The sequence below is a fragment of the Dactylosporangium sucinum genome, assembly GCF_014647515.1.
Classification (GTDB): domain Bacteria; phylum Actinomycetota; class Actinomycetes; order Mycobacteriales; family Micromonosporaceae; genus Dactylosporangium; species Dactylosporangium sucinum.
Genome location: NZ_BMPI01000032.1, coordinates 5,757 through 119,125 on the forward strand (window position 1 = coordinate 5,757; position 113,369 = coordinate 119,125).

At 73.5% G+C, this 113,369-nt stretch carries 107 protein-coding genes and 1 riboswitch; of the genes, 51 read left to right on the top strand and 56 right to left on the bottom strand.

Annotation, left to right across the window (positions count from 1 at the left end):
- The first annotated feature begins 21 nt into the window (after positions 1-21).
- The gene (locus IEZ31_RS29275) at positions 22-156 is read left to right on the top strand and encodes a flagellar basal body-associated FliL family protein (protein WP_268241698.1); all 135 of its coding nucleotides are present in this window, start codon (positions 22-24) and stop codon (positions 154-156) included.
- Between the two features lie 39 nt (positions 157-195).
- Here IEZ31_RS29275 and IEZ31_RS29280 read toward each other — a convergent pair whose 3' ends face one another.
- The 5 genes from IEZ31_RS29280 to IEZ31_RS29300 form a co-directional block, all read right to left on the bottom strand.
- Positions 196-2,058, bottom strand: coding sequence for a ricin-type beta-trefoil lectin domain protein (locus tag IEZ31_RS29280; RefSeq protein WP_190253235.1), 1,863 nt, complete (start codon positions 2,056-2,058; stop codon positions 196-198).
- Positions 2,059-2,210: 152 nt separating this feature from the next.
- Positions 2,211-3,092: a Ppx/GppA phosphatase family protein gene (locus tag IEZ31_RS29285; RefSeq protein WP_190253236.1), complete on the bottom strand. Its 882-nt coding sequence runs from the start codon at positions 3,090-3,092 to the stop codon at positions 2,211-2,213.
- Between the two features lie 107 nt (positions 3,093-3,199).
- Positions 3,200-5,182, bottom strand: a complete 1,983-nt coding sequence (gene fusA, locus IEZ31_RS29290) for an elongation factor G (protein ID WP_190253237.1) — start codon at positions 5,180-5,182, stop codon at positions 3,200-3,202.
- Between the two features lie 259 nt (positions 5,183-5,441).
- Positions 5,442-6,293, bottom strand: coding sequence for a Rieske (2Fe-2S) protein (locus IEZ31_RS29295; RefSeq protein WP_190253238.1), 852 nt, complete (start codon positions 6,291-6,293; stop codon positions 5,442-5,444).
- Positions 6,238-7,122, bottom strand: coding sequence for an AraC family transcriptional regulator (locus IEZ31_RS29300; RefSeq protein WP_229835953.1), 885 nt, complete (start codon positions 7,120-7,122; stop codon positions 6,238-6,240). Before IEZ31_RS29300 ends, IEZ31_RS29295 begins: the two co-directional genes overlap by 56 nt.
- 56 nt (positions 7,123-7,178) lie before the next feature.
- Between IEZ31_RS29300 and IEZ31_RS29305 the strand changes: the two genes are divergently transcribed.
- Positions 7,179-7,736, top strand: a complete 558-nt coding sequence (locus tag IEZ31_RS29305) for a class I SAM-dependent methyltransferase (RefSeq protein WP_190253239.1) — start codon at positions 7,179-7,181, stop codon at positions 7,734-7,736.
- Positions 7,737-7,738: 2 nt separating this feature from the next.
- Here the strand turns inward: IEZ31_RS29305 and IEZ31_RS29310 are convergent, their stop codons facing one another.
- A complete protein-coding gene (locus IEZ31_RS29310; RefSeq protein ID WP_190253240.1) occupies positions 7,739-8,392 on the bottom strand; it encodes an SDR family NAD(P)-dependent oxidoreductase in 654 nt (217 codons plus the stop codon).
- 183 nt (positions 8,393-8,575) lie between these two features.
- Positions 8,576-8,800 (bottom strand): hypothetical protein, encoded by a 225-nt coding sequence (locus IEZ31_RS29315; protein ID WP_190253241.1) that lies wholly within the window; start codon positions 8,798-8,800, stop codon positions 8,576-8,578.
- Positions 8,801-8,843: 43 nt separating this feature from the next.
- On the opposite strand from IEZ31_RS29315, the gene IEZ31_RS29320 reads away from it, so the two are divergent.
- On the top strand, positions 8,844-9,671 hold the full coding sequence (locus IEZ31_RS29320; RefSeq protein ID WP_190253242.1) for an LLM class F420-dependent oxidoreductase: 828 nt from the start codon (positions 8,844-8,846) through the stop codon (positions 9,669-9,671).
- Entirely contained in the window at positions 9,668-10,075 is a 408-nt protein-coding gene (locus tag IEZ31_RS29325) for a TIGR03668 family PPOX class F420-dependent oxidoreductase (RefSeq protein ID WP_190253243.1), read from the top strand. The genes IEZ31_RS29320 and IEZ31_RS29325 overlap by 4 nt, the downstream gene beginning before the upstream one ends.
- Here the strand turns inward: IEZ31_RS29325 and IEZ31_RS29330 are convergent, their stop codons facing one another.
- The 3 genes from IEZ31_RS29330 to IEZ31_RS29340 are packed head-to-tail and all read right to left on the bottom strand — an operon-like array spanning position 10,076 to position 13,323.
- Positions 10,076-10,723, bottom strand: a complete 648-nt coding sequence (locus IEZ31_RS29330; protein ID WP_190253244.1) for a response regulator — start codon at positions 10,721-10,723, stop codon at positions 10,076-10,078.
- Positions 10,720-12,657, bottom strand: coding sequence for a sensor histidine kinase (locus IEZ31_RS29335; RefSeq protein ID WP_190253245.1), 1,938 nt, complete (start codon positions 12,655-12,657; stop codon positions 10,720-10,722). The genes IEZ31_RS29330 and IEZ31_RS29335 overlap by 4 nt, the downstream gene beginning before the upstream one ends.
- 12 nt (positions 12,658-12,669) lie before the next feature.
- Complete coding sequence (locus IEZ31_RS29340) at positions 12,670-13,323, bottom strand: hypothetical protein (protein ID WP_190253246.1); 654 nt, start codon at positions 13,321-13,323, stop codon at positions 12,670-12,672.
- A gap of 152 nt (positions 13,324-13,475) precedes the next feature.
- On the opposite strand from IEZ31_RS29340, the gene IEZ31_RS29345 reads away from it, so the two are divergent.
- Entirely contained in the window at positions 13,476-13,916 is a 441-nt protein-coding gene (locus tag IEZ31_RS29345; RefSeq protein ID WP_190253247.1) for a nuclear transport factor 2 family protein, read from the top strand.
- Positions 13,913-14,272, top strand: a complete 360-nt coding sequence (locus tag IEZ31_RS29350) for a response regulator transcription factor (protein ID WP_190253248.1) — start codon at positions 13,913-13,915, stop codon at positions 14,270-14,272. The genes IEZ31_RS29345 and IEZ31_RS29350 overlap by 4 nt, the downstream gene beginning before the upstream one ends.
- A 9-nt stretch (positions 14,273-14,281) precedes the next feature.
- On the opposite strand, the gene IEZ31_RS29355 is transcribed toward IEZ31_RS29350, so the two are convergent.
- From IEZ31_RS29355 to IEZ31_RS29390, 8 genes are all read right to left on the bottom strand, one after another.
- Entirely contained in the window at positions 14,282-15,562 is a 1,281-nt protein-coding gene (locus IEZ31_RS29355) for an LLM class flavin-dependent oxidoreductase (RefSeq protein ID WP_190253249.1), read from the bottom strand.
- 1 nt (position 15,563) lies between these two features.
- Positions 15,564-16,418, bottom strand: coding sequence for an LLM class flavin-dependent oxidoreductase (locus IEZ31_RS29360; protein WP_190253250.1), 855 nt, complete (start codon positions 16,416-16,418; stop codon positions 15,564-15,566).
- Positions 16,415-17,827 (bottom strand): MFS transporter, encoded by a 1,413-nt coding sequence (locus IEZ31_RS29365; protein WP_190253251.1) that lies wholly within the window; start codon positions 17,825-17,827, stop codon positions 16,415-16,417. The genes IEZ31_RS29360 and IEZ31_RS29365 overlap by 4 nt, the downstream gene beginning before the upstream one ends.
- 351 nt (positions 17,828-18,178) lie before the next feature.
- On the bottom strand, positions 18,179-18,364 hold the full coding sequence (locus tag IEZ31_RS59470) for a hypothetical protein (RefSeq protein ID WP_190253331.1): 186 nt from the start codon (positions 18,362-18,364) through the stop codon (positions 18,179-18,181).
- A gap of 64 nt (positions 18,365-18,428) precedes the next feature.
- On the bottom strand, positions 18,429-18,923 hold the full coding sequence (locus tag IEZ31_RS29375; RefSeq protein ID WP_190253252.1) for a flavin reductase family protein: 495 nt from the start codon (positions 18,921-18,923) through the stop codon (positions 18,429-18,431).
- Complete coding sequence (locus tag IEZ31_RS29380; RefSeq protein ID WP_190253253.1) at positions 18,920-19,084, bottom strand: hypothetical protein; 165 nt, start codon at positions 19,082-19,084, stop codon at positions 18,920-18,922. Before IEZ31_RS29380 ends, IEZ31_RS29375 begins: the two co-directional genes overlap by 4 nt.
- A 21-nt stretch (positions 19,085-19,105) precedes the next feature.
- A complete protein-coding gene (locus IEZ31_RS29385; protein ID WP_190253254.1) occupies positions 19,106-20,212 on the bottom strand; it encodes a DNA glycosylase AlkZ-like family protein in 1,107 nt (368 codons plus the stop codon).
- A gap of 2 nt (positions 20,213-20,214) precedes the next feature.
- Complete coding sequence (locus IEZ31_RS29390; RefSeq protein WP_190253255.1) at positions 20,215-21,501, bottom strand: NtaA/DmoA family FMN-dependent monooxygenase; 1,287 nt, start codon at positions 21,499-21,501, stop codon at positions 20,215-20,217.
- 146 nt (positions 21,502-21,647) lie between these two features.
- Here IEZ31_RS29390 and solA point away from each other — a divergent pair, with 146 nt between their 5' ends.
- Complete coding sequence (gene solA / locus IEZ31_RS29395; RefSeq protein ID WP_229835954.1) at positions 21,648-22,724, top strand: N-methyl-L-tryptophan oxidase; 1,077 nt, start codon at positions 21,648-21,650, stop codon at positions 22,722-22,724.
- On the opposite strand, the gene IEZ31_RS29400 is transcribed toward solA, so the two are convergent.
- Complete coding sequence (locus IEZ31_RS29400; RefSeq protein WP_190253256.1) at positions 22,681-24,066, bottom strand: hypothetical protein; 1,386 nt, start codon at positions 24,064-24,066, stop codon at positions 22,681-22,683. The two genes, solA and IEZ31_RS29400, sit on opposite strands and share 44 nt — an antisense overlap.
- 42 nt (positions 24,067-24,108) lie before the next feature.
- Complete coding sequence (locus IEZ31_RS29405; protein ID WP_190253257.1) at positions 24,109-25,275, bottom strand: LCP family protein; 1,167 nt, start codon at positions 25,273-25,275, stop codon at positions 24,109-24,111.
- A gap of 164 nt (positions 25,276-25,439) precedes the next feature.
- Between IEZ31_RS29405 and IEZ31_RS29410 the strand changes: the two genes are divergently transcribed.
- The 3 genes from IEZ31_RS29410 (at position 25,440) to IEZ31_RS29420 (ending at position 27,495) form a co-directional block, all read left to right on the top strand.
- Entirely contained in the window at positions 25,440-26,168 is a 729-nt protein-coding gene (locus tag IEZ31_RS29410) for an FHA domain-containing protein (RefSeq protein WP_190253258.1), read from the top strand.
- A 142-nt stretch (positions 26,169-26,310) separates the two neighbouring features.
- A complete protein-coding gene (locus IEZ31_RS29415) occupies positions 26,311-26,739 on the top strand; it encodes a nitroreductase family deazaflavin-dependent oxidoreductase (protein ID WP_229835955.1) in 429 nt (142 codons plus the stop codon).
- An 87-nt stretch (positions 26,740-26,826) separates the two neighbouring features.
- A complete protein-coding gene (locus IEZ31_RS29420; RefSeq protein ID WP_190253260.1) occupies positions 26,827-27,495 on the top strand; it encodes an ElyC/SanA/YdcF family protein in 669 nt (222 codons plus the stop codon).
- Here IEZ31_RS29420 and IEZ31_RS29425 read toward each other — a convergent pair.
- Both IEZ31_RS29425 and IEZ31_RS29430 read right to left on the bottom strand, forming a co-directional pair.
- Entirely contained in the window at positions 27,473-27,901 is a 429-nt protein-coding gene (locus IEZ31_RS29425; protein WP_190253261.1) for a VOC family protein, read from the bottom strand. The genes IEZ31_RS29420 and IEZ31_RS29425 overlap by 23 nt on opposite strands.
- A 28-nt stretch (positions 27,902-27,929) precedes the next feature.
- Positions 27,930-29,231: a M20/M25/M40 family metallo-hydrolase gene (locus IEZ31_RS29430; protein ID WP_190253262.1), complete on the bottom strand. Its 1,302-nt coding sequence runs from the start codon at positions 29,229-29,231 to the stop codon at positions 27,930-27,932.
- Positions 29,232-29,355: 124 nt separating this feature from the next.
- On the opposite strand from IEZ31_RS29430, the gene IEZ31_RS29435 reads away from it, so the two are divergent.
- Positions 29,356-30,000: a DUF5666 domain-containing protein gene (locus IEZ31_RS29435; RefSeq protein ID WP_190253341.1), complete on the top strand. Its 645-nt coding sequence runs from the start codon at positions 29,356-29,358 to the stop codon at positions 29,998-30,000.
- A gap of 1 nt (position 30,001) precedes the next feature.
- On the opposite strand, the gene IEZ31_RS29440 is transcribed toward IEZ31_RS29435, so the two are convergent.
- From IEZ31_RS29440 to IEZ31_RS29450, 3 genes are read right to left on the bottom strand one after another with little or no spacing between them, the layout of a single operon-like run.
- On the bottom strand, positions 30,002-30,451 hold the full coding sequence (locus IEZ31_RS29440) for a GNAT family N-acetyltransferase (RefSeq protein ID WP_190253263.1): 450 nt from the start codon (positions 30,449-30,451) through the stop codon (positions 30,002-30,004).
- Positions 30,448-31,248, bottom strand: coding sequence for a hypothetical protein (locus IEZ31_RS29445; RefSeq protein WP_190253264.1), 801 nt, complete (start codon positions 31,246-31,248; stop codon positions 30,448-30,450). Before IEZ31_RS29445 ends, IEZ31_RS29440 begins: the two co-directional genes overlap by 4 nt.
- Complete coding sequence (locus IEZ31_RS29450) at positions 31,241-31,579, bottom strand: hypothetical protein (RefSeq protein ID WP_190253265.1); 339 nt, start codon at positions 31,577-31,579, stop codon at positions 31,241-31,243. Before IEZ31_RS29450 ends, IEZ31_RS29445 begins: the two co-directional genes overlap by 8 nt.
- 102 nt (positions 31,580-31,681) lie before the next feature.
- On the opposite strand from IEZ31_RS29450, the gene IEZ31_RS29455 reads away from it, so the two are divergent.
- Positions 31,682-32,830, top strand: a complete 1,149-nt coding sequence (locus IEZ31_RS29455) for a serine hydrolase domain-containing protein (protein ID WP_190253266.1) — start codon at positions 31,682-31,684, stop codon at positions 32,828-32,830.
- A 71-nt stretch (positions 32,831-32,901) separates the two neighbouring features.
- On the opposite strand, the gene IEZ31_RS58930 is transcribed toward IEZ31_RS29455, so the two are convergent.
- On the bottom strand, positions 32,902-34,002 hold the full coding sequence (locus IEZ31_RS58930) for an EcsC family protein (RefSeq protein ID WP_308429449.1): 1,101 nt from the start codon (positions 34,000-34,002) through the stop codon (positions 32,902-32,904).
- Between the two features lie 105 nt (positions 34,003-34,107).
- Between IEZ31_RS58930 and IEZ31_RS29465 the strand changes: the two genes are divergently transcribed.
- Positions 34,108-34,917 (top strand): SAM-dependent methyltransferase, encoded by an 810-nt coding sequence (locus IEZ31_RS29465; protein ID WP_190253333.1) that lies wholly within the window; start codon positions 34,108-34,110, stop codon positions 34,915-34,917.
- A gap of 59 nt (positions 34,918-34,976) precedes the next feature.
- A complete protein-coding gene (locus IEZ31_RS29470) occupies positions 34,977-36,689 on the top strand; it encodes a putative bifunctional diguanylate cyclase/phosphodiesterase (protein ID WP_190253267.1) in 1,713 nt (570 codons plus the stop codon).
- 56 nt (positions 36,690-36,745) lie between these two features.
- Here IEZ31_RS29470 and IEZ31_RS29475 read toward each other — a convergent pair whose 3' ends face one another.
- Entirely contained in the window at positions 36,746-38,854 is a 2,109-nt protein-coding gene (locus IEZ31_RS29475; protein ID WP_190253268.1) for a ThuA domain-containing protein, read from the bottom strand.
- Between the two features lie 771 nt (positions 38,855-39,625).
- Here IEZ31_RS29475 and IEZ31_RS29480 point away from each other — a divergent pair.
- Both IEZ31_RS29480 and IEZ31_RS29485 read left to right on the top strand, forming a co-directional pair.
- Entirely contained in the window at positions 39,626-43,000 is a 3,375-nt protein-coding gene (locus IEZ31_RS29480; protein ID WP_190253269.1) for a ThuA domain-containing protein, read from the top strand.
- A 92-nt stretch (positions 43,001-43,092) separates the two neighbouring features.
- Positions 43,093-44,397 (top strand): sugar phosphate isomerase/epimerase family protein, encoded by a 1,305-nt coding sequence (locus tag IEZ31_RS29485; RefSeq protein WP_190253270.1) that lies wholly within the window; start codon positions 43,093-43,095, stop codon positions 44,395-44,397.
- Between the two features lie 80 nt (positions 44,398-44,477).
- On the opposite strand, the gene IEZ31_RS29490 is transcribed toward IEZ31_RS29485, so the two are convergent.
- Positions 44,478-44,645, bottom strand: a complete 168-nt coding sequence (locus IEZ31_RS29490; RefSeq protein ID WP_190253271.1) for a LuxR C-terminal-related transcriptional regulator — start codon at positions 44,643-44,645, stop codon at positions 44,478-44,480.
- Positions 44,646-44,701: 56 nt separating this feature from the next.
- Between IEZ31_RS29490 and IEZ31_RS29495 the strand changes: the two genes are divergently transcribed.
- Positions 44,702-45,190, top strand: coding sequence for a pyridoxamine 5'-phosphate oxidase family protein (locus tag IEZ31_RS29495; RefSeq protein WP_190253272.1), 489 nt, complete (start codon positions 44,702-44,704; stop codon positions 45,188-45,190).
- Between the two features lie 240 nt (positions 45,191-45,430).
- Here IEZ31_RS29495 and IEZ31_RS29500 read toward each other — a convergent pair whose 3' ends face one another.
- Together IEZ31_RS29500 and IEZ31_RS29505 are read right to left on the bottom strand one after the other, a co-directional pair.
- Complete coding sequence (locus tag IEZ31_RS29500) at positions 45,431-46,180, bottom strand: DUF2470 domain-containing protein (protein WP_190253273.1); 750 nt, start codon at positions 46,178-46,180, stop codon at positions 45,431-45,433.
- Between the two features lie 111 nt (positions 46,181-46,291).
- Positions 46,292-46,588: a DUF1540 domain-containing protein gene (locus IEZ31_RS29505; protein ID WP_190253274.1), complete on the bottom strand. Its 297-nt coding sequence runs from the start codon at positions 46,586-46,588 to the stop codon at positions 46,292-46,294.
- Positions 46,589-47,101: 513 nt separating this feature from the next.
- On the opposite strand from IEZ31_RS29505, the gene IEZ31_RS29510 reads away from it, so the two are divergent.
- From IEZ31_RS29510 to IEZ31_RS29525, 4 genes are all read left to right on the top strand, one after another.
- Complete coding sequence (locus IEZ31_RS29510; protein WP_190253275.1) at positions 47,102-48,127, top strand: Bug family tripartite tricarboxylate transporter substrate binding protein; 1,026 nt, start codon at positions 47,102-47,104, stop codon at positions 48,125-48,127.
- Between the two features lie 6 nt (positions 48,128-48,133).
- Positions 48,134-48,670, top strand: coding sequence for a tripartite tricarboxylate transporter TctB family protein (locus IEZ31_RS29515; protein ID WP_190253276.1), 537 nt, complete (start codon positions 48,134-48,136; stop codon positions 48,668-48,670).
- Positions 48,671-48,678: 8 nt separating this feature from the next.
- A complete protein-coding gene (locus IEZ31_RS29520) occupies positions 48,679-50,211 on the top strand; it encodes a tripartite tricarboxylate transporter permease (RefSeq protein WP_229835957.1) in 1,533 nt (510 codons plus the stop codon).
- Positions 50,212-50,311: 100 nt separating this feature from the next.
- A complete protein-coding gene (locus tag IEZ31_RS29525; RefSeq protein ID WP_190253278.1) occupies positions 50,312-50,770 on the top strand; it encodes a cupin domain-containing protein in 459 nt (152 codons plus the stop codon).
- On the opposite strand, the gene IEZ31_RS29530 is transcribed toward IEZ31_RS29525, so the two are convergent.
- From IEZ31_RS29530 to IEZ31_RS29545, 4 genes are all read right to left on the bottom strand, one after another.
- Positions 50,709-52,280 (bottom strand): APC family permease, encoded by a 1,572-nt coding sequence (locus IEZ31_RS29530; RefSeq protein ID WP_229835958.1) that lies wholly within the window; start codon positions 52,278-52,280, stop codon positions 50,709-50,711. The genes IEZ31_RS29525 and IEZ31_RS29530 overlap by 62 nt on opposite strands.
- Entirely contained in the window at positions 52,277-53,146 is an 870-nt protein-coding gene (locus IEZ31_RS29535) for a hypothetical protein (RefSeq protein WP_190253279.1), read from the bottom strand. The genes IEZ31_RS29530 and IEZ31_RS29535 overlap by 4 nt, the downstream gene beginning before the upstream one ends.
- Positions 53,147-53,155: 9 nt before the next feature.
- Complete coding sequence (locus IEZ31_RS29540) at positions 53,156-54,289, bottom strand: L,D-transpeptidase (RefSeq protein ID WP_190253280.1); 1,134 nt, start codon at positions 54,287-54,289, stop codon at positions 53,156-53,158.
- A 120-nt stretch (positions 54,290-54,409) separates the two neighbouring features.
- Positions 54,410-55,345, bottom strand: coding sequence for a hypothetical protein (locus IEZ31_RS29545; RefSeq protein WP_190253281.1), 936 nt, complete (start codon positions 55,343-55,345; stop codon positions 54,410-54,412).
- 197 nt (positions 55,346-55,542) lie between these two features.
- Positions 55,543-55,687: riboswitch (cyclic di-AMP (ydaO/yuaA leader) on the top strand.
- Between the two features lie 29 nt (positions 55,688-55,716).
- Between IEZ31_RS29545 and IEZ31_RS29550 the strand changes: the two genes are divergently transcribed.
- Positions 55,717-56,616, top strand: a complete 900-nt coding sequence (locus IEZ31_RS29550; RefSeq protein WP_229835959.1) for a C39 family peptidase — start codon at positions 55,717-55,719, stop codon at positions 56,614-56,616.
- A gap of 54 nt (positions 56,617-56,670) precedes the next feature.
- Here IEZ31_RS29550 and IEZ31_RS29555 read toward each other — a convergent pair whose 3' ends face one another.
- On the bottom strand, positions 56,671-57,393 hold the full coding sequence (locus IEZ31_RS29555; RefSeq protein ID WP_190253283.1) for a hypothetical protein: 723 nt from the start codon (positions 57,391-57,393) through the stop codon (positions 56,671-56,673).
- Between the two features lie 100 nt (positions 57,394-57,493).
- On the bottom strand, positions 57,494-59,662 hold the full coding sequence (locus tag IEZ31_RS29560) for a transglycosylase domain-containing protein (protein WP_190253284.1): 2,169 nt from the start codon (positions 59,660-59,662) through the stop codon (positions 57,494-57,496).
- A gap of 288 nt (positions 59,663-59,950) precedes the next feature.
- Between IEZ31_RS29560 and asnB the strand changes: the two genes are divergently transcribed.
- Positions 59,951-61,894, top strand: coding sequence for an asparagine synthase (glutamine-hydrolyzing) (asnB, locus tag IEZ31_RS29565; protein WP_190253285.1), 1,944 nt, complete (start codon positions 59,951-59,953; stop codon positions 61,892-61,894).
- Positions 61,895-61,919: 25 nt separating this feature from the next.
- On the opposite strand, the gene IEZ31_RS29570 is transcribed toward asnB, so the two are convergent.
- Both IEZ31_RS29570 and IEZ31_RS29575 read right to left on the bottom strand, forming a co-directional pair.
- Complete coding sequence (locus IEZ31_RS29570; protein WP_229835960.1) at positions 61,920-62,591, bottom strand: response regulator; 672 nt, start codon at positions 62,589-62,591, stop codon at positions 61,920-61,922.
- On the bottom strand, positions 62,588-64,147 hold the full coding sequence (locus IEZ31_RS29575) for a sensor histidine kinase (protein ID WP_229835961.1): 1,560 nt from the start codon (positions 64,145-64,147) through the stop codon (positions 62,588-62,590). The genes IEZ31_RS29570 and IEZ31_RS29575 overlap by 4 nt, the downstream gene beginning before the upstream one ends.
- A gap of 96 nt (positions 64,148-64,243) precedes the next feature.
- On the opposite strand from IEZ31_RS29575, the gene IEZ31_RS29580 reads away from it, so the two are divergent.
- Positions 64,244-65,200 carry a Bug family tripartite tricarboxylate transporter substrate binding protein gene (locus tag IEZ31_RS29580; protein ID WP_229835962.1) on the top strand — a complete coding sequence of 319 codons (957 nt, stop codon included), beginning with the start codon at positions 64,244-64,246 and terminating at the stop codon, positions 65,198-65,200.
- On the opposite strand, the gene IEZ31_RS29585 is transcribed toward IEZ31_RS29580, so the two are convergent.
- From IEZ31_RS29585 to efeU, 6 genes are all read right to left on the bottom strand, one after another.
- Entirely contained in the window at positions 65,175-66,014 is an 840-nt protein-coding gene (locus IEZ31_RS29585) for a PIG-L deacetylase family protein (protein WP_190253286.1), read from the bottom strand. The two genes, IEZ31_RS29580 and IEZ31_RS29585, sit on opposite strands and share 26 nt — an antisense overlap.
- Entirely contained in the window at positions 66,011-67,132 is a 1,122-nt protein-coding gene (locus IEZ31_RS29590) for a glycosyltransferase family 4 protein (protein ID WP_190253287.1), read from the bottom strand. Before IEZ31_RS29590 ends, IEZ31_RS29585 begins: the two co-directional genes overlap by 4 nt.
- Positions 67,133-67,160: 28 nt before the next feature.
- Positions 67,161-68,240, bottom strand: coding sequence for a lysylphosphatidylglycerol synthase transmembrane domain-containing protein (locus tag IEZ31_RS29595; protein WP_190253288.1), 1,080 nt, complete (start codon positions 68,238-68,240; stop codon positions 67,161-67,163).
- Between the two features lie 105 nt (positions 68,241-68,345).
- Entirely contained in the window at positions 68,346-69,353 is a 1,008-nt protein-coding gene (locus IEZ31_RS29600) for an undecaprenyl-diphosphate phosphatase (protein WP_229835963.1), read from the bottom strand.
- A gap of 33 nt (positions 69,354-69,386) precedes the next feature.
- A complete protein-coding gene (locus IEZ31_RS29605) occupies positions 69,387-69,995 on the bottom strand; it encodes a DedA family protein (protein WP_190253290.1) in 609 nt (202 codons plus the stop codon).
- Positions 69,996-70,174: 179 nt separating this feature from the next.
- Entirely contained in the window at positions 70,175-71,449 is a 1,275-nt protein-coding gene (efeU, locus tag IEZ31_RS29610; RefSeq protein ID WP_190253291.1) for an iron uptake transporter permease EfeU, read from the bottom strand.
- 94 nt (positions 71,450-71,543) lie between these two features.
- On the opposite strand from efeU, the gene IEZ31_RS29615 reads away from it, so the two are divergent.
- The 7 genes from IEZ31_RS29615 (at position 71,544) to IEZ31_RS29645 (ending at position 78,005) form a co-directional block, all read left to right on the top strand.
- Entirely contained in the window at positions 71,544-71,912 is a 369-nt protein-coding gene (locus IEZ31_RS29615) for a BlaI/MecI/CopY family transcriptional regulator (RefSeq protein ID WP_190253292.1), read from the top strand.
- The gene (locus IEZ31_RS29620; RefSeq protein ID WP_190253293.1) at positions 71,909-72,808 is read left to right on the top strand and encodes a M48 family metalloprotease; all 900 of its coding nucleotides are present in this window, start codon (positions 71,909-71,911) and stop codon (positions 72,806-72,808) included. The genes IEZ31_RS29615 and IEZ31_RS29620 overlap by 4 nt, the downstream gene beginning before the upstream one ends.
- A gap of 183 nt (positions 72,809-72,991) precedes the next feature.
- On the top strand, positions 72,992-74,137 hold the full coding sequence (locus IEZ31_RS29625) for a hypothetical protein (RefSeq protein WP_190253294.1): 1,146 nt from the start codon (positions 72,992-72,994) through the stop codon (positions 74,135-74,137).
- A gap of 11 nt (positions 74,138-74,148) precedes the next feature.
- A complete protein-coding gene (locus tag IEZ31_RS29630; RefSeq protein ID WP_190253295.1) occupies positions 74,149-74,937 on the top strand; it encodes a COG4705 family protein in 789 nt (262 codons plus the stop codon).
- A 9-nt stretch (positions 74,938-74,946) separates the two neighbouring features.
- A complete protein-coding gene (locus tag IEZ31_RS29635; protein WP_190253296.1) occupies positions 74,947-75,633 on the top strand; it encodes a response regulator transcription factor in 687 nt (228 codons plus the stop codon).
- A complete protein-coding gene (locus tag IEZ31_RS29640) occupies positions 75,626-76,267 on the top strand; it encodes a phosphatase PAP2 family protein (RefSeq protein ID WP_190253297.1) in 642 nt (213 codons plus the stop codon). The genes IEZ31_RS29635 and IEZ31_RS29640 overlap by 8 nt, the downstream gene beginning before the upstream one ends.
- 136 nt (positions 76,268-76,403) lie before the next feature.
- Positions 76,404-78,005, top strand: coding sequence for a tannase/feruloyl esterase family alpha/beta hydrolase (locus IEZ31_RS29645; protein WP_190253298.1), 1,602 nt, complete (start codon positions 76,404-76,406; stop codon positions 78,003-78,005).
- A gap of 192 nt (positions 78,006-78,197) precedes the next feature.
- Here IEZ31_RS29645 and IEZ31_RS29650 read toward each other — a convergent pair whose 3' ends face one another.
- Genes IEZ31_RS29650 through IEZ31_RS56960 form a run of 4 tightly spaced genes read right to left on the bottom strand, consistent with a single transcriptional unit; the run spans position 78,198 to position 82,713 of the window.
- Positions 78,198-80,822 carry an FtsX-like permease family protein gene (locus tag IEZ31_RS29650; RefSeq protein ID WP_190253299.1) on the bottom strand — a complete coding sequence of 875 codons (2,625 nt, stop codon included), beginning with the start codon at positions 80,820-80,822 and terminating at the stop codon, positions 78,198-78,200.
- A complete protein-coding gene (locus IEZ31_RS29655; protein WP_190253300.1) occupies positions 80,816-81,478 on the bottom strand; it encodes an ABC transporter ATP-binding protein in 663 nt (220 codons plus the stop codon). Before IEZ31_RS29655 ends, IEZ31_RS29650 begins: the two co-directional genes overlap by 7 nt.
- Positions 81,479-82,159 (bottom strand): ABC transporter ATP-binding protein, encoded by a 681-nt coding sequence (locus tag IEZ31_RS56955; RefSeq protein WP_229835964.1) that lies wholly within the window; start codon positions 82,157-82,159, stop codon positions 81,479-81,481. It lies immediately after the preceding gene.
- The gene (locus IEZ31_RS56960) at positions 82,156-82,713 is read right to left on the bottom strand and encodes a hypothetical protein (protein ID WP_229835965.1); all 558 of its coding nucleotides are present in this window, start codon (positions 82,711-82,713) and stop codon (positions 82,156-82,158) included. Before IEZ31_RS56960 ends, IEZ31_RS56955 begins: the two co-directional genes overlap by 4 nt.
- 126 nt (positions 82,714-82,839) lie before the next feature.
- Between IEZ31_RS56960 and IEZ31_RS29665 the strand changes: the two genes are divergently transcribed.
- Genes IEZ31_RS29665 through IEZ31_RS29680 form a run of 4 tightly spaced genes read left to right on the top strand, consistent with a single transcriptional unit; the run spans position 82,840 to position 87,006 of the window.
- Positions 82,840-83,883: an MGDG synthase family glycosyltransferase gene (locus IEZ31_RS29665; RefSeq protein WP_190253302.1), complete on the top strand. Its 1,044-nt coding sequence runs from the start codon at positions 82,840-82,842 to the stop codon at positions 83,881-83,883.
- On the top strand, positions 83,880-84,608 hold the full coding sequence (locus IEZ31_RS29670) for a polysaccharide deacetylase family protein (protein WP_190253303.1): 729 nt from the start codon (positions 83,880-83,882) through the stop codon (positions 84,606-84,608). Before IEZ31_RS29665 ends, IEZ31_RS29670 begins: the two co-directional genes overlap by 4 nt.
- A complete protein-coding gene (gene galE, locus IEZ31_RS29675; RefSeq protein WP_190253304.1) occupies positions 84,605-85,627 on the top strand; it encodes a UDP-glucose 4-epimerase GalE in 1,023 nt (340 codons plus the stop codon). The genes IEZ31_RS29670 and galE overlap by 4 nt, the downstream gene beginning before the upstream one ends.
- Positions 85,624-87,006: a sensor histidine kinase gene (locus tag IEZ31_RS29680; RefSeq protein WP_190253305.1), complete on the top strand. Its 1,383-nt coding sequence runs from the start codon at positions 85,624-85,626 to the stop codon at positions 87,004-87,006. The genes galE and IEZ31_RS29680 overlap by 4 nt, the downstream gene beginning before the upstream one ends.
- A 21-nt stretch (positions 87,007-87,027) precedes the next feature.
- Here the strand turns inward: IEZ31_RS29680 and IEZ31_RS29685 are convergent, their stop codons facing one another.
- Positions 87,028-88,104 carry a glycoside hydrolase family 18 protein gene (locus IEZ31_RS29685; protein WP_190253306.1) on the bottom strand — a complete coding sequence of 359 codons (1,077 nt, stop codon included), beginning with the start codon at positions 88,102-88,104 and terminating at the stop codon, positions 87,028-87,030.
- 306 nt (positions 88,105-88,410) lie between these two features.
- On the opposite strand from IEZ31_RS29685, the gene IEZ31_RS29690 reads away from it, so the two are divergent.
- The 5 genes from IEZ31_RS29690 to IEZ31_RS29710 are packed head-to-tail and all read left to right on the top strand — an operon-like array spanning position 88,411 to position 93,198.
- On the top strand, positions 88,411-89,454 hold the full coding sequence (locus IEZ31_RS29690) for a dipeptidase (protein ID WP_190253307.1): 1,044 nt from the start codon (positions 88,411-88,413) through the stop codon (positions 89,452-89,454).
- 31 nt (positions 89,455-89,485) lie between these two features.
- Positions 89,486-91,099, top strand: coding sequence for an ABC transporter substrate-binding protein (locus IEZ31_RS29695; RefSeq protein ID WP_190253308.1), 1,614 nt, complete (start codon positions 89,486-89,488; stop codon positions 91,097-91,099).
- Positions 91,100-91,157: 58 nt separating this feature from the next.
- Complete coding sequence (locus IEZ31_RS29700; protein ID WP_190253309.1) at positions 91,158-92,024, top strand: hypothetical protein; 867 nt, start codon at positions 91,158-91,160, stop codon at positions 92,022-92,024.
- Positions 92,025-92,029: 5 nt separating this feature from the next.
- Entirely contained in the window at positions 92,030-92,233 is a 204-nt protein-coding gene (locus tag IEZ31_RS29705) for a tautomerase family protein (protein WP_190253310.1), read from the top strand.
- On the top strand, positions 92,230-93,198 hold the full coding sequence (locus tag IEZ31_RS29710) for a D-2-hydroxyacid dehydrogenase (protein ID WP_190253311.1): 969 nt from the start codon (positions 92,230-92,232) through the stop codon (positions 93,196-93,198). Before IEZ31_RS29705 ends, IEZ31_RS29710 begins: the two co-directional genes overlap by 4 nt.
- 54 nt (positions 93,199-93,252) lie before the next feature.
- On the opposite strand, the gene IEZ31_RS29715 is transcribed toward IEZ31_RS29710, so the two are convergent.
- The 5 genes from IEZ31_RS29715 to IEZ31_RS29735 form a co-directional block, all read right to left on the bottom strand.
- Positions 93,253-94,488 (bottom strand): alpha/beta hydrolase family protein, encoded by a 1,236-nt coding sequence (locus tag IEZ31_RS29715; protein ID WP_190253312.1) that lies wholly within the window; start codon positions 94,486-94,488, stop codon positions 93,253-93,255.
- Positions 94,489-94,535: 47 nt separating this feature from the next.
- A complete protein-coding gene (locus IEZ31_RS29720) occupies positions 94,536-96,656 on the bottom strand; it encodes a thiamine pyrophosphate-dependent enzyme (protein ID WP_229835973.1) in 2,121 nt (706 codons plus the stop codon).
- Positions 96,657-96,733: 77 nt separating this feature from the next.
- Positions 96,734-97,627 (bottom strand): ABC transporter permease, encoded by an 894-nt coding sequence (locus IEZ31_RS29725; protein WP_229835966.1) that lies wholly within the window; start codon positions 97,625-97,627, stop codon positions 96,734-96,736.
- Entirely contained in the window at positions 97,617-98,564 is a 948-nt protein-coding gene (gene nikB, locus IEZ31_RS29730; protein WP_190253314.1) for a nickel ABC transporter permease, read from the bottom strand. Before nikB ends, IEZ31_RS29725 begins: the two co-directional genes overlap by 11 nt.
- Before the next feature lie 18 nt (positions 98,565-98,582).
- Positions 98,583-99,119, bottom strand: coding sequence for an Lrp/AsnC family transcriptional regulator (locus IEZ31_RS29735; protein ID WP_190253315.1), 537 nt, complete (start codon positions 99,117-99,119; stop codon positions 98,583-98,585).
- A 123-nt stretch (positions 99,120-99,242) separates the two neighbouring features.
- Between IEZ31_RS29735 and IEZ31_RS29740 the strand changes: the two genes are divergently transcribed.
- From IEZ31_RS29740 to IEZ31_RS29780, 9 genes are all read left to right on the top strand, one after another.
- Positions 99,243-100,286, top strand: a complete 1,044-nt coding sequence (locus IEZ31_RS29740; RefSeq protein WP_190253316.1) for an ABC transporter ATP-binding protein — start codon at positions 99,243-99,245, stop codon at positions 100,284-100,286.
- Positions 100,283-101,278 (top strand): ABC transporter ATP-binding protein, encoded by a 996-nt coding sequence (locus tag IEZ31_RS29745; RefSeq protein WP_190253317.1) that lies wholly within the window; start codon positions 100,283-100,285, stop codon positions 101,276-101,278. Before IEZ31_RS29740 ends, IEZ31_RS29745 begins: the two co-directional genes overlap by 4 nt.
- A gap of 2 nt (positions 101,279-101,280) precedes the next feature.
- Positions 101,281-102,699 carry an aldehyde dehydrogenase family protein gene (locus tag IEZ31_RS29750; RefSeq protein WP_229835967.1) on the top strand — a complete coding sequence of 473 codons (1,419 nt, stop codon included), beginning with the start codon at positions 101,281-101,283 and terminating at the stop codon, positions 102,697-102,699.
- 5 nt (positions 102,700-102,704) lie between these two features.
- Complete coding sequence (locus tag IEZ31_RS29755; protein WP_190253319.1) at positions 102,705-103,649, top strand: hydroxyacid dehydrogenase; 945 nt, start codon at positions 102,705-102,707, stop codon at positions 103,647-103,649.
- A gap of 2 nt (positions 103,650-103,651) precedes the next feature.
- Positions 103,652-104,812: an acyl-CoA dehydrogenase family protein gene (locus IEZ31_RS29760; protein WP_229835974.1), complete on the top strand. Its 1,161-nt coding sequence runs from the start codon at positions 103,652-103,654 to the stop codon at positions 104,810-104,812.
- A 44-nt stretch (positions 104,813-104,856) separates the two neighbouring features.
- Complete coding sequence (locus tag IEZ31_RS29765) at positions 104,857-105,591, top strand: maleylpyruvate isomerase family mycothiol-dependent enzyme (protein ID WP_190253321.1); 735 nt, start codon at positions 104,857-104,859, stop codon at positions 105,589-105,591.
- Positions 105,592-105,747: 156 nt separating this feature from the next.
- Positions 105,748-105,930 carry a hypothetical protein gene (locus IEZ31_RS29770; RefSeq protein ID WP_190253322.1) on the top strand — a complete coding sequence of 61 codons (183 nt, stop codon included), beginning with the start codon at positions 105,748-105,750 and terminating at the stop codon, positions 105,928-105,930.
- 19 nt (positions 105,931-105,949) lie between these two features.
- The gene (locus IEZ31_RS29775) at positions 105,950-107,338 is read left to right on the top strand and encodes a lysyl oxidase family protein (protein WP_229835968.1); all 1,389 of its coding nucleotides are present in this window, start codon (positions 105,950-105,952) and stop codon (positions 107,336-107,338) included.
- 242 nt (positions 107,339-107,580) lie between these two features.
- Positions 107,581-108,204 (top strand): DUF3558 domain-containing protein, encoded by a 624-nt coding sequence (locus tag IEZ31_RS29780; RefSeq protein ID WP_190253323.1) that lies wholly within the window; start codon positions 107,581-107,583, stop codon positions 108,202-108,204.
- A 50-nt stretch (positions 108,205-108,254) separates the two neighbouring features.
- Here IEZ31_RS29780 and IEZ31_RS29785 read toward each other — a convergent pair whose 3' ends face one another.
- Positions 108,255-109,058, bottom strand: a complete 804-nt coding sequence (locus tag IEZ31_RS29785) for an SDR family oxidoreductase (protein WP_190253324.1) — start codon at positions 109,056-109,058, stop codon at positions 108,255-108,257.
- A gap of 90 nt (positions 109,059-109,148) precedes the next feature.
- On the bottom strand, positions 109,149-110,012 hold the full coding sequence (locus IEZ31_RS29790) for a formate/nitrite transporter family protein (RefSeq protein WP_190253325.1): 864 nt from the start codon (positions 110,010-110,012) through the stop codon (positions 109,149-109,151).
- A 583-nt stretch (positions 110,013-110,595) separates the two neighbouring features.
- Between IEZ31_RS29790 and IEZ31_RS29795 the strand changes: the two genes are divergently transcribed.
- Both IEZ31_RS29795 and IEZ31_RS29800 read left to right on the top strand, forming a co-directional pair.
- Positions 110,596-111,957 (top strand): DUF4832 domain-containing protein, encoded by a 1,362-nt coding sequence (locus tag IEZ31_RS29795; protein WP_229835969.1) that lies wholly within the window; start codon positions 110,596-110,598, stop codon positions 111,955-111,957.
- Positions 111,954-113,369, top strand: a 1,416-nt coding sequence (locus IEZ31_RS29800) for a DUF4832 domain-containing protein (protein ID WP_190253326.1), incomplete at its 3' end; no start/stop codon positions are given. The genes IEZ31_RS29795 and IEZ31_RS29800, both read left to right, overlap by 4 nt.

Genomic DNA, 113,369 nt, shown 5'->3' on the forward strand with positions numbered 1-113,369 from the left:
GATGAGTACAGCGGCCGGGACATGGCCGAGCTGATGTCCAACGGCGAGCGGGAGCGGACGAAGGCCGAGCTCAAGGAGAAGCTCGTGAAGGCCTACACGGAGGAGAAGAAGAAGCTCGTCATGGACGTGTACTTCACGACGTTCGTGATCCAGTAAGCACACCGGGGCCCCGCCGAGGCGGGGCCCCGAGGCACGTCAGGGCAGCGTCCAGCGCTGGTTCGCCGCACCGGTGCACGACCAGATCTGCAGCTGCGTCCCGTCCGCCGAGCTCGGCCCGGTCGCGTCGAGACACTTGCCGAGGGCCCGCAGCGAACCGTCCGCGGCAGCCGTCCACTGCTGCGCCGTCGTCCCGTTGCAGTCGTAGAGCTGCACCTTCGTCCCGTTCGCCGACGAGGCACCGGCGACGTCGAGGCACTTGCCCAGGGACCGCAGCGAGCCGTCCGAGGAGACCGTCCAGCGCTGGGCGTCGGTCCCGTTGCAGGTGTACAGCTGAATCTTCGCCCCATTGGCCGTCGACGCCCCGGCGACGTCCACGCACTTGCCGCCGTAGCCGGTGATCTGGCCCGTCCGGCCGGTCGGGGTGCCGCTGTCGGCGCCGGCCCACAGGTACGTGCCGACCGTCTTCGCCGGCAGCGTGCTGGTCACCTGCTGCGCGCCGACCCGCAGGGTGAACGCCTGGTTCGACCCCGTCTGGTTGACGACGACGGCGACGAGCGTGCCGTCGGGGTTGCGGAAGGCGACGTTGGTGACGGTGCCGGTCGAGCCGTAGCCGGTGGCCACCCGCTGGGCGCCGGGCCGCACGAACTTCGAGAACTGGGCGATGATGTTGTAGTCGGGCAGCGCCCAGAAGGTGTCCCGGTTCGAGGTGCTCTGCACGAGCATGGTCGGGTCGGGCGAGCCCGTCCACCGCTCGGGCGAACGGTTCTGGTCGAGCATGCTCACCCAGCCCTCGTAGAGGGTCGACCAGTTGCGGAAATACTGCACGATGCGGTCGGCTCCGGCGGTACCCCACACCGAACGCTCGGTCATGAGGACGTCCTTGTCCGGGTAGGACGCGTGCACCTGGGACATCGCCGTGGGTTCACCGGCGTAGTCGTGGAAGGCGATGCCGTCGACCGACGCGCGGGCGTCGGCGGTGAGCACCCCGGCGGCGTAGCTCGCGCCCTCGCTGAAGTTGTGGTCGAAGGCCCAGATCTTCGTCGCGCCGAGGCCGTTGTTCGTCAGCTCCGTGCGCAGCGCCTTGGCGAGCTGCCGCTCCTGGTCGGCGCTCACCAGCATGCCCGGGTAGTCGGGCGGCGAGAACAGCGGCTCGTTCTGCAGCGTGAGGCCGTGGATCGGGATGCCCTGGCCCTGGTACGCCTGGATCGCCCGCCGGTAGTAGGTGGCGAGCGTCGGGATGTACGAGCTGACAAGGCTCCCGCCGATGATGGCGTTGCTCGTCTTCATCCACGGCGGCGCCGACCACGCGCTGGCGAAGATCTTCAGGTCGGGGTTGACGGCGAGGGCCTGCCGCAGCGTGGCGACGATGTTCAGGTCGATGTCGCGCTGGATGGAGAAGCGCGACAGCGACGGGTCGGTCGCGCCGTCGTCGTACGTGTAGAAGGCGCCCGACGTGAAGTCGCTGGTGCCGAACGTGATCCGCACGACGCTGAAGCCGGCCCCGTTCACCGGGTCGACGAGTGCGCGCAGTGCGCGGTCGCGGGCCGCGGCGCTCATGCGGGACAGGTTGTAGACCGTGGACTCCTCCAGGGAGGAGCCGACGCCGAGGATCGTCTGGTAGCGGGTGTTCGTGTCGGCGGTGATGGTGGCGGTGCCGCCGGCCGCGGTGATCGGCAGGTCGGCCTGCCGGGACAGCTGGTACGGGGTGCCGGCCAGGCCGGTGGCCGGGTTGCTGTACCAGTTGGCGTTCTTCGGCTCGTAGCCGGCGGTGCGCGACTCCGAGCTCCAGTAGACCTGGACGGTGGTCGCGGCGGCGGTCGCCGGCTGCGCCGCCACGAGGGCGGGCAGGGCGATCGCGGCCACGGCGAGCAGCGTGGTCAGCGGTCGGGAACGGACCATGCGGGGCGCTCCTGGCGGGGAGGGAGGCTAACTTCGGGACTTGTACCAACCCTCGATGGAAGAAGCACCACTGTCAATGCCTTTGGTAAAGTTTCTGAACAGATAGCCGCCGGGCTGCGGGAACGCCCGCGCACATGCGTGCCCGGTCGGTCCTAGGCCTGGGCCAGCTCCGTGAGGCGGCGCAGGAGCAGGCCCTCGCGCAGCGCCCACGGGCAGACCTTGAGCGCCTCGACGCCGAGCGCGTCCATCGCCGCCTCGGCGATCACCGCGCCGGCGAGCAGCTGCCGGGCCCGGCTGGCCGCCACGCCGGGCAGCTTCGCCCGCTCCCGTGGGGTCATGCCGGCCAGCCGCGGCACCCAGGCGCGCAGCTTGCGCCGGGTGAGCCGCCGCCCGTCGCCGGCCACCCGGGCCAGCTGCTTGAACGTCTTCGAGGTGCCGACCACCAGGTCCGGCGACGAGACCTTCGGCAGGTCGCGCAGCGCGTGCCGGACCCGCCGGCGGACCTCCGCGACGGCGTCGCGGGAGGCCGGGTGGTGCGGGAGCAGCTGGCGGGTGAGCCGGCCGGCGCCGATCGGCAGCGAGACCGCCACGTCCGGACGCTCGCCGGCGCCGGCCGCGACCTCCATCGACATGCCGCCGATGTCGAGCAGCAGGAGATGGCCGGCGGCCGGCCCGAGGTAGCGCCGGACCGCGAGGAACGTCACGCGGGCCTCGTCCTCGCCGCTGAGCGAGCGCAGCTCGACCCCGGTGGCGTCGCGCACCCGGCGGCGGATCTCGGCGTTGTTCGTCGCGTCGCGGATGGTGGCCGTGGCGAGCGGGATGAGGTCGGCGACCGCCTGCTCGCGGGAGGCGGCGACGGTGCGGGCCACGGCGGCGACCAGCCGCTCGACGGCGTCGGGGCTGAGGGCGCCGTCCGGGGTGACGGACTCGGCGAGCAGCGTCGGCTCCTTGAGCCGGAACACCGGATCGAACGAGTCGTCGACCACCTGGAGGTGCGCCGAGTTCGATCCGACGTCCAGTACCGCCACTCGCATAAGGTCCTCCCCCGGAAGCCGACATTGTAAAGGCGGCCGGGTACCCGGCGCTGTCGCCCACGAAACACCCGGGGTGCACATGGCGCACCCCGGGTGTCTCCGTCGGGTCAGGCCGGCACGCTCGCGGGAGCGGGCGCGTACCCGGCCGGGCGGGTGGTGAACGTGCCCCGGCCCTGCGTCCGGCTGCGCAGCCGGGTCGCGTAGCCGAACAGCTCCGCGAGGGGCACCGTCGCCGTCAGCACGACGGTGCCGCCGCGGGCGTTCGACGCGGTGACCCGGCCCCGCCGGGCCGCGAGGTCGCCGAGCACGCCGCCGACGACGTCGTCGGGCACCGTGACGGTGGCCTCCACGACCGGCTCCAGCAGCGCCAGCTCGGCCTGCCGGAACGCCTGCTGCAGGGCAAGCCGGCCGGCGGTGCGGAACGCCAGCTCCGACGAGTCCTTCGGGTGCGTGGCCCCGTCGGTGAGCGTCACCCGCACGCCGGTCACCGGGTGGCCGCCGAGCGGGCCCTGGGTGAGCGCGTCGCGCAGGCCGGCCTCGACCGCGCGGACGTACTCCTTCGGCACCCGGCCACCGACCACAGTGGACCGGAACGCGAACTCGTCCTCCGACGGCTCGACGTCGATGACGACGTGGGCGTACTGCCCGGCCCCGCCCTCCTGCTTGACGTGCCGGTACAGCAGGCCGGTCACGCCGCGCACGACGGTCTCGCGGTACGCCACCTGCGGCCGGCCGACGTTGACCGACAGCCCGGTGCCCTGCCGGATCTTCTCCACCGCGACCTCCAAATGCAGCTCGCCGAGGCCGGACAGCACGGTCTGGCCGGTCTCGGGGTCGCTGCGCACGACGAGCGACGGGTCCTCGTCGACCAGCCGCGCGAGGGCGGTGGCGAGGCGGTCGGTGTCGGCGCGCACCCGCGCCTCGACCGCGACGGACACGACGGGCATCGCGGTCGTCGGCGGCTCCAGCACGACCGGGGCGTCGGGGGCGCACAGCGTCGCGCCGACGCGGGCGTGCTTGACCCCGACGACGGCGACGATGTCACCGGCCGACGCGCGGTCGACCTCGGTGTGCCGGTCGGCCTGGACGTGCAGGATCCGCCCGACGCGCTCGGTGCGCCGGGTGCCGGCGTCGAGCACGGCCGCCCCCTTCCCGATGGTGCCGGAGTACACGCGCAGGAACGTCAGCCGCCCGGTCGCGGCGGCATGCACCTTGAACACCAGCGCGGCGAACGGCGCGTCCGGGTCGACCCTGGCGACGTCCAGCGGCGACGGCAGGTACGCGACGACGGCGTCGAGCAGCGGCTCGATGCCCTTGTCGCGGTACGCCGAGCCGCACAGCACGACCACGGCCGAGCCGTCGAGCGTCAGCTCGCGCAGCGCGGCGCGCAGCGTCGCGTCGGTGAGCCGGCCGGTGCCGACGAACTCCTCCAGCGCGCCCGTGTGCAGCTCGGCGACGCGCTCCTCGAGCTCCCGCCGGGCGTTCTCGTCGGCGTCCGTCGCCGGAGACTCGCGAAGCGCGGGCTCCCAGGTGAGCCGCCGCATCCCGACGAGGTCCACGACACCGGCGAAGCCGTCCTCGCGCCCGATCGGCCGCTGGACGACGAGCGGCGTGACGTGCAGCCGGTCCCGGATCGACGCGACGGCCGCGTCGAGGTCGGCGCCGGTGCGGTCGAGCTTGTTGACGAACGCGATCCGCGGTACGCCGTAGCGGTCGGCCTGCCGCCACACCGACTCGCTCTGCGGCTCGACGCCGGCGACGCCGTCGAACACGGCGACCGCGCCGTCGAGGACGCGCAGGGACCGCTCGACCTCGTCGGCGAAGTCGACGTGGCCGGGCGTGTCGACGATGTTGAGGCGGTGCCCGGCCCAGGTGACGCTGACGGCCGCGGCGAAGATGGTGATGCCGCGGTCGCGCTCCTGGGCGTCGAAGTCGGTGACGGTGGTGCCGTCGTGGACCTCGCCCTGCTTGTAGGTGGCGCCGGTGGCGAACAGGATGCGTTCGGTGGTGGTGGTCTTGCCCGCGTCGACGTGGGCGAGGATGCCGAGGTTCCTGATGGTGCCCAGGTTGGTCTTCAGGTCGGTGCGCACGGTCCGATGAACCCTTCGAAAGGATTTTGGCCAGGACGGCGCGATTACGCCCGTGACCGCCTTTACTCAGGGGTCACGGACGACCCGGTGCCGCCGCGCGTGCGGGCACCGGGAGCGACGAAGACACGAGGATCACCTCGTGCTGCGAGCGGGGAACCACGACAGCGGTGCGGTAGCGCACGGCCGGCTCCCTCCACTCGACGCCTCGACTACGTCCAAGGTAACGATCACCCGCAAGTCGTTTATTCCAGCGCCCGGGTCAGGGCCTCGCCGCCTCCAGGCGGTCGTTGCGGATGCGGGTGCGCAGGATGGTCTGGTCGGACGACGCCGGGCCGCGCATCGCCCGGCCGTCGCGGAGGCGGTAGACGCTGCCGTGCCACGGGCACTGCACGCACGCGTCGCCGTCGATCTCCACCTGGGTGCCGTCGACGAGCGGGCCGCTGCGGTGGGCGCACCGTCCGATGAGGACGCTGAAGCGGTCGTCCTCGCGGTGCACCAGGACCGGGGTCTCGCCGAGCATGCGGGCCTCGAGGGCACCGGGCGGGTACGCGGCCGCCGGGCCGAGGTCGTGCCAGCCCTCCGGGACCAGGGGCAGGGCGGCGGCCGAGTGGTTGGCGCCCGCGTCCTGGCTGAACGACAGGTGCCCGCCGAGCATCGCCGAACCGCCCGCCACGCCAACGCCGGCGAGCGACAACCAGCGGCCGGTCGCGTGGCGGCCGCGCAGGCGGGCGACGATCGAGGACGCGATGAGACCGAGCGCGGCGGTGTTCGCGAGGGCGTGCACGACGGCGACCCGGCGTTGCTCGCGCGAGAGGGTGGTGAAGTCGGCGGTGCCGGTGACCGCGGCCGGCAGCGCGGCGGCGGTGCCGGCGACCAGCAGGGTGGTTGCCTCCCGGCGGGTGCCGGGGAGCAGGTCGAGCACCGTGGCGCTCAGCCAGGCCCCGAGCGGGAACTGCACCACGGCGGGGTGCAGCGGGTGGCCCAGCCAGCGGCCGTGCAGCGCGTCGCGCACCCCGTGGTTCGGCAGGACCGCCTCCGCCGCGGCCCGCGCCGGGTCACCGACGCGGTCGACGCTCCGGAACCGTTCGAGTCTGCTCAGCAAGGCGCGCATGCAGGGGCTCGTTCCCCGCCGCGACCGGTCGAAACGCCGCGGGACGCTGGTCGAAGTACGCCCCCGGCGGCGCGCCGAGCGCCTGGCGGAACGCGGCGATGAACGCGCTCGGCGTGCTGTATCCGACCCGGCGGGCGACCACGGCCACCGGCGTGCCGGCGGCGAGCAGCTGCAGCGCCGCCCGCAGCCGGGCGTTGGTGCGCCACCGCCCGAAGCTCAGCCCGGTCTCGGCGGCGAACGCCCGGGCGAGCGTCCGGCCGCTCGCGCCGACCGCCCGGCCCCAGGCGTCGAGGGAGCGCCCGTCGGCGGGCTCGGCGACGATGCCCTGCGCGACCCGCAGCGCCCGGTCGTCGGCCGGCAGCGGCACGGGCAGCGGGGTGGCGTGGACGGGCCGCAGCAGGTCGAGCAGCACCGCCTCGGCCCGCCGCCGGGCGTCCGCGGGCAGGTCGCGGCTCGCGAGGTGGGTGGCCAGTTCCCGCAGCAGCGGGGTGACGGCGACGACGGTCGGCTCGTTCCAGTCGTGCGGCGAGGCCAGCGCGCCCGCACCGCCGGCCGGGGCGTCCGGAGCCGGCGGCGGGGTCACGTAGACCGCGCGGAACACCGCCGGGCCGCCCGCCACGCCGCCGTCGACCGCGTGCGGCACCCCGGTCGGGATCCACAGCGCCCGGGTGGCCGGCAGCACCCAGACGCCGCCGGGCGTGCTGATGCGCACCACCCCGCTCACGGCCCAGGCCAGCTGGGGCACAGGGTGGCGGTGCTGGTCGAAGCGCGTCCCCGGGGTCATGGTGACGTCGCCGACCATGATCGCCGGATGTCCTGATCCCGACATCAGTTGGCAGCATAGCGGCTTCCGGCCATCGCCGGCCCGCGCCTACGGTGACTGGCATGAATCTGCTGCACAACCGGATCTGCCGGTCGGCGAAGTGGTTCCGCACGGTCGAGGACCAGGTCCTGCCGTGGGCGCTGCGCGGCGTCCCGCTCGGGCCGCGGGTGCTGGAGATCGGGCCCGGGTTCGGCGCGACCACCCGGGTGCTCGCCCGCGACGCGCCGGAGCTGACCGCGGTCGAGATCAACCCGAAGCTGGCGAGCCACCTGCGCCGGACGCTGCCGCCGAGCGTGAACGTGGTGGAGGGCGACGGCGCCGCGCTGCCGTTCCCGGACGGGGCGTTCGACACGGTCGTCTGCTGCACGATGCTGCACCACGTGCCGTCGGTGGAGCTGCAGGACCGGCTGCTCGCCGAGGCCCGGCGGGTGCTGGCCGGCGGCGGCGTGTTCGCCGGCTGCGACAGCCTGCCGTCGCCCCGGTTCCGCCTGCTGCACATCGCCGACACGATGGTGACGGTCGACCCGGCGACGTTCCCGGACCGGCTGCGCGCGGCCGGCTTCACGGACGTGAAGGTGTCCACAGTGGACAACCGCCGCCTGCGCTTCCGCGCCGCCTGAGCCTACCTCAGCGTCGCCCGCGTGACCGCGCGGATGACGCGGGCGGCGGCGGAGACGCGCCTGGGGTACGACATGACCGCCGGTCGCCGCCGGACGCACCGCATGAGGACCTCGACGGCCTCGTCCACCGGGATCATGAGCGGCTTGCTCGCGCCCTTGGCCATCTTGGTGTCCACGAAGCCGAACCGGACCGCGGTGACGGCCACCCCGCGCGGCCGCAGCGCGGCCCGCAGCCCGAGCAGATACGCGGTGAGCCCGGCCTTGGACGCCGCATACCCGGGCGCGTCCGGCGAGATGACGAGGTCGGCCAGGCTGGACAGCCCGATGAGGTGCCCGCGCCCGGCGGCCGCCATCGCCGGCACGACCGCCTCCACGGTCCGCGCGGCCCCGAGCAGGTTCACCTCGATCGCGCGGGTCTGGGCGGCCAGGTCGTCGAGGTCGAGCAGCTCCCCCACCCCGGCCGCGTAGACGCACAGGTCGACCGGATCGGCGGGAATCGCGGCCGTCACCACGTCGGCCGTCACGTGCGAGTACGACGCGTGGGTCAGCGGGCTGTCGCTGCGCGAGAGGCCGCACACCGTCCAGCCCTCGTCGAGCAGCCGCCGGGTGAACGCCAGCCCGATACCGTCGCTGTTGCCGATCACCAGAGCCCGCACGCCAAGAGCGTAGCGGCCGGCGCGGCGCGACCTCGTCCAGGTGCTGCAGCGGTCGTGCGCGGCCGGCTCGACGGCCTTGTGCCGCCACTCGGCGGCCCGGTGGACGCAGGCGATCAACCCGGTGGGGTGGACCCGGCGGAGGCCCGCGCCACGGCGGCCTCGTTGAGCTCGTAGGACGCTACCTCAGTCGCCCCGCTGGATCGCGTTGCGCGGCATGTGCAGCTTGTCGTCCGGGCCCGGCGCGTGGTCGTACGGCAGCTCCGGGTCGTCGGGCTCGCCGCCCAGCGTCGCGGAGGGAGTGCCGATGGCCGAGCCGTTCGGCGCGTCGTCCTCGTCGATCGTGTCGGCACCCGAGCGGCCGGGGGTGCCGGTGGTGCCCATGGTGTACCGCTCGTCGTTCTTGCGCATGTCGTCTGGTTACCCAGTCGGCCGCCGGGTAAGACACTGGATCGTGGACTTCGGCGTCGGATACTTCCCCACCCACAACGCGATGCTGCCCGGGCCGCTCGCGGCGCTCGTCGAGGAGCGCGGCCAGACCGCGCTGTTCTTCGCCGAGCACACCCACATCCCGGCCAGCCGGGACACGCCCTACGAGCGCGGGGAGCTGCCCCAGCGGTACTGGCACACCCTCGACCTCTTCGTGGCGCTCACCGCGGCGGCGGCCGCGACCCGCACGCTGCGCGTCGGCAGCGGCATCTGCCTGGTGATCGAGCGCGACCCGATCATCACTGCGAAGGAGGTCGCGTCGGTCGACGTGCTCTCCGGCGGCCGGTTCGAGTTCGGCGTGGGCGCCGGCTGGAACCGCGAGGAGATGCGCAACCACGGCACCGACCCGCGTTTGCGCATGGCCGTCATGCGGGAGCGGATCGAGGCGATGCGGGCCATCTGGCGCGACGACGAGGCGACGTACCACGGCAAGCACGTCTCGTTCGACCGCATCTGGTCGTGGCCGAAGCCGGTGCAGCGCCCGCACCCGCCGATCCTCGTCGGCGGCACCGGCCCGACGGTGCTGGACCGGGTGCTCGCGTTCGGCGACGCCTGGTTCCCCAACTACTCCCCCGACATGTTCCCGCGGGTCACGCAGCTGCGGGCCCGGGCCGAGCGCCCGATCGACGTGCAGGTGCTCAGTGCCCCGGCGGATCCGGCGGTACTGCAGCAGCTGCACGACGCCGGCGTGACGCGCGCGAGCCACTGGCTGCCCTCCGGCCCGCGCTCGACGGTGGAGCGCGCACTGGACGGGTGGGAGGCGGCGATCGCGACCTTCGCCGGCGAGGGATGACCCTGTCCGCGGAGGAGGCGCGGCGCCGCTTCACGGCGGCGCGGGTGGCCCGGCTGGCGACGGTCTCGCCGGCCGGCCGCCCGCACGTCGTCCCGATCGTGTTCGCGGTGGCGGGCGACGTGGTGTACCACGGCGTCGACGCCAAGCCGAAGCGGCACACGACCCTGCGCCGGGTGACCAACCTGGCCGCGAACCCGCGGGCGGCGCTACTGGTCGACCACTACGACGACGACTGGTCCCGGCTGTGGTGGGTCCGGGCCGACGGCGTGGCCCGCGAGGTCGACCCGGCCGGCGAGGAGGGCGTCGCCGCGCTGGCCCGGCTGGCCGACCGCTACCCCGCCTTCCGCCTGACGGGGACCCTCCTGGCGATCGACGTCGAGTCCTGGACCGGCTGGTCGGCCTGATCAGGCGTCCGGCAGGCCCGCGTCGCGGGCGATCACGATCGCCTGGGCCCGGTCGGCCACCTGCAGCTTGGCGAAGATGTTCGAGACGTGGTTGCGGACCGTCTTCTGGCTCAGGCCGAGCCGCTCGGCGATCTGCGGGTTCGTCAGGTGGCGGGCGACCAGGGCGAGGATCTGCCGCTCGCGCTGGGTGAGCTCCGGGAACGGGTCCGGTGCGGAGCGGTCCAGACCGGCGAAGTAGCCCATGAGCCGGCCGGCGATCGCCGGGCCGAAGATCGCCTCGCCCTCGGCGACAACGGTGATCGAGCGGACGAGCTCCGCCCGGCGGGCGCCCTTGAGCACGTAGCCGCGGGCCCCCGCGCGCAGCGCGGCGAACACCGAGTCGTCGTCGTCCGCCATGCTCAGCACCAGCACGCGCACGTGCGGGGTCGTCGCCACGATCCGCTCGGTGGCGGCGATCCCGCCCATGCCCGGCATCGCCAGGTCGAGCAGCACCACGTCCGGGTGCAGCCGGGCGACCGCGGCGATCGCCTCCTCCCCGCCGGCCGCCTCGCCGCACACCTCGATCTCCGGCGCGGTCGACAGCAGCGCCCGCAGGCCGGCCCGGAACTGGTCGTGGTCGTCGACGATGAGGACCCGCACGGCGCTCACCGGGCACCGCCCAGCGGCAGCCGCGCGGTCACGCTGGTGCCCTCCCCGGTCGCCGAGACCGACCAGTCGCCGCCCAGCTCGGCGGCCCGTTCGCGCATCGAGTGCATGCCCACCCCCGGGGTCGCGGATCCGGCGCCGCGGCCGTCGTCGTTCACGGACAGTGTGAGGGCGTCGCCGCCGACCGCGACAGTGACCCGCACGGTGGTCGCCCCGGCGTGGCGGCGGGCGTTGGCGAGGGCCTCGACGGCGATGCGGTACGCGGCCACCTCGGTCGCCGCCGGCAGGTCGACCGGCGAGGAGGGCGCGTCCACGACGACCCGCGGGCCGGACGGCCACGACGCCACGTGCGCCCGGATCGCGCCGACCAGGCCGAGGGTGTCCAGCGCCGGCGGGCGCAGCCCCTCGATGATGCGCCGCACGTCGGCGAGGGCGGTCTGGGTGTCGGCGACGATCTCCTCCAGCAGGCGCTGGGCCGCGTCGCCGCCGACCTCCTGGGCCGCCTCGGCCCGCATGGTGAGCGCGGCGAGGGTCGGGCCGAGCCCGTCGTGCAGGTCGCGGCGCAGCCGGCGGCGCTCCTCCTCGCGGGCCAGGACGAGCTGCTCGCGGGAGCGCTGGAGGTCGGCCGAGTACCGCACCGCCTGCACCGCGACGCCGAGGTGGCGGGCCAGGTCGCCGAGCAGCCGCAGGTCGCGGGGGCCGAGCGTGGCCTCGCCGGGGCGCGGGCCGAGCAGCAGCTCACCGACCGGCTCGCCGCCGGCGACGAGCGGCAGGACGACCGGGTCGGCGGGGCGCCGGCCGAGCTCGTAGGAGCGGCCGCCGGAGACCTGGATCCCGACGTACGACAGCTGCAACGCCTCCCGGACGGTGACCGTGCCGGCGGCGAGGATCGCGCCCGGGTCGGGGACCGTCGCCAGGCGCTCGCCGAGCCGGGCGAGGACGGTGTAGGGGTCGTCGCGCTCGCCGTACACGAGAAGGTTCACCCTCCGCTGGACCCACTGGCGCAGCGCGCCGAAGACGAGCGCGGCGGCCACGGCGGCGACCACCGACGAGGCGCCGAGGACGCCGACGACGAGCAGGTAGGCGGCGGCGACCGCGGCGGACAGGGCGACGAACACCGCGGTACGGCTGATGAGCAGGTCGATGTCGAACAGCCGGTGGCGCAGGACGGCGATCCCGATGCCGGCCGGGATGAGCGCGCTGGCCAGCCCGCCGGCGAGGTTCCACGGCGAGCCCCCGGCCGGCCAGATCCGGCCCGGGTCGGCGTCGAGCAGCCCGACGGCGAGGCGGACCACGACCACGAGGGCGACCAGGCCGACCGGGTAGGCCAGCCAGCGGGCCTGCGCCCCGGCGACCCCGGCCCGGCGCCGGGCCCGCCACCCGACGGCCGCGGCGCCGGCGACGAAGCACACTCCGGCGGCGGCCGTGAACAGCGCCTCGACGACCGGGGCGACGCCGCCGAACGCGGCCACGCCGAGCGGGTTCGCCGGTGCGGCCGGGCCGACCTGGTCGTTGACGCCGGGGCGCAGCGCGCCGGTGACCGCGGCGACCGCGGCCAGGCCGAGCAGGACCGCGACGGCCGGCCGGGCGCGCGGCGCGAGCCGGCCGTCGGGGAAGTACAGCGGGACGAGCGCGAGCCCGAGGTTGGCCGGCACCCACAGCCACGTCTGCGGCCAGGCGAGCGCGGCGCCGGCCCACCGGGTCGCGGCCTGCCCGCAGGCCTCCTGCAGCGCGAACGAGAACGCGCTGCCGAGCAGCAGCGGGCCGACCGCGTTGCCGGGCCGGCGCCGGGTGAGCAGGCCGCCGGTGACCGCGCAGGCGGCCACCGCCGGCAGGTGGCCGAGGTCGCCGAGGGTCGCCCCGTTGCCGGCCGCCAGCCAGCCGCCGGCCACGGCCAGGGCCAGCGTCAGCGCCGCGAGCGGCCAGGCGATCCTCATGATCCTCAGACCTTATGCGGTCGGCGCTGGGCGGCGGCCGCCGAACGTGAACGCCAGGCCGGCGACGATGACCCAGAGCCCGCCGGGGAACAGCGCCGCGTACTGGGCCGGGTACGCCTGGGTGGCGAACACGAGCAGGCCGAGCAGGGTGCTCACCAGCGCCAGCCACTTGGCGACCGAGCCGTGCCGGAACCCGCCGGCCGCGACGGCGAGCGCCGCCACCCCGGCGCCGGTCCACACCCAGGCGATCGTGTTGTAGATCTCCACCATCGCGGCGATCGTGTCCGGGTCCCAGCGGTCCGGCTCGCCGAGGGCCCAGTACAGCTCGGTGCTCATGCCGCCGCCGACGACCAGGGCCGCCGCGACGAGGCCGAGGCCGGTGGCGGCGACGCCGGGCACGAGGCTGCCGGCGGGCTCCTGCGCGGCGAGGTGCCGGCGCAGCCCGGCGGCGAAGACCAGCAGGAGCGCGGCCGCGGCGGCGCTGACCGCCTGGTACAGCCACACGTAGTTGCGCCGGCCGGCGATCTCGGCCACGACCAGCGCGTTGTCCTTGATGCCGTCGCCGACGGCCGAGGTGAGCTCGGCGCCCACGAAGAGCCCGACGAGGCCGATGAGTCCGCCCAGGGCGCCGCAGAGGGCCCAGGTGCGCGAGGGTGTTGTCGTCATGGCCGAAACGGTGCCGTCCGACCGACCCGGGCCGGACCGTCCGGGCATCCCACCCGGCCGGGAGGAATGTCCCGGTGACCCGGGACCCCCCGGGTGCACCGGCACCGCGTCGCGGTTGCCGGGCGCCCGGCGGCCGGGGAACCCTGGACGGCATGGAGCCGTTCACCCTCGCCACCGCGACCGCGAAGGTCCAGTCCGCCGAGGACGCCTGGAACACCCGCGACCCCGAGCGGGTGTCCCTCGGCTACACCCCGGACTCGCGATGGCGCAACCGGGACACGTTCCTGACCGGCCGGGACGCGATCGTGGCGTTCCTGCGCGACAAGTGGTCCCGCGAGCTGGACTACGCGCTGCGCAAGAGCCTGTGGACGTTCGGCGGCGACCACATCGCGGTCCGCTTCCAGTACGAGTGCCGTGACGCGGCCGGCCAGTGGTGGCGCAGCTACGGCAACGAGCTGTGGGAGTTCGCCGACGACGGCCTGATGCGCCGCCGCGAGGCGAGCATCAACGACGTGCGCATCGCCGAGGCGGACCGCCGTCTCTTCGGCCCCCGCCCGCCCGAGGAGCACGGCCGCGACATCCCGCTGCGGTGACGCCGGTCTCGGGCGCCGGTGGGCCTGTCGTCGCGGTGATCATCGAGGGCGCCCGCCCCGTCGTGGTCAGCGACGTCATCGCCGGCGCGCACGGCCTGACCGCCCGCGAGCGCGACGTGACCGGGCTGGCCGCGCTGGGCCGCAGCACCCGGCAGATCGCGAACGAGCTGGGCATCTCGCCGTTCACGGTCGCCGACCACCTCAAGTCGGTCTTCGCGAAGGTCGGCGTGCGGAGCCGCAGCGAACTGGTGGCCGCGATCTACCACCGCCACTACGAACCGAGGGCGGACGAGGGCGCCCACCCCGGCCCGTACGGCTGGTATCTGGACCAGAACGTCGTCTCGCCGGCGGTGTAGGCCCCGCCGTCAGCTCGGTGGCGGCAGTTCGAGGTGCTCGCGGAGGGTGGTGCCCTCGTAGGCGGTGCGGTACACGCCGCGCGACTGCAGCTCGGGGACCAGGCGGTCGACGACGTCCTCCGCCGTGCCGGGCAGCTGCTGGGGCAGCAGGTTGAAGCCGTCCACCGCGCGGTCGCGCACGTAGCGGGCCCACTCGTCGGCGACCTGGCCGGGGGTGCCGACGAACGCGGTGTGGTTCGGGGTCACCTCGATCACCAGGTCGCGGATCGACCAGCCGTTGGCGGCCGCCTGCTCCCGCCACTGGCGGACCCGGTCGAGCTTGCCGGTGCGCAGCCCGATCGGGATCGTGCCGCGCGACGGGTCGAGCTCGCCCTCGGCCGGCTCGATGTCGGGTAGCGGCCCGTCGGGGTCGTAGCCGGTGAGGTCCTTGCCCCAGTACTGCTCCAGGAACGCGATCGCGCGGGGGCCGGTGGTCTGCTCGCGGCGGATCCAGCGGGCCTTCTCGTCGGCCTCGGCCGGCGTGTCGCCGAGCACGACCGAGGCGCCGGGCAGGATGCGCACGGCGTCGGGCGAGCGGCCGTGGCCGGCGAGGCGCCGCCGCAGGTCCGCCGCGTACTCGACGGCCTTGTCGTAGTCGGTGTTGGCCGAGAACACCACGTCGGCGTGCCGCGCCGCCAGGTCGCGGCCGCCGGGCGAGTCGCCGGCCTGGAAGATGACGGGCCGCGTGCCGGCCACGGTACCGCGGGCCCGGACGTCGACGAGGTCGGTGTGCTCGTCGACGGGGTCGCCGCGCCACAGCGCCTTGGCGGCGGCCACGAACGCGGCCGCCCGCTCGTAGCGCCGCTCGTGCGGCAGCCAGCCGCCCTGCCGGAAGTTCTCGCCGGTCCACGCGTTGTCGGTGGTGACGACGTTCCACCCGGCCCGCCCGCCGGAGACGCGGTCGAGCGACGCGAGCCGCCGGGCGAGGTCGGCCGGGAAGTTGTACGTCGTGTTCTGCGTGGCGACGAGCCCGATGTGCGTGGTCTCGGCGGCGAGGGCGGCGAGCTGGGTGATCGCGTCGGGCCGCCCGGCGACGTCGAGGTCGTGGACCCGGCCGCGGTTCTCCCGCACGCGCAGGCCCTCGCCGAGGAAGAACGCGTCGAACAGCCCCCGTTCGAGGGTCCGGGCGACACCGACGAACGTGTCGATGTGGGTGTGGTCGGCGGCGCCGGGCTCGGTCCAGAGCAGGTTCGGCCCGACGCCGGTGAAGAAGACGCCGAGGTGCAGTCTGGGGCTTCGGTCAAGGCTCATGTCAGGCCTCCTGAAAAGCGTTGACGGGGCGGGGCAGGCCGAGCGTGTCGCGCAGGGTCGGCCCGGCGACGGGCCGGCCGGGGGCGAGTGCCACGATCGCCGTGAGCTCGTCGAGCGACTGCGGGTGCAGCCGCACGCCGTCGACCACGCCGCCCAGCTCCCGCAGTCGCGCCGGGTCGGAGCGCAGTTCGGCGAAGACCAGCGGGCCGGGCTCGACCGCCGCCGCGGGGTCCTCGACCAGCACGACGTCGGCGAGCGCGTCGAGGCCGAGCGTGTGCGGGACGATGACGACGACCTGGCCCTGCGGCGGCCGGGGCGTGATGAGCGGTCCCGCGACGGAGAACGTGGCGCCCTCGAAGTTCACGTGGTGGACCCGGTCGGCGTCGAGGAACCGGCCGGTCGCCACGTCGCGGACGATCGCGTCGTCCTCCCACGAGTCCCAGAGCAGCCGGGCGACGCGGATGACGTCCTCGGCCTCGCGGCGCAGCCCGGCCGCGTCGAGCGGGGTCCGCCCGACGGTCGCGAGCTCGTCGGCGCCGTTGGGCGCGGCGACGAGCCAGGCGGCCCGGCCGCCCGAGGCGTGGTCGAGGCTGGCCAGCTGGGTGGCCAGGTGGAACGGTTCGGTGGTGGTGACCGGCAGCGCCGGGGCGAGCCCGATCCGACCGGTGCGCCGGGACAGGTACGCGGCCCGCACCCCGGCCTCGATCCGCTCCTCCCCCGACGGGAGCGGCAGCGGCGAGTCGGCGAGGGTGACGAGGGCGAAGCCGGCGGCCTCGGCGGCCCCGGCGGCGGCCGGCAGGTCGGCGAACGGGACGCCGTCGAGCTCGACGGCCAGGTGCAGCGGTGGTGCGCTCATGCGGTGGACCTCCGGGTGGACAGGCCGTCGGTGACGGCGCGCGGTGACAGGCCGTCCGCGACCGCGAACAGCAGCGACAGCAACACAAGGGCCAGGCACAGGAGGGTGCCGTGGGTCAGCGCCGCGCGGTACGACGGGAGCAACCCGGCCTGCGCGGTGTGCAGGAAGATGCCGGTGACCGCCGCGATGCTCACGCTGGCCGCGAGCCGCTGGGACAGCTGGAGCATCGCGGCGCTGAGCCCGCCGGCGCCGGGCGGGGCGTGGGTGAGGGTCAGCGCCTGGTTGGGCGCGTTGACGAGGCCGCCGGCGGCGCCGGTGACGAGCTGGCTCAGGCCGAGCGCGACGACGACCCCGCCGGTGGGCAGCAGCGTGGTGGCGGCGGCCGCGGCGGCGATGCTGACGGCGGCGACGGCGAGGGCGGCCGAGACGCCGAGACGCCCGTACCGGCTGACGAGCCGGTGGCTGGCCGTCGACGAGGCGGCGAACCCGACCGCGCCGGGCAGCGAGAGGGCCGCGGCGGCGAGCGGCGACAGCCCGAGCCCGTCCTGCAGGAACAGCGCGATGACCAGGTTGAGGGCGAGCGCGGCGCCGAAGTAGCACATGGCGACGAGCGTGCCGAGCACGAACCCGCGGCTGCGGGTGAGCGCCGGCAGCAGCAGCGCGGTCCGCCCGCGGGCGGTGTAGCGCCGCTCCCACGCGACGAGCGCCCCGACCCCGGCCACGGCGGCGGCCGCCCACCACCAGCCGCCGGACACACCGACGAGCGGCAGCAGCACGGCGAGGGTGGCGGCGGCGAGCAGCAGGAGCCCGGGCAGGTCGAGCTGGGTGCGGCGCCGGTCGGGAAGCTCCTCCGGCAGGAGTTTCAGCGCCAGCGGTACCGTGGCGAGCGCGAACGGCAGGTTGAGCAGGAGCACCAGGCGCCAGCCCGGGTCGGCCCCGGCCAGGTGCAGGATGACCCCGCCGACGGGCGGCCCGACGGAGGCGGCGACCCCGCCCACGACCGCGTACGCACCGAGCGCCCGGGCCCGCTCGGTGCCGGTGAACAGGTCCTGGAACAGCCCGATGATCTGCGGGTTGACCACGCCGGCCCCGGCCCCTTGGACGAGCCGGGCCGCGGCGACGAGCCAGGCGCTGCCGGCGAGCGCGGCGACGACCCCGCCGAGGGCGAACACGACGAGCCCACCGGCGAAGAGCGTGCGCCGCCCGTACATGTCGCCGAGCCGCCCGGCGGGGACGAGCGCGAGCCCGAACGTGAGCGAGTACCCCGCCATGATCCACTGCAGCGCCGCGTCCCCGGCGTGCAGCGACCCGCGCAGGGCGGGCATGGCGACGTTGAGCACGGACTGGTCGAGCAGGGTGGTGAACCCGGCGGCCAGGCAGGCCCCCACGATCAGGCGGTGCGCGCTCAACGATGACCATCCTGCCCACTATTCCGATGTGCTCAATAGGATTTTGCCCGCCCGCCGGCCGCCCCGGCCACCCCCGGCCGCCCCGAAATCTTGTATTTCCCATCTCACTCATAGAGAAGACTCCGCAGGACGGCCCGGCGGTGCCGGTCGTGGGCCCCCTCCGGCGCCGGCGGCCGGCCAGACGGCGCTGGGCAAGGAGACGCCGGCCGGCTACGGCCCGCTGTCCGGCGGCCCGGCCGCCGACGACGATGCGGCTGCGGGCCACGGCCGACGCGGCGGCCGACGCCGCACGTGCGGCGGCTGAGGTGCCGCGGCCCGGTGTGGGTCACCAGCTCGCCGGTGCCGACCACCTCACCGAGCGACTTCGCGGCGAGCACCCCGCGCGCCCATGAGCGTGCGCTGGACGGTGTCGAGCGCGATCCACCGGTTGCGGACGAGGACCTGACCGGGCCCGGGCTCCGGTGTGCCGGACGCGTGCACGAGGAGGTCGGCCAGGGTGGGTGGCCCCGCGACGGGCGCGGCGAGCCGGACGTCGATGTTCGTCGCGCCCGGACGCTAAACCCTGAGCCGCGGGTCAAGGTCAAGCCCGGGTGCCCGACCGTCAGGCGGCGCGGTGCAGGCGGCCGAAGGTGCTCTGGTGGAAGACCAGTGGGGGGACCGTGCGGTCGGCGTCCAGGTCGTGGACCCGCAGCAGGACGATGTCGTGGTCGCCGGCGGGGATCTCGTGCTCGATCGTGCAGTCCAGCCAGGCGCAGGCGCCGTCCAGGACGATCTCGCCGCCGCGGCTCGCGCGCCAGGTCGCGCCCGCGAAGCGGTCGCCCGAGCGGGCGCTGAGCTGGCGGCCCAGGTGCTCCTGGTGGGCGCCGAGGACGCTGACGCCCAGCCGGTCGGCGCGGCGCAGCACGGGCCACGTCGTCGAGGTGTGGGCGATGCAGACGGAGACGAGCGGCGGGTCGAGCGACACCGACGTGAACGAGCTCGCGGCCAACCCGACCGGCTCCCCGTCCACGAGAGCGGCGATGGCCGTCACGCCGGTCGGGAACGCGCCGAAGACGCGGCGCAGCTCGGTGGGGTGCAGCACGGCGCGCATGGTCATCGCGCAAACCTGCCTTCCGTCGCGGTGGTGGAGATCCGGCGCAGGGCCAGCTCGGGGGCCAGCTCGGCCCAGACCTGCGGCTCGGGCGGCGCGCCGGCGCCGAGGCCGGCGAGCCGGTGCGCGAGCGTGGCCGCGCGGTGCAGCAGTCGCCTCAGGTACACGAGACGAGTCTATCATTAACCCTACTTCACCGATAGGATTTCTTCCGGCGGATCCAGCCGCAGCCAGGCGGCCAGCGAGACCAGCTCGCCCAGGACCGCCTCGTGGTCGAGGTCGGCGTCCTCGTGGACCGCGTGCACCCGCAGTACTCCCGACGCGCGGTCGGCGATCGTGTCCACCTTGCCGACCAGCCGGTCGCCCGCCAGGATCGGCAGCGCGTAGTAGCCCCAGCGGCGCTTGGCGACCGGCTTGTACATCTCCAGCTGGTAGTCGAAGCCGAACAGCTCGGCGGTGCGTCTGCGGTCGTAGACGAGCCGGTCGAACGGCGACAGCAGCGCGACGCGGCCCTCGAACGGCCGGCCGAGCCGGGCCAGTTGCCGCGAGTCGACCCGCCAGACCCCCTTGACCCCCTCGACGACGGCCGGTTCGCCCGCCTCGCCGACGTCCTGCGGCTCGACCGGGCATTCGGCGGCGCGGCCGCGGGCGATGCCGAGCGAGGCGAGCCGCCGCTCGTCGCGCCGGCGCTTCGCCTCGGCCGCGTCCGGGACCGCCGCGTCGGGGTACACGCGCGAGGCCAGGTCCCACCGGCGCTCGCCGCCGCGCCGGCCGGCCACCGCGACCTCGCCCGCCTGCACGAGGATCTCCAGCAGCTGGGTGACGTTGCGGTTGTTGGTCCAGCCGCTGGACTTCCACGGCACCGCGCAGGTGTCGGGCAGGTCGCGCGACGGCAGCGGACCGTCGGCGGCGAGCCGGTCCAGGATGTCGCGGCGGCAGTCGTCGTTGGCCCGCACCCACTCGGCCCGCTGGTGCCGCCAGCCGCCGGGCTCGCCGGGCCACTCGGCCATCTCGGCGCGGTACAACGGGATGTCCTCCGCCGCCCGGATCATCCCGCGCAGCTCGACCAGCGACCGCTGCTCGACGGCCTCCTCCAGGTCGGCCGGGGCGTACTCGCGGCCGAGGCGGCTCCACGCCACGAGGTGGGCGCTGGGCGCGACGGCGGCGGTCGGGTCGAGCTGCAGCAGGGTCAGGCCGCGCACGACGTCGAGCAGCCCGGCGGGCCGATGGGCGTCGAGCAGCTGGGCACGCACGGCGATCTGCCGCGCCTCCCGCCGGGAGAGCTGGTGGGTCACGCTCAAAGACTAGGCAGGCCGAGGTTCTCGCGCAGGGTCGGGCCGAGGTAGTCCGGCTTGACGATGCCCCGCCGGCGCAGCTCGTGCAGCAGGCCGTCGACGACGAACTCGTGCTCGCGCGGGTCGTGCAGGCCGCCGACCGACAGCACGTCGAGCACGCCGGCCCGGAACCGCTCCTCGACGGCGTCGGCGAGCTGCCCGGGCGTGCCGGCGACGCTCCAGTGCCCGGTGTCCTGCGCCTTGACGATGATGTCGCGCAGCGTGAGGCCCTCGCGGACGTACCGGCTGAAGATCTCCACCCGGCCCCGGCGCCGGTGCACCGCGTCGACGTCGGGCAGCAGGGACTCGGGCAGCGGCTCGTCGAGCTTGGCCTCGCTCAGGTCGACCCCGCCGCCGAGCATGTCGGCGACGAGGGCCCGGCCGGCCTCGAAGTCGATCGCCTCGCGCCGGTCGCGGACCCGCCGCAGCGCCTCCTGCGCGGTCGCGCCGAACGTGGCGTGGAACGAGCTGAAGACGAAGGGCAGCCCGTGCGGGCGTCCGAGCTCGGCGGCCCGGGCGCGGATGCGGGTGGTGAACTCGCGGGCGGCGTCCAGCGTCGGCAGCGCGGTGAAGACCACCTCGGCGTAGCGGGCACCGAGCTCGATGCCGGCGGACGACTGACCCGCCTGGATGAGCACGGGCCGGCGCTGCGGCAGGGGCGGGATGTTCAGCGGACCTTCGACGCTGAAGTACCGCCCGCGGTGGTCGATCGGCCGGATGCGGGACGGGTCGAGCACGGCCCGGCCGTCGGGCCCGAGCCGCAGCGCGCCGGGCTGCCAGCTGTCCCAGAGCGCGTTGACGACGTCGAGCGTCTCGGCGGCCCGCGCGTACCGCTCCTCCGGCCCCGGCAGCCCGCCCGGCCCGAAGTTCTCCTCGCCGATCGAGGACGTCACCAGGTTCCACGCGGCCCGCCCGTTGCTGACGTGGTCGAGGGTGCCGAACAGCCGGGCGAGGTTGTACGGGTGGTGGAAGGTGGTGGAGACGGTCGCGATGAGCCCGACGCGCTCGGTCACCTGGCTGAGGGCCGCGACGTACACGATCGGCTCCTGCGCCCCGATCGTGCCCTGCGCCCCGAAGGTCAGCAGGTCGGGCACGAAGAGCGCGTCGATGCGGGCCGCCTCGGCCCGTCGCGCCACCGTCCTCGCGGTGTCGACGGTGGAGCGGGCGGGGTCGAGGGCCAGCTCGTACGGTCCGGGATACCCGCCGGCGCCGGTGACGATGCCGAGCGTGCGGGGCGGTCGCGCGGTCATGCGCTCCACCATATTCCTATCGGATAAATAGGAGAAGATGCCGCCCGTCACACCACGGCGAGCCCATGATCGATGGCCCGGCCGCTTGACCGGGGCGGGCGGATTGCCTACCGTCCGAGTGGGTTTTAGGACGGCCGGGAGGGCGCGTGCGGTACGACGTCATCGTCATCGGCGGCGGGGCCATGGGTTCCGCCGCGGCCTGGCGCCTCGCCCTGCGCGGCGCGAGCGTGCTGCTGCTCGAACGGTTCGCCGCCGGCCACACCCGCGGCGCGTCCCACGGGGCGTCGCGCATCTTCCGGGTCGCGTACACCGAGCCCGGCTACATCGCCCTCGCCCGCCGCGCCCTGCCGCTCTGGCGCGACCTCGAGGAGGCCACCGGCACCAGCCTGCTCGACGTCACCGGCGGCGTGGACCACGGCGACCCCACGGCGATCCAAGCGCTGGCCGACGCGTTGGCGGAGGCCGGTGTACCGGGGGAGATCCTCGACCCCGGCGCCGCCGCCGAGCGCTGGCCCGGCCTGCGGTTCGAGACGAAGGTGCTGTTCCACCCGGCCGGCGGCCGGCTGCACGCCGACCGGTCCGTCGCGGCGCTCCAGCGGGCCGCGACGACGCACGGCGCGGTCGTGCGGCACGAGTCGCCGGCCACCGACGTCACCGTCCGCGGCGACGATGACGTCGAGGTCGTCACCGGCGACGGCGTCCACCGCGCCCGGCGGGTCGTCGTCGCCGTCGGCGCCTGGACCGGGAAGCTGCTCAAGGACCGCGTCCGCCTGCCGTCGCTCACCGTGACCCAGGAGCAGCCGGCCCACTTCACGCCCGTCACGGACGCGAGCTGGCCGAGCTTCATCCATCACCGGGCGGACGGCGCCGTGTACGGGCTGCTCACCCCCGGCGAGGGCGTCAAGGCCGGGTTCCACGCCACCGGTCCCGAGGTCGACCCGGACCGGCGCGACTTCACCGCCGAGCCCGCGCAGCTGCGGCGGCTCCAGCAGTACGTCGAGCGCTGGCTTCCGGGGGTCGATCCGGCGACGCCGGCGCCGATCAGCTGTACCTACACGAGCACCGACACGGCGGACTTCGTGCTCGACCGGGCCGGGCCGCTCGTCGTCGCCGCCGGGTTCTCCGGCCACGGGTTCAAGTTCACCACCGCGGTCGGTGACCTGCTCGCCGACCTGGCGCTCACGGCGGCCCGGCCACCGGACCGGTTCCGGCTGCCGGCCTGACCCGGGTCGGGAGCAGGACCAGCAGGGCGACGGCGACCGCGGCCAGGCCCCACCACAGGAACGGCCAGGGAGCGTCGGCGCGGGTGTACCAGGCCGGCAGGTAGGCGGTGAACCGCAGGCCGGCCAGGCTCTCCAGGACGCGCAGCGGCACCAGGTACCCGAAGTCGGCCGAGAAGCCGTTGCTCGGGCTGAACCGGCTCAGCGTCTCCAGCGCCACGGTGGCCAGCACGCACAGCCCGGCGAACGCGGTGACGACCGCGTGGCGGGCGCGGTGCAGCGCGTAGCCGATCGGGAACGCGAAGGCCGGCAGGACGGCCGCCCACAGCCGGGCCGGCGGGGCCCAGCCGCCCCACCAGCCGGGCGAGGTGAGCAGGATCGCGCAGTACGGCCCGACCGCCACGAGCAGCATCATCAGCGGCTCGCGACGGCCGCCGCTCACCGCCAGGAGCACGCCGGGCAGGACGAGCAGGAACACGGGGTACGAGAACAACACCCCGTGCTCCTGGTCGAGCAGCACGCCGACCAGGCTCTTGACCGGGTTGGCGCCGAACAGCAGGTGCTTGTCGCCGGCCTGGTTCACCGACGGGTTGAGGCTGTGCCAGACGGTCCAGAGGTACGCGAACAGGCCGGCGGTGAGCGCGGCGAGCGGGGCCAGGAACGCGGCCCAGCGGCGCCGGTCCCGGCCGATCCGCCACGCGGCGAGCAGGGCGAGCGACGCCTCCAGCGGCAGGAACCGGCTGTGCACCCAGGGCAGCGCGCCCAGCCCGGCGCCGAGCAGCAGCAGGTCCCGGGGTCGCGGCCGGGTGGCGAGGACCCGCAGCGCGTACACGACGACGAGCGCGGCGAGCGGCTCGACGAACACCTTCGCCGTGTACGTCAGCACCGTCGAGCCGAGGCCGATCGCGACCGCCGTCAGCGCGGCGGGTCGCCGATCCAGGCCGAGGCCGCGCAGCAGCCACCACACGTTGGCCACGGTGAGCAGCGACACCGCCACCATGAACAGCAGGACGCCGGTGCGGCCGCCGAGCAGGTACGGCCCGTGCCACAGCAGCGGCCCGCCGATCCCGTGCCACGGCAGCGTGTCGTGCGGCGGGGCCGCCACGTGCGCGGAGAGCGGCCCCGGGTGGAACGCCGTGAAGTCCCAGTTGTCATAGACCGGCCGCACGTGGATCGAGCCGTACCGTTTGAGCGCCTCGTTGATGGCCAGATAGTGTGGCTCGTCGCCCTCGGGCATGCGGGTGTACCGCTGGAGCAGCGCGCTGGCGACCATCGGCACGGCGCAGACGGCGAGGACCGCCGCGAGCGCGCGGCGGTCCTGCGATAACGGAGCGTCGGACTCCACCAGCGCCTCCCCCGTCGTGGTGATCGGCGGGATGCTACCGGTTCAGCCGGTGGTCGTGGGGGACGTCGCCGGCTGCGCCGCATCGTTGTTGATCATCTCCGGATGGCCGGCCACGTAGTCGGCGACCTTGTCCTGGGAGATCGCCGCCAGCAGTCCCTGGGCGGTCTCGTCGAGGAACTCGAACCACTGCCCGTTGATGGTCTGCGAGTTGAACTTGCCGTTGTTGACCCGCAGCGTGACCATCTGGTCGGGCTTGATGCCCTTCAGCGTGAAGATCCAGTCGGCGAGCGAGACGTTGTTGTTGTAGAACGACACGGCCTTGCCGACCGAGTTGAGGATCGCGTTGACCTTGAGCGGGTTGACGACGACGCCGGCGCTCGTCGCCTTCGTGAGCATCGCCTTGATGAACTGCTGCTGGTGGCGCTGCCGGCCGTAGTCGCCGTCGTTGTTGGCCAGCTTGTCGCGCTGCCGGACGTAGTCGAGCGCCTCCCAGGCCGCCATGTCGTAGCAGCCCACGTTGTAGACCTGCGCGCGCATGTTCGGCTTGAGGCCGGTGGGCAGGCCGTCGGCGTTGAAGTAGTACGGCACGCCCTCGGCGCCGGTCTTGGTGTTCCAGCCGGTGTGCACCGAGGTCACCTTCTCGTCGACGCACATGTGCACGCCGCCGAGCGCGTCGACGAGGCCCTTGAAGCCCTCGAAGTTGACGATCGCGCCGCCGTTGAACCGCAGGCCGCCGGCCAGCTTGCTCACCGTCTCGGCGAGCAGCTCCAGGCCGCCGTCCCGGCCGCCGCCATTCTGGTAACCGAACCAGAACGCCGCGTTGATCTTGTCGGTGCCGCCGTCGTACTTCGTCGACGGGTGCGGCGGGATCTGCACGCGGGTGTCGCGCGGGACCGACACGAGGTACACCGCGTCGTGACTGGCCGGCACGTGCGCGATGATGATCGAGTCGGCGCGCACGCCCATCGCCTCGTTGCCGGTGCGCTCGTCGACCCCGACGAGCAGGATGTTGATCGGCCCGTCGATCGTCGCGCCCTCGGCCGCCGCACCGCCCAGCCCGCCCTCGTGAGTGATCTGGCTGCTGTAGTGGTCGAGCAGCACCTTGCCGCCCACCAGCGCACCGCCGCTGACGACCAGCAGCAGCGCGCCGGACAGCAGCGCCAGCCGGGCCCAGAGCGGGCTCTTGTTCGCGCGCCTCTTCCTCGTCACCTGCACCCCCGGACGGGCACAATAGCGCCCCGACCTGTGAACCTTCGGCCTTCGCGCTGTAGACGGACGCCGGGACCCGGATCGTTGCAGGATCACCGACATTTCGCGGTGGGTGTCCTGTGGTACACAGGAGCCCGGACAGGGATTGAAGGGGGAAATGCGCCGTGGGCGTGCTGCAGCGCTTCGAGAAGCGGCTCGAAGGCCTGGTCGAGGGCACCTTCGCCAAGGTCTTCAAGGGTGTGGTCCACCCGGTCGAGCTGCTCAACGCCATGCAGCGGGAGGCCGCCGCGCACAAGCAGAACGTCGGCGGGCGCATCCTGGTCCCCAACCGGTTCGTGATCGAGCTCTCCCCGGCCGACCACACCCGCCTGGCCGCGTATGCGAACGCCCTGGCCCAGGAGCTCGCCCAGTCCCAGGCCGAGTTCATCGGCGAGCAGGGCTGGGCCGTCTACGGCGACGTCCTCGTCGAGGTCGACCGCAACGAGACGCTCGACACGGGCCTGTTCCAGATCGTCGCCTCGGTCCACACGGGCGGCGAGACCCCGGCCCGCCACGCGTTCGGTGTGCGCCTCGTCACCGAGGACGGCGGCAACTACCTGCTCCCGGTCGGCTCGACGGTGATCGGCCGCGGCGACCAGGCCACGGTCCGCCTGGCCGACGTCCGCGCGTCCCGCCAGCACGCCCGCCTCGACTACGACGGCCGCCAGGTGGTCCTGACGGACCTGGGCTCGGCGAACGGCTCCATGGTCAACGGCCGCCGCGTGGCCACGGCCCACCTGTCCCCGGGCGACGAGATCGTGATCGGCAACACCCGCCTGACCTTCCGGGTGGACGGCGCCGCCGAGGCGACGCGCGTGACCCGCATGCCGGACGGCCCGGCCCCGCGCCCCTGACGCCCTGACGGGCGACCCGGGACCGGCTCCCCCACCGGCCGGCGGCCGTGATCTCAGCCTGACCCGAGCTCCGCGCCGCCGCCCGGCATGGGCCATCATGAACCTGGAGCTTCGAGTACGACAGAGAGCAGGGGTGCACCTCGTGAGCGACTGGAACGCCACCATCATCGACGAGTTCCGGGCCAACGAAGGCCGCGTCGGCGGTCCCTTCACCGGAGCGCCGATGGTGCTCATCCACCACCGTGGCCGCAAGAGCGGGCGCGAGCTCGTCAACCCGCTGATGTACCTGCCGGACGGGTCGAACGACGACGTCATCTACGTGTTCGCCTCCAAGGGTGGCGCACCCGAGAACCCCGACTGGTATTACAACCTCACCGCGGCCGGCCACACCACGATCGAACGCGGCACCGAGTCCTACGCCGTCAGCGTCCGCGAGCTCACCGGAACCGAACGGGACGAGCGCTTCGACGAGCAGGCCGGCCGATACCCCGGCTTCGCCGAGTACGCGCAGAAGACCGCCGGCATCCGCACCATCCCCGTCCTGGAGCTCACCCGCAGCGCCACCGCATAGACCGGCGGTGCCGTCGACGGCGCGTTCATCCGCGGGCGGGGGGCGATTCTGCCGCAGGCCGGCCGTCCCGCCGTCTACGGTGTGGGCATGCCGGGCATTCCGCGGGTCGTCACCGACCTCGACGACGTGCCGCCGCGGCGGCTGTTCGAGGTCGCCGAGGCCGTCACCATGATCCTCAGCCTGCCCGCCGACGCCGCGCGGGACGCCGACGGGCTGGCGGTGGCGATCGGGCAGGGTGAGGAGTGGCGGCTCGCGCACGCGCTCACGCTGTGGGAGGGCAACCCGCGGCTGCGGCACCTGCTGATCGCCGACGGCAACCCGGCGGAGGCGACGTACGCGCCCGTGAAGCTCGGCGGGCTGCGCCGCACCGACGGGGTCGAGCTGCAGCCGCAGCCGGTGACGAACACCGCCGAGCAGGCCGCCTGGCTCGCCCAGCGCGTCCAGGACCTGAACATCCGCAGCCTCGGGCTGGTCGTCTCGCCGTACCATCTGCCCCGGGTGTATCTCACCCTGCTCCAGGCCTGCCAGAACCTCGGCGGGAACGAGCTGGTCCAGCTGCTGCCCGTCCCCGTCCCGGTCGCGCCGGACACGCCGGTGCCGGAGACCGGCGCCACCGCCTTCGACCTGCTGCCGGGCGAGATCCGGCGGATCATCGTGTACCGCGAGCAGGGGTGGGTCGCCGGCCCGAAGGAGCTGCGGGAGTACCTCGCCCGGCTGTGGCGGCAGCCGCCGCTCAGCCGAAGTCGGGCAGGATGAGCGACCCGTCGTCGGCCAGCGGGAAGCCGGGGTTGTGGGCGATCTCCCACACGTGCCCGTCGGGGTCGGTGAAGCAGCCGGCGTAGCCGCCGTAGAACGTCTCGTGCGCCGGGCTCGTCACCGTCGCGCCCGCCGCGAGCGCGGTGCGCAGGATCTCGTCGACCTCGTCGCGGGAGCGCACGTTGTGGGCGAGGGAGATCCCGCCGAAGCCGTCGGTGCCGCGGTCGTCGAGACCGGAGTCGGCGGCCAGCATCGCGCGGCCCCACAGCACGAACGCCAGCCCGCCGGCCTGGATGAAGACGGTCTCCTGGACCTCCTTGCCCCGCCAGCCGAGCCGTTCGTAGAAGGCCCGGGCACGGGCGAGGTCGGCGACGCCGAGCGTGACGATGCTGATCCGCTGGTCCATGATCCCGACGGTACCAACGCCTCCGGGATCAGCAACTGCGCAGCAGCCGGTCGAGCACGCGCGTGCCGAACAGCAGCCCGTCCACCGGCACCCGCTCGTCGACGCCGTGGAACAGCGACGTGAAGTCCAGCTCCGGCGGCAGCCGCAGCGGCGCGAACCCGAAGCCGCGGATGCCGAGCGCCTGGAACGCCTTCGCGTCGGTACCGCCGGGCAGCAGGTACGGCAGCACGTGCGCGCCCGGGTCCTCCGCGACGAGCGCGGCCGTCATCGCGTCGACGAGCCGCCCGTCGAACGTCGTCGCGACCGGCGGCAGCGACGCCCAGTCCTGCTCGACGTCCGGCCCGAGCAGCTCGGCGACGGTCCGCTGGAACTCGGCCTCGCGACCCGGCAGGACGCGCCCGTCGACGGTCGCCGACGCCACCGAGGGCACCACGTTGGCCTTCACCCCGGCGTCGAACATGGTCACGTTGGCGGTGTCGCGCAGCGCCGCGCCGATGAGCCGCGCCGCGTTGCCGAACCGGGCGACGGCCGCCTCCGGGTCGTCCTCGTCGAACGGCACCCCGGTCAGCTCGGCGACCCCGTGCAGGAACTCGCGCATCGGCCCGGTGAGCACGAGCGGGAACCGGTGCCCGTCCAGGCGGGTCACGGCGGCGGCGAGCTTGGCGACGGCGTTGTCGGTGTGCACGAGCGAGCCGTGCCCCGCCGTCCCCCGCACCTTCAGCCGCAGCCACACGGCGCCCTTCTCCGCGGTCTGCACGAGGTACGCCCGGACCCCGTCGCGCACGGTGAGCGAGAACCCGCCGACCTCGCTGATCGCCTCGGTGACCCCGTCGAACAGTTCCGGCCGGTGCTCGACGAGCCACCGCGCACCCTGGAACCCGCCCGCCTCCTCGTCCGCCAGGAAAGCGAACACGATGTCCCTCGGCGGGACGAGGTTCTCCCGGCGGTACTGCCGGGCAAGGGCGAGCGACATCGCCACCATGTGCTTCATGTCGATCGCGCCGCGCCCCCAGACGTAGCCGTCGCGGACCTCGCCGGAGAACGGGTGCACCGACCACTCCGCCGGGTCGGCCGGCACCACGTCGAGGTGCCCGTGCACGAGCAGCGCGCCGCGGCCGGGGTCGGCGCCCGGCAGCCGCACGACGACGTTCCCGCGCCGCGGCCCGGACTCGACGTACTCCGGCCGGTACCCGGCCTCCGCGAGCCGCTCCGCGACGAACTCCGCGGCGGCGCGTTCCCCGTTGCCGTCCCGTGGGTCGTCGGTGACGGCCGTGTCGAACCGGATCAGCTCGCTGGCGAGCCCGACGACCTCATCCTGCGCGGTAGCCATCCGCGCACCCTACGGCCGGTGCCGGGCCCGATTCACAGGTACCCCGAAGGTCCGCGGGATTGACGGCACAGGCTGGCGGGGCATTGTCGGCTGGTACAGCCATGAGCCCGAAGGGAACCCGAACATGACCGACGACGCAGCGAACGGCACGCCGGTGCCGCCGTGGGCGGGGCCCGCGCCCGAGACGCCGGCCCCCGCACCGAGGGGCGGCCGCGCCTCGAAGCTCAAGATCGGCATCGTGGCCGCCGTGTCCGGCGCGATCGTGATCGGCGGTGGCGTGGCGGTGGCGAACGCGGCCAGCACCGGGAACGCCGTCCAGCAGGGTCCGGGCGGCGGCCACGGCGGATACGGCGGGTACGGCGGCCCGGGTGGCGGCCCCGGCGGGGGCTTCCCCGGCGGCCGCGGCGGCATGGAGCGTGGCGGCACCCACGGCGCCCTCCACGGCGACTTCGTCGTGAAGGACAGCTCCGGCAAGTACGTCACCTACCGCCTGCAGACCGGCACCGTCACCGCCGTCAGCGACACGTCCATCACGGTCAAGAGCGAGGACGGCTACAGCACCACGTTCGCCGTCAACGACAGCACCAAGGTCGGCAACGGCTCCGGCAAGATCGGCGACGTCAAGACCGGCAACACGGTGACGGTCGTCGGCACCGTGGACGGCACCACGGTGACGGCGACGAGGATCGCCGACACGTCGCTGCGCGGCAACAAGCCGAGTCGCCAGCCGCGCGGCAGCGACGCCCCCAAGCCGACGAAGACGGCTTAGCTTAGAGGTCGCGGACGAAGGTCACGAGCGTGCGGCCCGGCCCGTTGTAGTCCGGGACCGGGCCGCCGACCGTGAACCCGAGCCGGCGGTGGAACGCGATCGACGCCTCGTTGACCGGCGACGTGATCGCGCTGACGACCCGCCGGTCGTGCTCCCGGGCGAGGGCGAAGAACCGCTCGTAGAGCGTGCGGGCCAGCCCCTGGCCGCGGGTGCCGGGGTGGACGCCGACGAAGTGGATGTACGCCTCGTCCGGCTCGGACGGCGACAGGATCCCCACCAGGAACCCGCGCAGCCCCGCCGGCCCCTCCGCCACCAGGCTCGTGCGGTGGAAGTGGTCGAGGAACAGCCGCGGCAGCCCGGCCAGGATCGGCCGCCCCCACCAGTCGTCGACCACCGCGGCGATGGCGTCGTAGTCGCCCGGCCGCGCGAGGCGGATCAGCGGTTCGGTCATCGGTCCATCCTGATCGAGCGGGGCCAGCGGCCGCCGGGCAGGGCGGTGTGGTCGGCCAGCTCGCCGGACAGGCGCCGCACGCTCGCCACGTCGGCGGCGAGGCGCTCGGCGAGGTGGGCCGCGCCCGAGACCAGCTCGCCGACGACCGTGCCGACGAGGTCGGCCAGGTCCTGCAGCGACGACGGGAACTGGGTGAGCACGCCGGCCATCGTCGCGGCGCCCTCCAGGCATGCCGTCGTCAGCGCGGCGGCGACGGCGGCGACGCGGTCGGCGAGGCCGGTGAGGTACGCGAGGTTCGCCGTGGCCACCTCGGCGAGCCAGTCGCTGGTGGCGCGGGCCTGGGCGGCGGCCTGCCCGAGGGCGTCGAGCTGCTCGCGGGCGACCTCGAGGTACGCGTCCTTGGCGGGACCGGCCCAGTAGACGAGGTTGCGCCCGGGCGGGTCGAGCGCCGCGGCGACCCCGGTGACCGGCGTGAACACGGCCGGCAGCCAGGCCAGGCTGGCGTCCAGCAGCGCCAGCACGGGCACCGCGCGGGCGGCGGCCAGCTCGGCCCGGTCCAGGACGCGCCCGACCCGCAGGCGGAGCATGGCGAGCCGGTGCCGGATGAGCGCGAGCCCGTCGGCGGCGTCGGCGGTGACCCGCTCGACGATGCCGCCGAACCAGCCGTCGGTGGCGAGGCGCCGCTCGACCAGCCGGATCCCGGCCTCGACCCGGCCGAGGAGCCGGTCCCACTCGGCCCGCACCTCGGCCAGGCTCACCTCCACGGCCGCGACCGCGTGCCGCAGCGGCTCAGTCACCCCACACCGCCGCGAGGTCGGCGACGGCGCCGAGGTCGGCCGCCGAGTACCGCTCGGCGCACGCCCGCAGCGCCGCCGCGATGCCGTGGAACTCCGCCGCGGCGTCGCCGAACAGCCCGGCGAGGTGCGCGCGCATCTCCTCGTACACCCGCCATTGCCCGGTGTCCGGCACATCCGCGACGGCGAACCCCAGCGGCGACAGCCCGAGCCCCGCGGTCGCGGCCCGCACGGCCGTCATGCGCTCCCCGGCGTCGTCCCACCGGGCCGCCTCCGCGCGGATCGCCTGGCGCGCGGCCCGGATCGCGGCCGGCGAGCCGTAGTCGAACTCCATCGTTCCCCTCCCCCGTACGAGCCTCTGCCCCCGTACGTGCCTCTGCCCCCCGTACGGGCCTCTCCCCGGCACGAGGCCGGAATCGTACATAGGGTGGACCGCATGGACGAACTGCTCCGAGCGCTGCAGACGAGGATCGAGGCGGGCGAGCTTCCCGGCGCCGTCGCCGCGGTGGCCACCACCACGGGCGATGCCCGGGTGGAGGCGCTCGGCGTGACGGAGTTCGGCGGTACGGCCCCGATGCGCCGCGACACCCCGTTCCGCATCACGTCGATGACGAAGCCGATGGTCGCGGCGGCGGCCATGATGCTCGTCGAGGACGGCACCCTGGCCCTGGACGCGCCGGTCGAGCGCTGGCTGCCCGAGCTGGCCGGCCGCCGGGTCCTGCGCCGTCCCGACGCGGACCTGGACGATACGGTGCCGGCGGATCGCCCCCTGCTCGTCGAGGATCTCCTGACGTTCCGCCTGGGCCACGGGCTGCTGCTGGGCCCGGAGGCCGACTACCCGGTGGCGGCGGCGGGCCGGGCGCTCGATCTGGCCCTGGCCGAGCCGGACCCGCGCACCCCGCACCCGCCCGACGAGTGGCTGCGCCGATTCGCGACCCTGCCGCTGCTGCACCAGCCGGGCGAGCGGTGGATGTACAACTCGGGCACCCTGGTCCTCGGGGCGCTGCTGGCCCGCGCGTCCGGCGCGGCGCTGGACGAACTGCTGCGGGAGCGCCTGTTCACTCCCCTCGGCATGACGTCCACCGGCTTCTCGCTGCACCCGGCCGTGGCCGCGCGGCTCCCGGCCCGCTACCTGGGCGGCATACGCCAGCCGCTGTCGGCCCCGTCGGACTGGACGCAACGCCCGGTCTTCCCGGACGGCTCGGCCGGCCTGGCGTCCACAGTGGACGACGTGGTGACGTTCGGCCGGTTCCTCCTGTCGCGCGGCGCCGGCCTGCTGTCGCCGGCGTCGGTGACGGCGATGACGACGAACCACCTGACGCAGGGCCAGATCGACGCGGCCGGCGTCCTCCTGGACGGCAGGGGCTGGGGCTACGGCATGTCGGTCACGGTGCGGCCGGACGAGGTCTCGGCGGCGGGCCGCTACGGCTGGGACGGCGGCTACGGAACGTCATGGTGCAACGACCCGGCCACGGGGCGGGTGTGCGTCCTGCTGACCCAGGTCTCGGACATCCTCTGGAACGGCACAGCGACGGCGTTCGCCCGGCTGGCCCTGCGCTGCCGCCTCGACGGTGCCCCGGGCTGACGAGCCTGGACACCCAGCGATCGAACGGTCGCCGGGTGCGGCGTCCGGGAACGTCGACGGGCGCCCGTGGGTCAGACCGCCGGGGTGCCCTCGGCGGGGAGGACCTTCGTCGGGGCGACCGGTGCCGCGGGGAGCGGCTGCGTCGGCCAGACCGGAGCGTCCGGCTCGCCGGGCAGCTGCGCGGTCGGGCCCGGCTGCGCTGCCGCCTCGGCCGGCACCCCCGTCCCGGGCTGCGCCGGCGGCGTCGGCGGCTCCAGCAACCAGCCCTGCGGCTGCGCCACCGCCCGGGCGGGCGGCGCGGCCGGCACCGGCGGTGCGGACCGGGCCGGTGGGGCCGACGCGACCGGCGGGGCCGCCTGAGGTGGCACCGAAGGGTGGAACGGGGCCGGGGGCAGTGCGTGCGGCGGGTGCACCGGGTAGTGCTGCGGCGGCGGGCCCGCCCGGTGCGGCGCGAACGGCACGCCGGGAGGCAGGGCGGGCTGGAACGGCGGCCGGCGGTACAACGTGATCGCCCGGCCACCGAGCGCCTTCGTCGCGTTGCCGTTCGTGACGCCGCCCAGGATGATGCCGGCGCCCGGCACGACCTTCGCGAGCATCTTCTTCGCCGCGCGGACGCCGGCCATCTGGGCCAGCTTGAGGCCCAGCTTCACCATGACGCGGCCGACCGTCGGGCGGTCCTGCGGGAGCAGGGCGTCGAAGCGCTCGCGGCCCTTGGCCACGGCCAGGGCCGTGCGGGCCGTTTGCGCGTATTTGTGCACATTCTGCAGCACGAGCAGCTCGGCCGCGCGGTCCGGGTGGGCCGGGTCGGCGCCGTAGTTCGCGGCCAGCATCAGCACCATGCGGGCCTGGGTCCACGCCAGGACACCGATGTCGAGGACGGCGCCCGCCAGCGGGACGGCACCCGACACGGCGCCGGACAGGCGGGACTGGTTCACGTAGCGGTACACGATCATGTTGGCGAGCGCGTCGGGCGGGGCGCCGGGGTTCTGGCCCTTGAGCTTGTCGAGCTCGCGGGCCATCCGCGGGCCGAGGCGCGACACCGCTTCCAGCGCCAGGTGCTCCGGCGCGTACTCAGGGTCGGCCTTCATCTTCTGCCACAGACCGCTCGGGGGCCCGTCGTCGCCGTCAGCGGCGCTGTCAGAGAGATCGGGCGATGCGGTCGGCTCGGTCACACGACCAAGATAAGCAACGGGTGCCAACGGGACCACAATGCCGGTCGGGTACACGATAGGCTGACCTGTCACGTACCGACCGTGATCAACATGGGGAGGGCTGCCGTGAGCCTGCCGGACTGGGCGCCAGCCGGGGTGGACACGACCGTGCCGAACGCGGCCAGGGTGTATGACTACGCGCTCGGCGGCTACCACAACTTCGCCGTCGACCGGGAGTTCGCCGAGCGGGCGATGCAGGCCTGGCCGGGGATCGGGCGGGTCGCGTATGCCAACCGGGCCTACCTGGGGCGGGCCGTGGAGTGGCTCGTCGACGCCGGGGTGCGCCAGTTCCTCGACATCGGCTCGGGCATCCCGACGCTCGGCAACGTCCACGAGGTGGCGCAGGCCCTCGCGCCGGACGCGCGGGTGATGTATGTCGACATCGACGAGGTCGCCGTCATGCACAGCGAGGCGATCCTGGCCGGCAACCCGCGCGCCGCGGCCGTGCAGGGTGACCTGCGCAAGCCGCAGGAGATCCTGGCCAACCCGCGGGTGCAGGAGCTGCTCGACCTCGGCCAGCCGGTGGCGGTGCTGCTGGTGGCGGTGCTGCACTTCATCGCCGACGAGGACGACCCGGCGGGGATCGTGCGCGAGCTGGGCGACGCGCTCGTCGGGGGCAGTTACGTCGCCGTCTCGCACTTCACCCGCACCACCGGCCTCGACTCGGAGCAGGACCGGGTCACCAAGTTGTATGACCAGACGCCGACCTCGGTCCGCGCCCGCACCCCGGAGCAGGTGGCCGAGATCCTGGGCGGGCTGGAGCTGATCGGGCCCGGGGTGGTGCCGGCGACCGCGTGGCACCCCGACCCGGAGGTCGACGAGCCGGAGCAGCCGGCCGTCCTCGCCGCCGTGGGTCGCAAATCGGTCGCAAACTAGCGCGCGTGGGGAAATCTCGACATACTTCACTCGTCGCCTCCCGAGCGAATGAGGTCTCCATGCGGCAGCGGCCTGCCCACCCGCTTGACGATCACGAGTCGCCGTCCCGGACATTCGCCCGCGCCTGGGCCCAGCGCCTGCACGAGGTCTCCTTCGTGCCCCGCCGCCTCGGCCGCACCATCCCGCTCCTGCAGGACCTGACCGCCCTGCTCGCCGCCGCCCTGACCGGCGACGAGCCCGACCCGGCGGCCGGGCACCACGCCGGCACCGCGCTCGTCGAGGCGCAGCTGTGGTCGCCCGCCGCGCTACGGGCCAGCGTCGAGCACATCCACACCCGGCTGCGCAGCGACCTCGGCATCACCCATCCGGACGCCGCCGACCGGCTGGGCCCGCTGCTCGGCGCGTTCACCGAGGCGTTCGCCGAGGGCGTCCGCGCCGTCGCCCTGACCGAGACCGACGACCTGCGCCGCCACGAACGGGCGACGGCGCAGCGCGCGGTGCTGCAGGCCGAGCAGGAGCGGCAGCACGCCCTCCTGCACGACCAGGTCTCGGGCCTGCCGAACCGGCACGCCCTCACCGAGCACCTGACCACGCTCGCCGCCAAGTCCGACCGCCTCGCGGTGTGCGTCCTCAACCTGGTCCGCTTCGCCGAGATCAGCGACGCGCTCGGCACCGACCCGGCCGACGCGCTGCTGCGCGAGGTGGGCCTGCGGATGCGCGACCTCGCGGTCACCCACGGGTTGTTTGCGGCCCACCTGGGCGGCGACGAGTTCGTCCTCGTGCAGGCCGGCACCCGGGGCCCGGACGACGCGGTGAAGCTGTTCGACCTGGTCCGGGAGGCTCTCGCGTACCCCTGGGGCCCGGCCGCCCACCCGGTCCAGCTGGACGCGAAGGGCGGCCTGCTGGAGCGCGCCGCGACGGGAGCCGTGGCGGGCGAGCTGCTGCGCACCGCGAAGATGGCGCTCACCTGGGCCAAGAGCGACCCGGTCGGCTCGTATGCGATGTTCGAGCAGCACCGTCACGACGCCGACCGCCGCCGGCACACCCTGTCCCGCGACCTGCCGGGCGCGGTGCGCAACGGCGCGCTGCGCCTGGCGTACCAGCCGATCGTCAGCCTCACCGACCGGCGGGTCGTGGCCGTGGAGGCCCTCGCCCGCTGGCGTCACCCGGACCACGGCGAGGTCGCCCCGGCCGAGTTCATCCCGCTGGCCGAGCGCATCGGCCTGCTCAACCGCCTGATCGGCGCCCAGCTGCGGGCGGCGGGCCGGCACGCCCTGAAGTGGCAGCGCACCGGCCGACCGGTGCGCCTGAACCTCAACGTGTCGACGGCCCAGCTCACCGACCCGTCCCTGCCGGCGATCGTCGGCGAGGCGCTGGACGAGACGGGCTTCCCGCCGGACCTGCTGACCTTCGAGGTGACGGAGGAGTCGATCACGACGCCGCAGGCATCGACGCTGGCGGCGCTGGCCGCGTTGGGCGCGAGCTTCGCGGTCGACGACTTCGGCACGGGGTATTCCAACTTCGCCCGCCTGCACGAGGTCAGCCGCACGGCGGTGACCAGCCTGAAGGTCGACCGCTCCCTGCTGGCCAGCTCCGACGTCCTGCTCACCACGCTGGTGACCCTGGCACACGGGCTACGGCTGCACGCGGTGGCGGAGGGCGTCGAGACCGAGGACCAGGCGGCCCATGTCCGCAAGCTCGGGTACGACCACGCCCAGGGGATCCTGTTCGGCGCGCCCGCCCCGCCGGACGAGGTCGCCGCGCTCCTCTGACCGGTTCCCCCGCCGCACCGCCGCCGGCCCACGTGGTGGACCGGCGGCGGCACCGGTCAGGCGTTCTTCAGGGCGGACATCCAGCTCCGCAGCTGGCGGGCCTGGCGGTCGAGCTCGTCACGCGCCGCGGCGGTGCCCGCGGCGGGCGAGCCGGTGATCGCGCTGATCTTGTTGAGCGAGTTGCCGGCCGCGTTGTAGTCCTGGCGCAGGTAGGCCGCCTGGGCGTCGTCGAGCAGCGCCGCGGCGGCCGCGGCGGACTCCGGCGTCAGGGTGCCGGCCGCGGCGCCGGCGGTGATGAACGTGCGGGTCTGCCGGAAGGTCGAGCAGTTGGCGTCGACCTGCCCGGCCGTCCAGTTCATCCCGGCCAGCAGGATCTGGGTGAACGAGTCGCGGTAGTACTGCGCCCGGTCGTGGCCGAGGATGAACGAGAACGCGCGGCCGCCGTCGTACTCCTGGCACCACGCGATCGGGTGGTCGCCGCCCATCAGCGGCAGCGGGTTGTTCGCGGCGTTGCCGCTGTTGAGGCTGCGCCGGTAGGACTCCTCGTCGAGGCTCAGCAGCGTGTGCACCTCGGCCCGCGGGTTGTGGTCGAAGTTGTACAGCTCGTCGATGGTCAGCCAGGTCTTCGGCAGGTGCGCGGTGGCCGGGTTCGTGGTGTCCTCGGTGTTGACCCGCACGTTGATGCAGCTGCCGCAGGTGCCTTCGCCGTTCTGGCCGCCCGGGTGGTTGGTGAACCACGCGCCGACCAGGTCGCGGTACCAGGGAACGTTGTGGATCGCGTCGGACGCGCCGTGCAGCGCGAGGTATCCGCCGCCGGCCCGGATGTACTCCTGGAACGCGGCCAGCTCGGCGGCGTTGAGGGCGTCCGCGCTCGCCGGGCTGTTCGCGTTGGTCCCGTCGACCGGTGAGGAGAAGATGACGGTCTTGTACTTCGCGAGGTCGGCGCCCGACGTGAACGGCGTGCTCGCCAGCGATGCCGGGGCGAGCCGCGGGTCCCAGATGTCGACGTCGAAGCCGTACCGCTGGCCCCACTGCTGCACGAGCAGGGCGGTGTCCGGGATGTGGTCGTGCCGGAAGCCCTTGGTGGCCGAGAAGTACAGGACCCGGAACTTGGCCCCGGGGAAGTTGGTCGACGCCGCGAGCGGAACGGCCGCCGCGATCGGGTCGGGCCCGGCGACGGGCGTGACGATCATCCCGGTCGCCGGATCAGCCGGCAGCTCGCCGGCGATCTGCTGCTGCAGGTAGCGGGCATCGCCGACGAGCGTGTCGCGGACCTGGCCGGATGTCGACCCGCCCTGGGCGGCGGCGACGAACTGGTTGAGGGCCCGCTTCGCCTGGTTGGTGTTGCCCGCCTCGGCGAGGCTCGCCGCCTCCGCCAGCTTGGCCTGCAGGTCAGCCGCGAGGCCGGCACCGATCGAACCGCCGCTGGCGAAACCGTCGATGAGGGTGCCGAGCTCGGCGAACGACGTGGTCACCACGAACGTCTGGTCGAACCGCGCCGCGTTGCCGGCCGCGTCGCTGGCCACCACGCTGATCGTGTGCGCGCCCGTCGACAGGGTCGAGGTGCGCACCGGCAGCGGGGTCGTCTCGATCTGGTCGATCCACATCTTGTGGATGAAGACGCCGCCGGAGCCGGGCGCGGGATCGGTCCGGGTCGGGATCAGCGTGGCGGTGTGGCCGACCTTCCCGGCGACGACACCGGGCCAGCTGACGACCGGGGCGACGGTGTCGATCCGGACGGTGATGGTGCGGGTGGCCTCGACCGAGTTGTCACCGCTGACGGCGCGGTACCCGACCGTCGTGGAGCCTTGCTGGGTGATCTCCACCGACCCGGTCAGCGTGCCGGGATAGGGGCTGCCGGCCGACACCGCGGTCTGGAAGGGAGCCGCGTTGCCGAGACGGTACTCGAGGCGCTGGACGCCGCCGGCCCCGTCGGTCGCGGACAGGTTCAGCGTGACCGGCCCTCGGTACCAGTTGTTGGTACCGGTGGCAACGGCCGGGGTGAGCGTGGCCGGCACGCTGGTCGGCGCGGCCCAGGCCGATGCGGCGATGACGAGCGACCCGACGGACATGGAGGCGGCCGGCAGGGCGACGGCGACCAGGGAGCGGAGCAGACGTCGGCGGGGATCTCGCGGACCTCGTGCGGTCGGGGGTTGGCTGGGCATGTGCTTCCCTCCAGTTGCGTGATGGGACGCGGAGGCGGCGTCGACGAGCGAGGCGCGCATGGCGAGCAGCGGACCCGGCGTCGGACCGGGTCAGGGTGTGGCCGGCTCGCCGGTCGCGTCGCTGGCCTCGAGCGTCCCGGGGTGTTGGCCGGAGAACGATCGACCTCGAAGTGACCGTTCACTCGGCGGAAGAGTATCGCAGCACAAAAGTTAGTAGTATTTCCGATTAACTTTCCTGCGATTCGACAAAAGCTCTCGACGCCTGTCGAACAGCTAGGTGGCTTTCATCCGCACTCGCCGGTTCCCCATGCCTCGCAAGTGGCGATCGGCCGGTACCGGAACTCGATCACCGCCGACGAGTAACGCTGGGGGCTTCTGTTGCACTCCTTCACTAGGGCGACTGCGTCTCGGCACCTTCTGTCCGATTCTGACGAACTTTCGGCGCTCCCAACAGAAGTTAGATCGTTCACAGCTCAACTTTTGTCGACATCACCCTATCTTTCGATTGGGGCGACGTATATGGTGACGGCTATGCGTTGACCGAGCCAGTCGCTCGCCCCACTGCACGGGATCCAGGCGAGCACTGGGCGCAGCTCGGTACGACGTCGCCGCATTGCCACGCCCCAGCGATCGACCCTTGCCGTGCGCCTTCCCTCCGGGCGCGCCGCAACCCCACCCGAACCGTTCCCCGGTCGGACGTGTCCGCCAACGGCTGCTGCCTCGGTTCGTCGGCGGCCCGCACGTCCGGCAACACCCCGCGGAGGAGGTTTCATGTTCAACGCTCCAGGCCGTCGGCGCACCACGTTCGCCGGCCTGCTCGCCCTCAGCGCTTCACTGCTGGTGGGAACGACGTCGGCGTCCGCGCCGGCGCTCGCCGCGCCCGCCCCGGAGAGCAACGGCAGTCAGTTCAAGGTGCTGGTCTTCACCAAGGCCGTCGGCACGAAGAGCTCGTCGACCGCGGCGGGCGTCGCCGCGATCAAGCAGCTGGGCAACCAGCTGCGATTCACCGTCGTGGAGACCGACGACGCCGGCAAGTTCGACCAGGCACATCTCAAGCAGTACCGCGTCGTCGTCTTCCTCAACACCTACGGCGACGTGCTCAACGCGGCACAGCAGGCCGCTTTCGAGGACTACTACACCGACGGCGGCGGCTTCGTCGGCGTCCACTCGGCGATCGAGACCGAGACCGACTGGTCGTTCCTCACCGACGTCCTCGGCACCCGCGCGTCCGGCTCGTCCGCCGTCACGCAGGCCAGGATCAAGGTCGCCGACCGCGTCCACCCGGCGTCGAAGAGTCTGCCGGAGTCGTGGAACCGCACCGACCAGTGGTACAACTTCACGTCCAACGTGCGCGGCTTCTCGCACGTGCTCGCGACCGTCGACGAGAACTCCTACGCCGGCGGCACGATGGGCTACGACCACCCGATCACCTGGTGCAAGGACTACAAGGGCGGCCGCTCCTTCTACACCGGGCTGGGCGACACCGCGGCCAGCTTCGGCACGCAGGACCTGCGGGCGCACCTCGGTGGTGCGATCCAGTGGGCCGCCGGCATGACCGACGGCGACTGCGGCGCGACCGTGCTGGCCAACTACCAGATGGACTACATCGCCGCGCCGCCGAACGTCAGCGAGCCGATCGGCTTCGACGTGCTGCCCGACGGCCGCGTCGTGCAGACCGACCGTCGCGGCGGCGTCCGCCTGCACGACCCGGCGAACAACACCACCCACCTGCTGGCGCAGATCCCCGTGTACATGGCCAGCGAGGACGGCATGTACGGCCCGGCGATCGACAACGACTTCGCCAACAACCACTGGGTCTACCTGTACTACTCGCCGCTGACCATGGAAGCGCCGTACCCGCAGACGACGCCGACCGCGAACTCCCCGACGACCGGTGCCGACCCAAGCGTCTGGGATCCGTGGAAGGGCTACTTCCAGCTGTCGCGGTTCAAGTTCGTCGACGGGCCCAACCCGACCCTCGACGTGGCGTCCGAGCAGAAGATCATGAAGGTGCCGGTCGACCGCGGTGCCTGCTGCCACGTCGCCGGCGACATCACCTTCGACAAGGACAACAACCTGTGGATGGTGACCGGCGACGACACCCCCGCGGGCGGTGGCAACTCCGGTGGCTTCGCGCCGTTCAACGACATGCTCACCACGACCGGGCAGTACAACGCCCCCTACGTCGACGCCCGGCGCTCGGCGCTGAACACGAACGACCTGCGCGGCAAGATCCTGCGGATCAAGGTCCAGGGTGACGGCTCGTACACCATCCCCGCCGGCAACCTGTTCACCGGCAACGAGGAGGGCGGCGGCAAGACCCGGCCCGAGATCTACGCCATGGGCTTCCGCAACCCGTTCCGCATCACCGTCGACAAGGACGGCGTCGCCTACGTCACCGACTACTCGCCCGACTCGTCGACGCCGCAGGTGAACCGCGGTCCCGCGGGCACCGGCCGGATGGAGATCGTGCGGAAGCCGGCCAACTACGGCTGGCCGCTGTGCTACTCGCCGACCCTGCCGTACTACCGGTGGAACTTCAACACCTCGACGCCGCTGGACAACCCGCCGCAGGCGTTCGAGTGCAACAACCCGGACCGCGGCCCGGCCAACACGTCCCGGTGGAACACCGGCCTGACGTACTCGCCGCCGATCGCGCAGCCGGACATGTGGTACTCGTTCCAGGACAACAACGCGGCCAACCCGCTGGGCACGCCCTGCGCGGCCTACTACATGCAGAACCCGCCCGGCAAGTGCCCGCAGCTGTTCCCGGAGCTCGGCACCGGCGGCGTCGGGCCGCACGGCGCGGCCAAGTACGACTACGACCCGAACAACCCCAACCCGACGAAGTTCCCGGCGTACTACGACCAGTCCATCTTCTTCGGCGAGTTCACCCGCGACTACCTGCGGGAGATCCGCCTGGACTCGTCCGGGCAGGTCTTCAAGATCAATGACCTGCTCAGCTGCGGCGCGGGGCCGACCACGCCCGCCCGGCCGTTCCTGTGCGACAACCCCATGGACATGATGTGGGGCAAGGACGGCAACTTCTACCTGCTGACCTACGGTGACGGCTTCTTCAACATCAACCCCGACGCCGCGCTGGTGAAGTTCAGCTACGTCAAGGGCACGCGGGCACCGATCGCGAAGCTGTCCGCCACCCCGACCGACGGCGTCGCGCCGCTGACCGTCGCGTTCTCCAGCGAAGGCTCGAACGACCCGGACCCGAGCGACTCCATCAAGTTCGCCTGGGACTTCGACGGCAACGGTACGACCGACTCGGTCGACCCGAACCCGACGTTCACGTACACGACGAACGGCGTCTACACGGCCCGGCTCACCGTGACCGACTCCAGCGGCAAGACGGCGTCGGCCAACACGACCATCACCGTCGGCAACACCTCACCGACCGTGAAGGTCACCGTGCCGACCGAGGGTGGACTGTTCTCCTTCGGCGACTCGATCCCGTTCAACGTGACGGTCACCGACCCGCAGGACGGCACGATCGACTGCTCCCGCGTCGAGGTGACGTTCGTGCTCGGCCACGACAGCCACGGCCACGCCGAGTCCACCGCGACCGGCTGCTCCGGGACGCTGCCCACGTTCGCCGAGGACGTCTCCCACGGCGGCAACGTGTTCGGCGTGATCAGCGCCTCCTACACCGACAAGGGCGGCCCCGGCGGCATCCCGGCGCTGACCACGGTCGACCAGGCGACCATCCGGCAGAAGAAGCAGGAGGTCGAGTTCGTCGTCGACCAGTCCGGCACGAACACGGCGGCGACGACCGACACCGGCGGCGGCCTGCAACGCGGCAGCCTCGGCAGCGGTGACTGGATCGCCCTGAACGGCGAGATCAACCTGCAGAACATCAACTCGCTGACGTTCCGCACGTCGGGTGGCAGCGGCGCGGCCGGCACCGGCTCGGTCGAGGTCCGCCTGGACGCGGTCAACGGGCCGGTCCTGACCACGGTCACGATCGCGCCCACCGCGAACGCGACGACCTACGCCAGCCAGACCTTCCCCATCACCGACCCAGGCGGCGCGCACCGGATCTATCTGGTGTTCCGACCTGTCGCGGGCGGGCCGACGAACAACTTCTTCAACCTGAACTGGGTGGAGTTCGGCGGCCAGGGCGTAAGCGCGCCCTAGCACCACCCGCCGGGGCGGGGTGTGTCACCCCGCAGTACGCCGCACCCCGCCCCGGTCTGCACCACACGCACAAACAGCAGAAGGAGCAACACATGTCCGGAAAGATCAGCCGCCGCCGGTTATTGGCCGGCGCGGGCCTGACGGCCGCCGCCGCGTTCACCCCGCTCGGCCCGGCCTCCGTTTTCTCCCCCACGTCGGCGAGCGCGGCCAACGGCCGGCTCATCCCCGGCGGCAAGCTCGGCACCATCACGTACACCCAGCGTGACGTCCCGACCCGCATCGGCATCGCCGCGAGCGCCGCGCTGGGTGTGGCCCCGACGATGGGGTACCTGGGCGGCCCCAACTTCCCCCAGGACCCGACCGACCTCGGGCCGCTCGTGCCGCTCCCGGGTGGCTGGCTGGAGCTGTTCGAGTTCCTGGCCAAGGCCGGCTTCAAGCAGATCGAGTTCGCCGGCTACGGCCAGCACGCCTCGAACCCGGGCGGCGCCGCGCCGAACCCGGCGCCGGGCGGCGTCACCACCCCGGAGGCGCGGGCGGCCTACCTGGCGTACGCCCGCACCCTGCGCGGCTTCCTCGACGCCTTCGGCCTGGAGGCGATCGGCAACCACGGGTTCGTCCCGAACACCTGGAACGGCCCGGGCAGCGCCGGCGGCGCGATGACCACCCAGGACTACAACCGGCTGCAGGCCGAACTGGAGTTCGCGGCGATCCTCGGCATGCCGTACATGGGCACGGGCAGCGACCCGACGAGCGCCAACAACCGCAACATCGAGCCGTGGACCCTCGCGGGCGAGAAGTGGTCGGCGCTGAACGAGATCAGCGTCGGGCAGTGGGGCATCCACATGTACACCCACAACCACTCGCCGGCGTACAACTTCCTGCAGGACGGCCCGCTGGTCACCGTCACGCAGCACCGCATCACCGGTGAGCCGATCGCGCCGACCCAGGTCCGTGGCGAGTCGGGCAAGCGGCTCATGCAGCACTACCTCGACGTCACCAGCCCCGACCTCGTCGTCATCGAGATGGACGTCTACTGGGCCCACGTCGCTCAGCACCAGCACCGCTGGCGCTACGACTGGGAGGGCAAGCGCGTCGAGGACATCTTCGACCCGACGGCCCAGGTCTCCAAGCAGACCAAGCGGTACGCGCTCTTCCACGCCAAGGACGGCGACGCCACCGGCCAGGCCCCCGGCGTGGGCGACGGCTACTCGTGGATCCCGTTCGGCGACCCCCGCAGCGACATCAACTACAAGGGGTTCTACAGCAACATCGGCGCCAAGGGGTTCCACAACTCGAACTACGAGCAGGACAACGCCCCCGGCGGCAACGCCGACCCGGGCCAGTCCCTGCGATTCTCCAAGATCAGCGCGGCGGGCATGGCCGGCCTGCGCGGCTGACCGCTCCCGTCCAACCAGCGACGGCCCGGGGCACGACGCCCCGGGCCGTCGCCGCGTCCAAGCACGGCCCCTTCGGTCCTTCAGCCGCCGGGAACGCGCCGGCCGGCTGACAGCCCGCCGTCGATCACGGCGGCGACGAGTTTGGCGCGGTTGGTGGTGCCGAGCTTGGTGAAGATGTGCGAGAGGTGCGTCTTCACCGTGCCGCGGCAGGATGCGCACATCGTCGGGCGCCGGTTGGACGGCCGCACCGACTCACCTACGAGGTCGACAGGGACTGCGGCACCGAAGGACAGGAGCAAGAACCATGGCACGCGACGATCTCGCCGCACACGCACGGGCCCTGCTCGATGCGAACGCGTTTCTGACCCTGGGCACGGTCGATCCGGCCGGCCGGCCCTGGACCTCCCCGGTCTACTTCGCGGCGGCCGGGCTGCGGGAGTTCTACTGGAGCTCGGACACCGGCGCCGTGCACTCCCGCAACCTCACCGAACGCCCGCACGTGAGCATCGTGGTGTTCGACTCCAGCGTCCGGCCCTACCACGGCCGTGCCCTGTACGCGGTCGGGCCGGCGTGCGAGCTGCAGGGCGACGACCTCGATCGCGGACTGCAGGTGTACCCGGGGCCCAGCGACCGGGGCGCCACCGCGCTGACCCGGGAGGACGTGACCGGATCCTCCCCGTACCGCCTCTACCGGGCGACAGCGACCGAAGTATGGGTCCTGTGCCCACGCGAGCCGAGACGGCCGTGCCCGCTGCACGGTCTCGCCAACGACCACCGGACCCGCATCGAATAGCGACGGCACCACATCTTTCGAACAGCGCCCGCGCTCACCTCAGGCGCGGGACGCCACCCGGTTCACGGTTGCGGCCGGGCCGGCGGCGCGGCGGGCCGACCGGGCGGTCCGGATGCGGCCGTGGATCGTGCCGGTCAGCGCCGCCGGACCAGCAGCCCGGTCGCCGGCAGGTCACCCGCGACGGCAACGACCGCGACGCCGCGCAGTCATAGTCCGGCGCCCGTGCGCGGCCGAAGCGTCCTAGTCAGGCAGGAGCCGCCGCAGTTCCCGGTCGAGCGTGGCCTCGTCGGTGACCCGCAGGCGGAACGGCAGGCGGACGTCGTGATGCCGGTGCGCGGTCTCCGCCCGCAGCGTCAGCCCGTCGGCGTCGACGGCCACCGGGACCAACCTGGCGCCGGTGGCGGCCAGGTCGGGGTCGACCAGTGCGGCGAAGCGGTGCGCGGCCTCGCGGTGCTGCCGGATCAGGCGGGCCAGGTGCGCCGCCTCCACGGCGGCGATCGGGTCGGGACGCGCCGCGCGGTAGGCCTCGACGGGCAGCTCGACGGCGGCCCCGTGCCGTTCGACGTGCACGCTGCCGGGCTCGATCGTCCACAGCGCCACCGGCGGGAGGCCCAGCAGCGCCATGACGGCGTCGTCGTCGCACGAGTCGAGGAAGGCCGGGTCCAGCCGGCGGACCCTGCCGGTCACCGTCATCCGCGCCCGCACCCGGGCGCGCACCGGCACCGGCACCAGGTGGGTGACGTCGAGCCGGACGGCGCCGTCCGCTCCGCGGGCGACGACGAGCAGCCCGCCGAGCCGGGTCATCGCGTCGACGGCCACGACGATCGTGCCGTCCGGCAGCACGGCGTGCGCGTCGATCAGGTCGGCGGCCGCACCGGCCACCTCCAGCCGCACCGACGTGGCGGTCGCGAGGGCGGAGCGGACCTCGACCGCGTCGGCCGGCTGCCGGTCGGGGGCGAGCGCCGACGACGGTTCCGTTGCGGATGCCACACCGGCCTCCTTGCGCCGCGATCGAGTTCGAGCAAGCCTACCTCGGCAAGTAAGGCTTACCTTAGTCGAACCCGGCTGCGGCGCAAGGAGGCCGTTGACGTCAGATCAGCTTCAGGCCGGCTGGTAGGTCAGGCAGTCGCTGACCGTGGCACCCGGGCCGACCTTCACGGACTGCGCCGTGCAGGCCAGGTTGGTGTTGTGGGTGCAGTCGGTGCGGGCACACGCGCCGACACTGCCGGTGACCTCCCGCATCCCCCCGCGCACCGACGACTCGACGTACGTCGCACAGGACGCGGCCGCACCGGCCGCCGCGACGGTCACGGCCGGGGCGTGACAGCCACCGTCGTTGAAGCTGCACGTGACGGCGGCGCATTCTCGCACGGCAGGCATCTGCAATAGGGTCTTCATGACTCCTCCGCTCACTGTTCTGCGCCGTCATCGACAAAGCCCTGATCGACAAAGCCCTGATCGGCAACAAAGCGCGACCAAGCCCGAGAATAGTCGGGAAGTCGTCCGGCGGGCGCGTTTCCGCGGGCCGCACAGGATGGTTCACGGTGGCATCACACCAGCTCAGCCGGGTGAAACGATTCGCCGAAAAAGAACCGGGTATTTGCTGCGGCTCCGTCAAACCCAAGGTAAGGCTACGCTTTGTTTCTGGCCGTACGGAAATGGAAGGTCACACTTCGTCAGCGCATCCGGGTCGTCGGCAGCAGGCCGGCCCGGCGGGCGTCGCGATGGGATGAGCGTCGTCGTGCCCGGGGTCGGCAAGGTGGTCGAGGTCGGTCCGTTGCGCGGCCGGTCGCCGCGTCGCGACCAAAAAGACCAATATGCTCGCAGCCTTCACAATCGTGACGTGGGTCACGCGGTGGTGCATGGTGCGTAACACGTTCGCCCTCCCCCCGTGACAGGAGCAACATCTTCATGTTGAGACGGAGCCTTGCGGTCGCGTTACCCGCCGCGCTGCTGCTCACCGCCGGCTGCGCCAACCAGTCGGTCGGCGACTCCCCCGCCCCGGCCGGCTCGTCCGCGGTGGCGTACCCGACGAAGACCCTGCAGATCATGGCCCCCGCCGGCGCCGGCGGCGGCTGGGACACCACCGCGCGTTCCATGCAGAAGACCCTGCAGGAGGCCAAGCTGCTCAACGGCCAGTCCGCCGAGGTCCGCAACGTCACCGGCGCCGGTGGCACCATCGGCCTGGCCGAGCTGGTCACCAGCCACCAGAAGGACGCACACCAGCTGATGGTCACCGGCCTGGTGATGATCGGCGGTGTCGTGACGAACAAGTCGCCGGTCGATCTCGGCAAGACCACGCCCATCGCCACGCTGACCGCCGAGTCCGAGGTCGTGGTCGTGCGCAGCGACTCGAAGTACACCTCCCTCAAACAGCTCGTCGACGACGTCAAGGCGAACCCGACCGGCGTGAAATGGGGTGGCGGCTCGGCCGGTGGCACCGACCACATCCTCGTCGGCCTGCTCGCCAAGGCCGGCGGCGCGGACCCGAAGGTGGTCGCCAAGCAGTACATCGCCTACTCCGGTGGCGGCGAGACGAAGGCCGCCCTGCTCTCCGGCGACGTCAGCGTGGCGGTCTCCAGCACCAGCGAGTTCGCCGACCTGGTCAAGGCCGGCACCGTCCGCGCCCTCGCGGTGTCGAGCGCCAAGGGCGAGGACGCCGGTGCCGGCACCCCGGCGCCGAGCATCAAGGAGTCCGGCTACGACCTGGAGCTGATGAACTGGCGTGGGGTCGCCGCCCCGCCCGGTCTCAGCGCGGGTGAGCGCGCGGCCGTCATCAAGCTCATCGACGACCTGCACGCCTCGCAGCAGTGGAAGGCCGAGCTGACCGCGAAGAAGTGGCAGGACTTCTACAAGTCCGGCGACGACGCCGCGGCGTTCTTCGCATCCGAGAGCACCCGGATCAAGGCGGTCCTCACCGAGATCGGACTGGGTTAGCCGCACATGAGCTCCGCGACACCTGAGTATCAGGAGCCAGCGGACACCGGCGCGGCGCCGGGGGTGGAGGCCACGGCCACCCCCGGCCCGCTGGTGGCCGGTGGCCTGCTGCTGATCATCGGCATCGCCCTGCTCTGGCAGGCGATCCGGACCGGCATCGACAACGGGGTCACGCTCGGCGGGCCCACCCTGGCGCCGATCATCGTCACCGGCCTGTGGGTCGCGGTGGCGGCGGCCTACCTGCTCGGCCAGGTACGCCGGCGCACCCGGGCGACCGAGGGCACGACCACGAACTGGCGCACGCCGTTCGTGCTGCTGGCGGCGATCGTCGGCTACGCGGTCGTGCTCAAGTACACGGTCGTCGGGTACGTCCTGTCCACCGCCGCGTTCGTCCTGCTCTGCGCCCAGTTGCTGGGCACCCGGCCGCTGCGCGAGGTGATCGTGCGCGACCTGGTCACCGCGATCGCCCTGGCGCTGACCATCTACCTGGTCTTCACCCGCCTGCTCGGCATCGCCCTGCCCGCGGGGGTGCTGCCGCTGTGAACTCGGTCATGGATCTGCTCGCGGGGTTCGGCACGGTGCTCACCCCGCAGAACCTGCTGTACGCGGCCGTCGGCGTCACCATCGGCACGCTCGTCGGTGTCCTGCCCGGCATCGGCCCGGCCCTGACGATCGCGCTGCTGCTGCCCGTGGCGCTGCGGCTGGACGACCCGACCGGCACGCTCATCATGTTCGCCGGAATCTACGCCGGCGCCATGTACGGCGGCTCGACGACGTCGATCCTGCTCAACACGCCCGGCGAGTCGGCCTCGGTGGCGACGTCGATCGAGGGCTACCAGATGGCCCGTCGCGGACGGGCACGCGCCGCCCTGGCCACCGCCGCCATCGGCTCGTTCGTCGCCGGGACGATCTCGACGGTGCTGCTGACCTTCGTCGCCGCGCCGATGGCCAGTCTCGCCGTGACGTTCCGGGCGTCGGACTACTTCGCGCTCGCCGTGCTGGCGATGGTGACGGTCACCGCGATGGTCGGCTCGTCGATCGTGCGGGGGCTGATGTCGCTCGCGTTCGGCCTGTTCCTCGGCCTGATCGGCATCGACTCGCTCACCGGCCAGGCCCGGTTCACCTTCGGCGTGCCGGAGCTGCTCGACGGTATCGACGTCGTCACCATCATCGTCGGGCTCTTCGCGATCGGTGAGACGCTCTACATCGCCTCACGGCTGCGCGACCTCCCGGCGACCGTGACCCCGCTGGAACCGCCCGGACGCGGGTTCGCGTGGCTGAGCCGATCGGACTGGGCCCGCTCGTGGCGGCCGTGGCTGCGGGGCACGGCGCTGGGTTTCCCGTTCGGCGCGCTGCCGTCCGGCGGGGCCGAGATCCCGACGTTCCTGTCCTACACCGTCGAGAAGCGGCGCTCCAAGCATCAGCAGGAGTGGGGCAACGGCGCGATCGAGGGCGTGGCCGGGCCCGAGGCGGCGAACAACGCCTCGTTCTCCGGCGTGCTGGTGCCGCTGCTCACCCTGGGCATCCCGACGTCGGCGACCGCGGCGGTCATGCTGGCCGCGTTCGGCTACTTCGACCTGTCCCCCGGCCCGCAGCTGTTCGAGAAGTCGCCGGACCTCGTCTGGGGACTGATCGCGTCGCTGTTCGTCGGCAACGTCCTGCTGCTGGCCCTCAACCTGCCGATGATCCGGATCTGGGTGAAGGTACTGCAGATCCCGCAACCGCTGCTGTACACCGGTATCGTCGTGTTCGCGATCCTCGGTGTGTACGCGGTGTCGGGCAGCGTCGTCGACGTGTTCATCGCGCTGGCCATCGGGGTGATCGCGATGTTCATGCGGCACCTGGAGTTCCCGGTCGCGCCGGTGATCCTCGGCGTGATCCTGGGGCCGATGATGGAGATCCAGTTCCGGCGGGCGCTGCTGCTGTCCGACAACGACCTGACCATCTTCGTGCGCCGGCCGCTGACGCTGATCCTGCTGCTGCTCGCCGTCGCCGCGCTCGGCCTGCCGCACCTGCCCCGGCTGATCGCGCGGGTGCGTGGCCGCGGGGACGCCCGGCGGCTGGCGTTCGGGGACGAGGACTGATTTCACACGAGGGCGTGGGTTTCGGATCCGCCGTACTGGCAATTGCGGTGCGCAGTCGTGCCGGCGCCGACGGGCGCCGGCCATCACCGCGGAGGCATCCTTGAACGTTGTCCGTGCGCGGGCCGGCACGCCCGGCTCACCGAGCTGGTACCACGGCGTGGTGTGGATCGAGCAGCACCCGGGCGGGCCGGAGCCGGGCGGCCTGCTGGCATTCGGCGCCCATTTCAGCCCGGGTTCGCGCACGGCGTGGCATCGGTGCCACCACGAGCAGGTGATCCGCGTGCTGCACGGTGCCGGTCGGGTGCAGCGGCGCGGCGGGCAGATCCAGGAGATCCGCGCCGACGACCTCGTCGTCGTTCCCGCCGGCGAGTGGCACTGGCACGGGGCGGCGCCGGGCACCGCCCTGTCCGTGCACACGGTGCGCGAGGCGGGCGACCCGGCGACCGCCACCGAGTGGGGCGCGCAGGTGACCGACGCCGAGTACCTGCGGCCGCCGATCAGCATCTTCCTGCCCCATCGGCCGGTGGACCGCAGTCCCGACCTTGAGCCGACCTGGTAGATGCCGCGCGGGCTCTGGTCGGTGCCCCGGCGACGTAGAAGAGCACGCCGGTGGCGAGCAGCAGGAGCACCGGGACGACCTGGGTGAGTTCGAAGGCGGTGCGGCCGACGCCGGCGGGCAGCGCCTGGTCGGGGTGGCCCGTGGCGCCGAACCAGTCGACGCCGAGTCCCGGCCAGAGCAGCCACGTGGTGGCGGCCGCGGCCCAGAACGTGGTCAGGCCGCTGGCGATCCATGCCCCGGGCGTACCGCCGGGCACGCGGTACGGGCGGTGCGCGGTGGGGTGGGTGCGGCGCAGGCGGGCCAGGGCCGGGAAGATGCCCAGGTACGCGATCATCGTGGTCGAGATGGCGACGCCGAGCGCGGCCTCGAAGTACTGCTCCGCGCTTCCCCCGGACAGCCAGAAGGCCAGCAGCATCACGGCCGTCGACAGGGCGCCGCTGAGCAGGTTCACGGTGACCGGGGTACCGAACCGGGGTGAGATCCGCCCGAGTGCCCGCGGTGCGGCGCCGTCGAGACCGGCCACCGCCAGGACACGGTCGGCGCCCATCAGCCAGGTGGTGCCGCTGGACAGCAGCGCCCAGATGAACGCCGCCGCGGTGAGCTCGCCGAGCACCTTGCCGGCACCGGTCAGGGTGACCCCGCCGCCGGGGTGCACGGTGCCGCCGTAGACGGTGAGCACCTCCTTCGCCGCGTCGAGGAACCCGCTGACGCCGGTCACGCGCGAGGTCGGCAGCACGAGCAGGATCGCCAGGATCGGCAGGCCGTAGAGCAGGATCGCGCCGGCACCGGACCAGGCGACGGCGCGCGGGACGTCCCGGCGGGCGTCGAGCATCTCCTCGCTGGCGGCGCTGGGCAGCTCGAACCCGACGTAGTTGAAGATCAGCACCGGCACCACGGCGATGAAGCCCGCATACGCGGGCGCGAAATCGGGGAAGCTGAAGCCGTGCACGCCGTTGCGGGCCGCGTACACGGCGACGGAGGCGGTGAAGAAGCCGAGCACGGCGACGCGGACGAACGCGCCGATGCTCGGTATCCACCGGCCGAACCGGAACGACACGATCGCCGAGACCACCGCGGACCAGATGAACGCCAGGGCGAACAGCAGCTTCGCCGGGCCGTGCAGCGGGGCGACGAAGGCGTCGAACGCGGAGACGGCGAGAATGGTCAGCGTCCCGCCGAGCCAGATCGGGTTGGAGCACCAGTACAGCGCGGTGACCAGCGCGGCGACGAACCGGCCGAAGGCCAGCCGGCACCACACGTACGGGCCGCCCTGGACCGGGAACGCCGCGCCCAGCTCGGCCATCAGCAACCCGTACGGCACGAAGAAGCACACGGCGAGGAACGCCAGCCAGGTGAAGCCCTGCGCCCCGTTCTTGGCGACCGCGCCGATCGTGTCGAGGCCGACGACCGTGCAGATCAGGAAGAACACGAGGTCGAAGCGGCGCAGGATCCGCCGGAGCCGCGACTTCTCCCGGATCGCGTCGGCGGTCATGTCCACCACGGCGTTCATCGGGTCACCTCCCGTGGCCGGTCGGACGTGGCGAGCAGCGCCCGCTGCGCCGGGGCGGTGGCCAGCACCGCCGCCGACCCGATCGCGACCAGCAGCGCCAGCCCCGCGGCCGGCGCCCAGCCCGCCCGGACGGTCTCGCCGAACAGCGCGACCCCCACGGCGGACGGCGCCGCGACCTCGGCGATCCACAGCAGCGCGGTCGCCCGGGCCGGATCGCCGAGCGCCAGTGCGCGGGCGTACAGCAGCATTCCCGCCACGGCGAACAGCGCCAGCGCCCAGACGGCCGGATCGGTGCCGAGCCGGCCGGCGGCCGCCGGCGGATGCCGCCACGCTTCCGACGGTACGTTGACCGCCTGAACGGCCAGCGCGGCGCCGCCGAAGCCCAACCCGGCCGCGGTCGCGCACGCCGACGCCCGGCCGGCCCGCGCCAGCACCGACCCGAGCACCGCGACCGCGACGGCCGCGGCCAGCAGGCCGGCCCGCTCGGCGGTGGTGGCGCGGATCGGCGGCATCGGACCGGCACTCACCGCGAGCACGACCAGGGCGGCGATCGTCGCGACGATCGCCGCCACGTCGGCCCGGCGGAGCCGGACCCGCAGGCACACCCGGACGGCGACCACGGTCACCGCCAGTGAACCGGCCAGCACCGACTGGACCTGGTAGACCGGCAGTGTCCGCAGCGCGACGAGCGACATCAGCCAGGCCACCAGGTCCAGACCGACCCCGGCCGCATACAGCGGCTGACGCAGTATCCTCAGCGTGCCCGACGCCCGGCGGGCGCCGATCGCCTGGAGCAGTGACGCCAGCCCGTAGCCGATCGCCGCGACGATCGCGCACCCGAGCGCTGCCAGCGGGCCGATCGTCATGCCGGGCGCTCAGGTCTTGTACTGCTCCCACGGCATGTCCCACACCGTCCAGCCGTCGCCGGCATCCAGGCCGACCTCGGTGTTGCGCGTGGTCACCGGGTCGCCGACGAGCGTGTTCTCGTACAGCCACCGGCCGTTGGCCGTGGAGACGTTGGTGCACCCGTGTGAGACGTTGCGGTGGCCCTGGTCCCCGACCGACCACGGTGCGGCGTGGATGTACTGCCCGCCCCACGTCAGGCGCATCGCGTACTCCACCGGGGCGACGTACTCGGGCGTGCGGAACACCGTGTACGGCTCACGCGACATGATCACGGTGGTGCCGCTCGACGTCGGTGTCGAGGCCTTGCCGAGGCTGACCGGCGCCGTCTTCACGAGCGCGTCGTTCACGTACACGCTGAGCATCTTGGTCGCGTTGTCGATGTCGATGGTGAGCTTCCGCCCGATGGTGACGGTCGCGGAGGCGTCCTCGTTCGCATAGCGGTCGCCGATCTTGACGCCGTCGAGCGCCTTCCGCGCGGTGATCTTCGTGCCCGGCTGCCAGTACTTCTCCGGCCGGTACATGACCACGCGGTCGGAGAACCAGCGCCAGGCGCCGGGCTGCGGCGGGTCGCTCTTGACATAGAGGCGCTGTTGCACGGCGGCGCGCGACTCCGGCGGTACGTCGGAGCCGAACTCGACGACGATCGGCATGCCGACGCCGTAGGTCGCGCCGTTGGTCAGGATCAGCTCGGACGTGACGGCCGCGCCGCTCGGCTTCGCCATCGTGGTGAACGTGCTCTCGTGGGTCACGGGCTTGTCGTCCTTGCCGACGGCCGTGATCTTCGCCGTGTAGCGGGTGTTGTACTGCAGCGTCGAGCCGGGCACCCAGGAGGTACCGTCGGCGCGCAGTTCCCCGGCGATCTGCCGGCCGGTCGCGTCGACGAGGGCGACGTCGGTGACCCTGCCGTTGGTGACCTCCGTGCCGATCTCGGTGCTGACGGGCACGCTCGCGTTGCCGGTGCCGGGGGTCACGGTGAACCCGACCGGTGGCGTGGTCACCTTCGTCGCTGTCGGCTTCTTCGAACTGTCGCACGCGGACAGCCCGAACTGTGCTCCCATCGCGAGCACCATCAGCGTCGCCGCGCCGCGGCGCAGCCGTGTCATGTTCTGTGCCTGAGTACGGACATGGCCCGATCGTCACGGGGAGCCGGGCGATCGCGGGCCGGAATGCGAGTGACCGCCCGGGCGACAAGCGGCCCGGGCGGCTCAGACTCGGCGTGCAGCTCAGGCGACGGCGCCCACGACCTGTTCCGCGAGCGGCTGCCACTTGGCGTAGGCGTCCGGGAACGCGGACACCTGCACCGTTTGCGCCGCGACCGTGACGGCCATCTGCGCCCAGTCGGGGATCGTGACCAGCCGGGCGTAGAACCGGCGCGCGGACTCGTGCGGGTCCATGAGCTGCTCGACGCTGCCCCAGCTCGGACGCTGCTGGAACAGGCCGATGGAGTCGTGGTCGTAGCCCACGCCCTCGTTCGGGTGGTCGGTCGACCCAGGCACGTTCGGGTTCGCGAGGACCCGCAGGTGGCTCTCCTGCAGGGCGGTCGAGATGGCCACCACGTACGCGCGCGGCGGCAGGCCCATCTGCTGGCCGGCCTCGATGATCGCGACGGCGTTGTCCATCTCGGCCTGGCTCAGGCCGCCGACGGGAGCGTGCGTGGTCGGTGACGGCGCCGCCGGAGCCGCTGCCGACGGCGGCGGCGCCGATGACGGCGCCCGGGACGGCGCGGCCTTGCTCGGCGCGACGGCCCGCGGATGACCGGCCCACGGCAGCGACCCGCGCTGGTAGTCGCGGGAGACGCCGCCACCGCCCGCCGTGCGCCCGGTGTCGGCCATCAGCGCGACCCCCGTGACCGGACCGGCCGGCGCGGCGGACGAGCTCAGCAGCGCGGCGAGGCCGGCCGCCGTGATCGCGATGGCGGCCGCCGCCGTCACGCGGGTGCGGGTGGTGGCCGGACCGACCACGGCGAGCCGGAACGGTGTGCCGGCCAGGTGCCGGCCTCGGCGATACAGCCGATATAGCCGGTACATCCGGTACAGGACCAGCGTGCCGGCCATGTGCCGGCCGCGGCGGTACCGGTGCAGGTAACGCTGGAGACTGAGCGGTCCACGACTGTGCGCGGCACCGTTGAGCTGCTGTTCTTCTTCGGCGCCCGGAGACATCCGGCGAGCCTAGGACGCCACCGTCCGGCTGCCGGACCGGGTCCGCGGAGCGGGCGGGCAGACGATGGGCACACCGCCGCCGGCCACCGCGCGCTCGGCGAGGCAGCCTTTCCCGCGCAGGGGTTCAACGCCCCCTTGCCTACCCGCTAGTGTCGTCCTGTCCGCCCGGGCTGACCGTCACCACCTGGGGTGACTCCGGGGTGGATCCGCTGAGTCGTGTGCACACGAGCCGGGGAACCAAGCACCTCCGGGGTGAGTCCGCGAGGCCGTCGAGCCGCGTGGTAGGGCCGTCTTCCCGCCCGAACCCGTCAGCTAACCCGGTAGGCGGCAACGGAAGGAGCGCGCTGCGTGCGTACCCCCGCGTGGTTCTCATGAGTTACCGGTACCAACCCAGGCACTCGCTCGCCCCCGCCCAGTCCCCCTCGCCCCCGCCCTCGCGCTTGCGCCGGCTGCCCGTCGTGGCGACCGCGGCGGTTCTCGTGGCGGCGGCGTCGGCGGGTGGCCTCACCCTCTACCATTCGGCCACCGCGGTCCCGTCGTCGGACGCACAGGCCTGGTCGGCGGCCGGTGAGCCGTCCCGGGACGGCGCCCAACCGGCGCAACGCAACCAGCAACTGCAGGGCGCGCCGGACGCGGCGACCGGGGCGAAGGGCGGCGGCTCGGGCGCGGGGTCCACCCCGGGTACGAAGAGCACCCCGAGTCCGAAGAGCACGACGAGCGCGGCGGGCACCCCGAGCGCGCAGAGCACCCCGAGTGCTCCGGCGGCGAAGACGCTCAGCTACGAGTTCCAGTGGCAGGAGAACTACTACTTCTGCGGTCCGGCGGCCACCCGCATCGCGCTGTCCGCACGCGGCGCCCAGCAGTCGCAGTCCCAGGTCGCGCAGAGCCTGGGCACGACGGTCAACGGCACCAACTCGGCCGACGACACCACCCGGGCGCTCAACGCCCTCACCAACGGCTCGTTCTACAAGTCCCACTTCATCCGCACCCAGGCTGCCAGCCAGGCGGACGCGGACCAGCTGCGCGCCGACGTCGTCCACGCGGTCTCGAACGGATACGCCGTCGTGGCGAACATCGCGGGCTCCGCGACCGACAACGACGGCAACGACCACTCGTACCCGGGCGGTCACTTCCTCACCGTCGTGGGCTACAGCGACGACGGCCAGAACGTGACGATCGCCGATCCCGCCGACGCCCGCGGCGTCGGCCGGTACACGATGTCGACGGTCCGGCTCGCGCACTGGATCGCGCTGCGCGGGTACTCCGCCTGAACCAGCCGGTCGGGGTGCCGTCCGCGCCGGACGGCGCCCCGACCGGCCGGGGCGTCAGAGCGTCTCGGCGGTACCGGCGACCGCGGGGTCGTCCGTCCGGTCGCCGGGACCGGCCTGCCGGACCACCGCCGGCGACCGCTGCTCGTCCATCCAGGTCTGCAGGGCGGGGCCGGACTCGAAGCTGGCGATGAGCGCGTACCGCGGGTGCGGGCCCAGGTGGTAGGCCGCGTGCCACAGCCGCTCGGTGTCCACGACGAACTGGGCGCCGCCGGAGAGCGGGACGCGGTGCTCGACCGTCGGGTCGTCGCGCTGCTCCCGCAGGATCATGTAGCTGCCGGGGTCGTCGGTGAGGTTCAGCCAGACCCGCACGACCCACCCCTCACCCTCCGGGTTGAGCCGGTTGTTGTCGTCCTGGTGCAGGTGCCGCTCGACCACCTCGCGCTTGTCGACCGAGGGCTGCAGCTTGATGATGCGCACCCGGCCGAAGTTCGCCCCGACCGACGTCACCCAGTCGACCAGCGTCGGTGCGAGCCGGGCGTTGGCCGTCCATATGCCGCCCTTGTCCGGCAGGCCGTGTTCCCAGAACCCGCGCGGGTCGTCGTCGCCCTTGGCGGAGGCCAGGACCGCGAAGTTCGTGTCTCCGCCCGACTTCCAGTCCAGGTACTTGAGGCTCTCCCACTCCTTCGGATCCAGCTGGCCCGCATGCCGCTTCAGGGTGACGTACCCGGTCTCGGCGAGCGACTGCAGCCGGTGATGGTGAACGGGGATGACCGACACGTGCATAACCTCCAGATGTCGTTGCTGCCTACGGTGGCCGCCCTACCCGGATCCACGGCGGTAAACGGGCCCCTGCGGGGGATTCGGGACGGGGACTCCGTCAGCGACCCAGCGCCCGCGCCCTGCTGGGTGCCGGGAATCCCTGGACCGGCTGCCAGCGCAGGGTGGCCGCCAGCGTCTGGGCCACGGCGCTGTTGACGGCGCTGGAGACCCCGTCGCCGACGTTGTCGTTCGGGTTGTCGGCGTTCACCGCGATGGCGGCGGCCGCGAGCTGCGGCGTGAAGCCGACGAACGTCTCCGTCGAGTTGTACTCGGAGCTGCCGGTCTTGCCGGCGATCGGCCGCCCGCCCAGAATCCCGGACACGGCCTCGGCCGTGCCCCCGTCGCACCTGCCGTACGCCGATCCCTTGCCGACCGGGCAGCGCGCGGCGTCGGTCGCGGCCGCCGCCACGTCCGGGTCGAGCTCCTGCCGGCACTTCGGGGCCGCGGCGCTCACCGCCTTGCCGTCCGCGTCGGTGATCGAGATGACGGGCAGCGGCTGGCAGTACAGGCCGCCCGCGGCGACCGCGGCGTAGGCGTTGGCCAGATCGAGCGGGGTGGTCGAGGCGTTGCCGAGGGTGAACGAGCCCCAGTCGTCCACCCTCGCCACCATCGCCTGGTCACCGGACGCCCGGAACTGGATGCCGAGCCGCTTCGCCATGTCCACGACCCGGCGGACACCGATCTGCTCCTCGAGCCAGACGAAGTAGGTGTTGACCGAGCGGCCGAACGCGTTCCACATCGAGCGGTTGCCGTTCATCCAGCTCGGGCTGGCGTTCGCCGGGCACCACCGGCCGCCGCAGCTGCCCGCGCCGCTGCCGGGCCAGTGGGTCACCAGGCGCCCCGGCGCGTTGAACGACGTGCTCAGCGGCTTGCCCGCCTCGAGCGCGGCGAGCATGGTGAACATCTTGAACGTCGACCCCGCCTGGTAGCCACCGACGCCGCCACCGCCGCCGACGAGCTGGTTCACCGTGTTCGGATAGCTCGGATGCTCCGGCGGGTTGGGGTCCAGGCTGAAGTGCCGGTTGACCGCCATCGCGAGGACCCGGCCGCTGCCGGGGGTGACGACGGCCAGCGGCAGCGATCGGGCGTTGCCGTAGCCGTAGACCCCCAGCGACTGGGCGAGCGCGGTCGCCTGCACGCCGGGGTCGAGCGACGTGACGATCGTGTAGCCTCCGGTCCGCAGTTCGTCGTCGCGTTCGTACGGGGTGGTCCCGAACTCGGGCTGGTTGTTCCACCACTGCCGGAAGTAGTCGCAGAAGAAGCCCCAGTCGGTGTGCTGCGGCGGGACGGCCACGCAGTTGTTGGGCGGCTGGGTCTGCTTGATCGTCAGCGGCTGGGCGCGCGCGGCGGCCGCCTCGCCGGTCGTGATCTTGCCCATCTTGACCATCGAGTCGAGCGTGTAGCCGCGCCGCAGCAGCGCGGCGGCCCGGTCGCCGGTGGCCGGGTTGTCGGCGTCCGGTGACTGCAGCAGCCCGGCGATGAGGGCCGCCTCGGGCAGGGTGAGCTCGGCGGGGGTCTTGCTGAAGTAGGTCTGGCTGGCGGCGTAGATGCCGTAGGCTCCGGCGCCGAAGTAGGCGATGTTCAGGTACCGGTTGAGGATCTCCGGTTTGCTCAGGTGCTTCTCCAGCTCGACCGCGTACCGCATCTCGCGCAGCTTGCGCGCCGGGGTGTCGACGCCGGCGTCGACGCGCTGCTGCGGGGTCAGGCTCGGATCGTTCTTGAGCGCGTTGCGGACGTACTGCATCGTCAGCGTCGAGGCGCCCTGCTGGCTGCGGCCCCTGCTGTTGGACACCAGCGCGCGCAGGACGCTGCGGCTGTCGACGCCGCGGTGCTCGTAGAACCGGATGTCCTCGGCCGCGACGACGGCCTGCAGCATCACCGGCGCGATCTGCGTCAACGGCACGTCCCGCCGGTTCTCGTCGTAGAACGTGGTGATGAGCGTCTTGCCGTCGTTGGCGTAGACGTAGCTGATCTGCGGCGCCCGGGGCGTGCCCAGCTCCTTCGGCAGCGCCTCCCAGACGGCGACGCCGGTGCGCACCGCGGAGCCGCCGAGCAGGCCGAGCGGGAGCACGGCGGCGGTCACCGCCACGCTCGCGAGGAGGCTGCACAGCACGAACCTGCCCAGGCGGCGCAGCAGGGTCGGTCGTTTCGGCGGCCGTGCCGCGCCCGCGGGATCGCCGCGCCTGGCGTGACGGGCGGTGCCGTTTCGGGCGCGGAACAAACGCATCGTGCTCTCCCACCGGTGCAAAGAGTTGGCTGCCGCCGGCATCCGTACGGCCTGGCGGCGGACGCGCGGCTACCCCCGAGGAATGAGTTGCAAACGGTGCGGCCGCCGCCGCGGGGCCGGATCACCCGCGGGCCATCTCACCCCGGGCCGAGGGGGTACTCCGTCTTCGGGAGCAATCGGGCGAGGGCCGGGCAATCGGGCATCCCCGGCGCCGGGTGCTGTTTCGCTGGATGGCGTGGCGCATCACGGCCGCCCGCGGCCACCACGATGACGAAAGGGAACGATGCCATGTGTGGCTTCCTCGTCCACGTCAGCGACAGCCTGATCTCCCCCGACACGCTCGAGCGGATGGAGCGGCAGCTCGGCCTGCTGCACCACCGCGGCCCCGACGACACCGCCGTCGAGCAACTCGGTGACGGCGTGGTGGCCGGTTTCAAGCGGTTGTCCATCATCGATCGCGGTGGCAGCCGGCAGCCGCTGCGGTACCCGCCGGAAGGTCCGGAGGCCGGCCGCTGGGGCCTGGTCTTCAACGGCGAGATCTACAACTTCGAGGCGCTGCGCGAGGAGCTGATCCGCGACCACGGCGCCACCTTCGCCACCGCCGGCGACAGCGAGGTCGTCGCGGCCGCGTTCCACCACTGGGGACAGTCGGCCCTCGGCCGGCTGCGGGGCATGTTCGCGTTCGTCCTGTGGGACGACGCGAACGAGACGGTGTACGCCGCGCGGGACCCGTTCGGGATCAAGCCGCTGTACTACCTGGCGGCGCCGGGCGAGCTGTGGCTGTCGAGCGAGAAGCCGCCGCTGCTGGAGGTCGCGGGCGACGAGGTCGACGGCACCGCGCTGTCGCTCTACCTGACGATGCAGTACGTTCCCGAGCCCTACACGATGCACCGGGACATCGCCCGGCTGCCCGGCGGCGGGATGCTGACCCGGGCGCTCGGCCGCGCTCCGCTGGTGCACCGGTACACCCGGGTCACGTTCCGGCCGGACCCGACCGCCGACGACGACGCGATCGTGGACGAGCTGCGCGCGGCGCTGCGCGACAGCGTCCGGGCCCACCTGCGCGCGGACGTCCCCGTCGGCGCGTTCCTGTCCAGCGGCATCGACTCGACCGGCATCGTCGCCCTGGCGGCCGAGGTCGATCCACAGATCCGGGCCTTCACCGTCGGCTTCGACACGCCCGGCGCCACGTCCGAGATCGAGGTGGCCGAGGAGACGGCGCGCCACCTCGACGTCGACCTGGTGCCCACGGTCGTCACGGCGGAGGACGTGCTCGACGCGCTGCCCCGCATCGTGTGGCACCTGGGCGACCCGGTCGCCGACCCGTCGATCGTGCCGCTGTACTGCCTGGCGCGGACCGCGGCGAGGCACGTCACCGTCGTGCTGTCCGGCGAGGGGGCCGACGAGCTGGCCGGCGGCTACACCATCTATCGCGAGCCGCGCTCCCTGGCGCCGGTGAGCCGGCTCGCCGAGCCGCTCCAGCGCGGCCTGCGCGCGGTGGCCCGGATACTCCCCGACGGCGTGCGGGGCAAGAGCTACCTGGAGCGCGCCACCACGCCGATCCAGACCCGGTACTTCGGCAACGCCAGGGTGATCAGCAACGAGGAGAAGGCCCGGATTCTCGGGGCCAAGCCGGTGATCGGGCACGCACACGTCACGTGGCCGCTGTACGCCGAGGCGGTCCACCTCGACGACGCCACGACGATGCAGTACATCGACGTCAACACCTGGCTGCCCGGCGACATCCTGACCAAGGCGGACCGGATCTCGATGGCGCACTCGCTGGAGCTGCGCGTGCCGTACCTGGACCGGGTCGTCTTCGACGTCATGTCCCGGCTGCCGGCCCGGTTGAAGGTGCCGCCGTACAGCCGGACGACCAAGTACGCGCTGCGCAGGGCGCTGCGGGGCATCGTGCCGGACTTCGTCGTCGACCGGCCGAAGCTCGGCTTCCCGACCCCGGCCGCCCGCTGGCTGCGCACGGACCTCGCCGAGTGGGCCCACCACCTGCTGTCGACGTCGGGCGCCAAGCAGCTGATCGACCTGGACTACGCCCACTCGCTGCTGAACGAGCACGAGCGCGGCGACGCCGACCACGGCCGGAAGCTGTGGATCCTGCTGTCGTTCTGCCTGTGGCACGGCATCTTCGTCGACGGTTCGATCGCACCGCCGCTGCCCGAGCGTCCGAACCGCCCGGACCGCCCGGCGGCGGCCGCCGGGCCGGCGCGGCCGTGACCGCGAGCCACGCCGGCGCCGGTGGTCAGCCCCGCCACGCGTATCGGTGCTCCGGCCGGCCTGCCCCGCCGTAGCGCAGCCGCACCTCGGCCTTCCCCGTCTGGACGAGGTGTTCGAGGTAGCGCCGGGTGCTCACGCGGGACAGGCCGGCCCGCTCGGCGCACTCGGCGGCGGACAGGTCGGTCCCGCTGTCGCGCAGCACGGCGACGACCAGCTCCGCGGTGGCCGGGGCGAGGCCCTTCGGCATGCCCGCGTCGCTCGGGTGCAGGGTGGCGAAGAGCCGGTCGACGTCGGCCTGCCCGGCCCGGCGGACCTCGGTCAGCCGGTGTACCGCGTCGGCGTACCGCTCCAGCCGCTCGCGCAGCGTCTCGAAGCTGAAGGGTTTGATGATGTAGTGCACGACGCCGCTGCGCAGCGCGCCCCGGATGGTCTCGACGTCCTGCGCCGCGGTGATCGCCAGCACGTCGACCGGGTTGCCGTCCTGGCGCAGCCGGCGCAGCACGTCCAGCCCGGAGATGTCGGGCAGGTAGATGTCGAGCAGCACCAGGTCCGGGTGCAGCTGGGCCACGGCGTCCAGCGCGGCGGCGCCGGTGTGCGCGGCCCCCACGACGGTGAAGCCCGGCACCCGCTGGACGAATCCCTGATGGATCCGCGCCACCATGAAGTCGTCGTCGACGACGAGCACCCGCGGCATCATGCCGCCGATCCGGCGCCGACGGGCAGCCGCGCGGTGAACGCCGACCCGTCGACGGTGATCTGGCCGCCGCGGGCGGTGCACACCCGGCTGATCAGCGCGAGCCCGAGGCCGCGGTGCCCGTCCGCGGCCTTGGTGGTGAACCCCCGGCCGAAGACCTGCTCGGCGTGCTCGCTGGCCACCCCGGCGCCGGAGTCGGTGACCCTGACCTCGATCGCGTCGCCGAGGTCCCGCACCGACACGCTGACCCATCCGCCGGACTGCGCGGCGTCGACGGCGTTGTCGACGAGGTTGCCGGTCACCGTGACCAGGTCGGCGGACAGCTGGGCGTCCATGGTCCGGCCGAGGGCGGTGTCGTCGGCGATGCGCAGCTGCACGTGCTGCTCGGACGCGACGCTCGCCTTCGCGATGAGCAGCGCGGCGAGGGCCGGGTCGGCGATGCGCGACTGCACCTCGTGGTTGAGCGCGTCCTGGTGCTGGCCGGCCTGGAGGATGAACGTGACCGCGTCGTCGTACTGGCCCAGCTGCACCAGCCCGGAGATGGTGTGCAGCCGGTTGGTGAACTCGTGCGCCTGCGCGCGCAGGGTGTCGGTCGTGTGGCGGCTCAGGTCCAGTTCGCGCTCCAGCGACGTGAGCTCGGTGCGGTCGCGCAGCGTGGTCACCGAGCCGACCGGCCGGCCGCGGACGAGCACCGGCATCCGATTGAGTACCAGCACCCGGGACTCGTGCACCACGACGTGGTCGGGTTCGTCGGACCCGACCGTCAGCAGCGTCAGCAGCTCCTCGGGCATCCCCAGCGACCGCAGCGGGACGCCGGTGACGTCGCCGGACAGGCCGAGCAGCCGCCGTGCCTCGTCGTTGGCGAGGGTGACCCGCCCGGCGGCGTCGACGCCGATGAGGCCCTCCTTGATGCCGTGCAGCATGGCTTCGCGGTGCTCGACCAGCCCGGAGATCTCGGCCGGTTCGAGCCCCAGGGTCTGCCGCTTGATCCGCCGCGACAGCAGCGTGGACCCGGCGATGCCCAGGAGCGAGCCGAGCAGCAGGTAGGTCAGCAGGTCCGGGGTCGCGGTCGCCAGCAGCTCGGGCAGCGACGGGTACGTCTTGCCGACCACGACGAGGCCGAGCACCCGCCCGTCCCGGGGGTCGAGCACGGGCGCGTGGGCCTCCAGCACCGGGCTGTCGTGCTCCACGACGCCGAGCCAGGCCCGGCCGGTCGCCGCATTGCTGGCGCCGAGCACCGCCGGCTGGCCCCGGCGCGGGCCGGTGAGCAGCGCCCCGTGGGCGTCGACGAACTCCACGTAGGTCGAGCCGGAGACGCTGCGGGCGGTCTCGGCGCTGGCCGCCAGCGAGTCGTACCAGATCGTCGCGCCCATGCCGGCCCGGACGAGGTCGGTGGCGGCCAGGTTCTCGGCCGTCGAGCGCAGCTTGGCGCCCTGGTCGCGGCGGAACGCGGCGCCGGCCTCGGCCATCGACACCGCCGCGACCGCGCCGACGACGAGCAGCACGATGCCGAGCTGGAGCACGAGGAACTGCCGGGCGAGGGAAAACTGCCAGCGCACCTGCCTCCTCCTTGCCTCGACGCCGCCGGGGTGGGTGCGTGTCTGGCCGTACGGTACTCGCCGGGCGCGCAACGGCAAGGCGCCTATTGTGGGCGGATGGATCGCCGGTCGCTGCTCACCGCGCCGCTGGCCGTGCTGCTGGCCGGCGGCTGCGCGGCGCGCGACGACCCCGAGCTGCGGCTGATGGTGCCCAACGCGCCGGGCAGCGGCTACGACATCACGGCCCGCACCGTGGCGACGGCCATGGACGTCGCCGCGGTCAGCCGCGGCGTCGAGGTGTTCAACCTGCCCGGTGCGGGCGGCATGGTCGGGCTGCGCCGCCTGGTGTACGAGCGCGGCAACGGGTCCCTGCTGATGCTCATGGGCCTCGGCATCGTCGGTGCCCAGCACACCACGCCGATCTCGGTCACGCTCGGTGACGTCACGCCGGTCGCCCGGCTGATCGAGGAGCCGGAGGTCGTGGTCGTCACCCGCGACTCGCCGCTGCGCGACCTGGACGCGCTGGTGCGGGCCTGGCGCGCCGACCCGGGCGGGCTGGCCGTCGGGGGCGGCTCCTCCCCCGGCGGACCCGACCATCTCGCGGCGATGCTCATGGCGAAGGCCGCCGGGATCGCGCCGCCGACGGTGCGCTACGCCCAGCACGACGGCGGCGGGGTCCTGCTCGCCGCGGTGCTCTCCGCGCGGGTCGCGGTCGGGGTGTCCAGCCTCGGTGAGGTCGCCGGGCAGATCGACTCCGGCCAGCTGCGGGTGCTGGCCACGACGGGGCAGCGCCGCGTCGCCGGCATCGACGCGCCGACGCTGCGCGAGACGGGCCTGGACGTGCTGTTCGCCAACTGGCGCGGGCTGGTGGCGCCGCCCGGCCTCGACGCGCCGGCGACGGCCGCCCTCGGCACGGCCGTGTCCAGGCTGCGCGGGTCGGACCCGTGGCAGCAGGCGATCGCCGGGCACCGGTGGACCGACAGCTACCTGGCCGGCGCCGACTTCGGCGAGTTCCTGCGCGAGCAGGACGCCCGGGTGACGCAGATCCTCACGGAGCTGGGCCTGGATTCCTGAGCGCCGCCCGGCGGAGGCTGGCGAACACGTCGTCGTCGAGGGCACCGCCGGGCCGGCGGCCCGCCTCGACGAACCACTCGCGGCCGGCGACGGCGGCGAACAGCGGGCCGGGCAGGCGGCTGAGCACGGCGAGGGTGCGCGGGCCCCGGCCGCCCTCGGCCTGGCTGGCGTGGGCGCGCAACGCGGCACGTTTCTGGCCCAGGAACCGCCGCACGTCCACCGCGTGGGTCAGCTCGGCGCGGCCGGTGAAGGCGGTGGCGACCGGCCCGAGCGGCAGCGCCGGCAGCAGCCGGCCGGCGAACCGCGACAGGGCCAGCAGCGGCCGGAGCGCGCCCCGGTCCACCGTCGCCTCGAGGACCACCGGGGTGTCGGCGAGCCGGGCGGCCCGGGCGGCCACGCGGTGCACCTGGACGTGGTCGGGGTGCCCGTACCCGCCCCGGGCGTCGTAGCTGGTCAGCACGTCCGCGTGCTCCTCCCGCAGGATCGTCGCGAGCAGCGCCGCGGCCTCGTCGACCGGCGCGTCGGCGAAGCGACCCGGCCCGGGGGCGTCGCCGTGCAGGCCCGAGTCGCGGTACCCGAGCGTCTCCACCCGCGCGCAGCCGAGCGCCGCCGCGGCGGCGAGGAGCTCGCGGTGCCGCCGCCCGGCCAGTTCCTCGCCCGCCGCACCGGCCGCCAGACCGGCGCCGCCGAGCGTGGCCGTCACCAGCACCACCCGGTGCCCTTCGGCGGCGGCCCGGGCCAGGGTGCCGCCGGTGAGCAGCGCCTCGTCGTCCGGGTGGGCGTGGAAGGCGACAAGGGTGTACCGGCGGCTCATGCCGGGCTGCCGAGCAGTCGCCGATCGGGGGCCACGCCGTGCCGCAGCCCGGCGGCGGCGTAGAGCGCGTCGGCGGTGTCCAGGACGGCCTCCCAGTGCACGCGCGGCGCGACGGCCCGGTTGTGGGCGGCGACGGCGGCGAGCCGCCCGGGGTCGTCGAGCAGCGCGGCGATCGTCGCGTACAGCTCCTCGTCCGAACCCACCAGCCAGCCCTCGGTGCCGTGCCGGACGAAGTCGGCGACACCGCTGCCGGCCCGCGCCAGCACCGGCACGCCGGCGCTGCGCGCCTCCAGGGCGGCGATGCCGAACGACTCGCGGGGCGCCGGCGCCACGTACAGGTCCGCGGTGGCCAGCAGCCGGCGGATGGCGTCGCGGTCCAGGGCGCCGGTGAGCCGGACCTGGTCGCCGAGCCCGGCGTCGGTGACCTCGCGACGCAGTCCGGGCAGCAGCGGGCCGTCCCCGACGAGGACGGCCCGGAACCGCCGGCCGTGCGTGGCCCGCAGGGCGCGGACGGCGCCGAGCAGCGCCCGGGGACGCTTGCGGCGGACCATCCGCATGACGCTGACGATGGTCGGCACGCCGCCGGCCCGCGGCGGCGTGGGCAGCCGCCACTCGGCCGGATCGATCCCGTTGGGCAGCACCGTCACGGGCGTGCCGTCGAGCGCCTCGCTGACGGCGGCCGCGGCCGCGTTGCTGACCGCCGCCCACATCACCGGCCACGTCGCGGCCGAGCGGAGGCGGGCGTAGCCGCGCACGAGCCGCACCATGCCGTGCCACATCGAGTGCACCGAGACCACGGTGGGCCGGCCGCTCGACGCGGCCAGCCCGCCGGCCGTCCACGCCATCGGCGACAGCGCCGAGACGTGGGCGTGCACCACGTCGACGCCGTAGACCCGCAGGACGTCGACGAGCGAACGGCCGGGCAGCACCCGGTAGGGTCCGGCCCCGAGCAGGTCGTCGCCCAGCCGCACGACCCGCCGGCCGCTCGGGCCCGGCGTGGTGGTGATCACGAGCGTGTCGTGCCCGGCGGCGCGCTGGCGGGTGACCAGGTCGTGGACCTGGAGCTCGACGCCGCCGAGCCGGGGCAGGTAGACGTCGGTGACGTGAGCGATGCGCATGCGGGCCTCCGAGGGTTCGAGGTGCGGCTCAGGCGACGCGCCGCGACGTGCGCCGCGACGCCAGCCAGAGGCCGGTGGCGAGGCCGCCGACGGGAATCTCGGCGGCGAAGACGAAGGCGCGGAACAGCAGCACCGCGGCGAGCGCGGCCGTCGGGTCGACACCGAGGGCGATGAGCACGCCGATCGTGCCGGCCTCGACCAGGCCGGCACCGCCGGGCGTGATCGCCAGCAGGGTGAGGGCGCGCTCGGCCACGAGGGCGGCGAACACGACCGGCACCGAGAGGTGCAGGCCCACGGCGATGCAGCAGTACCACAGCAGGGCGCCCTGCAGCAGCCAGTACGCGGCCATCCCCCAGCTGAGCCGCGCCCAGCGGCGCCGGACGAGCCGGTCGGTGCCGTCGAGCAAGTCGGTCACCGCGGCCGTCCACGTGGTGCGGGGCGCGCTTGCGCGGCGGCCGATCCGGTCCCGGACCCGCTCGGCGGCGGCGACGAGGTGCAGCAGGGGCGTGGCGCGGCCGAGCAGCGCCGCGACGACGAGCGACCCGGCGGCGGCCGCGACGGCGGCAGCCGCGAGCCACCACCCGCCGTGGCCGCCCGGTGCGACGCCCCACAGCAGGAGCGCGACGACGGCGACGAGCGGCATCGTCAGCTTCGCCACCAGGTCGGTGGCCTTCGACACGATGACGAACCGGGCGAAGTCGAGGTTGCTGTGCCCCCAGCCGCGGATCATGCCGAGGTTCAGCGTCGTGCCGGCGAGGCCGCCGAGGGGCAGGACGTTGGACACCGCACTGCCGGACAGGTTCAGGGTCAGCGCCCGCCGGTGGGTGAGGCCCGGCAGCGACGCGGTCAGGACCACCGTGTGCACCCACAGGCCGAGGAACCACACGACACCGAGCAGCAGCAGCCACCCCCAGCCCAGGCCGGCGATGAGGTGCCCGGCCCGCGACCAGGAGGCGCCGACCGCCGAGGCATGGCTCGCGGCCCACACCACCACGGCGAGGGCCGCCACGAACAGCGCGGCCCGGCCCCAGGACCGGCCCCACGATCGGCCCCCGTTCCGGGCCGCCGGGTCGGCCGCCGGCGTGGGCGGCATCGGGTTGCGCTGCATGACAGTCCTTGGGGGTCCCGCGCTCCCTGGGCCAGGGCGCGTCGACGGCTCACGCTCCCAGCCGGCGGCTGAAAGGACGCTGAAGCGCGGCGCTGGCGGCCGGGACTACGCGGCCAGCAGCCAGACGAGGCTGCCGAGGCCGACCACGACACAGTATCCGGCGAACGGGGTGAGCGTCCGGGTTTCGAAGTACCTGGTCAGGAACCGCACGGAGCCGTACGCCGCGACGCCCGCCGCGAGGCTGCCGGCCAGGACCTGGCCGTGGATGCCGGCGCCGAGGGGGCCGAACAGGTCGGGGATCTTCAGCACGCCGGCGGCGAGGATGACCGGCGTGGCGAGCAGGAACGAGAACCGGGCCGCGTCCTCGTGCGACAGGCCCTTGAGCAGCCCGGCGCCGAGGGTCGCGCCGGACCGGCTGATCCCGGGCAGCAGGGCGAGCACCTGCGCGGTACCGATGAGGATCGCCCGGCCGAAGGAGCCGCCCGCGATCCGCCGGTCCGACGCGACGCCCGGGTCGCCGATGTCGCCGGGATCGCGGGGATCCGGCGCCGTACCTGCCGCCAGTGGCGCCGGTGCCCCTGATGCCAGTGGGGCCGATGTTGCCACTGGTACCGCCGGTACCGTTGCGGCGTTCGCCGTGGTGGCACCGCGGCGCAGTCGTTCGAAGCCGTACAGCAGCACGCCGTTGACGGTCAGGAAGATCGCCGCGGGGACCGGCCGGCCCAGCACCGTGCGGAACGTGTGCTCCAGCACCAGCCCGCTGACCCCGACCGGGATCGTCGCCAGCACGATCATCCAGGCGAGGCGCTCGTCCGGGCGTTCGATGCGCCGGTACCGCACCGACGTCACGAGGCCGGTGATGATGCGCAGCCAGTCACGCCAGAAGAACAGCAGCAGCGCGAGCGCCGTCGCCACGTGCAGCCCCACGACGAACGCCAGGTACGGCGACTCGGGTGCCGACACGTCGAGGTCGCGGGCCCAGCGGCCGCCGAGCAGCGCCGGCAGCAGCACGCTGTGGCCCAGGCTGGACACCGGGAACAGCTCGGTCACGCCCTGCAGGAGGCCGACGACGATCGCCTCGGGATACGTCAGGTGGTGTGCGTCTACAGTCACGCCCGGCATCCTGGCGAGGCGTTGCTGAGAAATTCATGAACGGGCGCGGACCCGGCCGCGCAGCAGTTCGACGACGATCGGCACGACCGACAGCACGACGATGCCGATGAGGATGAGCTCGATGTTGGACTTCACGAACTCGATCTGGCCGAGGTAGTAGCCGAGCAGGGTCACGCCGGTGCCCCACACCGCGCCGCCGATGACGTTGTAGAGCACGAAGGTGCGGTAGTGCATGCGGGAGGCGCCGGCGACGATCGGGGTGAACGTGCGCACGATCGGCACGAACCGGGCCAGGACGATGGAGCGCGCCCCGTAGCGGTCGAAGAACTCCTGCGCCCGGGTGAGGTTCTCCTGCTTGAACAGCCGCGAGTTCGGCCGGCGGAACAGCGCCGGTCCGACCCGGCGGCCGAAGACGTAGCCGACCTGGTCGCCGGCGATGGCGGCGGCGACGATGAGCACGATGACCAGCCACAGCGGCAGGTGCAGGTACTGCCCGCCGGCGACCAGCAGGCCCGTGGTGAACAGCAGCGAGTCGCCAGGCAGGAAGAACCCGATGAGCAGGCCCGACTCGGCGAAGACGATCGCGAGAATGCCCAGCACCCCGAAGGTGGAGATGAGCCATTCGGGGTCCAGGTACCGCACGGTGGTCTCCTCGCTGGTCGGGTCTGTCGTTCGGCGGCCACGGTAGGCCGGTGAAGCTGAGAATCCGTTGAAGACGGCGTGCGGAGCGGCTGCCGGTGTCAGCGCCCGGCGACGACCGGCGCGACGGCGGCGACCTGCTCGGCGAGCGCGTCGGCCGCGCCGGCCGGGCCGGTGTGCGATCAGCCGGCGGCGCTCGGCGAGCCGGTGATGGTGAGGGTGCTGCGGATGCCGGCGCCGATCATGCCCGGCTTGCAGGCGACGGTGTACGTGCCGGGCGTGAGGTCGACCCGCAGCTCCCGGCTGACGCCGGGTGCGACGTTCTCGACCTCGCCGACGACCCGGTCGGCGGTGCCGTAGACGTACAGTTCGGTGACCTTGGTGCCCTTGTTGTCGATGGTGAAGATGGTCGTGCCGCCCGTCGTCTGATCGGTGCTGAGGGTGCAGGCGGTGTCGGTGGCGGCGACCGAGATCCGCCCGGGCTGCGGTGCACCGCCGGGCCGGGCCGCCGGGCCGCCGCACCCGCCGGGGGTGAGGCCGGCGAGGGTGACCACGGCGGCGATCGCGACGAACCCGTGCGCCCGGGCCCGCCGCGGGGCGGGGCGGAAGAACAGGGCGAGCATCACGCACGCGAAGGCGAGCCAGGCGGTGATCTCCAGCGCGCTGGCCCGTGGCGTGAGGTTGACGGTGCCGGCGAGCAGCGTGGCGTACCACGAGGTGGGGTCGACGAGGGTGGTGAGGTCGAAGGCGTCGCGACCGCCGCCGGGCAGCACGCCGGCGCTCTGCAGGCCGTGGACGCCGTACTTCAGAATGCCCGCCGCGACGAGGATGAGCAGCACGCCGGTCCAGGTGAAGAACCGCCCGAGGTTGATCCGCACGGTGGCGCGGGCGATGACCCAGCCCATCGCGACGGCGGTGGCGATGCCCAGCAGCATGCCGGCCAGCGGCGCGGCCGAGTCGGCGGCACCCTCGGCGGCGGCGAAGACCAGCAGGACCATCTCGACGCCCTCGCGCAGGACGGCGAAGAACGCCATCGTGGCGACCGCCCAGCCGCCCATGGCGACGGCGTCGGAGAGACGGCCGGTCAGCTCGCCACGCAGGGTGCGGGCGGAGCGGCGCATCCAGAAGATCATCCAGGTGACCAGGGCGACGGCGGCGAGGGACGTGACCGCCTCGAACAGCTCCATCCGGGTGCCGCTGCCCAGCCGGCCGGCGACGGTGGTCAGGAGCACGCCGACGGCGGCGGACACGAGGACGGCGGCGGCGACGCCGGCCCAGACCTGGCGCAACCGGCCGCGGGCCGGGCCGCCGTTCCGGGTGCCGCCGGTCTGGGTGTCTTCGGTCTGGGTGCCTTCGGTCTGGGTTCGCAGGAACGCGACCAGGATGCTGACGACGAGGGACGCCTCGAGTCCGTCGCGCAGCCCGATGAGGTAGCTGGCGAAGAAGACCGATCCCACAGGTGCGCTCCAAGCGTAGGCTAACCTAACGCCCACAATCTCCTACACGATGTAGGAGCGAGTCAACCCGGCAGGCCACCGCTATGGTGAGGGGGTGGCAGAATCCTCCGCACGGCGGCCACCGGGCTCGCTCGAGGCGCAGGCGATGGCTGCCCTGTGGGCCGCCGGGGAGCCGCTGTCCACAGCCCAGTTGCAGACGGCCCTCGACCCCGGCCTCGCGTACAACACCGTGCAGACGATCCTGGTCCGGATGCACGACAAGGGCCTCGTCGAGCGGCGCACGGCCGGCCGCGGCCACGTGTACTGGCCGGCCCGGGACGCCGCGACCGCCGCGGCCCAGCAGATGCGCGCGGTGCTCGACGGCCCCGCGGACCGCCAGGCGGTGCTGCGCAGGTTCACCAACGACCTCGCCGAGGAGGACCTGGCCACCCTGCGCGCCCTGCTGGAGGGCGACCAGCCGTGAACCTCGCCGTCTACCTGCCGCTGCTGCTGCCCGTCCTCCTGGCCGTCGCCGCCCGGCCACTGGCCGCCGCCGCGGCGCCCGAGCGGGCGGCCCGCGCGCTGGCCGCGGCGGCCGTGCTGGCCGCGGCGGTGAGCACCGCCAGCCTGGTGCTGCTGGCGCTGACGCTGCTCGACGACCTCCCGGCGCTGGAGGCCCGCGAACACACGGCGGCCTCACCGCTGCCCGAGCCGGTCCCGGGCCCGGTCGCACTCGCCGCCGCGGCCGCCCTGGCCTGGGCCGGTTGGCAGTTCGTGGCCGGCCTGCGCCGCGACCGCGCCGTCGCCCGGGACCTGCGCGCCGCCGGGACGGCGCACGGCGGGCTGCTCGTCGCCGACCTGCCCGGGGCGCACGCCGTCGCGGTGCCGGCCGGCGCCGGGCGGCCCGGTCACGTCCTGGTCACCGCGGGCCTGCTGCGCCTGCTCGACCGGACCGAACGCACCGCGGTCCTCGCGCACGAGGAGGCCCACCTGCGGCGGCGTCACCACCGCACGGTCGCGTTCGCCGCGGCCGCGGCGGCGGTCAACCCGCTGCTGCGCCCCGTCGCCCGGGTCGTCACCCTGCTCGTCGAACGCAGCGCGGACGAGGCCGCCGCCCTCGTGGTCGGCGACCGCCGCGCGGTGGCCCGCGCGATCGCGAAGGCTGCCCTCGCCGGAGCCGGCCGGCCGGCCGGCGGACTCGCGGCCGGCGGCTCGGACGTCTCGCGCCGGGTCGCCGCGCTCACCCACCCGGCACCCAGCGGCGCGCGGCCCGCCACCGCCGGGGCCGCGGCGGTCGTCTTCGCCTCCGCCACCGCCGGAGCCGCCGCCGGAGCCACCGCCGTCGCCGACTTCGTCGCGGTCGCCCGCGCCTGGCTGTAGCGCGACCTGGCTGCGATCGGCCGCCGCTCCCCGAGTGGCGCGCAGCAGGCTTGTGCCGCATGCCATTCCTACAGGCTGTAGGAGTACATTGGTGCCGGCGAGCGGCGCCACGGCAAGGTCACCACATCGGGGCACAGCGCGTTTCAGGCGGCGTTCAGCCACGCGGCCGTACCGTCCCCCGCCATGGTGGACATGGCAGTGGTACGCGCCCGCCCCGCGGCGGTCGCGCTGGCCGGCTGGACCGTCGTGTGGTTCATCGGCATGGCTTGGAACGGCGGAACCTCGTGGCACTTCTTCGTCCAGGGCGCCCGGGCGCTCGCCGACCTCGACGACCCGGTGCGTGGCGGCCTGCACCTCTACGCCGCCGCGCCGGTCCTGCAGATCGGCCCGGTCGCGCTCCTGGCCGCACTGCTGGCGATGCCCTGGGGCGTCGCCGGCGCGCTCGCGATCTGGCAGGTGCTGGGCGCCGCCGCCGGCCTCACGATCCTGTGGCAGATCCGGCAGATCGCGACGCTCGTCCGGCCGGACCTCGGCCGGCGCACGATCGACCAGCGCGTCGCCGCCGCCGGGCTGTGCGTGATGCCGGTCTGGATGTTCCTCGCCGTCGGCGTCGCCCACCTCGACGACGTGCTGGCGCTGCTGTTCACCGTCCTCGGCCTGCGGGCCGCCCTCAGCGGCCGGGCGGTCCTGGCCGGGGCACTGCTCGGCCTGGCGGTCGACGCGAAGCCCTGGGCGCTGCCGTTCGCCTGCCTGCTCCTGCTGCTCGGCACCGGCCGCAGGGTCGTGCTCGGCGCCGCGGTGACCACCGCCGTCATCGCCGCGGCCTGGCTGCCGTTCTTCCTCGCCGACCCGGCCACGAGCAACGCGCTGCACTTCACCATCCCCAACACGGAGCTGTCGGCGCTGCGCGTCCTCGGCGTGCACGACGCCCGGACACCACCCTGGGACCGGCCGGCGCAGGCCGCGCTCGGCGTCGCCCTCGCGCTGCTCGCCTGGCGCCGCGGTCGCTGGCCGGCGATCGTGCTGCTCGCCGTCGCCGCGCGGATCGTGCTCGACCCCGGCACCAACCGGTACTACGTGGCCGGCCTGGTCGTCGGAGCCGCCCTGTGGGACGTGCTGGGCACCCGCGCGGGCCGGTCGTGGCTGCCGTGGTGGACCGCGACCGCCTGGATCGCGCTGTTCACCGCCCGCTTCGTGCCGATGCCCGACGCCGCCCACGGATGGCTGACCCTCGCCTACGTGCTGGCCTGCGCCGGCGTGCTCGTCGCACCCGACCGGCACCCGTCCGGGGGACCACGGCTTCAGCGCCCTTTCAGGTCGGTTCTGTGAGGGTGCCCGGCATGAAGATCGCGCGCCGGACGGCCAACAAGGTTCCCGAGGTCACCGTCTACTTCTGGATCATCAAGGTCCTCGCCACCACCGTCGGCGAGACCGCCGCCGACCTGCTCAACATGAACCTCGGACTCGGCCTCACCTGGACGACGATCGTGATGGCCGTCCTCACCGCCGCCGCCGTCACGCTGCAGTTCCGCGCCGAGCGCTACGTACCGTGGCGCTACTGGCTCGTCGTCATCCTGGTCAGCGTCGTCGGCACGTTGATCACCGACAACCTCGTCGACAACTTCGGCGTGCCGCTGGAGGTCACCACCGCGGTCTTCGCCGTCGCGCTCGCCGCCACGTTCATCCTGTGGTACCGCGGCGAACGCACGCTGTCGATCCACACGATCGTCACCACGAAGCGGGAGTGGTACTACTGGGCCGCCATCCTGTTCACCTTCGCGCTCGGCACCGCCGCGGGTGACCTGCTCGCCGAGCGCGTCAGCCTCGGCTACCTGGCCTCCGCCGGCGTCTTCGCCGCCGCGATCGCGCTCATCGGCCTCGGCTACCGGCTCCGGCTGCTCGGCGCCGTGCTCGCCTTCTGGGCCGCCTACGTGCTGACCCGCCCGCTCGGCGCGTCGGTCGGCGACTGGCTGTCCCAGCCCCGCGACAACGGCGGCCTCGGGCTGGGCACCGTCGGCCCGAGCGCCGTCTTCCTCGTCGCGTCGGTGGCGCTCGTGGCGTACCTGACCCGCAGCCGCGCCGACGCCACCCGTGAGCCGGCCGCCGCGGCGGCGCGGGCCTTCAGATAGGAATTCTGGATGCGAATACTGCTGGTCGAGGACGAGGTCGGCCTCGCCGAGACGATCCGCGACGGGCTCGCCGCCGAGGGCTTCACCACCGACCTGATGTTCAACGGCGTCGACGGGCTGTGGGCGGCCACCGAGACCCCGCACGGCGCCTACGACGCCGTCGTGCTCGACATCATGCTGCCCGGCCTCAGCGGGTACGAGGTGTGCCGGCGGCTGCGTCACCGGGAGGTGTGGACGCCGGTCCTCATGCTCACCGCGAAGGACGGCGACTACGACCAGGCCGACGCGCTCGACCTCGGCGCCGACGACTACCTCACGAAGCCGTTCTCGTTCGTGGTGCTCGTCGCCCGGCTGCGGGCACTGATCCGCCGCGGCGCCCCGGAGCGGCCCGCGGTGCTCGCCGCCGGCGACCTGCGCCTCGACCCGGCCCGGCGGCGGGTGACCCGGGGTGAGGACGAGGTCGCGGTCACCCCGCGCGAGTTCGCACTGCTGGAGTTCATGATGCGAAACGCCGGCACGGTTGTGACCAAGACCGCCGTCATCGAGAACGTGTGGGACGCCAACTTCGACGGCGACCCCAACATCGTCGAGGTGTACGTCGGCTACCTGCGCAAGAAGATCGACCACCCGTACGACCGCTCGGCGATCAGGACCGTCCGCGGTGTCGGCTACCGGCTGGAACCCGGCGGTGGCTGACCGCCGGGCCGCCGCGGTGGTGCCCGCCCTGCTCTTCGCCGTCCTCACCGCCCTCGTCGCGGCCCGCTTCGGTCCGCTGATGCGCCTCGACGCCGCCGTCAGCGGCGCCGCCCGCCGGTTCACGCCGGCCCACCCGGCCTGGCACGCGACGATGTCGGCCATCACCCACACGGGCGACACGAACGTCCTGCTGTCACTGGCCGCCGTGGCACTGATCGTGCTCCTCCTCCGGCAGCACCGCACCGGTGTCGTCTTCCTGCTCCTGACCGTCACCGCCACGAGCGCCGTGCGGATCGCCGTGATGCTGCTCGTGCACCGCCCCAGGCCGGTCGACCGGCTCACCGCGACGAGCGGCTTCGCCTACCCGTCCGGGCACACCACGTCCTCGGCCATCGCCGCCGGCATCGTCATCGTCCTCGGCTGGACGCTCCTGTCGAGCCGGCGGTCCCGTTTCGCACTGGCCGCCGTCGCCGGCACGTGGGCACTGCTCGTCGGGATCAGCCGGGTGGCGCTGCTCGCGCACTGGCCGAGTGACGTCGTCGGCGGCTGGCTGCTCGCATGCGCGACCACCGCCGCTGCCGCACTGACGCTCATGGGAAAGCGTTCGAGTCCCCGGTACTCCACCGGGCTCTGAGTGCTCACTCACGCGGCGGACATGCTTACTCATCGCGGCCTGCACCGGGCGGGCGCTGCCGGTCGGCGCCGATGACGCGTGACCGGTGCAGCAGCGGCCCGGGTGAGCCACGCCGCCCAACGGGTACACGCAAGCAGTGACGAGACGCCGGCTGACCTTCGTGGCGGCGATCATGGTGGTGGCGGGCGTCGCCTGTGCCGCCCTGGCCGGGGCGGCAGCGCGGGCCGACCGCGGCGGAGGGGGTTGCCCGCGCCTGCCCGCACCGACCATGCCCGGGGCACGGATCTTGTCCGTGTCCGTGATCGCCCGCCCGGGCACCACGGGCAACTTCCGCATCCCGGGCAAGCCCGGCCGGCCCGCGACCGGCGGCGCTCCCGCGACCTGCGACGTCACGGTCGTCCTGACCCATCCGCCGTTCGGGGATCGGGTCCGCATCCGGATCTGGCTGCCGACGACCACCTGGAACGGGCGGTTCCAGGCCGTCGGCGGGGGCGGCTTCGTCGCCGGCGACTTCAAACGCGCCTTCGTCTCGGCGGTTCAGCGGGGGTACGCGGCCGCGGCCACCGACGCCGGCGTGCCGACGGCCCGCTCCGAGCACCCCACCTGGGCACTGCGCCACGACCGGACGATCAACACCGCCTTGCTGGACAACTTCGCCTACCGCTCGGTGCACGACCTGAGCCGCGTCGGCGAGCAGATCACGACCCGGTTCTACGGCCGGCCACCCGCCTACTCGTACTTCACCGGCTGCTCCACCGGCGGGCGGCAGGGCCTCGTCGAGGCCCAGCGCTACCCCGGCGACTTCGACGGCATCCTCGCCGCCGCTCCCGCCATCTCCTGGAACCGCCTCACCTTCGCCCAGCTCTGGCCGCAGGTCGTCATGAACGACGCCGGCGTCTACCCGACGGCGTGCGAGTTCGCCGCCTTCAACCGCGCCGCGGTCGCCGCGTGCGACGGCGACGACGGAGTCACCGACGGCGTCATCGGTCACCCCGAGACCTGCCGGTTCGACCCCGGCGAGCTCGTCGGCACGATGGTCCGCTGTCACGGCACCATGATCCGCATCAGCCCGGCCGTCGCCGACGTCGTCCGCCGGATCTGGCAGGGGCCGGTCACCCGGACCGGTCGGCCGCTCTGGTACGGCCTGCTGCCCGGCGCCTCGTTCAGCTGGCTGGCCGGCACCGTCAAACCCCTGATCGGCCCGCGGCGCGGCGCGCCGTTCCCGCTCGCGGCGGACTGGATCCGGTACTTCGTCCAGCGCCGGCCGGCGTTCGACACCTCCACCGTCGGCTACCCGCAGTACGAGCGGATGTTCGGCGAATCGGTTGCCCGCTACGACGCCGTCATCGGCAGCGACGATGCCGACCTGTCCGCCTTCCGCGCCGCCGGCGGCAAGATGATCACCTGGCACGGCCTGGCCGACCAGGCCGTCTTCCCGCAGGGCACCGTGGAGTACCGGAGCCGGGTCGACGCCGCCACGGGAGGCACCGGTACCACGGATCAGTTCTTCCGCGTCTTCCTCGCACCCGGCGTGGCCCACTGCTCCGGCGGGGCCGGACCCGCACCCACCGACCCGCTTGCCGCCCTCGTGGACTGGGTCGAACACGGCCGCGCACCCGACACGCTGCCCGCCGCCACGACGGACGCCCACGGCCGCAGGATCGGCCGCGACCTGTGCCGTTACCCGCTTGTCGGATACGCCGCACCGCACGCCGCCGACGGCGGCTCCTGTCGCTGAACGGCGAGACGGCGCCGGACACCCGTCACGTTCGAGGTCACCGCGAAGCGGGCCGACAGCACCAGCGTCACCACCGGCGAGAAGGTCTACACCTTCGTCGTCCAGCCGTAACCGTCACACCGGGCCGGGCCCCCGCGGGGGGTCCGGCCCGTGCTCGCCCGCCGCCCGGCATCGCGCGCAGGTCCCGCTCCGTCAGTCACCGCGGACCAGGGACAGCACGGGCCTGCGGGTCGCCAGGACCAGGGCCGTCACGGTCCCCGCCGCGGCCGCGACGATCGCCAGCACAATGCCGGCCAGGTAGCCCCAGGGCAGCGCCAGGCGGTCCGGCGGCGGGTCGAACGCGCCGCCGAGGATCAGGACCAGCAACTGCGCCATCCCGGCGCCGAGCGCCGCGCCCAGCAGCAGGGCCGGGACGGTGACGACGCAGGCCTCCGCCGCGACGAACCCGGCGAGGTGGCGGGGACGGGCGCGCAGCACCCCGAGGATGGTGAAGGTGCGGCGCCGCTCGGTGAGGTCGACGGCGAGCACCAGCCCGGCGGCGGCGACGGCGAGGGCCAGGGCGAACCCGAGCTCGATGCGGGTCAGACCGGCGAGGTCGACGCCGGTGAGGCTGGAGCCGACGGTGGCGCGGGCCGCCGTGATGTCGGTGATCGCCGGCCCGGCCCCGATGCGCTGCCGCAGCGCCGCCGCGACCGTGCCGGGGTCGGCGCCGGTGGTGTCGACCAGGTGCGTGCCGGGTCCGGCACCCGCCTGGGCGGCGACGTAGCCCTCGTTCGCGACGAGGAAACTGTCGGTCGGCGCGGTCGGGAACTCGTTGACGACACCCAGGAAGCGGAACGTCACCGGGACGGGTGTGCCGGTGCGGCTGTCGGTGATGCGCAGGGTGAGCCGATCGCCGGGCTGCAGCTGGAAGTCCACGACCGTCTCGGCCGACACGAGCACACCGTCCGGCTGCTGTTCGAGCCGGCGCATCAGCCCGGCCGCGGTGCCGCCCGTGAACCAGGCGTCGGCGAGGTGCGCACCGGCGGTCACCGTGCCCGGCCGCACGGCATAGAGGTCCTGCAGATCCGCGCCGACGTAGGCGAACCGGTGCCCGATGGTCTCGACGTGCCGGACGCCGGGGGTCGCGGCGATGGTGCCGGCGACGTCGCCGTCCGGCGCGCCCGGCGGCATGGCGACGGTGACGTCGGCGCCGTTGGTGAGCCTCGCGTCGACCTCCGCCTGCTGGCGGTAGGTGGCGGTGAACACGGCCGTCGAGACGGCGAACGCGACCGCGCAGGCGATGAGGGTCGCCGCGGTCGCGATCGGCTGCCGGCGGCGGTGCAGGGTCGCGGCGACCGTCCCGGCCAGCGGCCCGGCCAGCGGTCGCAGCAGCGCCGTGAGGACGGGCCGGCCGAACCGCAGCGCGGCCGCGACGACCCGCCAGACGAGCAGGGCCGCGCCCAGCCACAGCAGGGCCGGGCCGGCGAACGCCCAGTAGTCCACGGCGATGCGGGGCGCCCCTTCGGGCGCGACGACGAGCTGGTAGCCGCGGCCGGTGGTGGCCCGCAGCAGCAGTACCGCGGCGGCGAGCGCGGCGACGTCGAGCCCGAGCCGCAGCGGCAGCGGCAGCCGGGTGCCCGGCAGGTCGCTGCCGGCCCGGGCGGCGGCGACGCTGCCGGTGCGCAGCGACCGCCAGGCCGGCAGCAGGACCGCACCGGCGGCGACCGCGAGGCCCGCCGTCCCGGCCGCCGCGAGCCACGCCGGCCCGCCCGGCCCGCCGAACACCGCGGCCCCGAGCGCCGCCGCGACCCCGGCGCCGGCGAGGGCGCCGATGACGCCGCTGAGCGCGGCCTCCATCGCGATGATGGCCAGCACCTGCCGGGTGGTGGCGCCGCGGGTGCGCAGCAGCGCCTGCTCACGGCGGCGCCGCGGGGCGGCGACCGCGACGACCGTCGCCGTCAGCAGCCCGGCGAGGGCGACCCCCGGCGTGGCCAGGAACAGGAACAGGGCGGTGGCGTAGGCCGCGTCGGACCGGGCGGCGTCGAGGGCCGCACCGAGATTGTCGGTGGTGTGGCCCGCGCCGGCCAGCCGTGCGTCGAGATGGCGGGCGGCACCGGTGGCGGCCGTGTACGCGAGGTCCGGTGCCGGCGGCAGCTGCCGCTGGGTTCGCACGTGCAGCTGCGTACCGACGAGGTCCGGCCGGGTGGCCCGCATCGGGTCGAAGAGCTCGGCGAACACCCGGTCGGGCAGGATCAGGACGTTGTCGGGTGGTGCGGTGGCGCCGGGCCGGCCGGTCGCGAGCAGTGTGTCGGCGTGCGGCAGGTCGACGATGCCGGCGACGGTGACCTGCGCCGCGGTGAGGCCGGGACGTTCGACGGTGAGGACGGTACCGGGCACTGCGCGCAGGTTCGCGGCGGTCTGCTGGGCCAGCAGTGCACCGTCGCCGGCGCCGGCGAGGTCGCGGACCTGGTGGGGGAACGTCGTGCGGTAGCCGGGCGGCAGGCCGAGCACGACCGCGGCGCCGGTCGTGCTGACGGTGCCGGCGACGCGGCTGGCCAGCGCCGGCACGTCGGCGTAGCGGACCGGCACGGCGGCGGCAACACCGGGTTCGGCGCGGGTGACGGCCAGCGCGGCCGCCGGGTCGGCACCGGCGTCGAGGTGCACCTGCCAGTCCACGTCGACGGGGGCGGTGGCGCGGCGCGTCATCGACGCCTCGGCATTGCCGAGGAACGCGCCGACGGTGGCGAGCAGGGCGACGGCGGTGGCGATGCCGGCGGCGGTGGCGGCGATCCGGGTGCGGCGGCGGCGCAGCACGCCGGCGAGCCAGGTCAGCATGCCGGCTCCGTCCGGATGGCACCGTCCGCCATCCGCCAGCGACCGGGGAACCGGTCGGCGACGGCGGTATCGTGGGTGGCCAGCACGAGCGCGGCGCCGATGCGATCGGCGGCGGCGAGCAGGACGTCGACGAGGTGGGCGGCGCCGGCGGAGTCCAGCGCCGCGGTCGGCTCGTCGGCGACGATCAGGTCCGGTCCGGGTGCGACCGCACGGGCGACCGCGACCCGCTGGGCCTGGCCGCCGGACAGTTCGTGCGGCAGGCGCGCGGTGAGGTCGGCGAGGTCGAGCAGGCGCAGGGCCGCCGCCGCGGCGTGCCGGGCGGCCTCGGCCGGACGCTCGGCCAGCAGCAGTGGCAGGGCCACGTTCTCGCCGACGTCGAGGGTCGGGACGAGCGCCGGGCGCTGCAGGACGATGCCGATCCGGCCCGGGTGCCGACGCGGGTGCCCGCCGAGGCGGGGCCAGCCGGCGACGCCGCTGGTCGGCTCGTCGATGCCGGCGACGAGGTGCAGCAGGGTCGACTTGCCGGACCCGGACACGCCGGTGACGGCGATGCGGGCGGAGGCGGGCACGACGCAGGTGACGTCCCGCACGGCGGTCGTCGGGCCGAACGCGCGCACGAGATGCTCGCCGATGAAGACGTCGCCGGTGGTCGCCACTCAGCCCTCCCCGCCCTCGACGATGTGCCCGTCGCGCAGGTGCAGCACCCGGTGCGCGGCCCGGGCGACGGCCCGGCTGTGGCTGGCGAGGAGCACGGCGGTGCCGCCGGCCGCGCGCGACGCGAGCAGGCTGAGGACGGCCCGTTCGGTCAGCTCGTCGAGCTCGCCGGTCGGTTCGTCGGCGACGAGGACGGGCGGGTCGTTGGCCAGCGCGACGGCCAGGCCGGCCCGGGCGACCTGGCCGCCGGACAGCTCGCCCGGCAGCGCGCCGCCGCGTCCGTCGAGCCCCACCGCGGCGAGCCGGGCGGCCACGTCGTCGCCGTCGGGCCGGAGCCGGGCGATCCGCCGCACGAAGCGGATGTTCTGCGCCACCGTCAGGTGCTCCAGGAGGTTGCCGGCCTGGTACAGCACGCCGACGTGCCGGGCCCGCAACCGGGCCCGGGCGGCCTCCGGCCGGCGGGTGATGCGCCGGCCGGCGATCCACACGCTGCCACCGTCGGGTTCGTCGAGCCCGGCGATGCAGGCCAGCAGGGTCGACTTGCCCGACCCGGACGGGCCGGTGAGCGCGAGCCACTCCCCCGCCGCCAGCTGCAGCGACACGCCGCGCAGCGCGAGGACCTCGTCGTCGCCGCTGTGGAAGAACCGGAAGAGCCGCTCGGCCCGGATCGCCGGGGCGGTCACGACCGCCACCGGACCGAGTCGGTGACGGTGCGCCACGGGTCGACGTTGTCGGCGCCGTGCGGGCCGGCCAGGGTCACCGTGAGCAGGTCCGCCGGCGAGTGCCAGTACTCGTAGCGCTCGACGTCGTCGTTGACGACCTTGCCGGTGACCGGATCGGGGTCGGCGTCGGCACGGTAGCGGATCAGCAGCACCGGGCCGGCCGTGCGCTGCTCCATGGACACCTGCCCGGGAGTGAAACCCGACGTGGTGTTCCGCAGCGCGGCGAGCTCGGCCTGGCCGGCGGCGATGTCCGGGGCGCTCGCGGCGGCGCCGAGCGTCACGGTGATGGTGTTGAGCTTGTCGGTGAACGTGGCGGTGCCGCCGGACTCGCTGCGCGACCAGCCCTCCGGCACCTTGATCGAGTATTGGGCGCCGGCCGGATGGTACGCGACGAATGCCTGGTTGTCGGGGATGTCGCCGGCGCCGCCCGCATCCGGCGCAGCGCTGTGGCCGCATCCGGCGAGCGCCAGCGCGGCGACCGTCGCGAGGGTGGCGAGCATGCCGATGGTTCTCATGGCCGGCACCGTAGGCGCGGCCGGCTGAAGGCGCGCTGAACGCCGCCGGGTTCAGCGTCCCTTCAGGTCCGTGCGGCCACGATCCTCTGCAGTCCGGCGCCCCCGCCGGTACGAGAGGAGCTCCGCATGCAGCGAGGATCACCGGTCGTCGTGGTCTCGGCCAGCTTCGGTGCCGGTCACGACGGGGCGGCCGAAGAGCTGGCCGCGCGGCTGCGGGCGCAGCGGCGCGCCGTCCACCGCCACGACTTCGTCGACCTGCTGCCGCGCCGCGCCGGCGTGCTGCTGCGGGAGGTGTACCGGCGGCAGCTCACCGTCGCACCGCGCAGCTGGGGCTGGCTGCTCGCCCTCGCCGGCGCCGGCCGGCTCAGCGGGCGGGCGGCGACGCTCACCGCGGCCGCCGACGAGGCGACCCTCGCCGCCGTCGGACCGGACGCGCGGCTGGTCGTCTCGACCTATCCGCTGGCGAGCCAGGTGCTGGGCCGGCTTCGCCGGCAGGGGCGGCTCACCACGCCCGTCGTCACCTACCTCACCGACCTGTCCGTGCATCCGATGTGGATCGCCGACGGCGTGGACGTGCACCTGGCCCTGCACGACGACACCGCCCGGCAGGCCAAGGAGCTGGGCGCGACCGACGTGCGGGTGGTCGCGCCGGCGGTCCGGCACCTGGCCGCGCGAACCGGCCGCCCGGCGTTGCGGCTGCCGGCTCACGGGCCGCTGGCCCTCGTCGTCGCCGGCGCCTGGGGGGTCGGCCAGGTCGAGCGGGCCGCCCTGGACATCGCCGCCACCGGCCTGGCCGTGCCGGTCGTCGCGTGCGGCCGCAACGACACCCTGCGGCGCCGGCTGAACCGATCCGGCCGGGTCCTCGCGCTCGGCTGGGTCGACGACATGCCCGGCCTGATGCGAGCGTGCCAGGTCGTCGTGCAGAACGCGGGCGGGCTGTCGTCGCTGGAGGCGCTCGCCGCCGGCGTGCCGGTGGTGACCTACCGCTGCCTGCCCGGCCACGGCGCCGCGAACGCCGAGGTCCTCGACCGGATCGGCTGGGTGCCCTGGCTGCGCGGCCGGGCCGACCTGGCCGGGGGCCTGCGGGCGGCCCTCGCCGGCGGCAACGCCTTCGCGCCCGCGCCGCTGCGGCCGGAGTCGGTGCTCGCCGACCTGGCGGTGGCGGCATGAACCGCGTCGCCGCCACCGCCGGCCTGGCCGTCGCGGCCGGTCTCGCCGCGCACGCGCTGCCGGCCCTCACCGCCTACGCACCCGGGCGGCGTGCGCTGCTGCCCGCGCTGGCGGGCACCGGACCGGCCGGTCACGTGGCGCTCACCTTCGACGACGGGCCGGACCCGGCGTCGACCCCCGCGTTCCTGCGGCTGCTCGCCGACCACGACGTCCGGGCGACGTTCTTCCTGCTCGGCACGATGCTCGAACGGGACCTCGGGCTGGGTCGCGAGCTCGTCGCGGCCGGGCACGAGGTCGCCGTCCACGGCTGGTACCACCGCTGCCTGCTGTGGCGCACCCCGCGCGCGACGTACGACGACATCGCCCGCGCCCGGGACCTCGTCGGGGCGCTCGGCGGCAGCGGCGGACCGCGCTGGTACCGGCCGCCGTACGGCGTGCTGACCACCGGCGCGCTGGTCGCCTGCCGCCGGCTGCGCCTGGAGCCGAAGCTGTGGACCGCGTGGGGCCGCGACTGGCAGGCTTCGGCCACGCCGGGCACGATCGTGCGGACGGTGACGAGCACGCTCGTCGGCGGCGGCACCGTCCTGCTGCACGACTCCGACTGCACCTCCGCGGCCGGTTCCTGGCGACGCACCCTGGACGCGCTCCCCCGGCTGATCCACTGGACCCGCAACCGCGGCCTGCGCCTCGGCCCGCTGGGCGAGCACGAGCTGGTGTCGCGGTGACCTGGCTCGTCACCGGCGGGGCCGGGTACATCGGCGCGCACGTGGTCGCGCACCTGCGGGCCGCCGGGGAGCCGGTCGTCGTGCTCGACGACCTGTCCACCGGCGACCGGGACCGCCTGCCGCCGGACGTGCCGCTGGTCGTCGGCGACGCCGGCGACCCGGCGCTGGTCCGCGCCGCCCTGACCCGCCACCGCGTGGCCGGGGTCATGCACCTGGCCGGCAGCAAGTCGGCACCGGAGTCGATCGCCCGGCCGATCCGGTACTACCAGCAGAACGTGGGCGTCGTCGCCGCGGTCCTCGAGGCGATGGTCGCCGCCGGCGTCACCCGGCTCGTGTTCTCCTCGTCGGCGGCCGTCTACGGGCTGCCGGACACCCCGACCGTGACGGAGGACGCACCGACCCGCCCGCTGTCGCCGTACGGCCGGACGAAACTCGTCGCCGAGCAACTTGTCGCCGCCGCCGGTCAGGCGCACGGCATCTCCTGGATCGCGCTGCGGTACTTCAACGCCATCGGGGCGGCGGCCGCTCACCTCGGCGACCGCGGCACCACCAACCTGCTCCCGCTGGCGTTCGACGCGCTGCGCACCGGCGTGCCGCTGACGGTGGCCGGCACCGCGCTGCCGACCGCCGACGGCAGCGGCGTGCGCGACTACGTCCACGTCGCCGATCTCGCCGACGCCCACCATCGCGCCGCCCGGCGGCTCGCCACGGGCCGCCATGCCACCGTCTACAACGTCGGCGCCGGCCGGGGACACTCCGTCCTGGAGGTCATCCGCACCGTGGCCGACGTCGCCGGGGCGCCGGTGCCGACCCGGACCGGCCCGCCGCGGCCCGGCGACGCGCCGGAGGTCGTCGCCGCCGTCGGCCGCATCGCCCGCGACCTGGGCTGGCGTCCCCGGAACACCCTGCGCGACGGCGTCGCCTCGGCCTGGCTGGCCCGGGCCGCGACGATCTCGCCCCGCCGGGAACGGCCCGGCCCGGTACGCACACCGGCCGGTCCGGATAGGTTCACGCCATGAGCAGCACACGGTGGCGCGTCGGTCGCCTGCAGCAGCGGGTCGGGGTACGGATGCGCTCCGCGCTCGCCGCCGCCGCGGTCGTCGCGATCGCCTCGGTGCTCAGCGGGGTCGCGCTCGTCGTGGCGGCCCGGATCATCCTCATCCAGAACGTCGACCAGTCCACGACCCAGCGCGCCACGCAGGTCGCGGCGGCGCTCGGCGACGGCGGGGCCGGGCTCACCGCGGTGCTGCGCCCGTCGCCGCGGGACCGCACCATCGTGCAGGTCGTCGGCGCCGACGGGCGGGTCGTCGCGGCGTCCGCGGAGGTCGGCGGCGCCGACCCGATCTCACCGCTGCGCCCGAAGGCCGGGCAGACCCAGCGCGAACAGCGCCGGCTGGCCGTCGCGCACAACGAGTCGTTCCAGGTCGTCGCCACCGGGGTCGCGACCGCCGACGGTCCGCGCACCGTCCTCGTCGGGCAGTCCCTCGACGAGGTCAACGACGGCACCGAGGCGACCATCGGCGCGCTCGCCGTCGGCCTGCCGCTGCTCACCGCGGTCGTCGGGGTGGCCACGTTCCTGTTCGTCGGGCGCAGCCTGCGGCCGGTGGACGCCATGCGCCGCCAGGCCGACACGATCACCGCCCAGAACCTGCACACCCGGCTGCCGGTGCCGGCGACGGCCGACGAGATCGCGGCGCTCGCCACGACGATGAACACGATGCTCGACCGGATCGAGGCCACGACCGCGGCGCAGCGCCGGTTCGTCGCCGACGCCAGCCACGAGCTGCGCAGCCCGCTGGCGACCATCCACGCCGGCCTGGACATCCTGGAGCAGGCGAACCTGCCCGCGGCGGCGGCGCCCCACGTGCACCGCATGCACCGCGAGAGCGCCCGCATGGCGGCCCTGATCGACGACCTGCTCCTGCTGGCCCGCGCCGACGAGTCCGGGCTGCGGCTGGGCCGCGAGGACGTCGACCTCGACGACCTCGTCTACGCCGAGCGCGACCGGTTGACGGCCCAGCACCCGCGACTGCGGGTCGAGACCCAGGTGGCGCCGGTCCGGGTCGAGGGCGACCCGCAGCACCTGCAACGCGTCCTGCGCAACCTGCTCGACAACGCCGCCCGGCACGCCGCGGGCCGGGTGCGGATCGCCCTGCGCCGCGACGACGGCCGCGCCGAGCTCACGGTCGCCGACGACGGGCCGGGCATCGCGCCCGCCGACCGCGAACGGGTCTTCGACCGCTTCGTCCGCCTGGACGACGCCCGCTCCCGCGACGGCGGCGGCGCCGGCCTGGGCCTGTCGATCGCCCGGGACATCGTGACCGCGCACGGCGGCACCCTGACCATCGAGAACGCCCCGGCCGGCGGCGCGGTGCTCCGCATCCGCCTGCCGGCCTGACCCGGCAGGCGGCGGCCCGGGTCAGCTCTGCCGCAGTGCCGGCATCGGGATCGGGATCTGGTACGCCGTGGCGCCCGCGCCCATGCCGCCCTCGCACGTGTTCGGCGGCACGGTGCCGATGCCGCGGACGGCGGGGCGTTCGGCGGCCCAGAACATGTAGCCGAGCAGGCCCGCCGTGGTGCCGGCGCCGTGCGGTGCCGCCGACTGCACGAACGTGCCGGTGGAGCGCTGCAGCGACGACGCGAAGTCGGTGCACTCGGGCAGCGGCCGGCCGCCGTTGGCGACGTACAGCCCGCCGGTGAACTTGGCCGGGGCCAGCGGCGGGATCGGCGGCGCGTACTGCGCCTTGCCGTCGAGGTGCTCCTGCCAGTTGGCGACGGCCGCGCTGGCCGACGGCTGCTTCGCCGGCACCATCGCGTTGGCGTAGTCCAGGACCGGCCGGTCGGTGCGCAGCCAGTCGGCGGTCGCCTTGCGGTTGAGGGCGATGAGGTACCGGTCGCCGGCGGCCACGTCGATGGTCAGCCGCGCCGCCGGGTCGGCGCCCGTGGCGTCGTACGGCAGCGCCGCGCGGTACGCGTCGATGAACGCCTGCAACCCGGTGAGGTTCGGGGCGGTGTTCTCCTCGTAGTCGATCTCGATGCCGACGCCCAGCCGCCGCGCGACGGCGGCTGCGTTGCGGCCGAGCCGCGCCGCGTCCTCGGCGAGGGCGGTGTTCCAGGCGCCGGTGTAGGTGATGCCGCCGATCGAGAGCATGACCCGGATGCCCCGCCCGGTGAAGTAGCCGACGATCTCCGGTGTCATCCCCCGCGGGACACCGGCGACGGTCGTGGCGTCGTCGGTGAGCCGCAACAGCTTGAGCGGGTCGACGAAGCTCAGCACGACGACGTTCACCGACGGGCGGCCGTCGCCGCGGTCCACCAGCCAGTGGTTCTGGGCGTCGAACTCGGCGACGGTGCGCGCGGCGCCCCAGGTGCAGAAGTCGTTGCCGCAGTGCCAGGCGCCGTAGACCTGCAGCGGGGTCACCGCCGCGGCGGCCGGCCGGGCCGGCGCGACGAGCACGGTGACGACCAGGGCGAGGACAGCGAGGATTCGGCGCATCGGAGGACCCCCTCGGCCGCGCGGGCATCGAACAGGAAAGAAGCCTAAACATTCGATCGCCCGCTGTACATCGCATCGAACCGCAGCGATTTCGAGCCCGAAACCGTTACACCGCACGGCGTCCGGCCGATTTGGGGCTTATCGGCACCGGCGTCCCGGAAGCGAATGTAGTCATGGTCGCCGATTCGACGAAATTCGTCGTTCTGAAGCTCGTTTATGACGAGTTCGTAAGATCTATGGACAGCAAACTGGCGCTGCTCGTAGAGTCGGGCATCTTCCACTGATCCTGGAGATCCGATCCTGGAGATGACGTTGAACTCTGCTGCCCGGGAAAGCCCCGCCCTTTCCTCGACCGACCTGCACGCCGCGGCCACCGTCGTGGACGGCAGCACGGTCATCGAGCTCTCCGACGCACACCTCGACCGCATCCGCCGCGGGGGCGTCACCGCCGTCAACCACACCGTGACCGCGCCCTACGCGAACACCACCACCGCGCTGCGCGAGGTGAACCGGTGCCGCCGCTGGATCGACGCGCACGCCGACCGGGCGATGCTCGCGCTGAGCGTCGCCGACATCGAGCGGGCCAAGGCCGAGGGCAAGGAGGCCGTGATCCTCGGGCCGCAGGACACCGAGATGATCGGGGTGGACCTCGACCTGCTCGGCACGTTCTACGACCTCGGCGTGCGGATCCTCCAGCTCACCTACCAGCGGCAGAACCTGCTCGGCGCCGGCTGCGGGGAGGACGTCGACGCCGGCCTCACGCACAAGGGCCGCATCTTCGTCGCGGCGATGAACGAGCTCGGCATCGCCGTGGACGTCTCGCACTGCGGCCAGCGCACGGGGCTCGACGCCATGGAGGCGTCCTCGACGCCCGTCGTCGTCACGCACTCGTTCTGCGACGCCAAGTCGCCGCACATCCGGGCGAAGTCCGACGCGTTCCTGCGCCGGCTCGCCGAGCAGGGCGGGGTCATCGGCATCACCACCCTGTCGGGGTTCCTGTACCACCCGGACGAGCCGACCCGGCGTCCGGACCTGACCCGCTTCGTGGAGCACGTCCACCACGTCGTGGAGGTCGCCGGCGTCGACCACGTCGCGATCGCCACCGACTACGACGAGACGCTCACCGAGGCCATGCGGGCCGAGCAGCTCAAGGACAAGGAGTTCAAGAGCCTGCTCGGCGACTGGAAGTGGGAGGAGCGGCGGGCGATCGGCATGGACGACGCCGGCAGCTTCCCCAACTTCACCGAGGCGCTCCTGGCCGGAGGGTTCTCTCCGGCCGACGTGACGAAGGTCCTCGGCGGCAACTGGCTGCGGGTGTTTGGGGAGGCGTGGAGCCCGGCCGGCCGGTAGGCGCGAGTTGAGAGATCAGCCAAGGAGACCCATGAGAACGCGATTCATGACCGGAGTGCTGGCAGGGGGCGTCGTCGTGGCGCTCGCGGCCGGCTGTTCCGGGGGCGAGCCGCCGAACAGCGAGAACGGCACCAGCACCAACGACGGCCTGACCAAGAACGTCCGCCTGGAGGACGAGACGCAGCCCTCCGGCACGCCGAAGTCCGGCGGCCGGCTGCGGATCATGATCCGGCTGGACGCCAACGAGCTCGACCCCCACAAGATGTCCGAGACCTCGGCCTTCGTCATCAACGAGCAGATCTACGAGTCGCTCGTGGAGTCCTACCGCGGCGAGATCAAGCCGTCCATCGCCGAGTCCTGGCAGCAGAGCAGCGACGGGCTGACCCTGACGTTCAAGCTGCGCGACAACGCCTACTTCCACAGCGGGCGCAAGGTGACGTCGGCCGACGTGAAGTACTCGATCGAGCGGATCAAGAACCCGGCGACCCGGGCGCCGCGGGCCCGCAGCTACGAGGGCATCACCGCGGTCGAGACGCCCGACGAGCGCACGGCGATCCTCAAGCTCAGCAAGCCCAACGCGGCCATCCTGACCCTGCTGTCCACCGCCGCGTCGTCCATCGTGGACAAGTCGGTGGTCGACGAGAAGGGCGGGCTCAACACCGCCGTCGACGGCGGCAGCGGCCCGTTCAAGATCGCCTCGCGGGTGGCGGGCCAGGCCATCAAGCTCGACAAGCACAGCCAGTACTGGCAGGCCGGCGTGCCCTACCTCGACGGGATGGACTTCACGTTCAACCCGGACGACAACGCCCGCGCCGCGGCCGTGCGCAGCGGCACCGTCGACTTCCTCTGGCGGCCCGCGCCGGAGTTCATCGACGCGCTGAAGAAGGACGAGAAGCTCAAGTGGTACGGCGGGTCCGGCTCGCTGTCGCTGCACGTGCGGCTCAACACGTCCAAGGCGCCGTACGACAACGTGAAGGTCCGCCAGGCGATCTTCTACGCGCTCGACCGGCAGGAGATCCTCGACGTCGCCAACTCCGGCTTCGGCACCGCGCTCAACGCGGGTTACCTGCCGCCGGACCGCTACGGCGCGCTCACCACGCCGGTCTACGCCAAGGCCAACATCGACAAGGCCAAGCAGCTGCTCGCCGAGGCGGGCTTCCCGAACGGCTTCGAGGCGAAGCTCATGGTCATCGCCACCTCGGCGTTCCAGGTGCGCTCGGCCGAGGTCGAGCAGCAGCAGCTCGCGAAGATCGGCATCAAGGTGACCATCGAGTCGGTCGAGTCCACGATCGCCGACACGAAGACCAAGTCGGGCGAGTTCGACATGTACCAGTCCGGCTTCGGCCTGACCTACGACCCGGACGAGCGGTTCAGCGCCAGCTTCATCAAGGGCGGCGGCCTGAACTACGGCAACTGGAGCGACCCCGAGTACGAGGCGCTCATCGTGCAGGCCCGCTCCGAGCTCGACAAGGACAAGCGGGCGGCGCTCTACCAGCAGGCCGAGAAGATCCTGGCCGAGCGCGGCCCGGTGGCGATGACGTTCCTCAACGCGGACTTCGACGTCGTGCAGAAGGACGTCATGGGCTACCGCGGCGACCCGACCCCGACGTACCGCTTCTACCGCAACCTCTGGCTCAACCGCTGACCGACAGCAGGGGGCGCCCGCCCGCGGGCGCCCCCTGCCGAAACCCGAAAGGCGCCCCATGGAAGACGTCCCCCTGAGCCATCGCTACATCATCGCCGCCCGGCTCAAGGGCTACCTCAACAAGCACGCCGAGGCCGTCGCGCTGCTCACCGAGGCGCTCGAGCTCGAGCCGGGCGACCCGCGCCTGCTGCGCTTCCGCGGGCACCGGCGGATCTCGGTCCGCGACTATGCGGGGGCGATCGAGGACCTGCGCGCCGCCGCGGACCGGCTCGACGAGGTCGAGGACGAGTACGAGATGTACCAGCCCGAGGTGGAGAAGGACGTCGTCAGCCTGATCCTGGGCCGGCCCGGGGCGGTGCGGCCCCAGCACCTCACCGAGACGATGGCGGCTGCCGACCCCGACGCGCTGCCGCGGTACAACACCACCCTGCACACGTCGGTGTGGTACCACCTCGGCGTCGCCCAGTATCTCGACGGGGACCTCGAAGGCTGCCTGCCCAGCTTCCGCGCGGCCGAGCGCTCCGCCCGCCATCAGGAGGGGGTCGTCGCATCGCAGGACTGGCAGTACATGGCGCTGCGACGGCTCGGCCGGGCGGACGAGGCCGAGCGGGTGCTGGACCGGTTCCGGCAGATCACGGTCGTCGACGAGGACCACCTGGTCGGCTACGAGGGCCGGATGCGCCTCTACACCGGCGAGCTCAGCCCCGAGCAGCTGTGGGCGATGTGCGACGGCGACAGCCTCAAGACCGTCACCCAGGGCTACGGCCTGGGCAACTGGCACTACTACAACGGCGACGTCGTCAAGGCCCGCGAGGTCTTCGACGGCGTCCTGCGGACCGGCGTCACGCACGCCTTCGCCTACCTGGCGGTCACGTCCGAGTACTCCCGCAACCCCGATTTCGCGACGGCGACGAAGGAGCACTGAACACCATGGCGATCATCCGGGCCGAGATCGGCCACCGCGACCAGGAGACCAAGGAGGCGATCATCGCCGAGCTGACCGACGTCCTGGTCAAGTACGGCTCGCCCCGCGAGAACACCCACGTCCTGCTCTACGAGGTCTCCTACGACAACTGGGCCAAGGGCGGCGTCACCTACAACAACCGGAAGAAGAAGGCTCAGGAGGGCTCGTGACGGGCCCGCACGTACTGCTCACGCCGAACCTCGCCGAGCTGATCCCGGGGCTGCGGGCGGACTACCCCGGCTGCCGCTTCACGCCGATCCCGGACGACGAGCCGGTGCGCGACGAGTGGCTCGACGCCGAGGTGATCCTGCGCAGCGCGATGAACGAGGACACGTTCGAGGAGCTGCTGAGCAAGTGCGACCGGCTGCGCTGGGTGCAGATCACCGCCGCCGGCTTCGACTGGGTCGGCGGCGCGGTCTGGCGGCGCCGCCTCGACGAGGGCCTGATCTACACCCGCTCGCCCAACTCCTACAACGTGCCGATCGCCGAGTACGTCATCGGCGCGGTGCTCATGCACGGCCGGGCGTTCCCGGCGCTGCGGGAGGCCCAGCAGCGGCACGAGTGGATCCGCCTCGTCGCCAACGACGTCATCGGCAGCACGATGCTGGTCTTCGGCACCGGCGGGATCGGCTCCGAGGTGGCATGGCGCGCGACCGCCCTGGGCGCCACCGTGATCGGCGTCAACCGCACGGGCGCCCCGGTCGACGGCTTCGCGCGGGTCGTGCCGTTCGCCGAGCACTTCGCCCTCCTGCCCGAGGCGGACGCGGTGGTACTGGCGATGCCGCTGACGACGGAGAACCGGTACTTCTTCGGGGCCGGGCATTTCGCGGCCATGCGGGCGAGCGCGGTGCTGGTGAACGTCGGCCGGGGCGCGCTGGTCGTCGAGGATGCGCTCGTGGACGCCATGCGCGGCGGGCGGATCGGCGCCGCCGTCCTCGACGTCTTCGAGGAGGAGCCACTGCCGCCGGAGCACCGGCTGTGGGACCTGCCGAACACGACGATCACCCCGCACACGTCGTTCCGGGGGTCGGGCAACCTGCAGCGGCTCGGCGCCGACTTCCGCGCCAACCTCGACCGTTTCCTGGCCGGGGCGCCGCTGGCTGGCACCAAGCGGCAGCCCGAGCTGGGTTACTGAGGAAAACGGCGGCGGCCTACCCGAAGTCTCCCGGGTGGGCCGCCGCTCCTGCCGTCACGGAATGAACCGCACCTCGGGGAAGGCGCGGCTGGGGCCCTCGAGCAGGCGCTGCCGCCGGTGGCGCAGGTGCTGGTCGAAGAAGGCGAGCGGGTAGGCCTGCTGGATGCGCACCGCGCGGGCCGGCGGGATGGTGCCGACCCAGTCGCGCAGCGCCTCGTCGCTCATGCCGACGATCGGCGCCAGCTGCGTCAGCAGCACCTTGTAGTCGCCGAACGAGGCGTGGACGGCACCGTCGGCCTCGATGTTGCGCCGCCACCCGGTCAGGTGCGACCAGGCCTGGGCGACCGGCTCCTCGGTGCGGGGGTAGGCGGCGGTCACCAGCATGACGGGCCGGTCGATGTCGGTCTCGACCCTCGGCTCCATCGGGCCGTCGAGGCTCAGCCCGGCCCGGATGCGCGGGTCCGCGAGCATCGCCCAGACGGTCGCCGTGGCGCCCTTCGACGCGCCGAAGACGCCGATGCTCCGCGGGTCGGGGGCGCCGCGCAGGCCGGCCGGCAGCGGCCGGCCGTCGGCATCGGGGTTGCGCCCGGCGGCGAGGTCCTCGACGCAGTCCAGGACGAACGGGATGTCGTCGGCGAAGTCCCGCGAGCCCATCGGGATCTCCCTGCTCGGCTCGAGGACCCGGCCGTCGGGGAACTCGACGTAGGTGTCGTAGGTGTGGGCGACGGTGAGCACCACGTAGCCGTGGCTGGCCAACTCCTGCACGACGGTCGTGTGGCTGGCGCGCTGGTCGTGCGCGCCGTGCGAGAACACCACGACCGGCAGCCGCTCGCCCGTGCGCCGCACCGGCGCGCCCTGCCGGCCCGCGGTGATCGGCGCCAGTGCCGCGTCACCGGGCAGGCCGCTGCCCGCGAGCAGCGCGCGCATGGACGCCTCGGGCATCCACGGCGCCCGCGGGTAGCGGGTGACGTCGCGGGCCGGGTACCAGACGCTGACCATCAGCTCGCGGAAGCGCCCCGGGCCGGCGTACGGGTCCGGCCGGGACCGGTCGACGAGGCGCAGTGCGACCGTGCCGACCGGGAACGGCCCGGTCGGCACAGGCAGCACCAGCCGGGGCGGGCCACCGGGACCCGCCGCCGGGACCGCAGACGCTCGCCCCCCGAGGCCGAGCGGAACGGTGACACCGGCGGCCAGTGCGGCCGTGATGAGACCTCGGCGGGACAGGGAGAGGTTGCCGGCGGTGAGCAGCCGGCGCGGGTCAGCGCCGGCGGGAACCGCATCGGAAGTCATGCCGATAGGTTTCCATTACAAACCTATCCGCGCAAGAGATGAATTTGTCAGGCAAGCATCGCGCGGGCCGCCGCCAGGATGTCGGGTTCGCCGAGCAGCACCTGGTCGGCCGCCGGGCCGAGCGGCACGTAGCTGTCGATGCTGTTGACGCGGGCGATCCGGCCGGCGAAGCCGGCGTCGACCAGGGCCGCGACGACCGCCTCGGAGACCCCGCCGCTCACCCGGGTCTCGTCGACGACGAGCACGCGGGCGACCCCGTCCAGGGCGGCGTGCATGGCCTCCGCCGGCAGCGGCGCGAGCCACTGCAGGTCGACCACGCGGGTCTCGGCGCCCTCGGCGGCGAGCGTCGCGGCGACCCGCAGGCTCATCGGCACGCCGTTGCCGAAGGTGACGATCGCCAGGTCGCCGCCGCCGCGGACGGTGCGGACCGCGCCGAGCGGGGCCTCGGGCCACGCCGACGGCGCCGCGTAGGGGGCGAGCCAGCCGCCGTCGCCCTCGGCGTGCAGGTCGCGCGTGTGGTACAGGGCGATCGGCTCCAGCAGGACGCACACCCGGCCCTCCTGCTCGGCCAGGGCGAGGCACTGGCGCAGCAGGGCCGGGGCGGTGGCCGGGTGCGACGCGACCGCGAGGGCGAGGCCGGGGATGTCGCGCAGCACCGCGACCGAGTTGTCGTTGTGGAAGTGGCCGCCGAAGCCCTTCTGGTACGCCAGGCCGGCGATCCGCACGACCATGCCGTTCTGGTACTGCCCGGCCGAGAAGAACCGCAGCGACGCGGCCTCGCCGCGCAGCTGGTCCTCGGCGTTGTGCAGGTAGGCGAGGTACTGGATCTCCGGGATGGGCAGGGTGCCGGCCAGGGCGCCGCCGAGCGCCAGCCCGAGGATCGACTGCTCGTCGAGCAGCGTGTCGAAGACCCGGCCGCCGCCGAACGCCTTGCGCAGCCCGCGGGTGACGCCGTAGACGCCGCCCTTGCGGGCCACGTCCTCGCCGAACACCTGCGCGCCGGGCCGGGCCAGCATTGCGTCGTGCAGCGCCGCGTTGATCGACTGGGCGAGGGTGAGCGGGCCGCGCTCCTCCGGAAGCCTGCCGCCGAAGACGGCCTCGCGGCCCGCTCCGGCGCGCGCGGCGGCCGCGCTGACCGCGTCCGGCCGGCGGGCGGTCAGCGGCGCGGTCACCGCCGCCGGGTCGGCCAGCCGCTCGACCCGCCCCACGAGCAGCCGGGCCTCGTCCATGACGAGCTTGCGGGCGTGCTCGTAGCGGGCGAGGCTCTCGGCCGGGCTCAGGATGCCGCGGCGGGCCAGTTGCGCCGCCGTGGCCAGGATCGGGTCGCGGTCGTAGTCGGCGAGGATCTCGGACCGGCCGCGGTAGGCCAGCTCCGCGTCGGAGCCGGCGTGGCCCATGAACCGCACGGTGCCCAGGTGCAGCACGATCGGGCGGCGCTCGTCCCGGACCCGGCGCGCCGCGGCGGCGGCGACCGCGAGCAGGCCGGCCGGGTCGGTGCCGTCGGCGTGGACGTACTCGATGCCGGGCAGCGACGACAGCGCGCGGCGCACCCAGCCGTGCGGCGAGCGGGTGCTGATCCCGATGCCGTTGTCCTCGCAGACGAGCAGCAGCGGCACCGGCAGGCCCTGGTGGGCGCTGTAGCCGACGGCGTTGAGCGCGCCGGCCGCGGTGGAGTGGTTCAGCGAGGCGTCGCCGAAGCTGCACACCACGACCGTGTCGTCCGGGAACTGCCCGGTGCCGGTCGCCCGGCCCAGGTTGAAGGCCAGGCCCATCGCGCGCGGCAGGTGCGAGGCGATCGTCGAGGTCTGCGGGATGATGTTCAGGGCACGGTGGCCGAAGACCTTGTGCCGGCCGCCGGAGATCGGGTCGCGCCGGGACGCCGCCGCCGAGTGCAGCACGTCGGCGATCGGGGTGGCCCCGGGCACCTGGCCGGCCCGGGCGGCGTAGAACCCGCCGGAGCGGTAGTGCAGCAGCGCCGGGTCGGTCGGGCGCAGCGCGAGGGCGACGGCGGCGTTGCTCTCGTGGCCGCTGGAGCCGATGGTGTAGAAGCCCTCCTTCTGGGCCTGCAGCCAGCGCAGCGCCAGGTCCAGGTGACGGGCCTGGACCTGGGCCTCCCAGTAGTCCACCAGGGTGGTGCGGTCGATGTCGCCGGCGGTGCCGGCGGGCAGCGGCCCGGCCGACCACTCGGTGAGCCGGCGGACGACATGTTCGTCGATGGATTCCAAGACCGGCGCTCCAAAGGGGGTCAGCGGTTGGTGCGGCCACGCAGCCGCGGGTCGAGGACGTCGCGCAGGGTGTCGCCGAGCAGGTTGAACCCGAGGACCGCGATCATGATGCAGACGCCCGGCACCACCGACGGCCAGATCGACATCTCCATGAAGGCCTTGCCGTTGGACAGCATCGAGCCCCAGGACGGCTGCGGCGGCTGGACGCCGAGGCCGAGGTAGCCCAGCGACGCCTCGATGAGGATGGCGTAGGCGATGCTCGTGGTGAACTGCACCGCGATCGGCGCGATCGAGTTCGGCAGGATGTACTTGACGATGAGGCGGGCGTTGCTCAGCCCGACCGCCTGCCCGGACTCGACGAACGGCTCGCGCCGCACGGACATCGCCGTGCCCCGCACGATGCGGGCGAAGCTCGGGATGAACACGAGCACCAGGGCGATGATCAGGTTCTCCGTGCCCGGGCCGCGGGCGGCCACGACGGCGAGGGCCAGCAGCAGGGTCGGGAAGGCGAACATGATGTCGGTGACCGGGGTGATGATCGCGTCGAGGACGCCCCGGTAGAAGCCGGCGAGCAGGCCGAGCAGCACGCCGACGGTGGCGGCGCAGCCGACCACGATCAGGCTCACGGCGAGCGAGGTGCGCGCACCGTAGAGGGCCCGGCTGAGCAGGTCGCGGCCGGCCTCGTCGGCGCCGAGCAGGAAGGTGCCGCCGGGCTGGGCCAGGCGCTGGTTGGACATCGCGGTCGGGTCGTAGGGCGCGATGACCGGGGCGAGGGCCGCGGCCGCGGCCATGAGCAGGACGATGGTCAGCCCCACGGCGCCGACCTTGTCCCTCATCAGCTGCCGCACCAGCGCGCCGCCGCCGCTGAGCCGGCGCGCCCGAACCTTCGTGACGGTGTCGACGTCAGTGACCACTGCGCAGCCTCGGATCCAGGTAGGTGTAGACGAGGTCGACCAGGTAGTTGACCAGGACGTAGAAGAAGGCGAGGAAGAGCAGGGTGCCCTGGACGACCGGGTAGTCGCGCTGGCTGATCCCGCGGATGACCATCGTGCCCAGGCCGGGCCAGGCGAAGACCTGCTCGACGATGACCGTGCCGCCGAGCAGCGCGCCGAGCTCGATGCCGAGCACGGTCACGACCGGGATGAGCGAGTTGCGCAGGGCGTGGCGGACCATGATGACCCGCTCGGCCAGTCCCTTGGCGCGGGCGGTGCGCACGTAGTCCTGGTTGAGCACCTCCAGCATGCTGGAGCGGGTCATCCGCATGTTGATCGCGGCGAGGCTGGCGCCCAGGGTGACGGCCGGCAGCACCAGATACCGCAGGTTGTCGAGCAGGCCGCCGCCCTCGCCGGCGCCCTGGGAGGGCAGCCAGCCGAGGGAGACGGAGAAGACGTAGACGAGCAGGATGCCCAGCCAGAAGTTGGGCACCGACAGGCCGATGAGCGACACGACCCGGGCGACGGCGTCGAGCGGCCCGTTGCGCCGGGTGGCGCTGAGGATCCCGAGCGGGATCGAGAGCAGCACGGCGACCAGCAGCGCGGAGAGGGCCAGCAGCAGCGTGGACGGGAGCCGCTGCAGGATCTCGTCGAGCACCGGCTGGCCGGTGCGCATCGAGGTGCCGAGGTCACCGCGCAGGAGGTCGCCGAACCAGGTGAAGAACTGCTCGTGCAACGGCATGTCGAGCCCGAAGTAGCGGCGCATCTCCTCCTCGACGTGCGGGTCGCCGAAGTCCTGTCCCATGATGGAGCTGATCACGTCGCCCGGAATCATCCGGATGACCAGGAACGAGATCACCGAGATCCCGAGCAGGACGGGGACGACGGTCAGCGAGCGGATCAGCGTGATGCGCAGCATGGCGGGCTCCCCTGCCGGTCAGTGCTCGTAACCGGATAACCCGGGGTCGGCGCCGGCGTCCCAGCCCGGCTCCTCGTCCTCGTCGTCGGTGCCGGCGAGATCGCGCGCCCACTCGTGCGCCCGCTTGGCCACCCGCAGCACCATCACCGACCGGCTCTCCATGACGCCCTCCAGGTGACCCAGGCTTTCGGTCCAGAACCGGCGCATGGTGTTGGTGGAGGCGAAGTAGCCGACGGCGATGATGTCGAACTGGCCGGTCACGTGGTAGACGTAGGCCATCTCGGGCATGCCGGCGAGCTTGTCGATGAGCTGCTCGGTGGCGCCGGGAGCGCTCTGGATCTCGAAGATCGTGTGCACCGGGCGGCCCATGAAGGCGGCGCTGGGGATCGCGGAGAACTGCAGCTTGCCCTCGGCGAGCAGCCGGTCGATCCGGCGCCGCACCGACCCCTCGGAGAGGCCGACCTTGGCCGCCAGCGCGACGTTGGTCTGCCTCGGGTCCTGCACGAGCTCCCGGATGATGTTGCGATCCTTCACGATCGAGCTCTTGGATGTCATCGGGCTCCAACTCTCAATCGACGTAATTCGTCGCTCGCCGGAGCCTAGACGACGAAGATCGGCTGTGCAACACTCCCGATTGACGAACGGCGACGTTCGAGCCCGGAGTTTTGGGGAGATTCGATGGCCTTGCTGGAGGTGCGCGACCTGCGCACGGAGTTCCGTGCGGCACGGGGCTCCGTGACCGCCGTGGACGGCGTCTCGTTCACCGTCGACGCCGGGGAGATGGTCGCGCTCGTGGGCGAGTCCGGCTGCGGCAAGTCCGCGACCGCGCAGTCCATCATGGGCCTGATCGTCCCGCCGGCCGGGCAGGTCACCGGCGGGCAGGTGCTCTTCGAGGGGCGCGACCTGCTCCGGCTGCGCCACCGCGAGCTGCGGGCCGTGCGCGGCAAGGGCATCGCCATGATCTTCCAGGACCCGATGACCTCGCTGAACCCGGTGCTCACCATCGGGCGGCAGATCACCGAGACCCTGCGGGCGCACCTCGGCCTGAGCCGCCGGGCCGCCCGGACGCGGGCCGTCGAGCTGCTGGAGATGGTGCGCATCCCGGCCGCGGAGAGCCGGCTCGGGGCCTACCCGCACCAGCTCTCCGGCGGCATGCGGCAGCGCGTCATGATCGCGATGGCGCTGTCCTGCAACCCCCGGCTCATCCTCGCCGACGAGATCACCACCGCGCTCGACGTCACCATCCAGGCGCAGATCCTCGACCTGCTGCGGGACCTGGCCCGGGAGACCGCGACCGCCGTCCTGTTCATCACCCACGACCTCGGCGTCGTGGCGGGCATGGCCGAGCGGGTCAACGTCATGTACGCGGGCCAGATCGTCGAGCGGGCCGAGACCGTCGACCTCTTCCACCGCCCGCAGATGCCCTACACCTGGGGCCTGCTCGGCTCGGTGCCGCGCCTGGACCTCGTCCGCGGCGGGCGGCTGCGGCCGATCGCGGGCCGCCCGCCCGAGCTGACGGCGATGCCGCCCGGCTGCCGGTTCGCGCCCCGCTGCGGGCACGCCCGGGAGACCTGCGCCGACGGCGTGCCCGAGCTCCTCCTCACCCATCAGGTCCCGGACCGGGGCCAGCTGAACCGCTGCTGGGGCATGCGCCCGCCGAGCGAGGGTGGCTGGCTGTCGAACGAGGACCGGTTCGCCGTGCATTCCTCGGAGGAACGATGACGCCGCTGGTACAGGTGCGCGACCTCGCGGTCGACTTCAAGGTGCCCCGCCGGGGCTCGCTGCTGCCGGCCCGCCTGCGCGCGGTGTCCGGCGTCGACCTCGACATCCGCCGCGGCGAGATCATCGGCGTCGTCGGCGAGTCCGGCTGCGGCAAGTCCACCACCGGCCGGGCCATCCTCCAGCTGCTGCGGCCCAGCCGCGGCAGTGTGACGTTCGACGGCACCGAGCTGACGACGCTGCGCGGCCGCCGGATGCGGGCGATGCGCCGGCGGATGCAGATGATCTTCCAGGATCCGTACGCGTCGCTGAACCCGCGCATGACCATCGGCGAGCTCATCGAGGAGCCGCTGCTCGTGCACGCCGACCTGTCGGCCGCCGGGCGGCGGGCGAAGGCGCAGGAGACCATGCGGCTGGTCGGGCTCAGCGACCGCTGGCACGACCGCTACCCGCACGAGTTCTCCGGCGGCCAGCGCCAGCGGGTCGGCATCGCGCGGACCCTGGTCAGCGGGCCCGACTTCGTCGTCGCCGACGAGCCGGTGTCCGCCCTCGACGTCTCCGTCCAGGCGCAGATCGTCAACCTCCTCGAGCAGCTGCAGGAGGAGCTGGGCCTGACGATGATGTTCATCGCGCACGACCTCGCCGTGGTGCGGCACCTCTGCGACCGGATCGCGGTGATGTACCTCGGCGCCGTGGTCGAGGTCGGCGAGTGCGAGGAGCTGTACCGCTCGCCCCGGCACCCCTACACGAAGGCGCTGCTGTCCGCGGTACCGATCCCGGATCCGCTGGTGGAGACGCAACGGCAGCGGGTGATCCTCACCGGCGACGTGCCCAGCCCGCTCGACCCGCCCAGCGGGTGCCGGTTCCGCACCCGGTGCTGGAAGGCGCAGGAGGTCTGCGCCACCACAGTGCCGGCGCTGGCCGAGACCGCCGGCGGGCACCGGGTCGCGTGCCACTTCCCCGAGCCCGCGTCCGTCGCGGCCGCGGGGGTGTGACCGTGCTGCACCGCAACCTCGTCGGCGGCGAGTGGGTCGACGGCGAGCGCCGCGCGAACGTGAACCCGGCCCGGCCCGGCGAGGTCGTCAGCGAGTACGCCGAGGCGGGCCCGGACACCGCCCGCGCCGCCGTCGAGGCCGCGCGGTCCGCCCAGCCCGGCTGGGCCCGCACGTCCGTCGCCGAGCGCATGGCGATCCTGGACCGGATCGGCGCCACGATCCTCGGCCGCGCCGAGGAGCTCGCCGTCCTGCTCGCCCGCGAGGAGGGCAAGCTGCTCGCCGAGGCCCGCGGCGAGGTCGCCCGGGCCGGGCAGACCTTCCGCTACTACGCCCACCAGCTGCTGCAGCCGCAGGGCGAGGTCTACGCGTCCACGCGGGACAACGTCCACGCCGAGGTGCGCCGCCGGCCGCTCGGCGTGGTCGCGGTCGTCACGCCGTGGAACTACCCGCTCGCGATCCCGGCGTGGAAGGTGGCGCCCGCGCTCGCCTACGGCAACGCCGTCGTGCTCAAGCCGGCCGAGCTGGTGCCGGCCTCGGCCGGGGAGCTCGCGGGGATCATCGCCGGCGCGGGCCTGCCGCCGGGGGTGTTCAACCTCGTCCTCGGCGCCGGGCGGGTGGCCGGCGAGGCGCTGCTCACCGCACCCGGCGTCGACGGCGTGTCGTTCACCGGCGGCACCACCACCGGCGCCCACGTCGCCCGCCAGTGCCTCGCCCACGGCAACAAGCGCTTCCAGCTGGAGATGGGCGGCAAGAACCCGCTGGTCGTCCTCGACGACGCCGACCTCGAGGTGGCCGTGCGCTGCGCCCTCGACGGCAGCTTCTTCAGCACCGGCCAGCGCTGCACCGCGTCGAGCCGGCTGATCGTGCAGGCCGGCATCCACGACCGGTTCGTGGCCGCGCTCGTCGGCGCCGCCGACACGCTGCGGGTCGGCGACCCGCTCGACCCGCAGAGCCAGGTCGGCCCGGTGGTCAGCCCGCAGCAGCTCGCCCAGAACCTCGGCTACGTCGCGATCGGCGCCGCCGAGGGCGCGACCCTGGCGGCCGGCGGCACCAGCGACGGGCAGTTCATGCGGCCCACGCTGCTCACCGGCGCGCGCAACGGCATGCGGGTGGCCCGCGAGGAGATCTTCGGCCCCGTTTCCTGCGTCATCAAGGTCGGCGACCTTGACGAGGCGATCGCCGTCGCCGCCGACACGCGCTACGGGCTCTCCGCCGGCATCGTCACCACGTCCCTCGCCGCCGCCGAGCGGTTCAAGCGCGACGCCCGCGCCGGGATCGTCACCGTCAACCTGCCCACCGCCGGCACCGAACTGCACCTGCCGTTCGGCGGCACCGGCGACTCCAACCACGGCCCGCGGGAGCAGGGCGGCTACGCCCGGGACTTCTACACGGTGCCGGTGACCTGCTACACGGGATGGTGAGCCCGATGCGGATCCTGCTCACCGAGCCGATCGCCGCCGCCGGGATGGACCTGCTGCGCGCCGCCGGCGAGGTGCACGTCGCCGGCGTCACCGATCCGGCCGCGCTCGCCGCCGGCCCGCTCGCCACCGCCGACGCTCTCGTCGTGCGCTCCTCCCCCGTCACCGCCGCCATGCTGGAGGCGGCCCCGCGGCTGCGGGTCGTCGGCCGCCACGGCGCCGGCCTCGACGGCATCGACCTGGCCGCGGCGGAGCGGCTGGGCATCCCCGTGGTCAGCACGCCGGGCGCCAACGCCGAGTCCGTCGCCGAGTTCGTCCTCCTCGCCGCGCTGACCCTCGCCCGGCAGCTGCCGGCGGCCGTGGCGGCCCTCGCGGGCGGAGGGTTCCCGGCCGGCCGCTCCCTGCCGTCCTCGGTCGTCGCCGCCGGGCTGACCGGGACCATGCTCGCCGGGCGGACCCTGGGGCTGGTCGGCCTCGGCGCGATCGGCCGCGGGGTGGCCGCCCGCGCCCTCGGCCTGGGCATGACGGTGCTCGCCTTCGACGTCGCGGCGGTGGTACCGCCACCGGGCGTGCGGCTGGTGCCGCTGGACGAGCTGCTCCGCTCCTCCGACGTGGTCAGCCTGCACGTGCCGCAGACCCCGCAGACCGTCGGCCTCATCGGCGCGGCCGCGCTCGCCACGATGCGGCCGGGCGCGCTGCTCGTCAACACCGCCCGCGCCGGGGTCGTCGACGGCTCCGCCGTCCTCGCCGCGCTCGACGCCGGGCGGCTGCGCGGCTACGCCGTCGACGTGTTCGCCCCGGAGCCGCCTGCTCCCGGCGATCCGCTGCTGCACCACCCACGGGTCCTGGCGACGCCGCACATGGCGGCGATGACCCATGACGCGCTCGACGCGATGGCCGTCGCCGTCGCCCGGGGCGTCCTCGGTTACCTCGGGAAGGGACGATCGCTGTGACGCTGCCCGTGCTGGACTACTTCGGCGTCGACAGCCGCATCGACGACGAGAGCCGCGACCTGCGCGACGCCGTGCGCGCCTTCGTCGACCGGCGGGTCCGGCCGCACGTCGCCGGCTGGTACGAGCAGGGTCGCCTGCCGGTCCGCGACCTCGCCCGCGAGCTCGGCGAGCTCGGGGTGCTCGGCATGCACCTGCAGGGCTACGGCTGCGCCGGCACCTCCGCCCTCGCCTACGGGCTGGCCTGCTTCGAACTGGAGGCCGGGGACTCCGGCCTGCGCTCGCTCGTGTCGGTGCAGGGCTCACTCGCGATGTACGCCATCCACCGGTACGGCTCGGAGTCGCAGCGGCAGCGGTGGCTGCCCGCGCTGGCCGGCGGGGAGGCGATCGGCTGCTTCGGCCTCACCGAGCCCGACTTCGGCTCCGACCCGTCCGGCATGCGCACCCGGGCCCGCCGCGACGGTACCGACTGGGTGCTCGACGGCACCAAGATGTGGATCACCAACGGCTCGGTCGCCGACGTCGCCGTCGTGTGGGCCCGCACCGACGAGGGCATCCGCGGCTTCCTCGTCCCCGCCGGCACGCCCGGCTTCACCGCCCCGGAGATCACCCGCAAGCTCTCGCTGCGCGCCTCGGTGACCGCCGAGCTGGTCCTCAACGGCGTGCGGCTGCCGGCCGACGCGATGCTGCCGTCGGCGGCGGGCCTGTCCGCCCCGCTGTCCTGCCTCAACGAGGCCCGCTTCGGCATCGTCTTCGGGGCGCTCGGCGCCGCGCACGACTGCCTGTCGACGGCCGTCGAGTACGCCCGCAGCCGCGAGATCTACGCCCGGCCGCTCGCCGCCTACCAGGCCACCCAGCTCAAGCTGGCCGACATGACCCTGGAGCTGGGCAAGGGCTTCCTGCTGGCGCTGCAGCTCGCGGAGCTGAAGGACGCCGGCACCCTCGACCACCGGCAGATCAGCCTGGGCAAGCTCAACAGCACCCGCGAGGCGATCGCCATCGCCCGCGAGTGCCGCACCATCCTCGGCGCGGCGGGCATCACACTGGACTACCCGGTGCTGCGCCACGCGGCGAACCTGGAGTCGGTGCTGACCTACGAGGGCACGTCGGAGGTCCACCAGCTGATCATCGGTCAGACGGTCACCGGCCACGCCGCCTTCCGCTGACCGCTCAGGCGTATCGTCTCGTCGAGGCTGACGTGGGAGGTACTGTGACCGGACCCGATGTCGTCGACGACCTGGAAGCCGAGCAGGAGGCCCTGGCGGCCGTCCTGGCCGGCCTGTCCCCGTCGGCCTGGGCGAGCCCGTCGGCCGCGGCCGGCTGGACCGTGACGGACGTGGTCCTGCACCTGGCCCAGACCGAGGAGGCGGTCGTCGCGAGCGTGGCGGGCGGGCCGCCCGACTGGCACCGCTTCGGCGACACCGTCGACGGCGCGATGGCGGCGCTGGTCGAGGCCGAGCGGGCGCCGTCGGAGACGGTGTTCGCACGCTGGCAGGCGGCGCGCCGGGCCGCGGTACAAGCGCTGCGGCAGGCCGCCCCGGGCCGCCCGGTGCGCTGGGTGGCCGGCGCGCTGAAGCCCCGCACGCTGGCCACGACCCGCGTGGCCGAGCACTGGGCACACGCGCTGGACGTCACGGGCCCGCTGCGGATCGCGTATCCGGACACGGCCCGGCTGCGGCACATCGCCTGGCTCGGCCACAGCACCCTGCCGTATGCGTTCCGCCTGGCGGGCCTGCCCCCGGCCGAGGTGTACTGCGAGCTGACCGCCCCGGACGGCACGGTGTGGCACTTCGGCAACCGCTCGGCGGCATCGGCCATCCGCGGCGCGGCCGGCGCGTTCTGCCGGGTGGGCGCCCATCGCCTGGCCCCGGCCGACGCCGGCCTGCACACCGAGGGCCCGGACGCGGAAGCGGCGCTGCGGGTCCTGCGCAACTACGCCGCCTGACGCCCGGCATGCACCTGTGGTGGTCGACATCAGCGGCATCGCCGTGGGCGACGAGGATTCGCGGGGCGGCCATCGACGCGCGGCCGTGCGATACTTCGGTCACTCGACCGCTCGTGCGCCGGATCGCGGGGGATCAGGATGGCAGCTCGTCGAACAATGCTGGGCGTTGCAGCGGCACTGCTGGCCACGGCCACGATCGCACCGGTCCACGCCGCCGTCGCGAAGGACAGCGACGAGTCGGTGTGGCTGGACGGTCCGCCGCTTGAGCCGGGGCCGGTCGTCGTGCTGGAGCCGGGCCGCACGGACAGCCACAAGCCGATGTGGATCGCTCCTGCGTAGGGCGCTTGTCGGGCTGGCCGTGCTGCTGGCCGGCTGCGCGCCCGACCCGCAGCCGGCGCCGGACGGGCCGCGGCTCGCGCTGGTCGCCGCGTCCGCCGAGGTGACCCTGCAGCGTCACGGTGCGCTCGGCGTCGACCTCGACCTCGACGCCCACCTCGTGGTCGATGGCGCGCCGTGGCAGATCCGCGCGACCCGCCGGTCGTACGGTCACCCGATCGTCGCCGTCGAGCGCATCGGCGTCCGCGACCGGGCGCTGACGGACGGGCTGCTCAAGGACCTCGCCGGCCTGCCCGGCTTCGTCCGGGTGACGATCGCCGACGCCGGCGGCGCCACGGTGCGCACGGTCGAGCCGACGTTCTGCCCCGGGCACCGCCCGGCCCGGCGCCGGCCGTCGGCGCCGGCCACCTCGCCGTATCCGGCGCGCTGCTCCACCAACCCGTTCGCGCTCGGCGCCGTGTGGGGCATCCAGGCCGGCTGGTCGGCGTCCGTCCACGACCCGGTGGGCGCGCCGGTCGACCTGCCACCCGGGGCGTATACCGCGCGGATCGCGATCGCGGAGCGGTACCGCGCGCTGCTGAACATCCCGGCGGACAAGGCGAGCGCCACCGTCGCGCTCACCGTCGTCGACGGCCCGGCGGCGCAGGTGCCCGCGGCGCCGCCGGAGGCCACGCTCTCCCCGCTGCAGGCCAAGGCGGCACGGCCGACCGGACCGGCCGTGATCTCCGACTGGCCGCGACCCGACCTGCGCCCCCTCCCGGCCGGCGGCATGACCGTCAAGCACGACGCGGGCCGCGACTACCTGGCGTTCTTCGCGACCGTGTGGAACGCCGGACCGGCGCCGCTGGTCATCGACGCGTACCGCTGGGAGGAGACCGGCACCATGGACGCCTACCAGTACTTCCTGGACGGCGACGGGCGCACGGTCGGCTGGGCCCCGGCCGGGGTGCTGCGGTGGGACGACCGCGACGGCCACCGGCACTGGCACCTCGCTGACTTCGCGAGCTACCGGATGCTCGACGCGCAGTACCGTCAGGTCACCACGAGCGAGAAGACCGGATTCTGCCTGTCCTCGACCGACCCGATCGACCTGACCGTCCCGCACGCCAACTGGCAGCCGGCCAACAACGACCTGCGGGTCGGCTGCGGCGGACGGACCGTCGCATCGCTGCGCCAGGTGCTGGACGTCGGCTCGGGCGACACCTACCGCCAGGACCTGCCCGGCCAGTCGTTCGACATCACCGACCTGCCCAACGGCACCTACTACGTCGAGGTGACCGCCAACCCGGAGCGCCGGCTGTACGAGACGGACCCGAGCAACAACATCTCCCAGCGCCAGGTCGTCCTGGCCGGCCCCCCGGGCGCCCGCACGGTGACCGCCCCGCCGCACCAACTGGTCGACGCGGCCTGACCCAAGACCGCGCCGCAGCCGCGCGCCCCGGGGCCGGCCAGTGTCGGGCCCATCAGTCCAGCACCACCAGGATCAGCCGGGTTCTCGCATCGCGCACGAACGCGCCGGTTAGCCGCGGGCGAGAACGCCGGTGGCCGGAACGTCTCGGCGCTGCGGCGAAGAGGACGCGCTGTTCGGACACCCCGGCATCCGCGGGTCGGGGGTTCCGGCCCGTGCGCCGCACCAACCATGATCTACAGGCCATGAGAGCTCTGCAGGTACTCGCCGGATCGGCGCTCGTGGCCGCGCTCGCGGCGTGCGGTTCGGACGCGGACCCCGGCGCCTCGTCGTCGAGTGCTCCGGCCGCTTCGGCATCCTCGGCGGCCGCGGCGGCCGCGCCGACGTCGGCCGACGTCTCGCCCACGCCAGGGCGGCCGGGCGCGCCGAAGGTCGCCACCCCGAAGGACGGCTCCGGGAAGTCGCCGTGCGACCTCGTGCCGGCCGCCACGGTCTCCGCGATCGGCCTCGGGCCGGGCAAGCTGACGCCGGCCGCGCGAGCGACCGCCAGGCTCGACACCTGCAACTGGGTCGGCACCGGCAGCAACTGGATGAAGACCCTCATCGTCTCGGTCAACCCCAGGTCGGGCCTGGAGACCACGTACAACAACCGGGCCATCTTCACCGAGTTCGTCGAGCTGCAGGTCGCCGGGCATCCGGCGGTGCGGGCCAACCAGACCGACGCGCTGGCCGGCTGCAACCTGTACGTCGGGCTGTCCGACGCGCAGACGCTCTGGGTGATCGGCAACTCCGGCACGAACGGGACGATGGACCAGCACTGCGCGATCTCGACGCAGACCGCCGAGGCCATCATCAAGGCGCTGCCCTGACGCGACTTCCCCGAAGCGACGCTCGACGCTGACGGCCGCGACGGCCCCGGTCAGCGGCGCAGGTCGTGCCGGCGGTGGGTGGCCTTCTCCACCAACGAGGAGGGCAGCAGGCGGCGCAGCGGGAAGACCAGCGCCGCGTTGCTGCCCACCGCGTAGTGCGCCCTCGGCCGGGGCGCCTCGATCGCCTTGACGATCGTCGCCGCCACCCGCTCCGCCGACGCGCCCGAGCGCTCGTTGCGGTCCAGCGCCGCCAGCATCCGGTCGAAGTCCGCTCGGTGCGGGGAGCTTTCCCGGGTGTACCTCGTGCGCCGCTCGCTGATCCCGGTGCTGATCGACCCGGGCTCGACCGTGGTCAGCCAGACGCCGAACGGGGAATACTCGTGCCGGGCGCCGTCGCTGAACCCCCGCAGCGCGGCCTTCGACGCCACGTACGACGAGCGGTAGGCGAGCGGGAACGACGCCAGCATCGAGCCGACCATCACCACCCGGCCCCGGCGGCGCTCGCGCATGCCCGGCAGGAGGAGCTGGGACAGCCGGACCGGGCCGAGCACGTTGACCTGGAACAGCCGGCGCAGGGCGTCGGGCGGCAGCTCCTCGAACGGCCCGGACTGGCTCTCCCCCGCGTTGTTGACCAGCACGTCGACCGGGCCGGCCGCGCCCGCGAGCGCCTCGATCGACGCGTCGTCGCCGAGGTCGAGCGGCAGGAACGACACCCCGTCCGGCCGCTGCCCGGCGGTCAGCGACTCGGGGTCACGGCTGGTGCCGACCACCCGGTAGCCCCGCGCGGCCAGCGCGGCCGCGGTCGCCTTCCCGATCCCCGACGAGGCCCCGGTCACCAGCGCGGTGCGATCCATCGCTGCACCCTACCCGCAGTGATGGGCCTACCGGGCGCCGGTGCGTTGGGCCGGGGTGAAAGTGGCGTCCGAGGGTGTCTCCGGCCGTGCCTACTGCACCAGGACACCGGCGTCCTCGGCGACCGGGGCGGGCGCGGGAGCGGCCGGGCGGCGGCGGGACGCGCCGGTGCGGGCGTGGGTCGCGTAGACCGTGAGGCCCACGAACGTGATGCCGCCGACGAGGTTGCCGACGACCGTCGGGATCTCGTTCCAGACGACGTAGTCCGCGACCGAGAAGTCGCCGCCGAGCAGCAGGCCGGACGGGAACAGGAACATGTTCACGACCGAGTGCTCGAAGCCCATGTAGAAGAAGACCAGGATCGGCATCCACATGGCGATCACCTTGCCGGACACGCTGGTCGAGATCATCGCGGCGACCACGCCGGTGGAGACCATCCAGTTGCACAGCACGCCGCGGATGAACAGCGTCAGCATGCCCGCGGCGCCGTGGTCGGCGTAGCCGACCGTCCGGCTCTCCCCGATCTTGCCGATGGCCTGGCCGACCGCGTTGGGGTCGACGCTGAAGGCGAAGGTGAAGATGACCGCCATCATCAGGGCGACGGTCAGCGCACCGGCGAAGTTGCCGGCGAACACCAGGCCCCAGTTGCGCAGCACGCCCCGCAGCCGCACACCGGGCCGCTTGTCGATCAGGGCCAGCGGCACGAGCGTGAACACCCCGGTGAGCAGGTCGAATCCCAGCAGGTACAGCAGGCAGAAGCCGACCGGGAACAGCAGCGCGCCGACGACCGGCTGGCCGGTCTGCACGGTGACGGTGACGGCGAAGGCGGCGGCCAGGGCGAGGATCGCGCCGGCCATGTACGCCCGGATCAGCGTGTCCCGGGTGGACATGAAGACCTTCGCCTCACCGGCGTCGATCATCTTGGTGGCGAGCTCGGATGGGTTCACATAGGACACGACGTCGCTCCTCCGGCGGCTAGCGGGCGCCCTCGAATTCCGGTCGAGTCTGTGCGGCGGACGGTACCGACGTGTTGCACGGCCGAAATCCTCCGATCACGTCGCCCTCACCGGCCGGGAAACCCGCCCGTCATCACTCCGCACGCCGGCCGTAACACGCCCGACTCGATCCGGTGCGCTTTCACCCGCCGGAAGGTACAGCGGACCGGAGGGCCGCCCGCCGCACAGCCTGTCCGTCACCGGCCCGCGCCACCGACCCGGAGCAGTGCGAGGCAGCGCCGATCGAGTAGTCCCGTCCGGTTTGCCGGGTTCGCCCGGGACAGCCAATCGATGTCCGGGTGGGGTCTTGCCAGCCGCCCGGCTCTCGAATAATGATGTAGGCCATCGTAAATTCTCCAATAGCTCTTCGTATTGCCTGTGGCGCCGCGGACGGGTGGCGGCACGATCTGCCCTGCCCGCACCCTGATCAGCGTCGATGTGTTCCAACCCGGCGACCGGTCGCGCGACGGTCGCCGGACCACTCCCGCCCCCGACCGGCCGAGGACCCCGCGCCCCGCCGGACACCTCATCGAGGTACATCGTCATGAGCAGAGCAATGCGTCTCGCCGTCGCCGCCACGGCGGCCCTCACCCTGGCCGCCGGCACGCCCGCCGCGGCCCACCCGACCAGCGGCGGTCCACAATGGACCAGCCTGTCGTACACCCCGGCGCCGGCGGACAACCCCCTCAAGGGCTTCCTGCCGTACGCCGGCAGCTACCAGACCTTCCCGTACAGCATGGAGTGGTTCTACCTGCCCCTGCGCGACGTCATGAGCGGGCCGCGGCAGTTCCGCTGGGACGCGCTGGAGCGCCAGCTCGACGCCATCGCCGCGCGCGGTCACCAGGCCGTGTTCCGGTTCTACCTGGACTATCCGGGCAAGCCGACGGGCATCCCGCAGTACCTGCTCGACCAGGGCCTGACCACCCACGCCTACCCGGACTTCGGCAACAACGGCGTCAGCGTCGCGCCCGACTACAACGACCCGCGGCTCACTGAAGCCCTGGAGAACTTCATCACCGCCTTCGGCCGCCGGTACGACGGCGACCCCCGCATCGGGTTCGTCACCCTCGGCCTCATCGGCTTCTGGGGCGAGTGGCACACCTGGCCCTACGACGGCTACACCCAGCCCGAAAACTGGATGCCGGCCACCGACGTCCTCGTGAAGGTCCTCAGCCGCTACGAGGCCGCGTTCGACCGGACCAGGCTGCTGGCCCGCTACCCCAGCCCGGAGAACAAGGACCTCAACATCGGGTACCACGACGACTCGTTCGCGTTCGAGACGCTGCCGCCGACGTCGTGGCACTTCGTGCAGCGCCTCATCGACAACGGCGTCACCGGGAAGTGGCGGCAGCAGCCCGTCGGCGGCGAGCTGCGGCCGGAGATCCAGAGCTGCCTGTGGGACGCGCCGGTCAGCTGCGGCCAGTACGAGGACTACGCCGAGTCGGTCGCGCAGACCCACGCCTCCTGGTTGATCAACCACGCGGCGTTCGAGCCGGGCTTCACCGGCGACAAGCGCGGCCGCGCGGTGGCCGCGTCACGGGCGCTGGGCTACGAGCTGACCGTCACCGCGGCGGCGCTGGGCCGGGACCGGGTGACGGTGCGGGTCGCCAACCGCGGCGCCGCGCCGTTCTACTACGACTGGCGCACCGAGCTCGCCGCCGTCGACGGCAAGGGCCGCGTCGTGCGGCGCTGGCCCACGGCGTGGACCATGGCCGGCATCCAGCCCGGCGCCGACGCCGCCCAGCTGACCACCCGCATCGACACCGGCGACCTGCGCGACGGCCGGTACACGATCGTCATGCGCGTGGCCAACCCGCTGCCGAACGGCACCCCGCTGCGGTTCGCCAACACCACCCAGGACACCCGCACCGGCTGGCTGACGCTGGGCACGGTGAGCGTGCGATGAGGCGACTCGTCACCGCCGCGGTCGCGGCCCTGTCCATCCTGCTGCTGCCCACCGCCGCGAGCGCGGCCCCGGCCGGTCCCCCGGCGCGCCCGCCGGTCGGCCCGGCCGCCGACACCGGCCTGACCACCCACACCTACGCCTACGCCGACGCCCCGCTCGGCCAGCCGCTGAAGGGCTTCGCGCCGTACCTGTTCCCCGGTGACAACCTGTCCACCAAGTACCCCGGCGGCCTCGTCTGGAGCTACTTCGCCCTCAACGAGGTGATGAAGGACCCCGCCAGCTGTACCGCGTTCGACTGGAGCGTCTTCGAGAAGGCCCTCGACGAGGCCGCGGTCTGGGGCCGTCAGGTCGCGTTCCGGTTCTACCTCGAGTACCCCGGCGGCAGCGGCACCCACCCCGGCAACGGCATCCCGCCCTGCCTCAACGGCAAGATGGCGCTGCGCACCAACGGCTTCTGGGGCACCGTCAGCCCCGACTACGACGACCCCGACGTGATCAACGCCCTGGTCGGCTTCATCAACGCCTTCGCGGCGCGCTACGACCACGCGGGCGCGGGCGGCACCGCCGACCCGCGCATCGGCTTCATGTCGCTGGGGCTGGTCGGCCTGTGGGGCGAGTGGCACACCTGGCCCTACGACCGCGACACCGCCGACGGCTATCCCGACCTGATGCCCACCGACGCCACCATCCGCACGATCATCGGCGCCTACGACACCGCCTTCGACAACATCCAGCTCGAGGTGCGCTACCCGCTGGCCGGCACCGAGAACGCGAACATCGGGTTCCACGACGACTCGTGGCCGTACAAGGAATGGCGCAACGGCCAGCTCAAGGGCATGACGCTGCCCGTGTCGATGGGCGGCTGGGACGACGCGTTCCTGCAGCTGCAGCTCAACACCGGCACCGAGAACCGCTGGGTCACGCAGTCGATCGGCGGCGAGGCCCGCCCCGAGATCCAGGGCAGCCTCTACGCCGGCTGGCCCGGCGGGAACAACCAGGTCGACGACGTCCTCGCCGCGACCGAGCTCACCCACATCACGTGGATGATCAACCAGATCGGCGCGGGCGGCTACAGCACCAGCGACCCGAAGGTCGCCGCGGGCGTGCGCAAGATGGGCTACAACCTGCACATCCCGCAGGCCAACTTCAACGCGACCGCGTCCGGCACCTTCAAGGTCGGCGTCACCATGCGCAACGACGGCGTGGCGCCGTTCTACTACCCGTGGACGACCGTCATCGGCCTGCGCGACGCGTCCGGCCAGATCGTCAAGACCTGGGACACCAGCTGGGACCTGCGCCAGGTGCAGCCGCTGAAGATCCGGGCGTTCCCCGACTGGGGCGTGGGTGCCGATCCCACGTACCTCGACTTCGGCCGCCCGGTCAACTTCTCCGCCACCCTCAGCACCGCCGGG

Bases quoted from the DNA above. Each gene is read 5' to 3' on its own strand.
- IEZ31_RS29580 (WP_229835962.1), top strand. From the start codon at position 64,244: ATGGATCGCCGGTCGCTGCTCACCGCGCCGCTGGCCGTGCTGCTGGCC.
- IEZ31_RS29670 (WP_190253303.1), top strand. From the start codon at position 83,880: ATGAACCGCGTCGCCGCCACCGCCGGCCTGGCCGTCGCGGCCGGTCTC.
- IEZ31_RS29650 (WP_190253299.1), bottom strand. From the start codon at position 80,822: ATGCTGACCTGGCTCGCCGGCGTGCTGCGCCGCCGCCGCACCCGGATC.
- IEZ31_RS29495 (WP_190253272.1), top strand. From the start codon at position 44,702: ATGGCACGCGACGATCTCGCCGCACACGCACGGGCCCTGCTCGATGCG.
- nikB (WP_190253314.1), bottom strand. From the start codon at position 98,564: ATGCTGCGCATCACGCTGATCCGCTCGCTGACCGTCGTCCCCGTCCTG.
- IEZ31_RS29425 (WP_190253261.1), bottom strand. From the start codon at position 27,901: ATGGACCAGCGGATCAGCATCGTCACGCTCGGCGTCGCCGACCTCGCC.
- IEZ31_RS29505 (WP_190253274.1), bottom strand. From the start codon at position 46,588: ATGAAGACCCTATTGCAGATGCCTGCCGTGCGAGAATGCGCCGCCGTC.
- IEZ31_RS29595 (WP_190253288.1), bottom strand. From the start codon at position 68,240: ATGCAGCGCAACCCGATGCCGCCCACGCCGGCGGCCGACCCGGCGGCC.
- IEZ31_RS29590 (WP_190253287.1), bottom strand. From the start codon at position 67,132: ATGCGCATCGCTCACGTCACCGACGTCTACCTGCCCCGGCTCGGCGGC.
- asnB (WP_190253285.1), top strand. From the start codon at position 59,951: ATGTGTGGCTTCCTCGTCCACGTCAGCGACAGCCTGATCTCCCCCGAC.
- IEZ31_RS29455 (WP_190253266.1), top strand. From the start codon at position 31,682: ATGGACGAACTGCTCCGAGCGCTGCAGACGAGGATCGAGGCGGGCGAG.
- IEZ31_RS29545 (WP_190253281.1), bottom strand. From the start codon at position 55,345: ATGTCTCCGGGCGCCGAAGAAGAACAGCAGCTCAACGGTGCCGCGCAC.
- IEZ31_RS29335 (WP_190253245.1), bottom strand. From the start codon at position 12,657: ATGAGGATCGCCTGGCCGCTCGCGGCGCTGACGCTGGCCCTGGCCGTG.
- IEZ31_RS29625 (WP_190253294.1), top strand. From the start codon at position 72,992: ATGGTGGACATGGCAGTGGTACGCGCCCGCCCCGCGGCGGTCGCGCTG.
- IEZ31_RS29515 (WP_190253276.1), top strand. From the start codon at position 48,134: ATGAGCTCCGCGACACCTGAGTATCAGGAGCCAGCGGACACCGGCGCG.
- IEZ31_RS29340 (WP_190253246.1), bottom strand. From the start codon at position 13,323: ATGACGACAACACCCTCGCGCACCTGGGCCCTCTGCGGCGCCCTGGGC.
- IEZ31_RS29420 (WP_190253260.1), top strand. From the start codon at position 26,827: ATGCCGGGCATTCCGCGGGTCGTCACCGACCTCGACGACGTGCCGCCG.
- IEZ31_RS29535 (WP_190253279.1), bottom strand. From the start codon at position 53,146: ATGACGATCGGCCCGCTGGCAGCGCTCGGGTGCGCGATCGTCGCGGCG.
- IEZ31_RS29685 (WP_190253306.1), bottom strand. From the start codon at position 88,104: ATGCGCCGAATCCTCGCTGTCCTCGCCCTGGTCGTCACCGTGCTCGTC.
- IEZ31_RS29690 (WP_190253307.1), top strand. From the start codon at position 88,411: ATGACGTTGAACTCTGCTGCCCGGGAAAGCCCCGCCCTTTCCTCGACC.
- IEZ31_RS29430 (WP_190253262.1), bottom strand. From the start codon at position 29,231: ATGGCTACCGCGCAGGATGAGGTCGTCGGGCTCGCCAGCGAGCTGATC.
- IEZ31_RS29280 (WP_190253235.1), bottom strand. From the start codon at position 2,058: ATGGTCCGTTCCCGACCGCTGACCACGCTGCTCGCCGTGGCCGCGATC.
- IEZ31_RS29795 (WP_229835969.1), top strand. From the start codon at position 110,596: ATGAGCAGAGCAATGCGTCTCGCCGTCGCCGCCACGGCGGCCCTCACC.
- IEZ31_RS29745 (WP_190253317.1), top strand. From the start codon at position 100,283: ATGACGCCGCTGGTACAGGTGCGCGACCTCGCGGTCGACTTCAAGGTG.
- IEZ31_RS29390 (WP_190253255.1), bottom strand. From the start codon at position 21,501: ATGACCGCGCGACCGCCCCGCACGCTCGGCATCGTCACCGGCGCCGGC.
- IEZ31_RS29780 (WP_190253323.1), top strand. From the start codon at position 107,581: ATGAGAGCTCTGCAGGTACTCGCCGGATCGGCGCTCGTGGCCGCGCTC.
- IEZ31_RS29530 (WP_229835958.1), bottom strand. From the start codon at position 52,280: ATGAACGCCGTGGTGGACATGACCGCCGACGCGATCCGGGAGAAGTCG.
- IEZ31_RS29680 (WP_190253305.1), top strand. From the start codon at position 85,624: ATGAGCAGCACACGGTGGCGCGTCGGTCGCCTGCAGCAGCGGGTCGGG.
- IEZ31_RS29440 (WP_190253263.1), bottom strand. From the start codon at position 30,451: ATGACCGAACCGCTGATCCGCCTCGCGCGGCCGGGCGACTACGACGCC.
- IEZ31_RS29375 (WP_190253252.1), bottom strand. From the start codon at position 18,923: ATGACCATGCGCGCCGTGCTGCACCCCACCGAGCTGCGCCGCGTCTTC.
- IEZ31_RS29585 (WP_190253286.1), bottom strand. From the start codon at position 66,014: ATGAGCCGCCGGTACACCCTTGTCGCCTTCCACGCCCACCCGGACGAC.
- IEZ31_RS29540 (WP_190253280.1), bottom strand. From the start codon at position 54,289: ATGACACGGCTGCGCCGCGGCGCGGCGACGCTGATGGTGCTCGCGATG.
- IEZ31_RS29700 (WP_190253309.1), top strand. From the start codon at position 91,158: ATGGAAGACGTCCCCCTGAGCCATCGCTACATCATCGCCGCCCGGCTC.
- IEZ31_RS29300 (WP_229835953.1), bottom strand. From the start codon at position 7,122: ATGTCGGGATCAGGACATCCGGCGATCATGGTCGGCGACGTCACCATG.
- IEZ31_RS29470 (WP_190253267.1), top strand. From the start codon at position 34,977: ATGCGGCAGCGGCCTGCCCACCCGCTTGACGATCACGAGTCGCCGTCC.
- IEZ31_RS56960 (WP_229835965.1), bottom strand. From the start codon at position 82,713: ATGAGAACCATCGGCATGCTCGCCACCCTCGCGACGGTCGCCGCGCTG.
- IEZ31_RS29770 (WP_190253322.1), top strand. From the start codon at position 105,748: ATGCTGGGCGTTGCAGCGGCACTGCTGGCCACGGCCACGATCGCACCG.
- IEZ31_RS29705 (WP_190253310.1), top strand. From the start codon at position 92,030: ATGGCGATCATCCGGGCCGAGATCGGCCACCGCGACCAGGAGACCAAG.
- IEZ31_RS29755 (WP_190253319.1), top strand. From the start codon at position 102,705: ATGCGGATCCTGCTCACCGAGCCGATCGCCGCCGCCGGGATGGACCTG.
- IEZ31_RS29510 (WP_190253275.1), top strand. From the start codon at position 47,102: ATGTTGAGACGGAGCCTTGCGGTCGCGTTACCCGCCGCGCTGCTGCTC.
- IEZ31_RS29325 (WP_190253243.1), top strand. From the start codon at position 9,668: ATGACCCTGTCCGCGGAGGAGGCGCGGCGCCGCTTCACGGCGGCGCGG.
- IEZ31_RS29695 (WP_190253308.1), top strand. From the start codon at position 89,486: ATGAGAACGCGATTCATGACCGGAGTGCTGGCAGGGGGCGTCGTCGTG.
- IEZ31_RS29665 (WP_190253302.1), top strand. From the start codon at position 82,840: ATGCAGCGAGGATCACCGGTCGTCGTGGTCTCGGCCAGCTTCGGTGCC.
- IEZ31_RS29635 (WP_190253296.1), top strand. From the start codon at position 74,947: ATGCGAATACTGCTGGTCGAGGACGAGGTCGGCCTCGCCGAGACGATC.
- IEZ31_RS29475 (WP_190253268.1), bottom strand. From the start codon at position 38,854: ATGCCCAGCCAACCCCCGACCGCACGAGGTCCGCGAGATCCCCGCCGA.
- IEZ31_RS29550 (WP_229835959.1), top strand. From the start codon at position 55,717: ATGAGTTACCGGTACCAACCCAGGCACTCGCTCGCCCCCGCCCAGTCC.
- IEZ31_RS29275 (WP_268241698.1), top strand. From the start codon at position 22: ATGGCCGAGCTGATGTCCAACGGCGAGCGGGAGCGGACGAAGGCCGAG.
- IEZ31_RS29480 (WP_190253269.1), top strand. From the start codon at position 39,626: ATGTTCAACGCTCCAGGCCGTCGGCGCACCACGTTCGCCGGCCTGCTC.
- IEZ31_RS29520 (WP_229835957.1), top strand. From the start codon at position 48,679: ATGGATCTGCTCGCGGGGTTCGGCACGGTGCTCACCCCGCAGAACCTG.
- IEZ31_RS29740 (WP_190253316.1), top strand. From the start codon at position 99,243: ATGGCCTTGCTGGAGGTGCGCGACCTGCGCACGGAGTTCCGTGCGGCA.
- IEZ31_RS29295 (WP_190253238.1), bottom strand. From the start codon at position 6,293: ATGCGCGCCTTGCTGAGCAGACTCGAACGGTTCCGGAGCGTCGACCGC.
- IEZ31_RS29785 (WP_190253324.1), bottom strand. From the start codon at position 109,058: ATGGATCGCACCGCGCTGGTGACCGGGGCCTCGTCGGGGATCGGGAAG.
- IEZ31_RS29570 (WP_229835960.1), bottom strand. From the start codon at position 62,591: ATGATGCCGCGGGTGCTCGTCGTCGACGACGACTTCATGGTGGCGCGG.
- IEZ31_RS29360 (WP_190253250.1), bottom strand. From the start codon at position 16,418: ATGAGCGCACCACCGCTGCACCTGGCCGTCGAGCTCGACGGCGTCCCG.
- IEZ31_RS29560 (WP_190253284.1), bottom strand. From the start codon at position 59,662: ATGCGTTTGTTCCGCGCCCGAAACGGCACCGCCCGTCACGCCAGGCGC.
- IEZ31_RS29450 (WP_190253265.1), bottom strand. From the start codon at position 31,579: ATGGAGTTCGACTACGGCTCGCCGGCCGCGATCCGGGCCGCGCGCCAG.
- IEZ31_RS29485 (WP_190253270.1), top strand. From the start codon at position 43,093: ATGTCCGGAAAGATCAGCCGCCGCCGGTTATTGGCCGGCGCGGGCCTG.
- IEZ31_RS29285 (WP_190253236.1), bottom strand. From the start codon at position 3,092: ATGCGAGTGGCGGTACTGGACGTCGGATCGAACTCGGCGCACCTCCAG.
- IEZ31_RS29345 (WP_190253247.1), top strand. From the start codon at position 13,476: ATGGAGCCGTTCACCCTCGCCACCGCGACCGCGAAGGTCCAGTCCGCC.
- IEZ31_RS29735 (WP_190253315.1), bottom strand. From the start codon at position 99,119: ATGACATCCAAGAGCTCGATCGTGAAGGATCGCAACATCATCCGGGAG.
- IEZ31_RS29435 (WP_190253341.1), top strand. From the start codon at position 29,356: ATGACCGACGACGCAGCGAACGGCACGCCGGTGCCGCCGTGGGCGGGG.
- IEZ31_RS29305 (WP_190253239.1), top strand. From the start codon at position 7,179: ATGAATCTGCTGCACAACCGGATCTGCCGGTCGGCGAAGTGGTTCCGC.
- IEZ31_RS29355 (WP_190253249.1), bottom strand. From the start codon at position 15,562: ATGAGCCTTGACCGAAGCCCCAGACTGCACCTCGGCGTCTTCTTCACC.
- IEZ31_RS29630 (WP_190253295.1), top strand. From the start codon at position 74,149: ATGAAGATCGCGCGCCGGACGGCCAACAAGGTTCCCGAGGTCACCGTC.
- IEZ31_RS29715 (WP_190253312.1), bottom strand. From the start codon at position 94,488: ATGACTTCCGATGCGGTTCCCGCCGGCGCTGACCCGCGCCGGCTGCTC.
- IEZ31_RS29315 (WP_190253241.1), bottom strand. From the start codon at position 8,800: ATGCGCAAGAACGACGAGCGGTACACCATGGGCACCACCGGCACCCCC.